Origin of the sequence: Streptosporangium heterodermiicola (genome assembly GCF_051390675.1) — a bacterium.
Taxonomy (GTDB): domain Bacteria; phylum Actinomycetota; class Actinomycetes; order Streptosporangiales; family Streptosporangiaceae; genus Streptosporangium.
Map to the genome: position 1 here is coordinate 171,613 of NZ_JBPJSR010000005.1, position 112,349 is coordinate 283,961.

Sequence of the window (112,349 nt, forward strand, 5' to 3'; positions counted from 1 at the left end):
GACCGCCTCGGCGGCGGCGACCGCGAGCTTGGCGTGGACGGGGCCGAGCGGGCAGTACTCGCTCACGGCGCCCCGCGCCACGTTGGTGCGCCACTCCTCGCCCCGGCGGTAGGTCGCGCCGAGCGCCTCGCCGCCCACGACGAGCACGCGGAGGTCCCGGTCGGCCTTGGGCACCTGCTCCTGCAGGTAGATCACGTGCGACTGCGGGGAGGGGAGGGCGGCGACGTGTTCGAGTACGGCCGTCGCCACGGCGCGGTCCGCGACCCTGGTCACCAGCCGGCCCCATGAGCCGACCAGCGGTTTGATCACGGCCGGGTAGCCGATGTCGTCCAGCGCGTCCAGCGCCGCTTCGGTCGTCATCGCCAGCGCGGTCCTGGGCGTCGGCAGCCCGCGGTCCAGCAGGGCCGCCGACGTGTGCCACTTGTCGCCGCTGACGTGCGTGGCGGCGGCGCTGTTGAGCACCGTCACCCCCGCCGACTCCAGGGCGCTCGCCGCGTAGAGGGCGCGGAAGTGCCCGACCTCGCGATTGAGTACGAGGGTGGGGCCGGTCCAGGCCGAGCCGTCCGCGACGAACAGCGACCTGGGGTCCAGGTGCTCGAATCCGGCGCCGCGTCGTTCGAGGGCGCCCATGATGCTCTTCTCCTCGAACCGCACCCGTGAGGCGAGGACGGCGAGGTGAGATGCTACGGAATTCATGGCACGGCTCCCTCGGCTACTCGCCCCAGTCTTCTTCGACGTCCGGTGCCAGCGTGAGGGTCGGAGGCTGGACGGAGGCGATCTCCAACTCGCTCCGGCAGTCCACGCACTCGACGATCTCGCTCACCCTGGCGTCTCCGTCGATCGTCACCTCGGCCGCGCACTCAGGGCATTCCGGGCCGTTCACAACCTTCTGCATGAGCTCATCCCTGTTCGTAGTTGTCCGAGATTGTCTTATAAACCGTAACCCCATTTCCCGTGAAATTGCTAATAAGTGCTTTTACTCGAAATGAACGGCGCTGCTTATGAGGTGTTCTCATAACACGAGGCTATTACCTCATAAGCATCGCTTCTTGGGTAGGGGCCGAAAAATGGCATGCCGGATGACTAGGCTCTTCAGTGGTGATTGTTTGCCTGCTTGTTCGGCATCATCGGAAGTCACCGAAAGTCACTGGAAGTCACCAGAAGCCCCCGGAGATCTTCAGAGGATCTCCAGAAGTCTCCAGAAGGAGGGGTAATGCGAGGGATCGCAGAGAGTCCGGCCGTCGACGGCGACGGCGCGCACCCGGCTCCATCTGATCTTGATTTCGATTTCGGAACCGCCGAGCGTACACCGGGCGAGGAGTTCGCGGCGGCCGTGAGCGCCGCCGGAGAGCGAGCCGGTCAGCGGACCGGTGAGCGGGGGGATCTGGTGGTGCCCTACGGCGTGCACCTGCCCGCCGCGTTCCCGCTCTTCGCGTCCCGCCCCCGCTACCCGGTGCGTCACCTGCTGAAGACCGCGCCGGTGGCCGACGGCCCGGCGCCCTACGTCCACGAACCTCCCCGGGGAGAGCTGAGCGAGTCGGGAACCTCCTACGCCGCCACCCCCGAGGCGGCCTTCGCGCCGAGGATCGAGCGGGCGCGGCTCACCGACCTCACCGTCTCCGTGCCGCTGCCCGAGGGGATCCTCGGGGAGCCCGCGCTGCTGGCCCCGTACGTCGACTACCGCGTGCTCGTCCGGCTGTCGGTGGCGGAGAACGAGGCGCTGCTGCACGGCACCGAGGACGGCGCGATCACCGGGCTGCTCCGGCTGCCCGGCACCCGGAACCGGAAGACCGGCCTCGGCCTTGAGGAGGCGGCCACCGAGGCCGCCGCCGAGGTGGAGGAGACCGGCGGCTCGTGCGACGGCATCGTCGCCCACCCCGCCGTCTACTGGGAGATGGTCAGGACGGGCATGCTCGGCCGGCTGGCCGTGGCCGGGATCACGGTGTCGAGGACACGCATGATCCCGAAGGACACCCTGCTCATGGGGGACTTCCGCGCCGCGTTCACCCTGCTGCTGCCCGGCACCTCCTCCATCACGCTGCGCCGGGGCGCCGGGCCCGGCGGCGCCGACCTCGTCGAGGCGAGCAGCCGCGTCGGCCTCGCCGTGCACCTGCCGCAGCACCTGATGACGCTGTCGTGGGGCGGCCGCCATGGGTGACCCGCGGATCCTGTACATCACCGGGTGGATGCGGAGCGGCAGCACCCTGCTGGGGAACGTCCTCGGCGAGCTCCCCGGCGTCCTGCACGTGGGCGAGCTGCACTACCTGTGGCGCAACGGCGTGCTGAACGCCGGCACCAACTCCAGCTGCGGCTGCGGCAGGGACCTGACCGCGTGCGACGTCTGGTCCTCGGTACTCGGGGCCGGCGGCACGGCACAGGCCGGCGCCGCGCGCCGGATGGCGATCCTGCAGCGCTTCCTGCTGCGGACCCGCCACACCAGGACCCGCCTCACGGAGGCCCAGGGCAGGACGCCGACGGCGCCCGGCGTCGTGGAGGCGCTCGGCCGCACCGCCGACATCTACCGGACGCTGGCCGCGAACGGCGGCGAACGCCTGATCGTGGACGGCTCGAAGTACCCCGCCGAGGCGGCCGCGCTGCTGGGGCGTACGGACCTGGACGTCCGGGTGCTGCACATGGTGCGCGACCCCCGAGCGACGGCGTTCTCCTACAAGAACGCCAAGGAGTACATCGACCCGATGAGCCCCGCCCGCAGCAGCGGCTACTGGAGCGCGTTCAACGTCGCGTCGGAGCTCGTCGGCTCGGCCGCCCCCGACCGGTACCTGCGGGTCAGGCACGAGGACCTCTGCGACCGGCCGCGAGAGGTCGTCGAGCGGGTCATGCGGTTCGCCGGGCTGGCGGGGGAGCCGCCGGTCGACGAGACCGGCCTGGTCTCGCTCCGGGAGAACCACACGGTGACCGGCAACCCCGACCGGCTGTCCAAGGGCGACACCCGGATCCGTTCCGACGAGCGCTGGCGCACCGCGCTGTCCGCGCGGGAGATCGCCGCCGCGACCGCGGCGGCCCTGCCGGTGCTCACCCGCTACGGGTACCCGCTCCTGCCGACCAGGTAGGTGACCGCGGGAAACACCCCGTTCCCGCCGACCAGGCGGACACGAGAGTTAGGGAGCCATATCTCATGGACCTTCGGCTTAAAGGGCGCGTGGCCCTGGTGGCGGCTTCGAGCAGCGGGCTCGGGCTGGCCGTGGCCAAGACCCTCGCGGCGGAGGGGGCGCACGTCTCGATCTGCGGCCGTGATCCCGCCAAACTGGCCACGGCACACGTCGAGGTCAACACGATGGGGACGGGCGAGGTGCTCAGCACCCCCGTCGACCTGCGCGACGAGCGGGCCGCCGCCGAATGGGTGCGGCGGACCGCCGACACGTTCGGCGGGCTGGACATCGTGGTGACCAACTCCGGCGGGGTCCCCTTCGGGCCCGTCGACGGCTTCCAGGTCGCCGACTACCGGGCGGCCATCGACGGGAACCTCCTGCCGCACGTGAGCGTCACCCTCGCGGCGCTGCCCTTCCTCAGGAAGGGCGGCTGGGGCCGCATGCTGATGATCGCCTCGGAGTCGGTGCGCCAGCCCCACCCGGAGAGCGGCCTGTCGTCGGTGGCCCGGCTGGGCCTGCTCGGCTACATGAAGGGGCTGGTGCACGCGCTCGGCGCGAACGGGGTCACGATCAACATCCTCGCCCCGGGTTTCCACCGCACCCCCATCCTCGACGAGCAGTTCGGCGCGGACGTGGAGACGGAGATCGCCCGCGTCGCCGAGCGGATCCCCCTCGGCAGGATCGGGGACGTGGAGGATTTCGGCGCGCTGGCCGCCATGCTCGCCAGCGACCAGGCCTCGTACGTCACGGGCACGGTTTTCGTGGCAGACGGAGGCAACACCCGCGGCATCGGCTGAAAGACCGGACCGTCGAGAAACGCTGAGGAAACGCTGAGAAGGAGCGAAAGATGTCCGTACTCGGACACGTCGCCAGCACGCGGAAGGCGGCACTCTACGTAGTCAAGATAGGGAGCGCGAGTCTCGACCACGACGCGCTCTTCGACGAGGTGGCGCTGCTGCGCCGGCGCGGCGCCCGCGTGCTCCTCGTCGCGGGCGGCGCGGCCGGCATCACCCGGCACTACGCCGACATCGGCCGCCCGGTCAGGACGCTGAGCCTGCGGGGCGACAGCGAGGTGCGCTACTGCCCTCCCGAGGAGATGCCGCACATCGTGGACGCGTACGAGCGGGTGACGCTGCCGCGCGTGCGCGAGGCGCTCACCTCGCGCGGGCTCACCGTCTTCACCTCGGTCGCGCGGGACGGGGCGCTGGTGAGCGCCCAGGCCAACCGGCCGCTGCGGGCCGTGCGGGACGGCAGGACGACGGTGGTCCGCGACCACCGGGCGGGCACCGTGACCGGAGTGGCCGCGGACCGCCTCGGGGTGCTGCTCGACGCGTTCGACGTGGTGTGCCTCTCGCCGCCCGTCGCCGACGGCGCCGGCGGTTCCGCGCTCAACGTCGACGCCGACGTCCTCGCCGCCGAGCTGGCCAACGCCCTCGCCGCCGACCACCTGCGCCTCGTCACCGGCACGCCGGGCCTGCTCACCGATCCCGAGGACCCCGGGAGCCGCCTGGCCGACGTCGTACGCGGCGAGGGCGAGCGGTTCGCGCGGGGCCGGATGCGGCAGAAGGTACGCGCGGCGGAGATCGCCCTCGACGGGAGCGCCGACGTCGCGATAACCGGGCCGCACGTCCTGTCGCCCGCGTCGGGAACGCGCTTCTGGCGCGCCCCGGCGCCCGCGCCGGACCTGTCGCTCCTCGCCCGCGCCGTGGAGATCTCCTCGGTGTCGGCCGACGAGCGGGAGCTCGCCGAGTACCTGGCGGACTGGTGTACGGAGCGCGGCGTCCACGCGGAGATCGACGAGGCCGGCAACCTCGTGGCCACCCGAGGCTCCGGCGACCGGCGGCTGCTCATGCTCGGGCACCTCGACACCGTGCCGCACCGGTGGCCGGTGCGCTGGGACGGGCTGACGATCACCGGCAGGGGCTGCGTCGACGCCAAGGCCAGCCTCGTCGCCTACCTGGAGGCCCTCGCGGAGATGGACGTGCCGAGCTGGGCGCAGGTGCGCGTCATCGGCGCGGTCGAGGAGGAGGTCACCTCGGCGGGAGCCTTCCACGCCAGGGACCACTACCCGGCGGACGCGGTGGTCGTGGGCGAGCCCAGCGGCGAGAAGGCCCTCACCATCGGCTACTACGGCCTGCTCAAGGTACGGCTGCGCGTCAGCCACAGCGTCGGCCACACGGCAGGGCAGGGGGTCACCACCGCCGCCGACCAGCTGGTGGACGTCCTGAGCCGGCTGCGCGAGGAGATCGGCAAGGCCGACTCCCAGGCGCTGGTGGCCGTGCTCGGCATCCACGCGGTGAACGGCGGGGACGTCCAGCTGGGCGAGACCGTCGTCGACGTGCGGGTCCCCCCCACGCTCGACCTCGAACACCTCGTCGAGCTCGTCCGCCGGGTCGCGGGACCGGTCGTCGTAGAGGTGCTCCGCGCCACGCCCGGAGTGATCACCTCCCGTACCAGCCCGCTCGTGAAGGCGTTCTCGCGGGCCTTCAGGGAGGAGGGCGTGGCCCCGAGGTTCCTCGCGAAGAAGGGGAGCAGCGACATGAACACCCTCGCCACCACCTGGCGGGGGGTGCCCATGGTCGCCTACGGCGCGGGTGACTCCGCGCTCGACCACACACCGGACGAGCACCTCGACGCCGAGGAGTTCAGGCGGGCCAGGACCGTGCTGTCCAGGGCGGTCGCGAACTGGGTGGAGGCGGGCCGCCCACCGGCGACGCCAACCACGCCAGCCACGCCAGCCACGTCGGCCACGCCGCCGGGCGGGACCGGTGAAGGCGCCGAAGGTGCCCAAGGTGCCGGGGCCGCCGTCGGCGCCCGGCCCGTCGAGGGCGCCGGGGCCGTCGGGACCGCTGGGGCCGTCGGGACCGCCGAATCCGCCACAGCCGCCGAGTCCGCCGAGTCCGCCGCAGCCGTCGCAGGAGAGAGGACACCACGATGACAACGACCGTCGTCGACGAGACCGCCGGCCACGCCTACCAGCTGTCCCACCTGGACGCGCTGGAGGCGGAGGCCGCCCACATCTTCCGGGAGACGGCCGGGGAGTTCGACCGGCCGGTGATCCTCTTCTCCGGGGGCAAGGACTCCATCGTCATGCTCCACCTGGCGCGCAAGGCGTTCGCCCCCGCGCCGGTCCCGTTCCCCTTGCTGCACGTCGACACCGGCCACAACTTCCCCGAGGTCATCGGCTACCGGGACCGCGTCGTCGCCGAGCACAGCCTGCGGCTGGAGGTCGCCTCGGTCCAGGAGCTCATCGACCGGGGCGAGCTGGCCGAGCGGCCCGACGGCTCGCGCAACCCGTTGCAGACGGTGCCGCTGCTCGCCGCCATCGAGACGAACGGCTTCGACGCGGTCTTCGGCGGCGGGCGACGGGACGAGGAGAAGGCCCGTGCCAAGGAGCGGGTGTTCTCCCTGCGCGACGACTTCGGCGGCTGGGACCCGCGACGGCAGCGGCCGGAGCTGTGGAACCTCTACAACGGACGCCACTCGCCCGGCGAGCACGTCCGGGTGTTCCCGCTGTCGAACTGGACCGAGCTGGACGTCTGGCAGTACATCCTCAGGGAGGGGATCGAGCTCCCGCCGATCTACTTCGCGCACGAGCGGGAGGTCTTCTCGCGCCGGGGCATGTGGCTCGCCCCCGGCGACTGGGGCGGCCCGAGGGACGACGAGCCCGTGGAGCGGCGCCTCGTCCGTTACCGCACGGTCGGCGACATGTCGTGCACCGGCGCCGTCGACTCCGGCGCCGCGACCCTGGAGGCCGTCATCGAGGAGATCTGCTCCTCCCGGCTGACCGAGCGAGGGGCCACCCGCGCCGACGACAAGCTGAGCGAGGCCGCCATGGAGGACCGCAAACGGGAGGGCTACTTCTGATGACCACCACACTGCTGCGCTTCGCCACCGCCGGATCCGTGGACGACGGGAAGTCCACCCTCGTCGGCCGGCTGCTGTACGACTCGAAATCGATCCTCGCCGACCAGCTGGAGGCGGTGGAGACGGCCTCGCGGAAACAGGGCCGGGAGACCGCCGACCTCGCGCTGCTCACGGACGGCCTGCGCGCCGAGCGCGAGCAGGGCATCACGATCGACGTCGCGTACCGCTATTTCGCCACCGCGCGCAGGCGCTTCATCCTCGCCGACACGCCCGGCCACGTGCAGTACACCCGCAACATGGTGACCGGCGCCTCGACCGCCGAGCTCGTGCTCCTCGTCGTCGACGCCCGCAACGGCGTCGTCTCGCAGACCAGGCGGCACGCCGCCGTCGCCGGGCTCCTCCGCGTCCCCCACGTCGTGCTGGCCGTGAACAAGATGGACCTCGTCGACTGGGACGAGGGGGTGTTCGCGGCGATCGCCGAGGAGTTCACCGAGTACGCGTCCGGCCTCGGGATCGGCGAGGTGACCGCGATCCCGATCTCCGCCCTCACCGGCGACAACATCGTCACCCCCTCGCCGAACATGGACTGGCACACCGGTCCCACGATCCTGGAGCTCCTGGAGACGGTGCCGGTGGGCGTCGACCCCTCACAGGGGCCCGCGCGGCTCCCCGTCCAGTACGTCATCCGGGCGGACGGCCACCGTTCCTACGCCGGGCAGATCTCCAGCGGCATCCTGCGCGTCGGCGAGCGCGTCACGGTGCTCCCCGGCGGGCGGACCTCCACGGTGGCCGCGATCGACGTGCTCGGCGAACCGGTCGACACGGCGTGGGCGCCGCAGTCGGTCGCCGTACGCCTCTCCGACGACGTCGACGTCTCCAGGGGTTCCCTCATCGCGCCGGAGGACGAGGCGCCCGCGCTCACCCAGGAGCTGCGCACGACCACGTGCCACCTCCACGAGCGTGACCTGCGCGTCGGGGAACGGGTCCTGGTCAAACACGCCACCAGGACGGTCCAGGCGGTCGTCGAGGGCATCGCGCCCTCCGCCGCCCTGGGGGACCTGAGCTGCGCCCCGGACGCGGACGGTCTCGCCGTCAACGAGATCGCGAGTGTCGTGCTGCGTACCACCGACCCTCTCGCGGCCGACCCCTACGCGCGGTCCCGCGTGACCGGCTCGTGCCTGCTGATCGACCCGGCGGACGGGACCACCCTCGCCGCGGGAATCGTCGAGGAGACGCTCGCGAAGTGAGGTCACCCGGCGTCTTCAGGGTGGGTCACCCGGTGGGAACCTTCAGGTCCTTCGCGACCGTCAGGGTGATTCACCCGGCGTCTTCAGGGTGAGTCACCCGGTGGGAACCTTCAGGGTCTTGGAACCCGGTGGGAACCTGCAGGGTCTTGGAAGGGCCTCGGAGCCGGGGCCGTCAGGGTGATTCACCCGGCGTCTTCAGGGTGAGTCACCCGATGGAACCTTCGGGGCCTTGAGCCCTCAGGACTTGCAGGGAGACCGGCTCAGCCGGCGAAGGGATAGCCGCGCAGTGACTGCTGGAAGGCCTTGCGCGCGATCGGGACGTACCCCGAGGTCGCGGCGCCGGTGGAGAGGGCCATGGTCACCGGCAGCGGGCCGGGGGGGGAGGGGAGGGTGAGGCTGGCCGCCTTGGGCAGGCCCCAGAGCTCGTCGCCGTTGGCGACGAGGCAGGCCACGCCCAGGCCGGCCTTGGCGGCGGCGCGCAGCCCGACGAGCTCGGCGCCCTCGTAGCCGACCCGCCACGGGACGTCCGACTCGTCGAGCGTGTCCACGATGCGGCCGCGGAGCGTGCACGGCTCGGTGAAGAGCGTGAGCGGGAGCGCGGCGCCCTCCCCGTGGGCGGGACGCCCGAACCAGTCCATGCGCATGTGGCCGAGCTCCTGGCTCGTGGCGCCGGCCCGGTGGGGCTTCGTCTGGAGGAGCAGTGCCAGGTCCAGCTGGCCGGTGTTCACCCGGCCCTCCAGGGATTCGCTCAGCCCCGTCTGGACGCTGACCTGCGCGTGCGGCATGCCCTTGGTGAGCAGCCGCAGGATCTCGGGGAGCGCCTCGGCGAGCTGGTTGACGATCCCGATCGACAGCCGCACGTTCCCTGGAGGGGGTACGAAACGGCCCACCGCCTCGTCGTTGAGCGCCACGAGACGGCGGGCGTACCCGAGGAGTTCCTCGCCCTGCGGGCTGAGCTGCAGCTTCCGGCCGGTCGAGGTGAATATGGGGCCCTTGACGAGACCGCTCAGCTGGCGGATCTGCTGACTGATGGCGGGCTGGGTTATGTGAAGGGCCTCCGCGGCCCTCCGGAAACCACCGACATCGACTACGGTGACCAATGCTCTCAGCCGATTTATTTGCAGGTCGTGGTACATTCTTCCTCTTAAGCTGACCTAGTAGGATTTTATCGAGCCATCTATTTCGAGTGGCTTCCGAATGAATTAGGTCGCGGGCTTTTTCCGGATGTTTACGCCATGCTCAGTAGGGCAGCTGGATCCCTTTGGGAGTACGGGTGTCGAGGGCGTATCGGGTGTCGGTCGTGCGCTTCCTCTTCTGCCGGTGGACCCGGATGAGTCGTTTCTGCGGTCGGCGGATCTGCTTCTGCTCCATGATCTCCTCCAGTCTTCTGGTCCGGATGCGGTCAGCGTAGCTCCGGAGGACCGGGAGCTCCTACACACAGGGCCACGAGTGCTATGTGAAACTCTCATGCTCGCCTCATGACGCGAGAACTATTCCCACCGCCGGATCGGACGGACAATTTACTTATTCGAACTCATCCAGATCGAGGAGACGGCGATGGTGACCTTGAACGCTTCACGGACTGAGCAGCTGATGGAGCACGACCGGCTCTTCGCCGAGTTCCTGGAGAGTTCCTGGGCGGAGCCCGAGTCCGGGTCCGCCGGTGACCCCGTGGCCACGCTCGCGGAGTCCGGCGTCCATCTCCACCGCTGGGAGGAGGCGCCCGGAGGGGGTGCCGTGCCCGTGAGGTGCGAGGTCCTCGACGACCTCGTGATCGAGGACCTCGACCATCCCGCTCCCGTCGTGGCCGCCTGGACCTACTGCGGATGAGGGATCCCATCGACGACAGGGCCGCCTCACCACTGATCGGATTCAAGCGCCACCTGCGGGCGGTGACGGTTCCGGGTGAGGCGGTCTACCTCACCTCGGCCCGGGGGACGGTCGCCCTGTCCGGCGAGCAGATCCAGGCGCTCGCGCCGCTGCTGGACGGCGGCCACAGCCTGGACGAGGTGCGGAGGCGCGTGGCGCCCGGGATCCCGGCCGGGCAGCTCGGGCGGATCCTCGGCAGGCTGGCGGAGGCGAACCTCGTCGGGTCCCGCCGTCCCCCGAGGGACGGCGCCGACGCCGCCGACGCCGCGTCCGAGGCCTACTGGGACCTCGGGCGGGTGGACGCGGATCGGGCCGCGTCGGCCCTGGCGGAGACGTCCGTCGGGCTCGTCGCCCTCGGGGGAGTCGACCCGAGGCCCGTGACCGAGGCGTTGCGGTCGATGGGTGTCACCGTCGAGGAGGACGGCGACCGGCCCGCGGCCCTGTCCCTCGTTTTCTGCGACGACTACCTCGACCCGGAGCTCGAACGGGTCAACGAGCGGCGGCTGGCGGACGGGCGGCCCTGGCTGCTGGCCAAGCCGACCGGCGCCGACCTGTGGGTCGGCCCGTTCTTCCGGCCGGGAGAGGGGCCCTGCTGGTCCTGCCTGACCACGCGGCTGCGCGGGCACCGGCGCGGGGAGGCGCGGCTGCGGAGCTTGTCGGAGACGGGCGTCGTGAGCCCGCCCGACGCGTCGCTGCCTCTCACCCGCGCGCTCGGGGCGCAGTTCGCGGCCCTGGAGGCGGCCAAGTGGCTGGCCGGGGTGCGCGACGAGCACCAGGACACCGTGTGGACGATGGACACCTTCTCGCTGAAGGGCCTGCGGCACCGCGTGGAGAAGCGCCCGCAGTGCCCCTCCTGCGGTGACTCCGGGCTGGTGGCGGCGAGCGTCGGCAGGCCCGTCGTCATCGCGTCCAGGAGCAAGGCGGTCGTGGGCGGCAACGGGCACCGCGCGCTCGCCTCCGAGCTGGTGTGGGAACGCTACCGTCACCTGGCCGACCCTCTCACCGGGATCACGGACGAGATCCGGCGCGACCCGCGGAGCCCCGCCTTCCTGCACTGTTACCTCTCCGGGCCGAATCTCGCGCTCCCCGACGACAGCCTCTCCGCGATGAGGGCCGGGCTGCGCCAGCAGAGTGGCGGCAAGGGGAGCACCGACCTCGAAGCCAGGGTGGGCGCGCTCTGCGAGGCGGTGGAGAGACACTGCGGCTCGCGGCACGGGGACGAGCCGACGGTGCGGGACAGCCTCCGCGGCCTGGGCGAGCGGGCCGTGCGCCCCGACGAGTGCCAGCACTTCCACCGGCGCCAGTTCGAGGACCGCAACCGCTGGAACGCCGAGAGCATGGCCTTCCAGCACGTCCCCGAGCCGTTCGACGACGAGGAGGTCGTCGAGTGGACCCCGGTGTGGTCGCTCACCGCGAAGCGGCACCGCCTGCTCCCCACCGACCTGCTCTACTTCAGCAGGGGCGGCCATCCGTCGGTGCGCGCGACCTCGAACGGGAACGCCGCGGGCTCCAGCGTCGAGGACGCGATCGTCCAGGGCTTCCTGGAGCTGGTGGAGCGCGACGCGGTGGCCATCTGGTGGTACAACCGCACGCGCCAGCCCGCCGTGGACCTCGGCTCGTTCGGCGACCCGTGGATCACCGGCCTCCGGTCGCGCTACGAGGACATCGGCCGGGAGTTCTGGGTCCTCGACGTCACCTCCGACCTGGGCATCCCCGTCATGGTGGCGATCTCGCGGCGCGTCGACAAGCCGGCCGAGGACATCATGCTCGGGTTCGGGGCCCACTTCGACCCCCGGGTCGCCGCGCGGCGCGCGCTGACCGAGCTCGGGCAGCTGCTCCCGGCCGTCGCCGGGGCACGCGCCGACGGGACGGGGTACGGCCCGACCGATCACCACATCCAGGACTGGTGGCTCACCGCGACGACCAGGAACCAGCCCTATCTCCGCCCCCACGAGAAGCGGGCCCCGCGGACCCTGCGCGGCTACGCCTACACCCCTCGCGGCGATCTGCGGGAGGACGTCGAGCACATCGTCACGCTGGCCGGGCGGACGGGCCTGGACGTCCTCGTCCTCGACCAGACGCGTCCCGACATCGGCATGCCGGTCGTCAAGGTCGTCGTTCCCGGCCTGCGGCACTTCTGGGCGAGGTTCGGACCCGGCCGGCTGTACGACGTCCCCGTCCTCCTCGGCCGCCTCGACAGGGAGACGGCCTACGAGGACCTCAACCCGATCCCCCTGTTCATGTAGCCATTCCGCCTCGACAAGGGTGAGGAGTCACAGAATGGTCGGTGGCCAAGGCAGCGATACCGATTTGCTCCAGATATTTCCCCAGTGGTCGTTCCGGGAGGACGTGTACATCGAACCAGACCCGCACCGCGGAACCGTGGTGCTGCACAGCCGCTGGGAGGACGTGGTCCTGCCGTTCCCCAGACCCGCCGTGCTGGAGGCGATGCGCAGGATGAGCCTGGGGCCCATCTCGCTGGACAACGTCATCCGCGAGGAGACCGATCGGCGGGAGCTCGACGCGATCCTCGACGGCCTCCAGCACCTCGTGGTGCGCTCCTTCGGCTTCGACCCCGAGCGGCCGCTGCTGTCGGTGGTCCCGCTCGCCCAGCGGGCCCGGTTCCGGCTGCCGGCGGCTCCCCTGGTCCATCCGGTCCGCCTGTCCAGGTTCGCGCTGATCAGGACCGACGGGAACAACTACCACGTCGAGTCGCCGTTGTCGCTGCACCGGGTCATCCTGCACCGGCCGGAGGCCATGGCCGACATCGGGCCGCTGATCCGCCCGATCCCTCCGTCGGCGATCGAGCGGGACTCCCGGCCCGTGATCGCCTATCTGATGGCGGCGGGGATGGTGGTGCAGGCCGTGGAGGAGGACCCCTTCCAGCCGATGGTGTTCGAGGAGGACGTCGACCCCGCCCTCGTCGCCTGGACCCCCCTCGACCTCATGTTCCACACCCGCTCCACCCTGGGCAGGCACGACCACGACTTCGGGGCGACGTACCCGATGGGAGACAAGTGGAGCGTCGAGCCCGTCGTGAAGCCGGGGCCCGCGCGGGTGCTCGCCGATCCGGCGCCGGAGCGGGCTCCCGTCGCGCTGCCCCGGCCGAAGTGGGGCGAGCTGCTCGCGGTGGACCCGCCGCTGACCGCGGTCGTCGAGGCGAGCCGGCACACCCGGCACTACGGCGAGAGACAGCTGACGGCCGACGAGCTCGGTGAACTCCTGTACCGGACGGCCAGGGTCAGGTCCCTGGTCGGCTCCCCGGACGAGAGCTCGACGACCTCGACGAGCGATCGCCCCTACCCGAGCAGCGGCAGCTCCTACGAGCTGGAGCTCTACGCCACGGTGGACAGGTGCGCCGACGTCCCCCGGGGCGTCTACCACTACGACCCCCTGGGGCACCGGCTGGAGCCGATCGAATCCGCCCCGGCGGACGTTGACGAGCTGCTGGAGACGGGCAAGGTGGCGGCGAACCTGGACGCGACCCCGCCCGTCCTGCTCACCATCACCGCGCGGTTCCGCAGGCTGTCGCGGAAGTACAACGGGCTGAGCTACTCGCTGGTGCTCAAGAACGTCGGAGCGCTGACGCAGACGCTCTCCCTGGTCTGCACGGCGATGGGGCTGGCGGGGTGCAAGCTGGACAGCGGCGACATCGAGGTGACGGGACGCGTCTTCGGCCTCGACTGGCGTGTCGAGTCGAGCGTCGGCGGATTCGTCGTCGGCCACCGTCCGCGCCCCGAGCCGAGTCGCTTTTCCGGACGGTACGCGGTGAATGACGCCGAGTGGGCTCTTCGAGCGAGGGCGGCAATCTCGTAAGGTGATTTTCGTTTTTTCGGCGTTTCCCGGATGCGCGGGGAGGTGCGTGGCCGGAGTCGCGCGAACCCCCCGCGTCCCGCCCGCCGGACACGTGTGAATCATGCCCTGCGACTATGACACGCGGTTTTTCCGCCGCGTGCACCTGTTGATTCCCTCAGAGCCACGCAAACAGACCTATCTAAGGTTATTCGCCTGTTATAGATTGTTTTGGGGCGTCGGGCTGACGGGGAAGGACCACCGGTCGGGCTTTGAAGGAGACGGTCGATGACGGTGAACGCCGGCCCTCCGCAGCGCTGGCGTGATTTCGCCAGGTCGCTGCACGGGGCACACCGTAGGACCCGGCACGATGTGGGCGGGCTGGCGGCCCCGAAAATGGCCCGCGCGATCATCGTCGCCGTTCTGTACGGCTACGTGTTCAACGCGCTGATGTTCGTATGGGGAACGGGCCTGCCGGGTCCCGCGCTCCTGGGTTTCGCCGCCTGTCTTTTCGTCGCGCTGGTCCTGCAACTCGCGCATTCGACACAGGACGCGCTGAGCTGGATCGCACCGCTCAGGGTCGTCACCCTCTCGATACAGGCCGTCGTCACCTTCCTGCCTTTCTTCTGGGTCGGCCCGCAGGCGGGATCCATCGCGGGATTCCTCGCCGGATCCATGTTGCTGGTGGTCGCGGGACCGGGACGCTGGGCTCTCTTCTTCGCCGTCGCCGCCGCCGTCGGCGCGCTCCTCGCGTTCAGGGAGGAGAACCTGGTGGTGCTGGACGCCGTCTACAGCGTGTACTTCACCTTGCTGACCGGGTTGATGGTGTACGGGGTCAGCTCGCTGGCGTCCCTGGTGAAGGTGCTCTACGCGGCGCGGGGCGAGTTCGCGCGGATGGCGGTGGCGCGGGAGCGGCTGCGGGTGGCGCGGGACCTGCACGACCTGCTGGGCTACAACGTGTCGGCGATGACCCTGAAGAGCGAGCTGGCGTACCGGCTGCTGCCGGGGGCGGCCGACCGGGCGCGGCAGGAACTCCGGGACGTCCTGGTGGTCGCCCGCCGCGCGCTGGCGGAGGTACAGGTGGTGGCGGGCGGATATCTTCCCATGTCGCTGACGGCGGAGGCCGAGTCGGCGGAGTCGATGCTGTCGGTCGCCGAGATACGGGTGAGCGCGCACGTCTCGGGGGACGGCCTGCCCGGGGCGCTGGACACGGTGCTCGCGATCGTGCTGCGGGAGGCGGTCACCAACGTGCTGCGGCACAGCAAGGCCCAGCGCTGCGAGATCGAGGCGGGCGTGGAGGAGGGCCGGGCACGGCTGCGGGTCGGCAACGACGGGGTCGAGCCGGAGCTGGGGACGCGCTCGTCCGGGACCGGTGCGGGACTGGGCAATCTCACGGGACGGCTGGAGGCCGCGGGGGGACGGCTGACGGTAACGGTCGACGGTGAGTGGTTCCAGCTGACGGCGGAGGCCCCGCTGGTGGCCCCGGCGGTGGCTCCGGCCGCGGAGGAGGCCGAGGTTCCGGGCCTGCCCGGGGCGACCGGGGCGTCCGACGTGCTTGGGACGTCCGGGGAATCCGGGATGCCGGGCGACCCCGGGACCTCCGGGGCGTCCGAGGTGTCCGGACTGTCTGAGATGTCTGAGCTGTCCAGGGCGTCGTCCGGGGTGTCCGGAGTATCCGAGGTGTCCAGGGTGTCGTCCGGGGTGCCGGAGGGGGAGCGCGCGCGGCCGGACGTACCGGATGACCTGACGCCGGACGGGGTCGTGACGCGGACCTGGCATCTGCGGGTGGCGCGCTTCATCGCCGTGCTGGTGCTCTCGGGTTACGGCGTCCTCATCGTGGTCAACGTGCTGGCGGAGTGGCCGCACCCGGTCGGGCTGGCCGGATTCGCGGCGTGTGTCGCCGTGCTGGTCGGCGTGCAGATCGTCCACTCCCTGGGGGAGCCCCGGTCGTGGCCGGCGTGGCTCAGAAGGGTGACCCTGGCGGTGCAGGCGGTCGCCACGGCCCTGCCGCTGCTGTGGATCGGCGCGCCGTGGGGTTCGATGGGCGGCTTCCTCGCGGGGGCGGTCCTGCTGCTGGGGGGGCGCTGGCGGTGGGTGCTGTACGCGGCCGTCGGGGCGGGGGTGCTGCTGCTGTCCGTGCTCCAGGGTGCCGTGGCGGAGTGGACCGCCTACCTGGTGATCTCCACGCTCCTGACCGGGCTGGTGGTCTTCGGCATCAGCTCGCTGTCGGACCTGGTGGCCCAGGTGGACCGGACGCGGGGGGAACTGGCGCGGATGGCGGTGACCCAGGAGCGGCTGAGGGTGGCGCGGGAGCTGCACGCGCTGCTGGGGAACGAGCTGTCGGTGATGATCGTCAAGAGCGAGCTGGCGTACCGGCTGCTGCCGAGGTCCGCCGAGCGGGCGAAGATCGAGGTGGCGGAGGTGCTGGAGATCGCGCGGCGGGCGGTCGCGGACGTCCGGGCGGTGGCCAGCGGTTACCGGCACATGTCGTTCGGCGCGGAGGTGGACTCGTCGGTCTCCACGCTCGCCGCCGCGGAGATCGACGTCGGGGTGGTCGTGCCCGCGGACCTGGCCCTCGGGGAACTGGACGCGCTGCTCGCGGTCGTGCTGCGGGAGGCGGCCACGAACGTGCTGCGGCACAGCGACGCGCGATGGTGCCTGATCGAGGTGATCCTGGACGCGGGCGGGCTGCGGCTGCGCGTGACCAACGACGGGGTGCCGCCGCACGCCCTTCCGGACGTCCGCGACGATTCCGGGCTGGGAGATCTGGCGGCACGGCTGCGCGTCGTCGGCGGGCGGCTGGCGGCCAAGGTCGTAGACGGGGAGTTCCGGCTGGTCGTCACCGCGCCCGCCACCGCCCTCGTTCCCCGCACGCAGGTGCAGGGGGACACGCCGGGGGGCGTACTGGAAGATATGTCTGGAGGTATATTGGGAGGCGCCCAGAGAACGGACGTCCGCGGCGGGTGATTCGGCCGGATCGTTTTCCCGCTGACAAACATGAGTAAGTTGATGTCAGAATTCTGCGGCATTGCCAAATTCAATTGACTCGGTACTATTCGGATCAAGATCGGTTGGTCCAGTCGGCTTGATCCGAACGGTGGCGAGGCGTATGTGGATGGGAATCGCCTCGCAGAGTCGCTCACCGGGCCGCTCGCGGGAGCGAGCGGTTCGATCGCGGGGGTGCTCGGGGGGATGGCTGCGGGACCGGTCGCGGGAATGCCCGCGGGATCGGGAGATCCCGCCGCCCCCGGTCGTCGTTCCTCGCCCCGGAGCCGATGTCCGGACGGGAGCGCCGCCGTGCTGAAGATCCTCCTCGCCGAGGATGTGCCCATGGTGCGCGGGGCGCTGGCCGCCCTGCTCGACATCGAGCCCGACCTGACGGTGGTGGCCCAGGTCGGCAGCGGGGACAGGATCGTGCCCGCCGCGCTGGAGACGCGCCCCGATGTCGCGATCATCGACGTCGACCTGCCCGTGCTCGACGGTCTCTCCGCGGCGGAGGAGCTGCACGCGAAGCTGCCCACGTGCCGGACGCTGATCCTGACCGGCCTGGGACGGCCCGGCACGCTTCGCCGCGCCCTCTCGGTCTCGGTGTCCGGCTTCCTCCTCAAGGACACGCCCTCGGAACGGCTCGCCCAGGCGGTCCGCGAGGTGGCCGCGGGGCGTCGCATCATCGACCCGCAGCTCGCGCTGACCGCGTGGGACGTCGGGGAGAACCCGCTGTCCGGGCGTGAGGTCCAGGTCCTGAGGCTGGCCGCGGGCGGCGCCGAGCCGCCGGAGATCGCGGCCGTCATGCACGTCTCCGTCGGGACCGTGCGCAACTACCTCACGAAGATAGTCACCAAGCTGAACGCCAGGAACCGGGTCGACGCCATCCGCATCGCCACCGAGGCCGGCTGGATCTGACCGGCCGGGACCTCGCGCTCCCGGCCCCGGCGGCGCACGGGCCGGGAAACCTCCTCCCGACCGGCCGCGAACCGGCTGAGTACCGGCCGGGCACCGGCTGAGCGCCGGCTGAGCGCCGGACGCTTGCCGGGCTGCGCGGCCTGGCACCGGTCGAGCGCCGGGCGTCTGTCAGTCGCGTGCCTGTCGAATACCGGCTGGGCAGCGGCCGAATGCCGGCCGGATCCGGTGCCCTTGCGCGTCCCGCCTTTCCCGTTCCGCCTTCGCATCCCGAGAAGAAGGTCTTATCGCGGGCCCGTTGTCGCGGTTTTGTTACCGGCATAGCGTAATTGCTGGTAACCAAAAACGTTGCTCGTGAAACGGGACCGCGAGAGGAGGCGACGTGACGACACGGTCCGTCCCGCGTACGCAGGCGGCGGGGAGAAAGTGCCGGCGATTCCCGGCCCGGCCACCGGCCGGTCACGCCCCCCGCCGCCTCGGCCGGGCCCGTGGCCGTGCCACGGACGAGCCGTTCGTCGTCACGCGTCTCCCACTGCAAGGAAAGGATGCCCGCAGATGAGTTCCAACAGGTGGCTGCACTACTTCGAAACGCAGATCCCCCTCTCCGAGGAGCCGCCGCAGGTCGCGGCCAGGCTCGCCGGCTCCGGCCTGCACGCGGCGTACGTCGTGTACGAGAGCGGGGGGAAGTGGTCCTACGCGGGCGGCGCGCGGGCCGAGGTCACGCTGGACCGCACCGGCGCCCGGCTGGTCCAGGAGGACGAGCCCGACGTCGTCCTGCCCTGGAGCGACCGGCCCCTGCACCAGGTGGCCCGGCTGCTCGACACCGTGAAGGTCCCCGCCTGGCGAGCCTACGGCTGGGCGGCCTTCGAGCTCTCCTACGCCAAGGAGGGGAAGCTGGACCACGTCGGCGACGGCCGGCTGCTGCACCTCGTGGTGCCGAGGGCCGAGGTCCGCATCGAGGACGGCCACGCCCACCTCCGCGCCGCCGACCAGGAGACGCTGACCGCGCTGCTGGAGACGATCTCCAGCCCCGAGGAGACCTCCGAGGGCGCGCCGAAGCCGCTGGACGTGCGCGAGCTCGGCGAGGACGACTACCGGCTCGCGGTGAAGCTCGCGGTCGAGGAGATCAACCAGGGCGACCTGAACAAGGTCATCCTGTCGCGGGTCGTCGACGTCGACGAGGACATCGACCTGATCGCCACCTACCTGGCCGGGCGGCGGGGCAACAACCCCGCGCGGTCGTTCCTGCTCAACCTCGGTGGCGTGGAGACGGCCGGGTTCAGCCCGGAGATCGTGGTCAAGGTGTCCGCCGACGGTCACGTGGTCAGCCAGCCGCTGGCCGGTACCAGGGCGCTCACCTCGGACCTGCTGGAGAACGAGAGCCTGCGCGCCGACCTCCTGGGTTCCGCCAAGGAGGTGTACGAGCACGCGATCTCGGTGAAGGTCGGCACCGACGAGCTCGTCGACGTCTGCGTGCCCGGCTCGGTCGAGGTGCCGGAGTTCATGGCGATCCGCGAGCGCGGCAGCGTGCAGCACCTCGCCTCCCAGGTGTCAGGGAAGCTCGCCCCCGGCTTCAGGGCGTGGGACGCCTTCGGCGCGGTCTTCCCCGCGGTAACCGCGTCCGGCGTGCCGAAGGAGGCCGCGTACACCACGATCCGCAGGCACGAGCCCGAGTCGCGCGGCCTGTACAGCGGGGCCGTGCTCACCGTCGACCACACCGGCGAGATGGACGCGGCACTCGTACTGCGCAGCGCCTACCGCAAGGACGGCCGCACCTGGCTGCGCGCCGGGGCGGGCATCGTCGGGCAGTCCACTCCCGAGCGGGAGTTCGAGGAGACCTGCGAGAAGCTCGACAGCGTGGCGCGCTACCTGGTCCCGGCGAGCGAGGGGAGCGCGCGATGAGAGTCGACGACGTCTACCTCGCCGGGGTGGGCAGCTACCTGCCCCCCGTGGTGACCACCGAGCACGCGGTCCGGGAGTCCTGGTACGACCGGGCCGACCGCGAGGCCTCCGGGATGGAGGCCGTGATGGTCGCCGGCGAGACGCCGGCGCCGGAGATGGCGGCCCGCGCGGCCCTGGTCGCGCTGCACAGGTCGGGACACGGGCCGGACGACTTCGGCGCGCTGCTGCACAGCGACAGCTACCACCAGGGACCGGACGGCTGGTCGGCGCCGCACTACGTGCTGCGCAGGACGCTGGCCCGGCCGATCACCGCCCTTGAGGTCCGGCAGGGCTGCCTCGGCATGATCGCGAGCCTGGAGATGGCCGCGCACCGGCTGATCGCGAACCGCGAGAAGGACGCGGTGCTGCTGACCGCCGGGGACAACTTCTCCACCCCGCTGGTGGACCGGTGGCGGGCCTCCAGGATGTTCCTGCTCGCGGACGGCGGCGCCGCGGCGGTGGTGTCGCGGCGCGGCGGCTTCGCCCGGGTGCTGGCCTTCGGGACGGTGTCCAACCCGGGGATGGAGGAGCTGCACCGCGGCGGGGAGGTGCTCTTCCCGCCCGGCATCACCGTCGGCCGCTCGCTGAACTTCGAGGAGCGCAGCGACTACTGGCGCCGGCAGTGGGCGGAGGGCAACGCGCCCCCGATGGGGCACTTCGGCGAGTGCGTCGCCGAGGCGGCCGAGCGGACGCTGGAGGAGGCCGGGATCTCCATGGAGAAGGTCACCCGCGTCTGCCACACCGGTTTCTCCCGGGGCTCCCTGGAGGCGATGTTCCTCGACCCCCTGGAGATCGACGTGGACCGGGGCCTGTGGGACTTCACCCGGGGGGTCGGGCACGCCGGTGCCGCGGACCCGTTCATCGGCCTGGAGCACCTGTGGACGAGCGGGCAGGTCGCCCCCGGCGACCACGTGCTGCTCATCGGCAGCGCCCCCGGCATGGAGGCCGGCTGCGCGGTCGTGGAGATCATCGCCCCGTACGAGCCCAGGAACCACGAACCCGAGAGCGCCGAGCTTCGGAGCCACGAACTGCGGAGCCGCGAACTTCGGAACGAGCCCGGGAACCACGAGCCGGAGAACGGAGGCCGGTAGAGATGCTTGACGGATGCACGCCATGGCCGGAGGAGTTCGCCGACCGGTACCGGCGCGAGGGACTCTGGCGCGGGGAGCGCCTCGGCGACCTCCCGCGCACCTGGGCCCGCGCGTTCGGAGACGGTACGGCACTCGTCGGCGGGGAGCTGCGGCTGTCCTACCGCGACCTGGAGAACCGGGTCGCCCGGATGGCGGCGGGTTTCCACCGGCTCGGGGTCGAGCCCGGTGACCGGATCGTCCTGCAGCTGCCCAACGTCCCCGAGTTCGTCGTCGTGGCCTTCGCGCTCTTCAGGGTGGGCGCCAAGCCGGTGTTCTCCCTGGCGTCACACCGGGCCAACGAGATCAGGCACCTGTGCGAGCTGTCCGGCGCGTCCGGGTACGTCGTCCCCGGCGTCCACCGCGGGTTCGACCACACCGCGCTCGCCCTGCGGATGGCCGAGGAGGTGCCGAGCCTGCGCCGGATCTTCGTCCTGGACGAGGAGACCGGCGAGGAGACGGGTGAGAAGACCGGCGAGAAGGCGGCTGAGGAACGCGGCACGGTGATCCCGCTCTCACAGGTGGACGCCGACCCCGTCCCGCTCCCCGGGAGCGACCCGTCGGACGTGGCGTTCTTCCTGCTCTCCGGCGGGACGACCGCGCTGCCCAAGCTGATCCCGCGCACGCACGACGACTACGCGTACCAGACCAGGGCGGTGGCCGAGCTCTGCGAGCTCGGCGCGGACGACGTCTACCTGGCGGCGCTGCCGGTGGAGTTCAACTTCACCTGGGGCTGCCCGGGGGTCGTCGGCACGCTCGGCTCCGGCGGCACGGTCGTGCTCGCCGAGAGCCCGGTCGCGGAGGACTGCTTCCAGGCGATCGAGCGGGAGCGGGTCACCGTCACCTCGGTCGTCCCCACCGTGGCGCAGCTCTGGCTGGAGGAGGCGGCGTGGGCCGAGACGGACCTGTCCAGCCTGCGCGTGCTGCAGATCGGCGGGGCCAGGCTCCAGCCGGAGCTGGCCGCGCGGATCGAGCCCGAGCTGGGCTGCCGCCTGCAGCAGGTGTTCGGCATGGCCGAGGGAATGCTCTCCATGTCGAGGAAGGGCGACGATCCCGAGTCCGTCGTGGACACCCAGGGGCGGCCGATCTCACCGGCCGACGAGGTGCGGATCGTCGACGAGCGGGACGCCGAGGTGCCCGCGGGCGTCACCGGCGAGCTGCTCACCCGTGGCCCGTACACCCTGCGCGGCTACTACCGCGCGGAGGAGCACAACCGGCGGGCCTTCACCGAGGACGGCTTCTACCGCACCGGTGACCTGGCCCGGCTGACCGCCGAGGGGAACCTGGTCATCGAGGGACGGCTGAAGGACGTGGTGATCCGCGGCGGAGACAAGATCGCGGCCGGGGAGGTGGAGGGCCACCTGCTCACCCACCCCGCGGTCGCCAGGGCGGCGGTCGTGCCGGTCCCCGACGAGTTCCTCGGCGAGCGGATCTACGCGTTCATCGTCCACCGGAGCGAACGGGACGAGCAGGGCGAGCAGGGCGAGCGGGGCGAGCGGGACGGGAAGCCGGCGCTGGCCGAGCTGAAGCGGGCGCTGCACGAGCGCGGGCTGGCCGAGTTCAAGCTGCCGGACCGCGTGGAGTTCGTCGACGACTTCCCGCTGACCCCGCTCGGCAAGATCGACAAGAAGGTCCTCGCCGCCGCGGCGAAGGACCCGTCCCTGTCCCGCCGCTGGACGCCCGAATCCACCCCCGAACGCATGGACCCGGTCCTGTCCCCCCAGCGGACGCCCACCGAATCCACCCCCGAACGCCAGGAAAGGTGAACCAGACATGCAACGCGACATCACAGCACCGCCCACGGCCGACGACCTGCGGCAGGCCGTCGCGACGATCATCGGCACCGAGCCCGGCGAGATCACCGGCGACGCCAACCTCGTCTTCCTCGGGCTCGGATCCCTGGAGATGATGCGGCTCGTCACCCGATGGCGCCGCCAGGGCATCGCCGTGGAGTTCGGCGAGCTCGCCGCCGAACCGACCGTCGAGGCGTGGCAGCGGCACCTGCACGCGGCCTGGGAGGCCCGCCAGGTGAAATCGGGGGAGGCCGTCGGATGAGCGCGCTGCTGATCCGGGGAGGCTGCCTCTACCCGGCCGACGCCGGGGCGCGCGTCGTCCCCGACGGATCCGTGCTCGTCGAGGGCGAGCGGATCGTCGCCGCCGGGACCACCGAGGAGGTCGAGGCCGCCCTGGAGCCCCGGCGGCGCGAGAACCTGCGCACGATCGACGCCCGGGGCAAGATGATCCTGCCCGGCTTCGTCAACGCGCACTGGCACGACCTGTTCGCCATGCGGTTCCCCTTCAAGGGGGCGCTGCGCCCCGCCGCCGACCGCGACGACAAGCCCGCGTTCATGGCGCTGGGCGGCGACCTCCAGCAGATCTCGGTGGTCTTCGACTCCTTCCACGACCAGATCGACCGGCTCACCCCGGACGAGGCCGAGGCCATCGCCCGCTACTCGATGTGGACCCAGCTGCGCTCCGGCGCGACCACCCTCGGGGACGTGGGCTCGTTCAACCGGCCCGAGGCGCTGGCCTCGGCCGCCCGCCACCTCGGCATGCGCTGCGTGGTCAGCACCTGGGCGAGCGACGCGGTGTGCGCCCCCGGCGAGTCGCGGTTCCGCAGGACCCGGGACGCCGACGTGGTGCTGCGCCGGATCGAGGACCTGCTGCGCGACTGCGCGAAGGACACGAGCGGACTGGTGCGGGCACGGCCGACCTCGGTCTACGGGGTCAACATGACCGACGAGCTCGGCGCCGGTTTCGCCGACCTCGTCACCAGGTACGACGTGCCGTTCGCCACGCACGTCGGCGCGCTGCGCAACGAGGCCGAGGTGACGCGGAGCTACTACGGCACGACCCCGGTGCGAAGGTTCGCCGAGCTCGGCCTGCTCTCCGACCGTTTCATGGCGGTGCACTGCGCGTTCGCCGACGAGGAGGAGCGCGAGATGCTCGTCGCGGCGAACGCGCACATCAGCCACTCCCCGGCGAAGTACGGCCCGGCCGGGGAGTCCTCGCTGACCGAGACCCGGGCGATGCCGGAGTTCCGGCGCGCCGGGCTCGACGTCTCGCTGTCCACCGACGGCGCCGCGCTGCCGCTCGGCGGCATGGCCGAGGCCATGCGGGTCACCTGGCAGATCTACAACGAGATGTACGCCGACCCGACCGAGGTGCTGCCGACCGACGCGCTGGCGATGGCCACCCGGCTCCCGGCCCGGGGGCTGGACTGGGCAGGGGAGATCGGCAGCGTCGAGGCGGGCAAGCAGGCGGACCTGCTGCTCGTCCCCGCCGACGACTGGCGCTACCTGCTCAACCCGCGCCCGCTGGAGAGCTTCCTCGCGCTCGGCGGCTCGACGGACGTGGACACCGTGATCGTCGCGGGCCGGACCCTGGTGGAGGGCGGCCGGGCCACCGGTCTCGACGAGGACGAACTCGAATCCGACTACATCGAGGCACTCGGCACCTTCTCGGTGCGCTGCCTCGGTGTCGATCCCGAGCTGGTCGCCACGCTGACCCGTGCGGCACGCCGATGAGGAGGTACCACCGATGCGTGACAGGACGGCCCTGGTCACCGGGGCGGCAGGCGGTATCGGCGAGGCGGTGGTGCGGGCGCTGGCCGCCGAGGGCGTCGCCGTCGCGGCGGTGGACGCGAACGCGGAGGCGCTGAACCCGCTCGTCAAGGAACTCTCCGAGGCCGGGCACCGCGTCCGTGGCCTCGTCGTGGACGTGACCTCCAGCGCGGAGGTGGACATCGCGGTGGAGCGGGCGGAACGCGAGCTGGGGCCGATCGGCTACCTGGTCAACGCCGCCGGGGTGCTGCGCGTCGGCGCGGGGGCCTCGCTCACCGACGCCGACTGGGACACCACGTTCGCGGTCAACGCGACCGGCGTGTTCCACGTCAGCAGGGCGGTGGCCAACCGGATGATCCCCCGCGGAGCCGGGGCGATCGTCACACTGGCCTCCAACGCGGCCAGGACCCCGCGCTGGAACATGGCGGCCTACGCGGCGTCCAAGGCCGCGGCGAGCAGCTTCACCAAGTGCCTGGGGCTGGAGCTCGCCCAGCACGGGATCCGGTGCAACGTGGTCGCCCCCGGCTCCACCGACACGCCGATGCTGACCTCGCTGTGGGCCGGGGGCGACGCGCTGAAGGTCTCCATCGAGGGCGCGCCGGAGACCTTCCGGGTCGGCATCCCGATGGGACGGCTGGCGCGGCCCGCCGACGTCGCCGACGCGGTGCTGTTCCTGCTCTCCGACCGCGCCGCGCACATCACCCTGCAGGACCTCACGGTCGACGGCGGCGCCGCCCTCGGCAACTGAGCACCTGAGCACGACCCGGCCCGACCGGGCCCCAGAGCCCGGAACCTCACGAAGAGCGGAGGCACACCATGGCGATCCCGGCGATCGAGTCCTATCCCATGCCGACCGAAGACGAGCTGCCCGAGAACATCGCGCGCTGGACCATCGACCCCGATCGCGCGGTGCTGCTCATCCACGACATGCAGAACTACTTCCTGAGCCCGTTCCCGCACGGGCAGGCTCCCACGACCGACCTGGTGGAGAACGTCGCGACCCTTCGGGCGCGTTTCGCCACGCTCGCCGCGCCGGTCGTCTACACCGCCCAGCCCGGCGGGATGACCGACGAGCAGCGCGGCCTGCTCAAGGACTTCTGGGGCGCGGGGATGAACCCCGACCCGGAACACCGGATGATCATCGACCGGCTGGCCCCGTTCGGCCCCGACATCGTGTTCACCAAGTGGCGGCCCAGCGCGTTCTGCCGTACCGGCCTGCTCGACCTGTTGCGCGAGAGGGGGCGCGACCAGCTGGTGATCTGCGGGGTGTACGCCCACGTCGGGATCCTGATGACCGCGCACGAGGGGTTCTCCCAGGACATCCAGACGTTCGTGGTGGCGGACGCGGTGGCCGACTTCTCGCGGGACTACCACCGGCAGGCGCTGGAGTACGCGGCGTCGAGGTGCTCGGTGACGCTGTCCACCCGGTCCGCCCTGGCGATGCTGAACGGAACGGCCGTGAACGGGACGGACATGAACGGAGCGGCCGTGAACGGGACGACGCCGGACGAGGCGACCCCGAACACGGCGGCCCTGAACGAAGCGACCCCGAACGAAGCGGCCCTGGATGAGGCGGTCCTGGAAGGAGCGAGACGATGACGGAGACGATGCCCGGCCCGGTCACCGGATCGGCGTCCGGCCCGGCGACCGGCCCGGTCACCGGGCCGGCGAGCTCGACGGCGAGCGGGCCGACGACCGAGGCGACCCCGCTCGACCGGATCCTCGGTCCGGAGGCGCCCCCGTTCGCCCTGCTGCACCGTCCGGGCTCGACCGGCCCTGACCGGCTCGATGTGCTCATCGGGGAGACCACCGAGGTCGGCCGCATCGCGGACATCCCGCTGCCGCCCGACGACGACGCCCGAGGCGCCGGTGCCCGGCACGATGTGCTCGCGATGCTGCCGTACCGCCAGATCGGCGAGCGCGGGTACGCCTTCCCCGACGACGAGGCCCCGCTGCTCGCGATGACCGTCGTCGACCAGGCCGTGCTGCCGATGGCCGAGGTCCTCGACCGGCTCCCCGACGGGCCGATCGAGCTGGGGGAGGGGGCCTTCGACTCCGACGACGAGGAGTACGCGGCCACCGTGCGCCGGGTGCTCTCCGAGGAGATCGGCCGGGGGACGGGCGCGAACTTCGTCATCAAGCGGTCGTTCTCCGCCGAGATCACCAACTGGTCGACCCACACGGCGCTCGCGTTCTTCCGGCGGCTGCTCGGCAGGGACCCCGGCTGCCACTGGACCTTCGTGATCCACACCGGCGGGCGTACCTTCGTCGGCGCCTCGCCCGAGCGGCACATCAGCCTCGACGAGGGCACCGTGGTGATGAATCCGATCAGCGGCACCTACCGGTACCCGGCTGAGGGGCCCGAGGTCTGCGGGGTGCTCGGCTTCCTGTCCGACAGCAAGGAGGCGAACGAGCTCTACATGGTGCTCGACGAGGAACTGAAGATGATGGGCCGGGTGTGCGACCTCGGTGGCCGCACGGTGGGCCCGTACCTCAAGCAGATGGCGCGCCTGGCGCACACCGAGTACCTGATCGAGGGTCGCAGCTCGCTGGACGTTCGCGACATCCTGCGGGAGACGATGTTCGCGCCCACGGTCACCGGCGGCCCGCTGGAGAGCGCCTGCCGGGTGATCAGCCGCTACGAGCCCGAGGGCCGTGACTACTACGCGGGCATGGTCGCGCTGATCGGCCGGGACGAGGCGGGCGGGCGGGCGCTGGACTCCGCGATCGTCATCCGTACCGCCGACATCGACGAGACGGGCCGGATGCGGATCTCCGTCGGCGCCACGCTGGTCCGCGACTCCAACCCGGCCTCCGAGGCGGAGGAGACCCGGACGAAGGCCGCCGGGCTGCTGGAGGCGCTGCGCCACACGCCGGGAGGCGGCGCCGACGCCCCCGCGGAGCCGGCGGACATGGGCACCGACCCGCGGATACGGCGGGCGCTGATCGAGCGGAACGCGCCGCTCGCCGGGTTCTGGTTCGAGGGCCCGGACAACCGGAGCCACCTCGTGCCCAGGCTGGTCGGACGCAGGGTGCTGGTGATCGACGCCGAGGACACCTTCACCGCGATGGCGAGGCACCAGATCGCCGCGCTGGGGTGCGAGGTCAGCGTGCGCCGGTTCGACGAGGACTATCGGCTGGAGGAGTACGACCTGGTCATCGTCGGCCCGGGGCCGGGGGACCCGAGGGACCACGACGATTTCAAGATCGCCCACCTCAGGGACGCGACGCGGCGCCTGCTGGAACTGGGCATCCCCTTCCTCTCGGTCTGCCTCGGCCACCAGGTGCTCAGCACGCTGCTCGGGCTGGAGATCAGCCGCAACCCGTTCCCCAACCAGGGCGTGCAGCGGAAGATCGATTTCCTGGGACGTACGGAGCTGGTGGGCTTCTACAACACCTTCGCCGCCCGCAGCGCCGCCGACCGGTTCCCCTGCCCGGAGCGTGAGGGCACGGTCGAGGTGTTCAGGGAGGCGCCGAGCGGTGAGGTCCACGCGCTGCGCGGCCCCGGCTTCGTCTCGGTGCAGTTCCATCCCGCGTCGGTGCTCACCCGCAACGGCGTGGAGATCCTCGGCGAGGTCCTCAGTGACCTGCTCGTACACGCCGAGCACCCCGTCCCGGCCGAGGGGCTCCCGGGCGCTCGGCGCTGAGGACGGACGTCGAGGACGGGCGCTCAGGGGCGGGGGATGGCCTCGATGGTCTCCATGTGGATCTCGCCCCACTCGCCGAGCGGGATGAGCGCGGTGTTGAGCGAGTGACCGAACTCGGTCAGCGAGTACTCCACCTTCGGCGGGACCTGGTGATAGACCTCGCGGTGCACCAGCCCGTACGACTCCATCTCCCGGAGCTGCTGGATCAGCATCTTCTCGCTGATGCCCGACACCCTCCGGCTCAGCTCCCCGAACCGGAGGGCCCCCGAATGGAGGGCCCACAGGATCAGCGCCTTCCACTTGCCGCCCACGACGTCGACGGCGGCGTCGAGCCCGCACGAGTAGGTCTGTTTCTTCATCCCGTTCCCCATACTTACAAAAAGGTTAGTACCTGACAAAATAGTAGGTACTTGAGGAAATTTCAGCGAAGCGTCAGCATCGAAACGTCCCAGCCGGGGTCACGAAGAGATCCGGGGCTGGGACTTTCCTATGCCGACATCGCATGAAACAGGGGGACAAATGAATACCGACGATCGGCCGCCGGTGACGGTCATCGGTCTGGGGGCGATGGGAAAGGCGCTGGCCGGGGCCTTCCTGGACAACGGCCATCCCACGACCGTGTGGAACCGTACCGAGGGAAAGGGCCGGGAACTCGTCGAGCGCGGCGCGACCGAGGCGGCCACCGCCGCCGAGGCGATCGCCGCGAGCCCGGTCGTCGTGGTCTGCGTGCTGGACTACGACGCGGTCCGCGAGATCCTCGGCGCACCCGGCACCGTGACCGGCCTCCTGGCGGGCCGGACTCTGGTGAACCTCACCAACGGCACGCCCCGCCAGGCGCGCGAGCTGGCCCGCTGGGTGTCCGGGCGGGGAGCGGACTATCTGGACGGCGGCGTCATGGCGGTCCCCCCGATGATCGGGAACCCCGGATCCCTCGTGCTCTGCAGCGGATCGCCCGGGGCGTTCACCGCTCACGAGGGGACCCTGTCGGCGCTGGGCGCCGTCGACTACCTGGGCGAGGACGCGGGCCGGGCGTCCCTGTACGACATCGCGCTGCTCAGCGCCATGTACGGGATGTTCGGCGGTTTCCTCCAGGCCGTCGCCCTGACCGGTTCCGAGAGGATCCCGGCGACGGAGTTCACGCCGCTCGTGGTCTCGTGGCTCAACGCCATGCTCACCAGCCTTCCCGCGATGGCGAAGGCGTACGACGCGAACGACCACTCCGCCACCACCTCGAACCTGGGGATGCAGGCGACGGGCTTCGTCAACCTGCTGGAGACCGGCAGGGACCAGGGCGTCAGCACCGAACTGCTGAAGCCCATGGGGGCGCTCCTCGACCGGGGGGTCGCCGCGAACCGGGGCGACGACGGCCTCTCGGCCCTGATCGACCTGCTCCGCACAGGTCCCGCGAGCGCCACGGACCCCGCGAGCGCCACGGACCCCGCGAAAGGCGCGGACCCCGCGAAAGGCGCGGACCCCGCGAGGGCCACGGACCCCGCGAGGGCCACGGACGCCGGATCGCACGACGTCGTATCGCACCACCTCGGATCGGAGTAGGACATGACCCACGACCACCCCGCCCCCGTGACGGTTCTCGGCCTGGGACCGATGGGTCAGGCGCTGGCCGGGGCGTTCCTCGCGCACGGCCATCCCACGACCGTGTGGAACCGCACGGCCGCCAGGGCCGAAGACCTCGTCGCCAGGGGAGCGGCCCGCGCGGACACGGTCGCCGACGCGGTCGGGGCGAGCCCGCTGACGATCGCCTGCGTGATCGACTACGACGCCGTGCGGGCGATCGCCGACCCGGCCGCCGACGCGCTGAAGGGCCGCACCCTGGTCAACCTCACCGCCGACACGCCGGAACGCGCCCGCCTGATGGCGGGGTGGGCCGCCGAGCGCGGCATCGGCTACCTCGACGGGGCCATCATGACCCCGACACCGACCATCGGAGGACCGGCGGCCGTCGTCCTGTACAGCGGACCGGAGGAGGTCTACCGGAACCATCGGCGGGCGCTGGCGAGCCTGGGCGGCACCTCCGCCTACCTGGGCGCTGACCCCGGGAGGGCGGCGGCGCACGACGTGGCCCTGCTGGACCTCTTCTGGACGTCCATGAGCGGTCTCGTCCACGCCTTCGCCCTGGCCGCCGCCGAGGGCATCGCGGCCAGGGACCTCGCCCCGCTCGCCAAGGGGATCGGTGCCCTGCTCCCCGACATCGTCGACGAGTTCGCGGAGCACCTCGACAGCGGCGACCACCCGGGCGACCAGTCCACCATCCTCTCGGCCGCCGCCGGCATGGAGCACATCGTCCACGCGGCCCAGGCCCGGGGCATCGACACCGGTGTGCTGAACGCCGCCCGGGCCGTCGCCCGGCGGGCCATCGACGCCGGTCGGGGCGGCGACAGCTTCTCACGCCTGGCGGAGGTGCTCAGAAGGCCCGTACCGGCACCGTGACCTTCCGGCCCGGGGGGAGGACCGCCGAGCCTGGATCCCCGACGCGCCCGCCGTCACCACGGAACCCCGGCACCACCACCTCCCGCGTCGTCACCCCCGGCACCGACCACCACCTTCCGGGCCGTCACCGTCACCCCCGCTGTCGGCTCGCCAGTGCCTCGGCGAGCCGGAGCGGCCCGGCGTCCGTGCGCAGCGCCTCCACGGCCAGCCACTCCAGATCCAGGAGGAAGTCGGAAGGCCCCCTCGGCCCGAGGAAGCGCCGGTCGGCGCACAGGGTGAGCACCGCGCGCTCGGACAGCTCGTGGACGTACAGGAAGAACGTCGCGCCCTTCTGGTCGGTGTCGTGGGGCGGTTCCACCAGCTCCGTCTCGTCCAGCAGGGCGTCGTACTCCGCCGGGGACAGGGGGCGCCCGGCGGGCGGGGCCGGGGCGTCGAACCTGATGTCGTTGTAGAAGCAGTAGCCGTCCGTGCCGATGCCGCGTTCCCCGGTGACGTGGGCGACGAGCTCCTCAAGCCGGACGGGGTCGCACTCGCAGGTGCTGTAGGCCGCGAGCGCGGCCCTTCCGGCGTGGGCCAGGAACCCGGAGAACGACTCGTGGCGGAGGCGGAGCCGCAGCAGCGCGTTCTGGTTGAAGGCCCCCACGAAGCGCCGCGTCTCCGGCTTGAAGCGGGTGGACACGATGAGCCGCAGGGCGACGTCGTCCTCGCCCTTGTACAGGCCGAGGAGCAGCGCGACGGTGGCCTGGAGCGCCACGCCGGGGGTGACGGACGCGCGCGCGGCCAGCGCGCGGATCGCCCGCGAGAGGGCGCGGGAGCGGATCTCGGACCAGCCCTGCCGGGCCTCGCCGCCCCGTCCGAGGTCCTCCAGCCAGACGCGCGGCAGCTCGCGTACGGCCTCGGCCCAGTAGTCGAAGGCCCGCCGTTCCCGGAGTCTGGCACGTTCCGAGTTCTCGTAGGCGAGACGCCCCAGGGGTTGCTCCGCCGGAGGTCCGAGGGCGGACGGGACCGAGAGGAGCGTCCTCAGGTCGTCGCAGACGATCTTCAGGCTCCAGCCGTCGACCGCCATGTGGCTCGCTACCAGGACCACCCTGACCGGGACGCCTCCCGTGGTCACCACCGCGACCCGCAACGGGAGCTCCCCGCCGACGTCGAACGGCAGGTCACGCAGCCTCGCCCCGGCGTACGCCGCCACGGTGCCGGGGTTCCTCGTCCCCGTCTCGTGGACGGCGACCTCCAGCTCGCCCGAGCGCAGGACGACCTGGACGGGACTCCCGTCCAGGTGGTCCCGGGAGAACAGCGTGTGCAGGGCGTCGTGGCGTTCGACGAGCGCGCGGACGGCGGCGAGCACGTCGTCGACGTCGCGGCCGGGCTCGACCTCGCACACGGCGAGCAGGTTCAGCGAGGCGTCCCCCGGCGGCAGCCAGCGCAGCACCTCCCAGATCGCCGTCTGCCCCCACGTCAGGGATCCCCGGTCCCCGTACGGCGCGCGGAAGGCAACCGTGACCCGGTGGAACGTCCTGACGGGATGGGGCGCCTTGACAGAGGGAGACGTGCGCATTGTCCGTCCTTTTTGCCCGTAAAACGTAATTAACATGTCATTAATTGCGAAAGCAGTGCATAACCCTCGAATGGAGAGCGGGTGCGACGGGTTCCGGCCATTCATGACAGGCGGCACCGGTCATGCGGTCAGGTTTCGGTGTCACAAAGCCCACGTCGCGCGTCTCCCGACTTCCATTCCTCGGGCTGGCTGCGATCGTAGGACGCGCGCTCTGAATGCACAATATGCGCTTTAATCTGAAACAACTTGAGAAAAACCCGCAAGCTCTTTAGGGGGCCGCGAAACCGCTCCGGGTGCGACGCGATGACGCTCGTGACGCGATGACGCTCGCGAGGCACCGGTCTCCGGAGCTTCGGGGCTTCGGTCTTCGGCCTCCGGGGTTCCGGGGTTCCGGGGTTCCGGGACGCCCGGCCCGACGCGTGACGTCCCATCCGCTAGGTAAATATATTGCGCAACCTGCTCTAACTCTTGCAAAATCATGTCGTGAAGATCCCGTGATCTATGGGGAAGCCGACCGATCGTGCCGGAGAGTCGAGGGGGCCATGGCGGACGATGACAGCGCGACACCGCTGATCCAGGCGGAGGGGCTCAAGAAGACGTACCCGCCCAGAGACAGGCGGGGCACCGGGTTCCAGGCCGTGGCCGGGATCGACTTCCACGTCGACAAGGGGGAGGCCTTCGGATTCCTCGGCCCCAACGGGGCGGGGAAGTCCTCGACGATGCGCATGCTCGGCTGCGTCTCCCCGGCCACCGCGGGAACCCTGCGCATCCTCGGCATGGACCCCGCGCGCGACGGCCGGAGGATCCGGGCGCGCCTGGGCGTGGTCCCGCAGGACGACGTGCTGGACCCCGACCTCACCGTGCGCGAGAACCTGACGATGTACGGCCTCTACTTCGGGCTGTCCCGGCTCGTGATCAGGGAGCGCGCGGAGCGCCTGCTGGAGTTCGCGCAGCTGGAGGAGAAGGCGGGCGAGACCCTGGGGGCGCTGTCCGGCGGCATGCGGCGGCGGCTCACGATCGCCCGCTCGCTGATCAACGAGCCGGACATCCTCCTGCTCGACGAGCCGACCACCGGGCTCGACCCGCAGGCGCGGCACGTGCTGTGGGACCGGCTGTTCAGGCTGAAGCAGCAGGGCGTGACGCTGCTGCTCACCACCCACTACATGGACGAGGCCGAGCAGCTGTGCGACCGCCTGGTGGTGATGGACAAGGGGCTCATCGCGGACGAGGGGTCGCCCCAGGAGCTCATCCGACGGCACTCGACGCGCGAGGTCCTGGAGCTGAGGTTCCGGATCGACGAGCACGAGCAGGCCGCGGAGAAGCTCCACGACCTGGTCAGCCCCGGCGAGGGGGAGCGGGTGGAGCCGCTGCCCGACCGGGTGCTGGTCTACACGCACGACGGCGAGGCGGCGCTGGCCGGGGTGACCGCCGCGCGGATGACCCCGATCACCGCCCTCGTCCGGAGATCGACGCTGGAGGACGTGTTCCTGCGCCTGTCCGGCCGGACCCTGACGGACTGAGGCGGACGACATGTCCACGTTCCCGACCCCGACCCCGACCTCGACCCCGTTCCCGGCCTCGACGGACCGAGACGGACGACGCATGCCCATGTTCCTACGCGAGTTCTCCTCGTGGATGCTCCGCTACCGCCGCTCCTGGAAGGGCACCATCGTCATCAGCGTGGCGAACCCGCTGCTCTTCCTGGTCGCCATCGGCGCCGGGCTCGGGCAGCTGGTGGACCCCGCGTCGCTGGGCGGCCTCACCTACCTGGAGTTCTTCGCCCCCGGGATGCTCGCCGCCGCGGCGATGCAGAACGCCTACGTCGAGGCGGCGTTCGTGGTGCACAGCTCCCTGCGGCGGGGCAAGGGCTACCTGGTGGCCGCCGCGACCCCGCTGGAACCCCGCGACATCATGGCCGGGCACCTGCTGTTCATGGCGTTCAGGATCGGGACGAGCGCGCTGGCGTTCGCCGTGGTGATGGCCGCCTTCGGCGCCACCCGCTCCCCGTGGGCGGTGCTCACCGTGCCCGCCGCGCTGCTCACCGGCATGGCCTTCGCGGCCCCGCTGGCGGCGTGGACGGTGACCGTCACCACGTTCAACACCCTCAACACGGTGTTCCGGTTCGTGCTGATGCCGATGTACCTGTTCTCCGGGACCTTCTTCGCCATCGAGACGCTCCCGGACTGGCTGCGCCCGCTGGCGTACGTCACACCGCTGTGGCACGGCGTCGACCTGTGCCGCACCCTGAGCCTGGGCACCGCGACCCCGCTCACCTCCGCGATCCACGTCGGCTACCTGGCCGCGCTCACGGCCGGGGGCGTCGCGGTCGCCCTGACCACGTACCGGCGCCACATCCACGTCTGAGGGGTCGACATGCCGCACAACCTGGAGATCGTCCCCCGCTGGGGTGGCGCGCACTTCCTGGTGTTCCGCAACCTCCGGGTGCACACGGGCGGCAACCCGTGGACCATGGCGATGTACTCGATCTTCGAGCCCATCCTGTACCTGCTCGCCATCGGCGTCGGCATCGGGCAGCTCGTCGGGGGCGTCGACGGGGTGAACGTCACCTACGCCGCGTTCGTCGCGCCCGGCCTGCTCGCCACGGCGGTGATGAACAGCGCCCTTTACGAGACGATGGAGGGCGCCTTCGTCAAGTTCACCCACGAGCGGTACTACCGGGCGATCCTGTTCACCCCCGTGTCCCTCACCGGGATCGTCGCCGGTGAGGTGGCGTGGGCGGTGCTGCGCGGGTTCATCACCGCGATCGGCTTCCTCCTCGTGATCACGGTGTTCGGGCTGGTCTCCTGGCCGGACGCCCTGGTCGCGGCGGCCGGGACGCTGCTCGTCGCCTTCGCCTTCGGGGGCGCGGGACTGGCCGTGACGACGCGCATCAGGGCGTGGCCCGACTTCCAGTACGTGCAGCTGGTGCTGCTGCCGATGTTCCTCTTCGCGACGACGTTCTACCCGGTCACCGTCTACCCCCGGGTGATACAGATCATCGTGGAGCTGCTCCCCCTCTACCACGCCATCCAGCTGCTGCGCGGGTGCGCCCTCGGCCAGATCGACTCCGGCCTGATCGTGAGTGTGCTCTATCTCCTGGCCATGGGAGCGCTGGGCCTCGTCGTGGCCCGGAGACAGTGGGCACGCGTCATGCTGCACTGAACCCGCGCGGGGGCCCGGCAGCGTGCTCCACCTCCGGCGACGTCGCCGCGACCGCTCCCCCCGAGGTACGCCTCAGCCTGGATCCCGCCCTCGGCCGCAGGGGAGCCGTGGACGGGGCCTGGTGGCCGTACTCGCTGGACGCCACCGTGGAACTGCCCGGACTGATCGCCGCCGTCGACGCGCTTCTCGACCGGCACGTCCTGCGGGTGGGCCTGCCCCTGAAGGCGTGGGACGACATCCCGCACCGCGTCGCGGCTCCCGGCCGCCAGGTCAAGATCGGCTGGTTCCGGCACATGGACCCGCACGTGGTCACCCTGATCCCGGTGGGCATGGAGCCGATCAACCTGCTGGTGATCCCGCCGGGCACCGAGAGCGGCACCGCCGCGAAAGCGCTCGAACCGGCCGTCACATCCGAGGCCGCCACCGGCCCGGCCGGCATCCTCACCGCCGCCTCCCCGATCACCTCGAAGGACGAAGAGGCGTCCTGGGAGGACGAGGGCGGTCAGGTGACCGGAGGCGACCCCGTCTCCTGACCACCTTCCCTCACCACAGGGTGATGGAGCGGGACAGGATCCCGGCCGCGTCGTCCTCGCCGACCGGGCGCGGGGCGGTGGCGAGCAGCCGCTGCTGCCTCATCGTCCCCTCCGCGAGCGCCGGCACGTCCGCCTCGGTGTAGCCGACGCCGCCGATGCCGTTGGGCATGCCGACGTCGCGCATCAGCCTCGCCAGCACGCCGGGCAGGAACTCCGCGAGGTCGCCGGGCCTGGCGGCGGACGGGTCGAGCAGCTCGGCCGCTCGCGCGTGCCGTTCCGGCCGCGCCTCGAAGGTGAACCTGAAGGCCTCGGGAGCGGTCAGCGCGACGGCCATCCCGTGCGGCACCATCGGCTCGTCCCCCGGGTAGCCCTCGGGACGGAAGTCCCTCACCCGACCGGCGATCGGGTAGGCGTTGGCGTGCGGGATGTGCACGCCCGCGTTGCCGAACCCCAGCCCGGCGAACGTCGCCGCCAGCGCCATCCGCGCCCTCGCCTCGTTGTCGTCCCCGTCGCGTACGGCGGCGCGGAAGGACCGCGCGAGCAGCTGCAGCGCCCGCTCGGACCACATGTCGGCCACCGGGTTCGAGCCGCAGTACGGGACGCGCTCCTCGGGACGCTTGCGCTCGTAGGAGGTGTACGGGCGGGCGGTGTAGCTCTCCAGGGCGTGACAGAGGATGTCCATCCCGGAGGCGGCGGTGACCCCCGGAGGCTGGGAGATCGTCAGGTCCGGGTCGACGACCGCGAGGACCGGGCGGAGCCGGGCGTGGCTGATCCCGGTCTTGACCTTCAGGTCCAGCACGTCGAGCACGCAGATCGTGGTGCTCTCCGACCCGGTACCCGTCGTCGTGGGCACCGCGACCAGCGGTTTGAGTGGCCGCGACGGCGCCAGGCCGCCCCCCACGGGCGCGTTGACGTAGTCCATCAGCTCGCCCGGGTTGGTGGTGAGCAGGTTGACGGCCTTCGCGGTGTCGATGCTCGACCCGCCCCCGACGGCGACGAAGGCGTCCCAAGGGCCGGAGGCGCGGGCGTGCTCGATGGCCGCGAGCAGGCTCTCGTCCGTCGGCTCGACGCGCACGCCGTCGTACACGCTCGCCTCCATGCCGAAGCCCGCCAGCTGCTCGGCGATCCGCCGCGGCGCGCCGGTCGCGGCCACCCCCGGGTCGGTGACGACGAGGACGCGGCGCACGCCGTACTGCCCGAGATCGAAGCCGATCTCGGCCGAGGCACCCTGCCCGAACTTCAGGGCGGGGGCACCGTAGGTGAAAACGGACTCGGGGTTGCTCGGAGCGGTGAACACGCCCGGCTCCTCTCTCGCGGTTCTTACCGGCGTCACCGGACGGGGGCCATCCGCGTCAGCGAGCATACCCAGCGGTATGTCGTCGCCGTCCACCCGCCTGCCGATCGTGGGCCCGGGGCCTCTCGCGGGCAGGAGATCCGGAGCCTTTCGCGGGCAAGAGACCTGCAAGCCGGCGACAAGCCGGACTCCATATCGTCGCCGCCATGATGAAGAGAACGATCGCGGTGGCGGCTGTGGCCGGAGCCGCCGTGCTGTCGGCCCAGCTCCCCGCGTCCGCCACCTCCGACGCGTCCACCGCGCTGTTGCGCCTGCGCGGCGGGCTCACCCTGGAGATCCCGAGCTCCTGGCGGGTGTACGGGACCGCGGACCGGGTCCAGGTGGTGACCGGTGCCTGCGCACGGCCCAACCGTGGCTACTTCCAGCCCGGGTGCGACAGCTTCTGGGTCATGGGACCGAAGACACTCAAGTTCGGGGGAGAGGGCTTCCGGCGCTACGACCCCACGCAGGGCCCGTACTACCCGGCCTCCGACGTGCAGCGCTGCCCGTCCAACCCCAAGTACGGCCAGGTCATCGGCAAGGCGATCGTGGTCGGCTACCGGAACATCGGGGTGGCGCACAAGGCGCACTACCGGGTCTGGCCCGGCCGGTGTGTGTCGTACAGCGACGGCGGGCAGAAGTCGACGTTCAACCAGCGCGAGTGGTACCTGCCGCAGTCGAAGATCCTCGTCGTCGACCAGTGGGCCACCCCGGGCCTGGCCGGAATCCTGAAGAACGCGACCTGGGCCAACTGACCTCTGCCGCACTCGCTGGACGGTGAATCACTCGTTCACCTGGAACCAGACCGACCCGCTCGCGCCGTCGCGGTGTGACCCCCACCCGGCCGCGACCATTTCCACCAGCCACAACCCCCGCCCGCCGTCGTCGTCCGCCTCCGGCACGCGCACGGCGGGCGCGCTCGTGACGGACCCGTCGCCGGTGACCTCCACGTGGACCGTCGTGCTGGTACGCGCCACGTAGACGGCCACCCGTCCGTCCGCCGTACGCCCGGAGCCGGAGTGGGCCACGGCGTTCGTGGCCAGCTCGCTCAGCAGGAGCGGCACGTCGTCGAGCACCGAGGCTCCGGCTCACCCGGCGAGCAGATCGCGCACCCAGGCCCGAGCCTCCGGCACGGACTCCACCCGCCCGGGAAACACCTTCCGCCACGCGCTGTACGGCCCACACGTCCACGGCATCGTGTCGTGGCGTCCGGCTTCCTGCCGTGGCATCGTTGAAGTTCCGTCACCGAGATGTCCGGGGCGGTCGCCCTCTTCCCCCGCTGCCTCCTGCTCGGAGCTCACGCGGCCACCGCCGACATGATCATGTCGGCCGCGTTGTCGGCCTCCGCCGAGACCCATTCCCCGCGCTGCCACAGCCGCGCCCACCAGGGCCGCCAGACGAACGCCCACCCGCAGTGGCGCCGGACGACCGTGATCCTGACCAGTGCCGTGCCCGTCACCGTACGAATCTCCAGAATCGGCTGCCCCGCCACCGGGAGGACCGGCGAGGTGCACACGCCGAGGCGGTGCAGATCCCGGCCGAGCCGGGTCGGATGGACGAATCGCTCGTGCCGCTCGACCGCCGTGATGCTCCTGTCCTCCGGATGCCCCCGGCGAACACGACCGAGGCGTGAAAGGTCGCCGTTCTGGTCATTCATCGCTCGTCTCGTCTCCGGTTTAAAGGCGATGGGATGCTTTCCATTCCGTCCTGTCGAATCAAGAGGACGTGTGATTAGATTGCCCTCATGAGAGGTGAGGGCATAACCGGATCGGCAACCCGAGAGACAGCTGAAAATGCCGACGGTCGGCCTGTCGATACCAAGAGCTGACATCGCCCATTAACCCAAAAAGCCGTTTTTCTCTATTTCAGGAGGAATGCGATGAGCGTCGAGCCCTCCCCCGGAGCCCGGATCCTCGCACGCGCGTTTCGGATCCGAGATGCGCCGCCTGCGCGAGGCCGCGCAACCGTCCCGGAGCTCCGTCGCCTCACGTCTGGGATGCACACAGACGCAGGTGAGCCGCCTGGAGTCCGCCACCCGCACACCGTCGAGATCCGACGCCGAGCGGCTCGATCTGCTCTTCGGCTCCAACGGCAGCACGCACTTCACGGACCTGCGCCGACACATCGTCGCCCGCCCCAGCGGCCCGGCCTGGTTCATCGGCCGGGCCGAGGAAATATAGCCCGCCGCCCTCGTCCTCCGCTCCTGGGACCCTCTTCTCGTCCCCGGCCTCCTCCAGACGGAGTCCTACGCCCGGCACCTTTTCGCCAAGGAGCCTCGAATGACCCCTGAGGAGGTGGAAGAGCGTGTTCAGGCGCGCATGCGACGTCAGCGAATCCTCGAAAAAAACGACCCTCCCTTGCTTCTGGTTCTCATTGACGCGGGCGTGTTACGCCGTCGGGTAGGTGGTGCAGAGGTGATGCGCGAGCAACTCGACCACTTGCTGAAGATCACCGAGAAGCCTGCCGTTTCCATTCAGATCGTCGACCCGGATTGTCTTCCGGGTTTGGCGGGAGCTTTCATGATCGCCGAGCTTACGGGTGGGCAGCCGGAAACCATCCACGCGGATTCTCCGGCCCAGGGACATGTCACGACTGACTGCGATCTCGTGACTTCCATCAGAAACCGATATGAAGCGATACGACTATGAGCCTATCCTGAGCATGTATCCCTCAAAATGATCGAGGAAGTGAAACGGGAATGGACCTGAGTGCCGCTGTGTGGCGGAAGTCATCGCGTTCCTCGGGTAATGGCGGCCAGTGTGTCGAGGTGGCCGCGAACCTGCCGGGTGTGGTGGCGGTCCGCGACAGCAAGGACCCCCGGGGTCCCAAGCTTCTCTTCACCCCCGCCGAGTGGCGGACCTTCGTCGATGGCGCCAAGATCGGTGAGTTCGACCGGCTGGCCTGACGGGAAGCACGACACGTGGCGTCGTCAAGCGCCGGTCCGGCTTCCACAGGACAGCCGCGGTGACCGACGAGAGGAAGCGACCTCCTTGGCGAAACTGCTCGATGACGAGGCGTTGGAGCGCTCGTCGGTGGTGGCGAACCGGGTGATGAACCGGGAGCGGGGGCTGACCGGTTCCAACGGGTACGGCCGGGAGCTGGGCATCGACGTGCTGGAGGTCCTGCGTGAGCGGATGCGGACCGGACGACGGGTGCGCTGGCTCGACCTGTGTTGCGGTTCGGCCCGCGCTCTCTTCGAGGCCTCCCGACAGCTGGGGGACGAGGCGGAGATCGTCGGTGTCGACCTGGTCGACTTCTTCGCCGGGCCGTCACGCCCGCCGAAACTCCGGCTGGTCACCGCCTCGATCACCGGCTGGGAGCCCGAGGAGCCGTTCGACCTGATCACCTGTGTCCACGGCCTGCACTACGTGGGAGACAAACTCGGTGTCCTGTCCCGGGCCGCCGGCTGGCTGGCCGAGGACGGCCTGCTCGTCGGCAACCTCGACACCCGGAGCGTCCTCGTGGACGACGGCGTACCGGCGGGGCGCCGGTTGGCCTAAGCGCTGCGGGAGGCCGGGCTGGACTACGACCCCCGGCGTCGCCGTATCACCTGCCGAGGCCGGCGCGTCGTCGAGCTGCCCTACCACTACCTCGGCTCCGACGACCGTGCCGGGCCCAACTACACAGGCCAGCCCGCGGTTGACTCCTATTACGTCCAGGGTTCGTGAAACCGGGCTCGGGCGTCATGGCCCGAACGGGTAGCGTCTGATCTTCAGGCAGGCACCGGCCCATGGACCGTGGATGGGATTCACCGTGAAGAAGCTGACCGTCCGGCTCTGGAGGCTGGCCAGTGGCTCGCTTCAGTGGCGCGTCAACTGGCTTCGCCATGCCACGTTCATGGTCGGGGTGACCGGCATAGTGCGGGACCAGGACGGCAACGTCCTCCTGCTGAAGCACCGCTTCTGGCCGGAGGGCAGGCAGTGGGGCCTCCCGACCGGCTACGCGAACAGGTCGGAGACCTTCGAGGACACGGTCTGCCGCGAGGTGCGGGAGGAGACCGGGCTTAAGGTCCACGTCGGAGAGCTGGTCCGCCTGAAGAGCGGCTACCGGTTGCGCCTGGAGGTGGCCTACGAGGCCGAGCTCGTCGGTGGCACGCTCGAAATCGACGATTTCGAGATCCTGGAGGCGAAGTGGTTCGCCCCGGACGACCTGCCGGCAGAGCTCCAGGAGTCACACCGCCTTCTCGTCCGGCGCGAGTACGTCTAGCCTCCTCCACGAAAAGCTCGTCGGGTCGGTTGCGGCGCTCGGTCAGCCAGGTCACCAGTCTCATCTGCCCGCCCGACCTCGGCATGGCCCACAGTTCGACGTGTCGCAGGCCAGGGTTCCAGCGCTCGGAACGGTAGGCCCCAACGGTCCATACGATCTGTTTCTCGCCCACGGCCACGCTTTTGATCTCAAAGCACATACCGCATTCACTCCATTTCGGAGCCGTGGCCAGCACCCGGTGCCGCCGCGTCCGGCGGTCGTACGACACGAACCGGGGGCGCATTTCGAGGGTGACCATGAGGGCCTCGGTCTCGCTCAGCATGGCGAGCGGCTGGACGTCGGGCTCCTTCCCGAACCTGGCGGGCAGGGTGAACATCGCTTCGGGCCACACCTCGGAAGCGGGATCCAGCTCGGGCGGCTTCGGAAGCTTCGCGGGCCGGGACGGTGATGGCGGCGGCGGTTGACGGTCGGCGAAGGGGACCGTACATGCCGAGACCGCACCGAACGTGACAGCGGACAACACCATGAACACGAGCAGTCGAAAAAGCCGCGTGTGATTCACAAGGTGTCAGACGCGTAGGACGTCGTTCGGATTCCTGGTGTCCGCGTCCGGGCGAGGGCCGGACATATCGCCGGGGCCGGACGAGCTCGCACCGGTGTGAGCGCCCCCGCGCTCCCGGTCGACGGCCTCGAACGACGGGCAGCCACGGCAATTTATATCGACATATACATGCGAGCAAACCTTGTTGGGATATTGCTAACTCTGGCCTCGATAATCAGATTAACATCGCCGTGTCGCCTTTCAGGGAAACCATCTGCCATTTACATTCGAACGCGACGCGTCGAGTAGCCGGTGCGAGTGACTCTCGAAAGAGTGTATTTGCTGGCAAGCCGGGCGTGATGGGGAAAGTGTGAACGCGCGGCACGCTGTATTGGACGGCGCGCGAACCGGTACGTGAGAAGTGCGGAAAAAACGAGACGGGAAGCAGGCGTACGAGATTTCTCGGACGCTGGGAAGCCCTGTCGAAATTCCGGCAAGCGCGACATGAATTCGAGAGAGAGCAGCAAGGAGAAGGAAATGCGCCAGGAAACCGAGACCGGATCGCGGTAGGGAGCCAAGCGTGGCAGAGCCAAGCGTGGCACCGTACGGCGGTTGAGCCTCCTCGCGGTGGGGTTCAGCACGGTCCTGCCCCTGATCGCCTCCGCGCCGGCACCGGCCGGGGCCGTCGCGACGTCCCGTGGACCGGCTCCCGGCCCCGTCAACAACTGTGTCGTCGACGTGACCGGAGGGGCGAACAAGCTGGGTACGGAGCGCTGTTTCTCCACGTTCACCGAGGCGATCCGATTCGCCGCCGACGGCGCCATCACCAACGCCCCGGCCACCGCCGTCGAGGGAGTGGACGACCCCGCCCTCGACGCCCTGCTCGGGAGCAGCGAGAAGTCCTCCGGCGCCGAAGCGGCCCCCGCGGCCAACGGGGCCCTGCTGGTGATCGGGATCGAGTATCAGCACATAAATTACGGTGGCGCCTCGTACGCCTTCCGTGGCCCCCGGAGGTGCACCGGCCCGACCACCGACAGCGATTACTCGCTCAATCTTCCGCGGAGCTGGTGGGACCGCATCTCCTCGTCCAAGAACCACGCCAACTGCTACACCAACCACTACGCCTATGCGGGGTTCATCTCCCCGTCGACCGGTTACCTGAACGACCGGGCGGTCATGCCGGTGCTCAGCGGCCGCAATTTCAACGACGACGCGCGATCGATCAGGTGGAGCTGACCCACCGCCCCTTACCGGCCCGAGCGGCGGCCGGAACAAGGCCGCCGCTCGGCTCGGTCGTCCTCCCGGGAAATGTCCTCGCGCGGGGAACACCCGGGACACCGGGAAAGCGCCCCGGACGGCTACTCGACGACGATGGAGTCGACCCGGTCGGGATAGAAGGCGACGTGGTCCTTGATCTCGGCGACGGCCGGGTACGGCGACTCGTAGAACCACACCGCGTCCACCGCCTGCTTCCCGTCCACCGTGACGGTGTAGTAACTCGCGTCGCCCTTGAACGGGCAGTAGGTGGCGGTGTCGGTCCGCTCCAGCAGCGAGCGGTCGACGTCGGCGATCGGGACGTACTGCACCGGCGGGTACGACGCCTCCTGCAGCGTCAGCGCGCGCTGCGAGTCGGCGACCACCTTGCCCCCCACCGAGACGACGACCCGGGCCGGGTTCGCCGTGATCGTGATCGGATGGCTGGGCCCGGGCTGCAGGACGGGCTTGTCGGTCATGGCGGGACCCCCTTTCTGTCATGTCCAGTCTGCCGGACCGGCGTACGCCCGGACCCGGCGCGGTTCCCCTGCCGGCTGCCGGGCGACGCGGGCGGCGTGGTGCCGGTAGGACTCGAACGTGAGAGCCGTCGTACAAGTGACGCGCCGATACGAGAGAAGGGCTCGCCCCCTGGCAGGGGGCGAGCCCTTCGGACGTTCGGGCCGGAGTCGCGAGAGGGCCCGCCCGTCAGAGGGGGGCGGTGGGGTCGGACGGTGCGGGCGGTCCAGCCGATGGTCTCGTTGGTGTGGCGGCCGTCGCCGGTGCCCACGTTGCCCTGGCCGTGGATCTCGTTGAGGCGGATGTGGAACCCGCTGTTGTCGGCGTTGTGGAGCCGGGCGCCGGGGGTGTCGGCGCCGTTGAAGGTCTGCACGGTGGTGTGGAGGATCACCTCCGCCCCCCGTGGGAAAGGCGTGGGGTAGGTGACCCGGGTGAAGGTGCTGATGTCACCGGCCCTCGTGGCGGTGGGAGAGTCGGAGTTCGGGGTCGGTTTGCCAGACTGGATCATGCTCATCTTGGGACCTCCCTGGGGGTGAGTGTCACGAAACGCATACATAGAGTAGTAATTTGATTACTTAGAGTAAATACTTGAGAGATCCTTCCCTGTGAGGCGGCGGGTTCGGGGATGCCCCCCATGAGTTGTGGATCTTGGGGTGCCGTCGAGGAACGCGGCACGCCTCGATGAACGGCTTCGCCTTCCGCGTGCCGGACGGGCTCGGCAGGTGGCGGAGAGACGTGTGGTCCGCCGGTGGGGGGAGTGCGGAGGCGCGGTCCGCTGTGTGGGGGAGCGCGGATAGGCCATGAGGAGGACGCCCGCGACGCCGTCGCCGCCTAGCGTTCCCGTCCCCACCCCGCCCACCCCGGCGCGGGCCGGAACGCAAAGGAAGATCGCATGTCAGTACTCTCCGATCCGATCGGTTTCCGCAGGTTGGTGGCGGGGGCGTGCCTCGTCGTCGCGCCGCTCGTCTACATCGCGGGCATCGCCGCCGACCCGGCGCTCCGGCAGGGGGGTGACACCGTCGGCGTCTACGGGAGGTATCCGGACCAGGTCTCGGTCAGCGCCTCGCTCCTGCACTGGAGCTGGGTGCTGATGGTCCCGGGGATCATCGGGATGATCCACCTCATCCGGCACCGGGGAGTCGTCCTCGGCCACCTCGCCGGTGGTCTCGCGCTGCTCGGTGTCGTGAACTTCTCCGGGCTGATGCTGGGTGACTTCTTCTACTCCCGCCTCGAACGCGCCCTGCCGCCCGCCGAGGGCGCGCGGCTCGCCGACGAGGCGTTCGCCGACCCCGGCGCCACCTTCGGGTTCCAGATCCCGGGCTTCCTCGGGCTGCTGGGCCTGTTCCTGCTCGGGCTGGCCCTGGCCTACGCCCGTCGCGGGCCGTGGTGGGCCTGGTCGGCTCCCTTCGCGATGCTCGCGGGCATTCTCTCCGCACCGGTCTTCCCGGTCGGTACGGTCGCGGGTGGCCTGCTCTACCTGGCCGGTTCCGGCGCGATCGGGCTGTGGATGCTGCGGATGAGCGACGCGGAGTGGGCCGGGCAGGACGGGCAGGACGGGCAGGGGGAGACTCAGCGGATCCCCGCCGGGGCGTCCAGCGGGAAGCGGGCGACCACCCGGTAACCGCCGCCGGGTACGGAACCGGCGGACAGCTCACCGCCGTGCATCGCGGCCCGCTCACGCATCCCGATCAGACCGTGTCCGTCAGAGCCACGTCCGTCGGAGCCGTGTCTTCCGGAGCCATGTCCTTCAGAGCCGTCGCCCGTGCCGTCGTCGGTGATCTCCACGTCCAGCCCGGTCCGGCCGTAGGTGATGACGATGCCGGCCCCGGTGGCGTGGGCGTGCTTCAGCACGTTCGTCAGAGCCTCCTGGATCACGCGGTAGGCCGACAGCCCGAGTCCCGGCGGCAGGGGCCGGGGCTCGCCGACGATCCGGAGGCGGACGTCCAGCCCGGCCTCCCTGACGTGCGTGACCAGCTCGTCCAGCTGGTCCAGGTCCGGCTGGAGGGCGTCGGGGCCGGGACCGGCGGTCCCGCGGAGCATCCCCAGCATGAGCCGGAGCTCCTCGACCGCCTCACGGCCGGCCTGCTCGACCCCGAGCAGCATGTCGCGCTCTCGCGCGTGCTCGTCGCCGAGCCGCATCCGTACCACGCCCGTGTACAGGGTCATGACGCTCACGTTGTGCGAGACGATGTCGTGGAGCTCCCTGGCGATCCTGGTCCGTTCCTCCGCCACCGCCCGCCGGGCCCGCGCCTCACGCTCCACCTCAAGGCGCGTGGCGCGTTCGGCCAGCCGTGACGTCCGGTCGATCTGGCGGCGCAGCAGGATGCCGCTCCCGTACGCCACCCCCATGAAGACGGCGCCGATCATGACTTCGGCGACGTCGTTGCGCTGGAAAGTCTGCAGGAAGACGTACGCCGCCAGCACGCACGCCAGTCCCGCGACCCCGCGGCGGCTCCGCGGTTCCGTGGAGCCGGCCACGGTGTGGACGAGGATGAGTGTCGAGTAGAAGTGCCAGGCGGCGTAGTAGCCGCCACCCGACAGCGCCCGTACGGCCAGGCCGACCGCGATCAGCGCGAGGAGCACGGTCACGGGGAACCGGCGCCGGAGCAGCAGCGTCGTCCCGGCGACGACCGCGCCCGCCGCCATCGGCGCCGGGTCGCCGATCTGGCCGGGCAGGGAACCCTGGCGGCCGAAGGACTCGACGAGCCCGGCGGTTCCCACGGCGAGGGAGAGCAGGACGTCCAGCCAGGTCGGCCGCCAGTCGCGGAGCAGCCTCCTCAGCACGTGCGGCCCCGCCGGCCGGGGCTCACGAACCCGGCCTCGTAGGCGAACGCGACGGCCTGGCTCCGGTCCCGCACGCCGAGCTTCCGCAGCACCCGGGCGACGTAGGTCCTCACGGTCACATCGCCGACACGCAACTCGCTCGCTATCTCAAGATCGGACATGCCCCTGGTCATCAGGCGCAGCACCTCACGCTCACGCTGGGTGAGCGTGGACAGCTCGGGCGGCGGGGGCGGAGGGGGCGGTACGACCGGCTCGCGGCACGCGGCGAACGAGGTGATCACCCGCGTGGTGACCGCAGGGTCGATGAGCGCGTCACCGGACGCCGCCACCCGTACCGCCTCGATCAGCTGCTCCGGTGACGAGGTCTTGAGGAGGAAGCCGTTCACTCCAGCACGCAGCGAGGCGTGCAGGTTCTCGTCGGTGTCGAAGGTGGTCAGCATGACGATCCTGGGCGGGTGCGGATCCCCGAGCAGCCGCCGGGCGGCGCCCACGCCGTCCATCCGCGGCATCGCGATGTCCATCAGCACCACGTCCGGCCGCAGTCGCCGGGCCACGGAGATGGCCTGCAGCCCGTCGCCGGCCTCCCCGACGACCTCGATGCCGGGCGCGGCCTCCGCGACGAACCGCAACCCGGCGCGGATCATGGCCTGGTCGTCCGCGATGACCAGCTTGATCCTCGCGGGGTCGCGCGTCCTGCCGGGCATGCGCAGCACGTTACCGAGCGCCGCCGCCCGCCGACTCCCCTCCGCGGGCGAGACGCGAGCCGGGCCGCCGTCCGCCACGCGGTGGATTCCGGGTCCGCCGCGCGACGGACGGCTCCCGGGACACCCGGGCACGCGTCGTTCACAGGTCACGCGAAAGGCTCCGGTATCCGGCGTCCGGCACCGGCGACAAGGACGAGAGAGCGGTCAGGCCGGGCGCGCGGGTACGGAACCCCGGGGGGCCCGCATCAGATGGACGGCGAGGGCGCTGACCCAGCAGAAGCCGACCGTGATCGAGATCCGCTGGAACAGGCCGCCCACCGCCCCGCACAGGTAGGGGTGACCGGCTCGCGGCGCCTGCCGGGTGTTCTTCGCCGGGGTACGCATCGATCCTTTCTAGCAGGGCATTTCCCGCGTGTCCGGGCGGAGATGCCGGACGCTCATCGGGGCCGTAGTATCCGACGGCCGGACGACCGGGGCGAGGACGGGATGACGGGGATGTGGTGTGAGCTTTGATCTCGGAGTCTGGTTCGGCGCCGAACCGCTCACCGCGCGGGAGGCGCTTCACCGCTATCTCGTCTGGGACGCGAGCGGAGCCGCGCCCGGGGAGCCGCGCCCGGAGGTGGCGGCCTTCTACGAGGAGCTGACGGCGCTCTTCCCGGACCTGACCGCCGACAACTACGGATCCTCGCCATGGTCGGAGCCGCTCACCGTGGGTGAGAACTTCGTCCTGATGAGCGCGGTCTTTCCCCGGGCCGGAGAGGTGTGCCGAGCGGTCCTGGAAATGGTGCGCCGCCACCCCCTGGTCCTCTTCGAGCCGTAGCGGGTCAGCGGGTCAGCGGGTCAGCGGGTCAGCGGGTCAGCGGGCCAACGGGCTAACGGGTCAGCGGCTGACCGCGTCGACGGTGGCGGCCGCGTCGGCCGGGCGCAGCAGGTCCAGGTCGGCGCGGCGGGGGAGGCTCTCCCAGTCGCCGTCGGCGGTGACGGCGAAGGCACCGGCCGCGCAGGCCGTGGCCAGCCGCCGCTCGGAGGTCGCCCCGGCGAGGGTCTCGGCGATCCAGCCCGCGGCGAAGGCGTCCCCGGCGCCCACCGGGTCGAGCTCGACGACCCGGTAGGGCTCCGCGTGCCGTACGGCGCCGTCGGAGAGCTCGATCGCGCCGAGGGCGCCGCGCTTGATGAGGACGTGGCGCGGGCCGACGGCCGACAGGGCCCCGGCCAGGGTGAGCGGGTCGTCACCCTCGACGATCAGCCGGGCCTCGGCCTCGGTCGCGAACAGGACGTCCACGGAGGTCACGATCTCCCGCAGCGCGACGGACGCCTCGGCGGGCGTCCACAGGGCGCGACGGTAGTTGATGTCCATCGACACGATCGCGCCCGCGTCGCGGGCCTCGGCGACCGCGGCCCGCACCGCCTCGGCGGCGGAGGCCGACAGCGCGAGCGTGATACCCGTGACGTGCAGCACGCGCGCCGAGCGGATCAGCGAGACGTCCAGGTCGGAGGGGCGCAGCCGGGATCCGGCGCTCGCCGAGCGGTAGTAGCGCACGTCGACCATCTCGGCCGTGCGCCTGCTCTTGATCATCAGTCCGGTGGGCGCCCCGGGGTCGACCCGCATCCCCCGCACGTCGACGCCCTCACCGGCCAGCGTCGAGCGCAGCAGCTCGCCGAACTCGTCGGCGCCCACCCTGCCGATCCAGGCCGCGCGCCCGCCGAGGCGGGTGACGCCGATGGCCACGTTCGACTCCGCGCCGCCCACGCCGAGCCCGAAGTCGCGGGCGTGCCTGAGCGGGCCGGTGCGCCGCGCGCTGAACAGCGCCATGCTCTCACCGAGCGTTACCAGATCAGTCATGGAAAACGGGTCCTTAGGGAGTCGGCGGGTGGATTTCGTCGATCATCGGGTCGACCCGAGCTTTCTGGAGATGCGCAGGGCCGCCTCGGCCACCAGGGGGCCCAGGTCTCGCACCCGCGCGGCGGTGATCCGGGAGGTGAGGCCCGAGATGGAGATCGCCGAGGTGGCGACGTCGTTGTGGTTGAAGATCGGCGCCGCGACGCAGCGCACCTCGGGCTCGTTCTCCCGGTCGTCGACCGAGTAGCCCCGCTGCCGGATCCGGCCCAGCTCGGCGCGCAGGCGCGCGGCGTCGGTGATGGTGTACCGGGTGACGTGCGGCATCCCGGCGGCCACGATCTCCTCGACGGCCTCCTCCGGCTGCCAGGCGAGGATCGCCTTGCCCACGGCGGTGCGGTAGACGGGGTTGCGGCTGCCGATGCGCGAGGCCATGCGCACGTTGGTCTCGTTCTCGACCTTGTCGATGTAGACCACGTCGGGCGGGTCGTAGACCACGAGGTGGACGGTCTCCCTGGCCTCCGCCATCAGGCGGTGCGACTCCTCGGCGGCGACCGTCCGCAGGTCGAGGGTGGAGAGGTAGGCCTGCCCGAGGCGCAGGGCGCCGCTGCCCAGCCGGTAGGCGCCGCTCCTGCGGTCGCGCTCCAGGAGCCTGGCCTCGATGAGCGGGGCGGTCAGCCGGAGCACCGTGCTCTTGGACAGGCCGAGCGCCTCGGCGAGCCGGGTGAGCGACAGGCCGTGGCCCGCGCCCGCGTGGTCGCGCACGTGCGCGAGAACGGCGAGGGCGCGTCGGAGCGAGGCGGACTGGTTGCGTTCGGGAGCGGGCTCACTCATCGCGGATTCCCATTGTGATCCGGCAATCGAATACCTGGTCAAGGTAGGCGAGTACGCCGCTCCATGGCGACTTTGCAGCACAACGTTCTGCACTGCACAACAAATCGCGTACAGCCGGGCAGGGCGGCGGAGGGTGGGTACCCACCCGGTTCCGTTCTCCGCGATACCGATAATTTTTGCCTGGACCAGGGCAGAACTGTCCCTCGGGGTGGTTGACAGGCCAAAATTGGTCCGTGGTCAGGATCGGATCGGTAGAGATGAGCGATTGCGAGAGCGAGCGACTTCCGCCAGTTCTGGGCCAGCTGTTCGCCGACGAAGCCGACAGGGCCAACGGAGCCGACAGGGCAGACGGGAGCGAGGGCGGCGACGGGACCGGGGAGGGCGCGGGCAGGAGGCTCTCGGTGGAGCTGCCGCCGGGGGACGTGGTGTGGCCCGACCCCGGTTACGCTCAGCTCGCCGTCCGTCGCCGTCCGGCGTTCTGGCTCAGCGAGGTGGCGGTCTCCGGCGAGTACTGGGCCCGGCTGAGGGCCCAGCACGAGCGGTCGGGCCTGTGGCCGGTGCTGCTTGAGGACTCCGTCCAGCCCTGGTCGGCCGGCCAGATCGCCCCGGACACGGCCGGGCAGATCGACAACTACCACGCCGCCGCGTTCATGGCCGAGGTGTGGTCCGACTGGATCGCCAGGGCCAACGCCGACCAGCTGGAGCTGCTCGACCCCTTCGGTCCCGAGTGTCCGGGACCGGCCCCCTCGGGCAGGCTCGCCGCCGATCCCGGCGTGGTCGCCGACTGGTACGCCGGTCTGGTGGCCGAGCGCAGGACCCCGCTCGGGCTCGTCGCGGTCGAGCGCGGGGCCGACGCCCTCGCCGTCATGGGCTGGCAGGGCGCCCTGAACCACAACGAGTGGATGGTCCCGCTCGCGGCCGTCGTGCGGAGCTGGGAGGACAGGTTCGGGGTACGGGTGGTCGGGATGGGCTTCAACACCCTCGACCTCAGCGTCGCCGCGCCCCCGACGACCTCGGAGCACGCCCTGCACGTCGCCGCTGAGCACTGGACGTTCTGCCCCGACAGCATCATCCAGGGGGCGGGGAACCTCATCGACTACGCCGAGCAGATCAAGGGCAGGAACGCCTGGTCGTTCTGGTGGGACTGAACGGGGCGGGGCCCGGCGGGCGTGGTGTCCCGGGACGGGGATCGGCCGGTGTGGGCTCGACCCGCGAGGCGTGATTCCCCCCGTACGGGACCCGTGGGCGCGACGTCCCGGGATGAGGCCCGGAAACGGGGCCGGGGCGGGGTTCCGGAGGCGATCCTCGACATGGGGGAGACATCCGTGCTGGTAGGACGGTTGTTGGCCTGATGGGGCGATCGATGAGGCTTCCTTGAAGGTTGTAGGTAGATCTTCTGGGGTTTTCATGGTGTTTGCTTTGCTTTGTCCGGTTTTGGTGGGTAGTGTCCACAGTTATCGGTAGGCGACCTGCCCTTCACAAGAGGGAGCGGCCGGCCGACGTCGAATCCCGAGGGCCCCTACGGGCTCCGGAGCCGGGGAACCACTTTTCCGGGGTGAATCCGCCGCGACCGCGCGGCGATAGGGCAACTCCACCGCCCGAACCCGTCAGCTAACCCGGTAGACGAGATGGAGAGGAGATCCCCTCATGGATCACCGCGTCACCACGTCGGTGCACCCCGTGTCCGTGCCGACCACCTGACTTTTCTTCCCCCCGACATCCCCCGTCCCCCCGACCCTCTCGCCGCCCCGATCGCGGCAGCTTCCAGATCGTGCTCCGCGTAGCGATTGCCTGAGATTCCGGCTACGCCCCCTTTTCCGACGAGCGCGTCCCCGCCAGTGCACCCCCTTCGGTGTGTCGCACATGGCTGCCCCGTTCCCTCGCGAAAGAGCCTTTTCTCCATGCGCCCCTTCTTTGGTATGCACAAGAACGGCCTGAGCAAGTCCACCTGGCAGAACGACAATCCTCGCGGCAAGCGTCTCGCGGCCGCCGCCCTGGTCGGTGCGAGCGTCCTCGCCTCCGCCGGTGTCGCCCTGGCGCTGCCCGCCACCACCTGCTTCGCCGCCACCGCCGACCCCGAGGTCGGCGTGGCGAAGGCCAGTGCCGAGACCGTCCTCCTCCAGGGCGCGACCACGGCCTCCTACTTCTGGGACGACTCCTCCGGCCGGGCCGGTGACACCGGTCTGCCCGCGAGCGGCAGGCCGATGCAGAAGGGCATGATCGCCAGCCCGAGCTGGCCCCTGCTCACCGAGGGCTACCTCATCTACAAGGGCAAGAAGGCCAAGTTCTTCGTCGGCGACCGCGGTCCCGGCTCGCCCTCGAACCAGGGCATCATGATCGACATCGACGCCAAGACCTTCGCCGACCTGACCGGTGGAACGTTCAACGCCGGCACGCTCGGCGTGGACGGCAACGGCGGCATGGGCCACATCGACATCAAGTACGTGGTCACCAAGTGGGGCGGCGGTACGGGGATCAAGAACCACCCCGTCGCGTTCTCCACCGGCGCCTGGAGCCGCAGGGACAACAGCCCGGCCAAGCCCCCGACGGTCGTCTTCGCCAAGGCCCAGGAACTGGGCATAGGCGTGCAGACCCAGCTGGCGAGCGCCGCGGTGCGGCCGTGGGCCGGCAAGCCCAAGGTCATGGTCGAGCCCGCCTCCCTGCACACCCCGGCGGGCGTGGCCGTCGCCGGCGCCCGCGCCGCCGGGATCGGCGCCGGGAAGAACTGAGCCGGAGGTCGCGCCCCGCCGGAGTTCCCCCGCTCCGACTCTCTTTGGCGGGGCCCCGGCCATGGCCCTCCCGGGGGAGATCCCACCCCGCCGGTGGCCGGCTTTCCCCCGAATGGCATTCTGTCCCGCGTAACCAGCAAGGACGGTAGGAGCGCCATGACTCTGCGGGCCCCGGCGAACGGCATCGAGATCGCCTACGAAACCTTCGGCTTCCCGGGGGCCCGGCCCCTCCTGCTGATCACGGGCCTCGGTTGCCAGATGATCCAGTGGGACGAGAGGTTCTGCGCGCTGCTCGCGGATCGCGGGTACCACGTGGTGCGTTTCGACAACCGCGACAGCGGCGAGAGCACCCACCTGGGCGAGGCGGGGACGCCCGCCCTCGACGGGAGCGGAGAGGTCCCCTACCTGCTGGGCGACATGGCCGACGACTCCGCCGGGCTGCTCGACGCGCTCGGCTGGGACACGGCTCACGTGGTCGGCCTCTCGATGGGCGGGATGATCGCGCAGTCACTCGCGATCCGCCACCCGCACCGGGTGCGCAGCCTCACCTCGATCATGTCCACCCCGAGCCCGGGGGCTGCCCTGCTGACCGACCCCGACGTGCTCATGCCGGCCTTCACGCCCGACCGCGAGAGCGCGATCCGGCGGGCCCTCGACAACTGCGCGGCAGTCGGCTCGCCCGGCTACCCGTTCGACCGGGAGTGGAACGCCGAGATCGCCGGGCTGGGCTACGACCGGTCGTACGACCCGGCGGGCACGGCCAGGCAGGTGGCCGCGATCATGGCCTCCGGCGACCGCGCGCCCCGGCTCAAGGAGCTCGCGGTCCCGGCTCTCGTGCTGCACGGGGAGGACGACCCGCTCGTCCCGCTGCCCGCCGGGATCGCCACGGCCGACGCGATCCCCGGCGCCCGGCTGATCACCTTCCCGGGCATGGGCCACGACCTGCCCGCCGAGCTCTGGCCCGCCTTCGTCGACGCGATCGACGAGCTCACCACCGCCGCCGACTCCGGGCGTTGACCTCCGGCCTTTCAGGTGAAGCTCCGGAACGGCCCGGGGAGGCCCGGGGAGGCCCGGGGAAGCTCGGGGAGGGCTCCGGTGCGGTCCGTGCCTCCCGGGGCGCGGGCCGCACCGGAGGATCACACTTCGAGCTTCTCCTCGATGCCGCGCAGGACGTGCCGCGCGAGCGCGAGGTTGGCCCGGTTCCGGTCGAGAGCCAGGTAGAGGAACAGCCCTTTGCCGCTCCGGCCCGAGATCGGGCGGATGATGTGGTACTGCGTACCGAGCGTGATGAGGATGTCCTCGATGCCGTCCTTGAGGCCGAGCGACTCCATGGTCCGCAGCTTGGCCTTGACGACCTCGGTGTTGCCCGCGGCCGCCACCTGGAGGTCGAGGTCCTTGGACCCGCCGAGCGCGCCCAGCGCCATCCCGCTGTTGTAGTCGACGACGACCGAGCCGATGGCGCCGTCGATCGTCATCATCTCCTTGAGCGAGATGTCCATGTTGCCCATTGCTGTCTCCGATCACTGGGGTATCGATACGCGTGAGCTGACGGCCGCCAGCCTCGCCGCCGTCTTGCGGCCCTCGATCCGGAGCAGCCCGAGGTTGGTACCCGGGCGCGCCAGGACCGTGAGGACGATCTTGGGTCCGGCGGCGTAGAACGCCGCGTAGCCGTTGGTGCCGGAGATCAGCGTCTCCTCGAAGGCGCCCTTGCCGGCCATGCTCGTCATCCGGCGGCTGAGGGCCAGCACGGCGGAGGAGAGCGCGCCGGTCTGCTCGCCGTCCCTCTCCAGGTCGCTCGCTATCGTCAGACCGTCGACGCTGCACGCGATGCTCCCGTTCACGTCGGGTACGCGTTCTCGCAGCGCCGCCATCTCGCGCCGTATCTCCTCGCGCAGTTCCACCGGCATCCTCCTTCCGATCAGCTTCAGCGTCCGCAGCCTTATCGGCATGTGACCGGGCTCAAGTCGCTCAAGTCGCTCAAGTCATGGCCTCCAATGCGTTCCTGAGCCGGATGAGCAGGTTGACGTCGGACGGGTCCCCGTTCGCCCTGGGAAGCCACCCCGACGTCCCGGGAGAGCCCGTACCGGCCGCCGGGATCTCCGTGGCGCCCCTCGTCCGCCTGGGCAGCGGGTCCGGGGCCGCGGGAGCTTCAAGGGCCTCGGGGGCCTCGCGGGCCCCGGGAACCTCGGCCGGACCGGGCCCCGGGACGCGGAGCAGTCCGGACGAGGCGAGCTGCCGTACGGCGAGCAGCACCGAGTACGCGGGACGGCCCAGCTTGCGCGCCAGGTCGGCCGGGGTCGACGTGGAGTCGGCGCCGACCAGCACCTCCCACTGGAGCGAGCTCAGCACCACCCGCTGGGCACTGATGCGCCCCAGCGGGACGACCGGGAGCGTGTCCAGCTCCGCGGACGGCCAGGTCTGTTCCAACTGCGCCTTCCTCCGCTCGCACTCCCGGAGCAGGCCGGTCGCGTCGAAGTACCACTGCGGTCCGAGCCAGTGCCGCTCTCCCCGCCGGAACCTGGGCCGGTGCCCGGTGGCCTGCAGCAGGAAGTACGCGGCGTCGAGCACCGTGCTCAGCACGCAGAACTCCAGCTCCCCCCTGGTGAGCAGGCCCTGCGCGACCAGCCGCTCGCCTCCCGACGGCCGCGGGTCCGGCGGCTGCCGGGTGGCGGCCTGCCTGGCCTGCCGTAGGGCGTGGGCGGATATCCCCCGGCAGGCGCCCAGCAGGTCCTCCAGCCGGGGGGCGGCCGCGCTCTCGGCGTAGGTCACGCGACCGTCGGTGAGGTAGATGACCCCCGCCTTGCCGAGCCGCAGGGAGCCGGTGGCGTGGTCGCCGGCGAGCCCGCTGAGGATGTTCTCGACGGTCGGCACGGTCTCACGTCGAGATCAGGCGGCCGGAAAGGGCCTGGAGGCGGTGGCGGGCGAGTGCCAGGTTCGAGCGTTCGGGATCGAGCCTGACGTAAATGACCAGGGGACCGTCGAAAGGCGTTTCCAGCGGCCGCAGTAAATGGTGGCCGCCGTCCGTGGTGACGATCATGTCGTTGATCCGGACCGTACCGCCGGGGGAGGCGAAGGCGAGCCCGTCGAGCGTCGCGCGCAGGGTCTCGCTCAGCCCCGCGGCCGACCTCTCCACGTCGGCGTGGCGGCTCGCACCGCCGGTGGCCACCGCGGTCCCGCTGGTCTGATCGATGAGGATCGCGTCCAGGGCGCCGGGGATGGCCATCACCTCGGTGAGACAGTCTTCGATTCCGAGCACGTGCTCTCCCTCGCTGGCGACTTCAGGCGTCGCCCGGTCAGCGTAGGGAAACCACTCGGAGACCAACCTCCCTGACTAGGGCTTTGATAGGAGAAGGCATACGATTCCCCAACCGAGTGGGAAGTTATACACCCCGGGTGGAAATCAACCCGTTGGTTCGTCGGCGATGAGTGCCTTTTCGTCCGGCTTGAAAACAAGAATGTTCTTCACATAGGAATTCACCGCGGCGGGCAGCCCGACGTCGTTCCCGGCCTCCTCCGACATGTACCAGCGGTGGTCGAGCACCTCGTGGAAGAACTGGGCGGGCTCCAGCTTGCCCCGCAGCTCCTGGGGCACGGCCAGCACCGTGGGCTGGAAGACCTCGGCCAGCCAGCGGTGGGCCACGATCGCCTCGTCCTCGTGACGCAGGCCGTGCGACACGCGGAAGGAGTCGAGGTCGTTGAGGAGGCGCCTGGCCTGGTTCTCCTCCACGTCCAGGCCGGTCAGCCGCAGCAGCCTGCGCTGGTGGTGCCCGGCGTCGACGACCTTGGGCCGGACGATCAGCCGCCCGGTGCCCGCCTTGCGGCGGACCATCATCTCCGCGACGTCGAACCCCAGGGAGTTCAGCCGGCGGATCCGCTGGTCGATCATGTGCCAGTCGACCTCGTCGATGATCTCGTCGGAGGTGAGCTCGCCCCAGAGGCGGTGGTAGCGGCGGACGACCGAGTCGGCGACCTGCTCGGGGTCGATGGAGGGGTGCAGCAGCTCGCCCGCCTCCAGGTCGAGCATCTCGCCGAAGATGTTGGTGTGCGCGACGTCGATGTCGTACAGCCGCTGGCCCTCGCTGAGCATGGGGTGCAGCTCGCCGGTCTCGGCGTCGACCAGGTAGGCGGCGAAGGAGCCCGCGTCCCTGCGGAACAGGACGTTCGACAGCGAGCAGTCGCCCCAGTAGAAGCCGCTGATGTGCAGCCGTACGAACAGCACGGCCAGGGCGTCGAGCAGCCGGTTGAGCGTCTCGGGCCGGACCGTCCCGGACATGACCGCGCGGTAGGGCAGGGAGAACTGCAGGTGCTGGGTGACGAGCGCCGAGTCGAGCGGCTCGCCGTCCGCGCCGGTCCGCCCGGTGACCACGGCCACCGGTTCGACGGACGGGGTGTCCATCCGGCTCAGGTCCCACAGCAGGCGGTACTCGCGCTTGGCGTAGTACTCGCTGATCTCCTTGATCGCGTACACCTTGCCCGACAGGCGGGCGAAGCGCACCACGTGCCGGGAGATGCCGCGCGGCAGGGAGACCAGCCGGTGCTCGGGCCACTGCTCCAGCGGGACGTCCCAGGGCAGGCGGATGAGGTCCGGGTCGCTCGGGGCGCCGGTGAGCTGGAGGGGCATGCGGTCAGTCCTCGCGGCGGGGGAAGGCGGGCGGGTCGAAGGCGCGCCGGACCACGTCGGCGAGTTGCTCCTCGGTGAGCACGCGGGGCTCGCCGACGCTCCTGGCCCGTACGTAGACCTCGCAGAGCCACTCCAGCAGCCGGGTCGCCTCGAAGGCCCCGTCCAGGTCGTCGCCGATCGTGACCCCGCCGTGGTTGGCCAGCAGCGCGGCCCGCCGGTCCTTGAGGGCGGCCCTGACGGAGGCGGCGAGCTCGGGGGTGCCGTAGGTGGCGTACTCGGCGACCCTGACGGCCCCGCCGAGCAGCAGGACGTTGTAGTGGATCGGCGGCAGCTCGCTCATGGTCGTGGCGACCACGGTGCCGAAGACGGAGTGGGTGTGCACGACGGCGCCCGCGCCGGTGGTCGTATAGACCGCCAGGTGCATGGGAGTCTCCGAGGACGGCCGCAGGTCGCCCTCGACGAGATACCCCTCGATGTCGACGACCGGGCAGGCCTCGGGCTCCAGCCGGTCGAGGGAGACGCCGCTGGGCGTCACGGCGACCAGATCGCCCGCGCGCACGCTGAGATTTCCCGCGGTTCCGACGACCAGTCCGGTCGCGGCGGCCCGGTGGCCGTACTCACACAGCAGTCGGCGCTGCTCGGCCAGCAACATGTTCCCAAAAGTAGGGGGTTGCGATACCAGGCGGCAAACCCCCATTATCTGGTCTAGACCGGTTGTCACCCCATGATGGCCGGAGAACACGGTTCCTTTACCTTCCCATCGACCGCACGTCAACGGTTTGCCGGGAAATATTGGCTACTGTGTGCCGTTCTGTCATTGGATTGCACTTCCCTGGCGTTTGGTTTCTACCGGATATGTCGCGAGGACATCACGGCTCGGTCTAGACCGGCTACGAGCCCTTGACGGTGGACTCCGGGGGTACGTACCTTCGGGCAAACGTTTAGGAAACTTTCCTAATTGATCCCCCGTCCAGGAGGGTTACATGTCCAAATCGGCTGGTACGCCCGGAGATATCACTCGGCGGCAGATGCTCCGCCGGATCGGCATGACCGCTCTGGTCGCCGGTCCCGGCGCCGGGCTGCTCACCGCCTGCGCCACCGGCGGCGGCGCGGCCCCCGCCGCCCCGGCCTCCGCGGCCCCCTCCGCGGGCGGCGCGGTCTCCGCGAAGAACCCGTTCGGCGTCGCCGCCGACGCGCCTCTTGAGGTCGTCATCTTCAAGGGCGGCCTCGGGGACAGCTACGCGACCGAGGTCCACGAGCCGCTGTACAAGAAGGCGTTCCCGCAGGCCCAGGTCAAGCACGTCGCCACCCAGCAGATCGCGCAGACCCTGCAGCCGCGGTTCGCCGGCGGCGACGTCCCCGACATGATCGCCAACTCCGGCACCGACCTGATGGACAACGGCGCCCTGCAGCAGGAGGGCCAGCTCCTGGAGCTCACCGAGCTGTGGGACGCCCCCTCGATCGACGACCCGAGCAAGAAGGTGCGCGACATGGTCGCGCCGGGCACCGTCGAGTCGGGCCTCATCAGCGGCAAGCCGTACCTGATGAACTACGTCTTCTCCGCGTACGGCCTCTGGTACGACTCCGCGCTGTTCGAGAAGAACGGCTGGACCCCGCCGAAGACCTTCGACGAGTTCAAGGCCTTCGCGGAGAAGGCCAAGGCCGCCGGGATCACCCCCTTCGCGTACGCGGGCAAGAACGCCTCCTACTACGCGTACTGGATGATCCTCATCTCCGCCGCGAAGATCGAGGGCAACCAGATCCTCGTCGACGTCGACAACCTCGTCGACGGTGTCTGGCAGCGCGACGCCATGAAGCAGTCCGCCGCCGCCTGGGCCGAGATCGCCAAGTACATGGACAAGTCCTTCGAGGGCCTGATCCACACCGAGGTGCAGCTCCGCCAGAACCAGGGCAAGGTCGCGCTGTACCCCTCCGGCTCCTGGCTGGAGAACGAGCAGAAGGCCCAGACCCCGGACACCTTCAAGTACGCGCTGACGCCCACCCCCAGCGTCACCGCGGCCGACAAGCTGCCGTTCGAGGCCATCCGCGCCGCCGCCGGCGAGGCCTACATCGTCCCCGCCAAGGCCAAGAACCCCAAGGGCGGCCTGGAGTACCTGCGCATCATGCTCTCCAAGGAGGGCGCGAGGGGCTTCACCGAGAAGTCGGGCAACATCACCGTCGTGACCGGTGCCGCCGACGGCCTGGAGCTGTCGCCCGGCAACGCGAGCCTCAGCGCCGCGCAGACCGCCGCCGGCCAGAACATCGTCACCTTCAGCAGCTTCGAGAACTGGTACAAGGAGTTCGAGACCGAGCTGCGCAAGCAGACCAACGCGCTCATGTTCGGCCGCATCTCCGCCGACGAGTTCTGCGAGAAGATGCAGAAGGCCGCCGACAAGACCAAGGCCGACTCGTCCATCACCAAGCAGAACCGGACGGTGTAGCTCCCGATGCGGCAGGGCAAGTATCCGTTCATCGTCGGCTTCCTGGCCGCGCCGGTCCTTCTCTACGTGGTCTTCGTGATCAGCCCGTACATACAGGCTTTCTACATCTCGATGACCAACTGGAAGGGCATCTCGGCGAACCCCCAGTTCATCGGCCTGGAGAACTTCACCAGGCTCTTTGACGACGAGGTCTTCTGGGCCGCGGTGCGGCACCACGGTGTTCTGTTGCTTGTCATGCCGCTGGTCACGATCGTGATCGCCCTGTTCTTCGCCTTCCTGCTCAACCTGAGCGGCGGGCAGCGGGGCGGCCAGATGACCGGGATCTGGGGCTCGAAGGTCTATCGTGTGATCTTCTTCCTGCCCCAGGTCCTGGCCGTGGCCATCGTCGGCGTGCTCTTCCAGGCGATCTACCGCCCGGACGGCACCGGCGTGATCAACGGCCTGCTCGGCAAGATCGGCGTCGACCCGGTCGGCTGGCTCATCGACCCGGACATCGCGCTGCTCTCGATCATCGCGGTGATGGTCTGGCAGGCCGTCGGCTTCTACGTGGTCCTGTTCTCCGCGGGCATGTCCTCCATCCCCAAGGACGTGTTCGAGGCCGCCGCGCTGGACGGCGCGGGCCGGTTCACCCTGTTCTTCAGGATCACGATCCCGCTGCTGTGGGACACCATGCAGGTCGCCTGGGTCTATCTCGGCATCGCCGCCTTCGACGCCTTCGCCCTGGTCCAGGTCCTCTCGGTCGACCGGGGCGGGCCGGACAACTCCACGACGGTGCTGCCGATGGAGATCTGGCGCACGGCGTTCAACTTCTCCAAGTTCGGTTACGCGTCTGCGATGGGCGTGGCGCTGTTCTTCATGACCATCACGTTCGCCGCCCTCACCCTTCGCGTGACCCGGCGCGAGAGGATCGAGTTCTGATGGCCACGGACACGGCGCGCAAGCCCGACGCCACCCGCCCCGCCGCCCCCGCGCCCGTCAGACGCCGCGCGAGGAACCCGCTCGGGATCTTCGGCGCGCTGTCCCACGTCGCGCTGCTGGTCTGGGCGATCCTGATCGTCGGCCCGATCGTCTGGACGTTCCTGTCGTCGTTCAAGACCAACACCGAGATCTTCGGGGACGCCATCACCCTCCCGGCCACCTTCGGCTGGGACGCCTGGGGCCGGGCCTGGGAGAAGGCCCACATCGGCCAGTACATGCTGAACACCGTCTTCGTGGTGGCGTGCAGCACGGCGGGCACCATGCTCCTGGGCTCGATGGCCGCGTACGTGCTGGCGCGCTACACCTTCCCCGGCAACAGGCTCGTCTACTTCCTGTTCGTGTCGGGCATGACCTTCCCGGTCTTCCTCGCGCTGGTCCCGCTGTTCTTCGTGGTGAAGAACCTGGGCCTGATCGACACCCACCTCGGCCTGATCCTGGTCTACATCGCCTACTCGCTGCCGTTCACCGTCTTCTTCCTGTCTGCGTTCTTCAAGACGCTACCCACCTCGGTGGCAGAGGCGGCGATGATGGACGGCTGCTCGCACACCCGGACGTTCTTCCAGGTCATGATGCCGATGGCCAAGCCGGGCCTGATCAGCATCACGATCTTCAACATCCTGGGTCAGTGGAACCAGTATCTTCTGCCGATCGTGCTGCTCTCCGGCAACGTCGAGGACAAATGGGTGATCACCCAGGGCGTCGCCAACATCTCCACCAGCGCCGGGTACGAGGCCGACTGGCCGGGGCTGTTCGCCGCGCTGAGCATGGCCATCATCCCGGTGATGATCATTTACATCATCTTCCAGCGCCAGATCCAGTCGGGTCTCACCTCCGGCGCCGTCAAATGACCGGATCTGGTCAGATTAAGCGCTCCGGCGAGTAATCCCGGGAGTGTCGTCGGGAGTCGTTCATATTCGGAACGACTCCTGTCCCCTCCCCACGGAGAACCCGGCACATGGCCCACCTCGACCCCGACTTCCCCTTCCCCTTCTTCGGCGCGGGGGAGGCGAGCTACTACATGTGGGCCGAGGTGCACGTACGCTTCGCCCGGCAGCCCAGCACCTCCCAGCGCGCGGTCATCGTCGACACCGTCCCGGTGCCCCTGCGCGGGGCGCTCGACTGGTGCGAGGGCCGCCAGCTGATGGTGGCAAGCGGCCTGTTCCTGCACGGCACGGTGGTCCGCTCCTACCCGGCCGCCCCCGGCGAGTCCGACCGCATCGGCGACGACGGCTGGCTGTACGCCGCCCCCTCCCGCATCGCCGCCCTCAACGCCGACATCGAGAGCTGGCTGCTCCGCATCCACCGGGAGTGCCCGGTCCTGGCCGCCTACCGCGCCGAGGACCCCGACAGCGGCGGCACCCGCCTGTCGGACTGGCACGAATGGAGCCTCGCCCGGCTGCCCGGCCTGCTGCCCGAGCTGGAGCCCCTCCTCGACCAGGCCAGCCACGCCACGTCCATGGCCCAGGGCATCATGGCGATGGCCCGGCGCGCCGGAAGCCTGCCCAGGCTTGGCGTCTTCGCCGGAGACATGATCTCCTGGGAGGATGAACCTGCTTGACGACTCCGCGGTGGACGATCGGCTGACCGGCCTGCCCGGGTGGCGGCGCGAGGGCGACGAGATCCGCCGCACGATCGACGCCACCGACTTCCCGACCGCGATCCGCATCGTCGACGAGATCGCGGTCGAGGCCGAGAAGCTCGACCACCACCCCGACATCGACATCCGCTGGCGTACCCTCCACCTGGCGCTCAGCACGCACAGCGCGGGGGGCCTGACGGAGCTCGACTTCACCCTCGCCGCCCGCATCGACGAGATAGCCTCGGCCAACGCCTGAACCGCTCCTCGGCCGACCATGACCGACCTGAGACACGACGGACCGCGGGAGCCCGGCCGGACGCCGCCCGCGCCCGTCACGGAGTCCGGCCGGACGTCTCCCTCACCTCTCGCGGAGTTCGACCGGGCTCGGCCTGAGCCCCTCACGGAGTTCGACCGGATGCCGTCCTCGCTCCTCGTGGAGTTCGGCCGGATGCCGTCCTCGCTCCTCGTGGAGTTCGGCCGGACGCCGCCCTCGCCCCTCGTGGAGCTCGACGACCCCCGGCTCGCCCGCGCGGGCGTACGCGTGATCCTGAAGCGCGACGACCTGATCCACCCCCTCCTGCCGGGCAACAAGTGGCGCAAGCTCAAGTACAACCTGGCGCGGGCCGCCGAGCTGGGCCACGAGACCCTGCTGACCTTCGGCGGCGCCTACTCCAACCACGTGCGGGCCGTCGCCGCGGCCGGGGCCCGCTTCGGGTTCCGGACCGTCGGCGTCATCCGGGGCGAGCAGCACCTGCCGCTCAACGACGTCCTGGCCTTCGCCGCGGGCTCGGGGATGCGGCTGGTCTACATGGACCGCACCACCTACCGGGCCAAGGACACCGCGCCCGTCGTCGAGGCGCTCCGCCGGCGGTTCGGCCGGTTCTACCTGCTGCCCGAGGGCGGCAGCAACGAGCGGGCCGTCCACGGCTGCGCCGAACTCCCCGGGGAGATCGACGTGCCGTTCGACGTCGTGTGCTGCCCCGTCGGCACCGGAGGCACGCTCGCGGGCATCGCCGCCGGGCTGGCCGCCGGGCGGCGGGCCCTGGGCTTCTCCGTCCTGCGGGGAGCGCGGTTCCTGGCCGACGACGTCGCCAGGCTCCAGACGGCCGCCTACGGCGAGGTGTCGGCCAACTGGACGATCGACCACGACTTCCACGCCGGGGGCTACGCCAGGCGCGCTCCCGAACTGGACGCGTTCGCCGACGACTTCGCCCACCGGCACAAGATGTCGCTCGACCGGATCTACGTGGCGAAGATGATGTGGGGCGTCCTCACCCTCGCGGAACGCGGGGCCTTTCCCGTGAACACCACGGTCGTCGCCGTCGTGACGGGCCCGATGGAGGCGGCTCCGCCGTGACGGGCCTGGCGAGGACGGTCCGCCCCGCGTCGTGATCTCCGCCTCTCCGCGCGGACGCCTCCCGGACACCGCGCGGTACCCGCAGGGTCCCCGTCGCCGATCTCCGGGACGGCGTGGCCGGGAGCGGCCAATACCCAGCGTGGTCATATGATCACTCGATATGGTGGGCGCTGCTCTTCTCCGGCCCGGTCAAGGAGATCGTGGATGCGCATTCTGGGAGTTCTCGCCGCCGTCGCCCTGCTCTGCGCGGGCTGCGGCGAGCAGGTCGCCACGCCTCATCCGGCCGGGCACAGTCCCGGCGCGGTTCCGAGCGCCGAGGGGATCCGCCTCGCCGGAGGCGGCACGTTCACCGGTCCAGCGCCGCGCGCCTCCGCCATCGTCTACGACACCGCGCTGGTGCCGCCCGGAGCCTCGGCGCAGGTCACCGTGGAGTCGGGAGCGGTGCTCGCCACCGCCAGGCTCATCGCCAAGGGCATGCTCCACAGCCGCACGTACGGGGCGCACCTGCACGTCAACGCGTGCGGTTTCAAACCGGAGGACGCCGGGCCGCACTACCAGCACTCCCACACCCGGGCGAACGCGGAGAACGAGGTCTGGCTCGACTTCACCACCGACATCCGGGGCGACGCCATCGCCACCACCACCCAGGACTGGGCGCTCGTCCCCGGCCGGCTGCCCAGGTCGCTCGTGATCCACGCCAAGCCGACCCTCACCACCGGCGCCGAGGCCGGCAGTGCCGGCCCCCGCGTCGCCTGCGTCACCCTCACCGAACGCTAGCCCCGGCAGCGGGCCCCGATGCCGGGGCCGCGACCTCACCGGCCGCGATGCCCCGATCCGCATCGGCCGTCCGAGTCTCGCGTCGGATCCCGGGCATCGGCTCCGTCGGACCCTGAACGATCGGGGTCCCTGCCGGATCCCGACGCCGGGCCGCGTGTTCCTCGATCAGGAGTGGCCGGCGGGGATGGTGCCGAGGCGACCTGCCTGGTAGTCCTCGAACGCCTTCGCCAGCTCCGCCTGGGTGTTCATCACGAACGGCCCGTAGTGCGCGACCGGCTCGCCGATCGGGCGCCCGCCGAGCACGATGACCTCCAGGTTGGGGCTGCGGCTCTCCTGGGTGCCGGCCGCCGACAGCGTGATGGTCTCGCCGTCGGTGCCCAGCCCGGGAAGGCTGCCGAAACCGTCGAAGACGGCCAGCTGGCCCGACTCGATCGGCTGCCGGTCGCCGCCGGCGGTGCCGCGTCCCGACAGGACGTACGCGAGCGCGTTGAAATCCTTGCGCCAGGGGAGCGTCAGCCGGGAACCGGGGCTGAGGGAGGCGTGCAGCAGGGTGATCGGCGTCCGGGTGGAGCCGGGGCCGGTGAACTCGCCGACCTCGCCCGCGATGAGACGGACCAGCGCCCCGCCGTCGTGGCTGCTGAGCAGGACGACGTTGGTCCTGCCGATGTCCTGATACTTCGGCGCGACCATCTTCTCGCTGCCCGGCAGGTTGACCCAGAGCTGGATCCCGTGGAACAGGCCGCCCTTCTGGACCAGCCACTCCGGGGGAGCCTCCTTGTGCAGGATGCCGCCGCCGGCCGTCATCCACTGGGTGTCGCCGTCGGAGATCGTGCCGCCGCCGCCGTGCGAGTCGGCGTGGTCCATCACGCCGTCGATCATGTAGGTGACGGTCTCGAAGCCCCGGTGCGGGTGCCAGGGGGTGCCCTTGGGCTCGCCCGGCGCGTAGTCGACCTCGCCCATCTGGTCCATCATGATGAACGGGTCGAGATACTGGGATTTGATCGTCGCGAGTGCCTTGCGGACCGGGAAGCCCTCTCCCTCGAATCCGCTCGGTGCGGTGGTGACGGCCAGCACCTGGCGCTCGCGGGTCGCGTTCAGCGGCTGCGGCAGGCGGGGCAGGGTCAGCGGGTTCTCCACGGTCACGGCCGGCATTGCGGTTTCCTTCCTACGATGTTCGCCGGTGATAACTCAGTTGATGTTTCAACTATTCCATGACGGATGAGGCCGTGGCAACGAAGTGCCACGGCCTCGACGGTGAAGGCCGCCCGCCCGCCTTCCCGGCCACCCGTCCGGGCGGGGCCACCTGCCGGCGACCGTTCACCGCCCCGCGAGGAGAGCCACCTCCCGGCGGCCGTTTCCCGCCGTCCCCCGGAAGGGCCGCTCCCCGCTGGTCGTTTCCCGCCGCTCCCGGACGGGACTACTTTCCGCTGGCCAGCGCGAAGCCGCCCCGGCTCAGGGAGATCAGCTCGGGGGTCGTGGCCCGCTCGTCCAGGGCACCGGCGGGATCGCTGGTCAGCACGGTCACGACGTGGGTCCGCCCCCCGGCCGAGCGGGCCAGGTACGACAGGTCGAGGACCCCCGTCTCGGAACCGCCCTTGGCCCAGACCAGCGGCCACTTCCTCTTGTCGAGCCCGAGACCGAGTTCGTTGGCCGACATCACCGCGCTCACCCGCTTGCCGCCCAGCTTGAGGAGCCCGGCGTAGGCGCGGCAGACGTCGCGGGGCGAGCCGAACCACTCCAGCGTGTCGATCTCCCTGGGCTTCTCCCAGAGCACGATGTCCGACAGCGACTGCCTGGCGACCGTGTCCTTCAGGTAGGCGCGCTTGCCGGCGGTGTCGAGCGCCAGGTAGGCGCCTGCCTGCGCGGGGTGGTTCACGCCCTTGAGCAGGAAGACCTCGCGCGTGGTGAGGAAGGGGATGTTCCGCTCGGGATGGCCCGACCACCGCCGTACCGTGGCCTCCACGGCCTTGCGGCCGACCGCGTGGATCAGGAGGTCGGTGGCGGTGTTGTCGCTGATCGAGATCATCAGCTTGGCGGCCTCCTCGACCGTGGTGGCGCTGCCGTCGGGACGGCCCGTCAGCCCGTCCTCGCCCAGGCTCTTCCACTCGGGCTTGATCGTGAGCTTGGTGTTCCAGCGCAGCTCGCCGTCGCGGATCCTCTCGGCCACGGCGCCCAGCACGTACAGCTTGAAGATCGAGCCCAGCGGCCGGACCGTGTCCGGCGCCACGGCGTGCGCGACGTCGCACCTGCCCCGCGCGTCGATCTCGGCGGCGAGGAAGCCCACCCGGGGCGCGACCTCGCGGAGCCGGGCGTCGAGCTTCTTCCAGCTCCTGGGAGCGGCGGGCACGGAGGGCTCGGGAGGCGTCAGCCCGAGCAGGTTGATCTTCCCGTCGCCGTCCACACCGAGCTGCAGGGTGAACGGCTGCTCGCCGATCGCCCCGGTCCCGGCCAGCGCGGACGGCGTCTCCTTGGTCAGCTTCTTCAGGCGGAACCCCTTCGACGCCTTGAGGAAGGCGTTGACGCCGTTGACCGTGAGCGACGAGAGGTAGCCGGAGCTGAAACGCTCCTTGAGCTCGCTCTCCGCCAGCGGTGCCCGGTCCGGCGCGCCGAGGAACCAGCGCAGCTGCCGGCCGGCGGCGCTGTCCGGGATCTCCGGCCCGGCGAAAGGTCTCCCCGCCGTGACCGTCCCTCCCGTGACGACCGTCCCTCCCGTGACCGTACCCCCTGTGACCGCCCTGGCCGTGGCCCGCTCGGCTGTGATCGCCGACGCGGGGACGGCCGGCGGCAGGGTCACCGCCGGCACGGCCGTGACGGCGACGGCGAGGGCCAGCAGGCGCTTCGATCGGAACGGCAACCGCATGAGATGCTCCTTCGGGATGTTCTCCGGCGTCGCGGCCACCTCCCCGATGGCCCCCATCCGAAACTAGAAAGCGCTCCCGGCCCGCGACACCCGGCGGTCCTCCGTCTCGCGGGTGCGGCGAACCGCACCGGATGTGCGGACAACCCCCTGGACGCCGGAGCCCGCGGCAGGTCACCCTACGTCCCATGACGTCCACGGCCCCCCGAACCGTTCCGGCACCCGCGCCACCGCCGGGCTCGCCGGGTCCGTCGAGTCCGTCGGCGTCCGCCCCGGTCCGCGCCCTCGCGGTGTCCATGGCCGCGGTGTCGGTGACCGGGATGGTCGCGGGCGGCCTGCTGGAGGCCGGTATGCCCGCGCCGTTCAGCCAGTGGCTGTTCATCGTGGCCTGCGCGATCCTGCCCTCGGTCGGCCTGCTCATCGCGGTCAGGCGCCCCGACAACCCCTACGGCTGGCTGCTGCTGGTCACCGCCGTCTGCCTCGGTCTCGGCTGCCTCGGCGTGGGCGTCCTGGTGACGTACGGCGACGCCCACGGCCCCCTCGCCGTGACCGGTGCGCTGCTGACCTCGCTGTTCTCCGGCTTCTACGGCCTGAGCTGGGTGTTCGTCCCGCTGATCTTCCCTGACGGCAGGCTGCCCTCGCCGCGCTGGCGTCCGGTCGCCTGGATCGCGGGGGTGGCGATCCTCCTGCACTGGCTGGGGGTCCTGCTGAGCCCCGACGAGGTCTACGCCTCGGCCTTCCCGTACGGCAACCCGCTGGGGCTCGAAGGCGTGGCCGGGCTGCTCGCCGCCTCGGTGGGCGGGTTCGGGCAGGTGGCGGTCTTCCTCGTGGCGCTGTCGGTGCTCGCCTCCCTCGTACTGCGCCTGCGGCGGGGCACCCTCGTCGAGCGGCGCCGCCTCCGCTGGATGATCCTCGGGGTGGTGGCCGCCCTGGGCGGCTCCGTGGTGACGATGATCTTCGGGCAGGGTGGCCAGGCGGTGAGCTGGGTCGGCGTCGTGACGGCGGTGGCCGCGCTGCCCGCGGTGATCGCGACCGTCGTGTTCCGCCACAACCTGTTCGACATCAGGGTGGCGGTCAGGGGCTCCAGGGTCTTCCTCGTCTTCGACCTCAGGCCGACGGTGGACGAGCTCCTGACGGAGCTCGGTCCTGGCCTGGAGGAGGCGGACCCCGTGGAACAGCTGGGAAGGCTGGCGGAGGCCGTACGGACGGGGCTGGAGACGCGGTGGGCCGCCGTGACGCTCGCGGACGGCACGCGGGTGGTGGCGGGCGAGGAGGAGGGCGAGGCGGTGCTCACCGTCCCGGCGGGGCTGGGGCACATCGCCTGCGGCCCCAAGGTCGCGGGACGCGTCAACGCCGAGGACCGCAGGCTGCTCGGCTCGCTCGCGGTGCCGATCGGGCTGGCGATCCAGAGCGCGGGGCTGGCGGCGCGCCTGGTCAACGCGCAGGAGGCCGAGCGGCGGCGGATCGAGCGCAACATCCACGACGGGGTGCAACAGCAGCTCGTCGCGCTGATCGCGGGGCTGGAGCTGGCCCGCGCCACCGGCGGCGGTCCCGGCAGTCTGGCACTCCTGCGCGAGCAGGCCCGCCAGACCCTCACCGACCTGCGGGAACTGGCGGCGGGCATCCACCCGTCCGTGCTCAGCCAGGGCGGCCTGGCGGAGGCGGTCGAGGAGCGGTGCTCGCGGCTGCCGGTGACCACGGTCGTGACGGCCGATCAGGCGCTGCGTTCGCGGCGCTTCCCCGACGAGATCGAGGGAGCCCTGTACTTCACGGTCAGCGAGGCCGTCGCCAACGCGCTCAAGCACGCCGGGGCCTCCAGGATCGAGGTGCGGCTGGCCTGGTCCGGCGGGCGCCTGCGGGCCACGGTCTCCGACGACGGCAGGGGGTTCGAACGGGGCGCGCCCGGCCGCGGGGGCCTGGGCGCGCTCGCCGACCGGCTGGCCGCGCTCGGCGGCGGCCTCGACGTCTCCTCGGCACCCGGCGAGGGCACCCTGGTCGGCGCCTGGGTCCCCGTGCCGGGCTGAGGGGCTGGGGCGGATCGAGGGGGCGGATCGAGGGGCGGGCCCAGGGAGGGGGTGAGCGGGTCAGCCGAAGACCGCCGGTGGGGGGACGGGGATGACCACGGCGTCACCGTCGTTCAGCGGGCGGGCTCCGGCGATGAAGTTGACGATGTCCTCGCCGTGCACGCAGCGGGCCTGGGTGAGGCCGCCCGCTGCCCTCCGGGTGAGGGAGGAGACGGGCAGGGGCACGCGGGAGGCGGCGACGATGAGGTTGCCGAAGCGGCGCCCCCGCATGACGCCGGGCTCGGCGAGCAGCACCACCTGGGGGAAGGTGCCGCGGACGGTGGCGAGCACCCGGCGGACGAAGGCGAGCCCCTTGCCGTCGGCGACGTTGATCAGCAGGGTGCCGCCCGCGCGCAGGACGCGGGCGACGTCCCCCATGTACTCGGAGGTGGCCAGGTCGAGCGGCATCGTGGCACCGCTGAAGGCGTCCAGCACGAGCAGGTCCGCCGAGGCGTCGCCGAGACCGGCGGTCGCGGTGCGGCCGTCGAGGATCCTGACCTTGAGGCGGGGCACCGACTTCAGCCGGAGCTGGTCCCTGACGAGCTGGACGAGCCCCTCGTCCGGCTCGGCGACGACCTGCCGGGACCCGGGGCGGGTCGCCGCGACGTAACGGGGCAGGGTGCAGGCGCAGCCGCCCACGTGCACGGCGTCCAGCGGGCCCTCGTCGAGGAGGTCGATGACGTCGGCCATCAGCCGGACGTACTCGAAGTCGAGGTAGGTGGCGTCGTCGAGGTCGACGTACGACTGCGGCACGCCGTCCTTGGAGACCACCCAGCCGGAGGGCCGGTCGAGGTCCTGCAGGAGGTCGACCTCGCCGAAGGTCACCGGGTATCGCCCCGGCATCGGCTCCCGCGCTTCCCGCCTGCCCATCGGTCCGGTCCCCTTTTCCCTGACATGAACCCACCTGATGTGAATCCGAGGGGGAAACCATATGCGCAGTCGCGACCGGTTGGCGTCCGTGTAGGACAGATCACAACCTACGGCTGCGTAACTTACGCTACCGTAGGTTCATGGCCCAGATCCTTGCCGAAACGTTCGCGGAGTCCGTCAAGCCCCGTCTTCGCGGCTGGTTGCACGCCGGGGCGCTGCCCGTGGCGCTCGTCGCGGGATTCGTCCTCGTCGCGCTGGGACCCACCCTGGAGGCGAGGGGCGCCGCCGCGATCTACGCGATCACCTCGGGTCTGCTCTTCGGCATCTCGGCCACCTACCACCGCGGGACGCTCTCCCCGCGCTCGGAGGAGGTGCTCCGGCGCCTCGACCACGCCAACATCTACCTGATCATCGCGGGCACCTACACCCCGTTCGCGCTGCTCGCCCTGGACGGGCCGGCCAGCGCGGTGGTGCTCGGCGTGATCTGGACCGGCGCGATCGCGGGGGTCCTGTTCCGGGTGCTGTGGACCGGTGCTCCCCGCTGGCTCTCGACCGCGCTCTACATCGCCCTCGGCTGGACCGCCGTCTTCGTGCTGCCCCAGCTCGTCGAGGGCGCGGGGGTGGCCGCGGTGGTCCTGCTCTTCCTCGGCGGGGTGCTCTACACGGTGGGCGGGGTCGTGTACGGCACGCGCCGGCCCGACCCCTCCCCCCGCTGGTTCGGCTTCCACGAGGTCTTCCACGCCTTCACCGTCGCCGCCTACCTGGCGCAGTACGTGGCGGTCTCGCTGGTGGTCTACGCGGCTGTGTGACGTGACGCGGCTACGTGACGGACGCGGCTGTGTGACGTGACGCGGTTGTGCGACGGGGGCGCTCAGCTCGCGGCGAGGGCGAGGCGGCGGGTCGCGAGCTCGGCGTAGAGCGCGGCCCCGTCGGGCAGCACCGCGTCGTCGAACCTCGCCTCGGGGGCGTGGTTGTAGGCGGCCCTGCCCGGATCGAGGTCCGCGGGGCAGGCGCCGAGCGCCACGAAGGCCGACGGCACCTGGTCGCAGACGAACGAGAAGTCCTCGGAGCCGGTGAACGGCTGGGGAGCCTCGACGAAGCGCCGCTCGCCGTAGACCTCGCGAATGGCCGAACCCGCGAAGCGGGCCTCGGCGCCGTTGTTGACCGTGACCGGGTAGCTCACCTCGTAGTCGGCGTCCACCTCCAGCCCGTGCGCCGCCGCGATGCCCTTCACCAGGGTCACCGCCCGCTCCTGGATCCGCGCGTGCGCGGCGGAGGAGAACGACCGGATCGTGGCCTCGAAGCGGGCCTCCTCGGGGATCACGTTGTCGGCGCTGCCCGCGTGGAAGCTGCCGACGGTGACGACCACGGGGTCGAACACGTCGAACCCGCGCGTCACCATGGTCTGCAGCGCGGTGACCATCTCGCACGCCGCGGGGATGGGGTCCTTGGCACGGTGCGGGGAGGCGCCGTGGCCCCCGGTGCCGCGTACGGTCACGGTGAACCGGTCCGCGGCGGCCATGATCGGGCCGCTCCTGGTCACGAAGACGCCCTGGGGGAGTATCGAGCTGATCACGTGCAGGGCGTAGGCCGCGACCGGGCGCTCGCCCGTCACGTCCAGCACGCCCTCGTCGATCATGATCTTCGCGCCGCCGGGGCCCTCCTCGCCGGGCTGGAACATGAAGATCACGTTCCCCGCGAGCCGGTCGCGTCCGGCGGCCAGCAGGTGTGCCGCGCCCGCCAGCATGGTGGTGTGCAGGTCGTGGCCGCAGGCGTGCATCCGCCCGGCCAGCCGCGAGGTGACCGCCGCGTCGCCCCGCTCGGTGACCGGCAGGGCGTCCATGTCGCCCCTGAGCAGCACGGTCGGACCCGGCAGGGAGCCGCGCAGCACGGCGGTGATCGAGCTCAGGCCCTCGCCGAGCCGTACCTCCAGGGGCAGGCCCGACAGCGCCGTCAGCACCTTCTCCTGCGTGCGCGGCAGGTCGAGGCCGAGTTCCGGTTCCCGGTGCAGGGCGTGCCGGAGGCGGACCAGCTCGTCCCGCATGTCGGCTGCGGATTCGCGAAGGGACATCGGTCTTCCTCCTGGCGGTTGTACTGCCTTATCGCACGATAGGCCGATTTGACCGGCTTGTGGGCTCGGGAAGGGCGATCTTCGGGAACGGGAAGGGGCATCCGGGGAGGGCGGGCCGCGCGGCCCCGGCGCCCGGAATCCCGCGTCCCGGCCGCGCGAGGGCAAGAAAATCTTCATGAGAATCGAATTCAATGCGAAATGTATCCGTGTAGATGGGTCAATGACGGGGGATCATCTTCTCGGATCACCGTGGAGGGGACATGGACGTTCATGGCCGTCTCGCCCGTCATCTGCTCGTCGACGGTTACCGGCTCGTGCTGGATCTCGAACGGAGCCGGGGTTCCCGTCTCGTCGACGCCCACACCGGCCGAAGTTATCTGGACTTCTACACCTTCTTCGCCTCGGCGCCCCTCGGGGTGAACCCGTTCGACGACGATCCGGAGTTCCTGGCGCTGCTCGGCAGGGTCGCCGCGAACAAGCCCTCCAACTCCGATCTCTACACCACCCACCTGGCCGACTTCGCCGAGACGTTCGCCCGGGTGCTCGGCGACCCCGAGCTGCCGCACCTGTTCTTCGTGGAAGGCGGCGCCCTCGCCGTGGAGAACGCGCTGAAGTGCGCCTTCGACTGGAAGAGCGGCCTCAACGCGTCGCGGGGGCGCTCCCCGGAGCTCGGCACCAAGGTGCTCCACCTCACCCGGGCCTTCCACGGCCGCAGCGGCTACACGCTCTCGCTGACGAACACCGACCCGATCAAGACCGACCGCTTCCCGAAGTTCGACTGGCCCAGGATCGAGGTGCCCGCGATCCACCTCGGCGACGTCGAGGAGGCCGAGGAGAGGTCCCTGGCCGCGGCGCGGGCGGCCTTCGAGCGCCACCCCCACGACATCGCCTGCTTCATCGCCGAGCCCATCCAGGGCGAGGGCGGCGACAACCACATGCGGGCGGAGTTCCTGCTCGCGATGGAACGGCTCTGCCACGAGTACGACGCCCTCCTCGTCATGGACGAGGTGCAGACCGGCGCGGGGACCAGCGGCACCCCCTGGGCGTACCAGCAACTGGGCCTGCGCCCCGACGTCGTGGCCTTCGCCAAGAAGGTGCAGGTGGGCGGGATCATGGCGGGCCGCAGGGTCGACACGGTGCCCGGCAACGTGTTCCAGGTCAGCGGCAGGATCAACTCCACCTGGGGTGGCGGGCTGGTCGACATGGTCAGGTCCCGCCGGATCCTGGAGATCGTGGAGCGCGACGGCCTGATCCCGCGCGCGGGCAGGCTCGGCGCCGAGCTCCTCGCGACGCTGCGGGAGATCCAGGAGAGCTTCCCCGGCCTCGCGGAGAACGTACGCGGGCGCGGCCTGATGTGCGCCTTCGACTTGCCTGACGCGGTGGAGCGCGACCTCCTGGTCGCCCGCCTGCGGGAGGAGGAGGGCGTGCTGGTCCTGCCCTGCGGCGAGCGGTCGGTACGGTTGCGCCCGGCGCTCTCGATCACCCCGGAGGAGCTGGCGGAGGGCACGTCCGCCATCGCCCGCGCCCTGGAGGCCTCCCGCTGCCTGCGCCTCCCCGCCTAGCGGTACGGGACCCCCGGGCCGGGCGGTGCCGAAGATCCTCCCGCCTCGCGGTGCCGGGGCCCTCACGCCCGGCGGTGCCGGGGATCCTCCCGCCCTGCGGTGCCGGGGTCCTCGCGTCCGGCGGCACGGGGTACCCCGGCTCAGCGGTGCCGGAGGTCCTCGCGTCCGGCGACACCGGGGTTCCTTCCGCCTCGCGGCACCGGGCCTCCTCGCGTCGGCGGCGCTGGTAGTGCCGCTAGTAGTGCTGGGTCTCCTCGCCGGCCGCCCGTTCCAGCCACAGGCCGATCGCGGTGACCCGCGAGTCGACGCCGAGCTTGGCGTAGATCCGGTTCACATGGTTCTTCACGGTCTTCTCGCTCAGGAACAGGTGCTGGGCGATCTGCCCGTTGGAGCGACCCGTCGCGATCAGTTCCATGACCTCGGTCTCACGCCTGCTCAGACCCGTCACGACTCTGGGCTCTGCGTCGAACGGGGCATCGTCGACTCTCATCCGGCCTCCGTGGCTGCAACACGGTCAGGTCGCCGAAACCCCCGATACTAACGGCGTAGCGATAGCAGCGAGCATAACCTGCAATATCCACTTTTGGGGGGTAATGAGGTCGGAAATGAAGAACGACCGGTCCCTGGGGACCGGCCGTTCTCGTGGGGTGAGTGAGGGGACTTGAACCCCCGGCATCTAGGACCACAACCTAGCGCTCTGCCAACTGAGCTACACCCACCATCGCCGCCGCAGCAGCACATGAAAAGTGTAGCGGTCTTTGGGAGTCGTTTCGTACCGGGTTTCTCGTGAAACGCTCAAGCTCCGCGCGTGGACACGCCCTCGGCCAGTTCCCTGGCGGTGGCGGAGTCGGGGCCCGGCTGGGACACGAAGACCGCCGCGCGGTAGTAGCGCAGCTCCCTGATGCTCTCGACGATGTCGGCCAGTGCCCGATGGCCGCCCTGCTTCTCCGGCGAGGCGAAGTAGACCCGGGGGTACCAGCGCCTGGCCAGCTCCTTCACCGAGGAGACGTCGATCATCCGGTAGTGCAGGAACGCGTCCACGGCCGGCATGTCGCGGGAGAGGAACGACCGGTCGGTGGAGATGGAGTTGCCGCACAGGGGTGCCTTCTTCGGCTCCCGGATGTGGCTCCTGATGTATTCGAGCACCATGGACTCGGCCTCGGCCAGCGTGACACCGCCCTCCAGCGCGTCCAGCAGGCCGGAGGCGGTGTGCATCCCTCGCACCACCTCCGACATCTGCTCAAGGGACTCGGGCGGGGGCTTGATGACCACGTCCACCCCCTCGTCGAGCTGGTTCAGCTCGCCGTCGGTGACCACGCAGGCCACCTCGACAAGCGCGTCACGTCCAAGGTCGAGCCCGGTCATCTCACAGTCGATCCAGACCAGCAGGTCACTCATAGCCCTCAGGGTAGTACTCACTTCACGGGAGCTTGAATGACTTGATCACCTTGTCTGCTACGGATATGTCGAGATTGTCCGGTACGGAGATGTAGGCCAGCGCCGGGCGGGTGTTCTCGCCCCGGTCGACGATCAGGAACGCGGCCCGCTCCCGCTTCCACTTCCAGCCGTTGGCCTCGGCCTGCTCGGAGAAGTCCAGGTCGAAGACGAACAGCCAGGCGTCCTTGCCGCTGACCTTGACGGCCTTGTCCTCGACGATCTTCCGGCTGTGCGGGGGAGTGTAGAAGGCGGGCTCAACGACCTGCAGCAGCGTCGCGGCGACCGAACGCATGCTGCCGACGCCCTGGTAGCCGTACTGGTCGGGAAGCTCGCCGGTCAGCACGTTGCCGAGCCAGTTGCCGCCCCTGCCGTCGAAGTTCTCCTGGGCGACGGCGACGGCCGCGCTGGACCAGACGAACCCGAGCCCGCCGCCGACACTGGGCGGCACCTCCCACGGCCCACCGGGCATCTCGTACGACAGGCCGGTCACCGGGTCCGTGACGCGCCCGTCGACGGACTTGGGCGGAGCGCTCCCCGAGGGCGCGGGCGTCGTCCCGGGGGTCGGCTCCTGACTGGGCTCCTGGGACGCGGTGGGAGGCGGTGTCGAGACGCCGGTGGGCTCGCCCGCGGTGTTCCCGCGGTCGGGGTTGATCAGGTACATCGCGGCGACCACGATCACGACGATCAGGATCAGCACGCCACCGCCGCCCAGGATCCACGGGAGGGGGCCGCTCTTGCGCGGCGGCGGCCCGGACGGGTAGCCGTCGTACGGGGGGAGGGGCATCTGCGCCGTGTGGCTGTTCGGCGGCCCGCCCCAGTGCGGCTGTCCCGCACCCGGCGCCTGCCCGGGCTGCTGGTGCGCGGACGGAGAGGACCACTGACCGGAGGGGCCTGAGGGGCCTGAGGGACCGGTGGGGCCGGAGGGGAAGGCGCCCGAGGGGCCGGGCCCGTGGGGGCCCTCCTGCGTGGGACGCGGGCCCGTCTGCTGAGGGCCGGGCCCGGCCGGGTGCGGACCTGTCCGCTGGGGGCCGGGTCCGGCGGAGTGCGGCTGGAGGGAGGGGCCGGTCTGCGGTCCCTGCGCCGTGCCCTGCCCCGTGGGAGCGTCCGTCTGATGGGTGGCGTCGGTCCACTCGTTGCCGTCCCACCACCGCAACAGCGGTGAGCCGTAGGGGTCGGGATACCAACCGGAGGGGGTCTGCGTGGTCATGGCCGCCAGAGTAGTAAGAACGGCTTTGTGCCGCATTGTGGACCTTGGTGATCACTCATGAACATTTGTAGGTGAAGGTGGCCCTGTCCTGGATCTTCTTCCCCTTGGGGACCGGGGAGAGCACCACCAGGGTGGCGGTCCCCTTGAAACTTCCCTCGCCCTTGACCGTCCACTCCAGGCTCACCTCGTGCGAGGTCTCACCGGACGCGACCTGGTCGGTCTGCGCGATCGGCTCCTTGCGGTCGCTCCGCTTCCACTGGTAGCGGACCTCACCGCCCGCGCCGTTGGTGGACAGCACACCGGTGATCTTGACCGTCGTGTCGCACGCCTGCGCCTTCCTCGGGGCGCTGACGTCCGCCTTCGTCACCTCCAGCGGCGTCGCCGGGCTCCGGAACAACCAGATCGCCAGCGCGGCCACGACCATCAGCGCGAGGATCGCCGAGGCGAGGACCGTACGGCCGCGCCTGCGCCGCGCACGGGGAGCCGCGGCGGCGGCGAGCCTGCCGCCCGGCAACTCGGTCTGCTGCTGGTCCCGCCCGGCCCGCCACAGCTGGGCGGCCGTGGTCTCCGACGGCACCCCGGGACCGAACCGCATGACCACGTCCTCCGGCCGGCGCTCGCCGCCCCCCGGGGGATGTGGATCACTCTGCCTCGGGACGTGCAGCAGCGTGACGATCTCCCCCTCGTCGGGGGCGGGACGTACGGGCGCCGGATGCCCGCCCAGGGTGGGCGCCTCGTGTCCCGGCCACCGGTGCAGGGTCTCCACGAGCCTGTCGCGGGTGGTGAACCCGGAAGGAAGGACGTCGCGCCCGGCGAGCAGCGCGTCGCGCGCGGGAGCGAGCCCCCTGATGGAGGCCGTCGCCGCCACCCTCTCCAGCAGCCCGGCGGCCCCGCGGTCGGCCGACGCCCAGGTCGCGGCGAGCCCCCGGGCGAGCGACGCCCAGGCCGCCACGTCGCGCTCCGGCGCGGGAGGGCGGCCGAACAGGGCGTCGGCCAGCCCGCGCTTCGCGAGCAGCGCCGACCCGTCGGAGGCGATCACCACGGTGCCCGGGTGGAGCTCCCCGTGGGCGAGCCCGGAGGCGTGCACGGCCAGCAGCGCCTGCGCGGTCTCCACCAGGACGGTGGCCGCGCTGCCCGCGTCGGGCCGGGGCGACCCGGGCGGGCCGGACGACAGCAGGTCGCCCACCGTCGGGCCGACCGGCTCCGAGGTGATCAGCCAGACCTCGTCCCCGGCCGTGATGAGGTCGGCGACCGGGACCAGCCCGGTCGTGCCGCCCTGCGCGAGCCTGCGGTCGGCGATCACGGCCGCGACCAGCCGCTCGCGCGCCGAGGGATCGGCGACCAGCCGAGGGTCGAACCTGAGCGCGCTCCCCGGCCGCCCGTCTGCCGCGACGGCCGACGACCAGATCCCCAGGTCGTCCGCCCAGGTGCGACCGGTCAGCCGGAACCCGGCGAAGCCTCCCCCGGTGCTCATATCGCGATCGTTCCCCCGTCTACCGGCGTTTCCGGTGCCGTCCCGCCATGCCGCGCTTGACGGCCAGTGTGAACGGTACGGCACCACTCGTCACCAGGCCCAGCGCGAGGAACGCGGCGGGGGCGGTCTCCACGGGCGGCAGGGGCGAGGAGGTGAGGGTCGGCGGCGGACTGGTGTCCGGCGTCTCGGAAGGCGTCTCCGTAGGCGGATCCGTCGGCCTGGTGGGGGTGGACGTCGGCCGGGTCGGGGTGGACGTGGGCCGGGTGGGGGCGGCGGTCGGCCGGGTCGGGGTGGCGGACGGCCGGGTCGGGGTGGGCGACGGCGGCCTGGTCGTGGGGCGGCCGGGGTCGCGGGGGCCGTCCAGGGTGGAGTTGCTCTCCGGGGTGGGGGGCGGGGTCGGCGGCCGCGTCGGCTTCCTCGTCGGCCGCGCGGTGGGCCTCCTGGTGGGCGTCACCGACGGCGTGGGCGTGGCGGCCGCCGACGTCGCGGTGGGCGCCACGGGCGGGAGGCCCGAGGTGGCGGTGGTGCTCGGGGTCGGCGCCGGCGTGGACGGGGCCGCGGACGGCGGCTCCTCCACCGGCTCGTCGGTCTCGTCGGTCTCATCGCCGGGGACGAGCGTCTCCAGCGGGTCCGAGGGGGTCGGGCTCTGCGAGGTGACGGAACTCTGCGACTGGATCTCCGTGGGGTCGCCCGAGCCGACCAGCACCGCGGTCAGCCCGCCGATCACCGCGATACAGCCGACACCGACGAGGATCTTGACGCTCAGCCTGCTGACCGAGGAGGTCTTCTCCCAGCCGTCACCGCCGATACCGCCGTCACCGCCGAGCTCTGTCATGGCCAGCGAGGTGTCGGCCCCGGGGACGGGGGCGTCCAGCGGGAACATCGCGGCCAGCAGCCCGGCGATCCCGGCCAGGCGGCGCCGGCCGCGCTCCTGCCATTCGGGGCCGTACGCGTCGGCGGCCACCGCCTCCAGCTCGGTGAGGAAGGCGCTGGCGGTCGGCGGCCGGTCGGCGGGGTGCTTGGCCAGGCCGCGCTCGACCAGCCCCTGCAGGGCGGCGGGCACCTCCTCGACCGGCGGGGGCATGACCTGGTGCTGGCGGGCCAGCGCGGCGATGTTCGTGGCCCGGAAGGGGCGGGTGCCGGTCAGGCACTCGAAGAACACGACGGTGGCGGCGTAGACGTCGGTGGCGGGCCCGGCGGGGCCGCCCACCCACTGCTCGGGGGCCATGTAGGGCGGCGTGCCCGCGGGGGTGTCGCCGTCGCCGGAGCGGACCGCGATTCCGAAGTCGACGAGCTTGCTCCTCCCGTCGGCCTCCACCATCACGTTCTCGGGCTTGAAGTCGCGGTGCACCACACCCGCCGAGTGCGCGGAGGCCAGTCCCAGCAGCGAGCCCTTGAGCACGAGCAGCGCGGCCTCGGGGCCGGTCGGGCCCTCCGAGCGCAGCAGTGCCCGCAGGGCGACGCCGTTGACCAGTTCCATGACGATGGCCGCGCCGTCGCCGGTCTCGATGTAGTCGTACAGCCGGACGGAGTGCGGGCTGCTCAGGGTGTTGAGCACCCGTGCCTCGTGACGGAAGCGCGCCACGAACCCGACGTCGTTCCTGAGCTCGTCGGACAGGTACTTGATCGCCACCAGGACGTCGTCGGCGTCGTGCCGGGCCATCACCACACGCCCGGCCGCACCGGCGCCCAACTCGCGGATCTCGGTGTATCCGGGAACTCGCCAGGCCGATGCCGTGCCGTACATACGGTCTCCTCAGTTGTCTGGGCCCCCACCCATAACAGACGGACCGTAGCCTAGCGATAGATAGCTGCATTCCGCTCATTAACCGTGAATCGGTCTCACGGTATGGAGTTGATCAGTGGTTATCCGCTATGGGCGGCCTGATCCCCCTGGCGGGAAGGTGTGGCCGGAACACCGATCTCCGGTCCTGCGCCGCGGATGGCCGCCGGTCTCGCGGTGGCCCGCGCGGTGCGGCCGACCGTCGCCTCGGGGCCTGGGCGCGCGGTGCGGGTGGGGCGGGTGGCCGTCGCCTCAGGGGCGGGGCGCGTGGTGCGGGTGGCCGTCGGCCTCGGGGTGGGCTTCCGCGTGGGCCTGGAGGTGGGTGCGGTGGTGGGCTTGGCGGTGGGTTTGGAGGTGGGTTTGGAGGTGGGCGCGGCGGTCCTGGTCGCCGTCGGGACCGGCCTCGGGGTGCGCGTCGGCCCGGCGCACGGGGAGGTCTCACCGCTCGCGCCGCTCGTACGGCCCGAGGGGAGCCCGGTCACCACCACGTTCCAGGCGGCCCCGCACCCCACCCGGGGAAAGCCGAACCTGACCGTACGCGAGTAGCTCGTCGCGCCAGACAGCGGCACGACCGTCCTCCGCACGGCCCGGCCGGCGCGGAAGACCACGCGCAGGCGTACCTGCCGGGCGTTCGCCGTGTCGACGGAGACCGACACCAGGGCCGCGCCCCGCGCGTTCACACCGGCCCGCACCACCTCCACCCGGCGCACCCCCACCCCGGGCGGCGCGGTGGAGGGACCGGTCGTCGGCGTCGGCGGGGAGGACGTCTGCGGGGAGGACGTCTGCGGGGAGGACGGTGGCGAGGAGGACGGTGGCGGGGTCGGCGGCGTCGGGGGAGAGGAGGACGACGTGGGTGTCGGGCCGCCGGGCGCGGCGGTGGGTGGAGCGCTCGTCCCCCCGGAGGCGGGGCCGGACGGCGAGGCCGGTCCCGCGGTGGGACCGGGAGGCGAAACGGGTCCCGCGGACGCGGGAGGGGAGAGGGCTGCGGAGGAGGGCGCGGGCAGGGACGGCGGCGCCTGGCCCCGCGTACCGGGGGAGGGGGGCGGGGGCGGCGCCGCGGCGACCACGTCGATCACGCGAGGCCGCTCGGGCGCTCCCGAGGCGAGGGCGTACACGCCCGCGCCGCCCGCGATCAGCATCACCCCCGCGGCGCCCGCCGCCACCCCGGCGGACTTCGACCGCAGCGTGCCCAGCACCGTCCTGAACAGCGTGGTCCCGGCCACCGGTCCGGGGCCGCCGGGCGGGAACAGCAGGGGAAGCAGCGCCACCAGGGCGGCGAGCCCGGCCCGCCCGCGCTCCTCCCACTCCTCCCCGTATCCCGCGACCGCGACGCTCTCCAGCTCCGCCAGGAACTCCGCGGCGGTGGCCGGCCGGTCGGCGGGCCGCTTGGCCATGCCTTTCGCGACCAGCGGCCTGACCGGCTCGGGGACCTCGTCCACCGGGATCGGCGCGGTCATGTGCTGGTGCATCAGCACCAGCCGCTCACCGGAGGGGTACGGGCGGTGCCCGGCCAGGCACTCGAAGAAGACCGCCGTCGCGGCGTAGACGTCGGAGGAGGGGGAGGCGGGGGCGCCCGCCCACTGCTCGGGGGCCATGTAGGGCGGGGTGCCCGCGGCCCGGCCGCCCTCTCCCGCCCGCACGGCGATGCCGAAGTCGACCAGCTTGCTGGTGCCGGTGGTCTCGACGAGCACGTTCTCCGGCTTGTAGTCGCGGTGCACCAGCCCGGTCCGGTGGGCGGTGGCCAGCCCCGACAGCGAGCCCTTGAGCACGGTCAGCGCCGCCTCGGGCCCCGTCGAGCCGTGCTCGCGCAGCAGCGCGCGCAGGGAGACGCCGTTGACGGCCTCCATCACGATGGCGGCGCCGCCGGGCACCTCCACGTATTCGTACAGCCGGGTCACGTTCTCGTCGGCCAGCTCGACCAGGAGCCTGGCCTCCTCGCGGAAGCGGGCGAGGAAGGCCTGGTCGTCCCTGAGCCACCCGGCCAGGTATTTGATCGCCACCTGGGTGCCCGACTCGTCGTGACGGGCGAGGACCACCCGCCCGCCGCCGCCCGCGCCGAGTTCGCGCAGCTCGGTGTAGCCGGGGGGTGTCCAGCCGATGGCCGTCATGGCCGCCTCCATGGTCCGGGGCCGGATAGGGGCCTCGTCATGGAGACGCGCGGTACGTGGAACGGGTTGGCCGGAAAGGCCTACCGAACGGGCATGGTTCGCGACGCGATGTGCTCGGGCACGGCCAGGTCCCAGGTCAGCGCGGGATCGGGCTCCGGGGTGCCCCAGACCTGGTGGAGCGGCAGGACCCCGGCCCAGATCGGCCGGTCGTAGTCCTCCTCGTCGTCGACCGGCGGGCCCTGGCGCACCTTCACCGACGCCTCGGCCAGGGAGAGGGCGAGCACCGTGGTCGCGGCGAGCTCCCTGCGGGTGGGCTCGCGGGTGGCGTCCCACTGGCCGGGGGCGAGCTGTTCGGTGATCGCCCGCAGCCCGGCCAGGCGCTCCTCGTCGTCCTCCACCCGGCGGGGACGGCCGTAGACCATGGCGGAACGGTAGTTGAGCGAGTGGTGGAAGGACGAGCGGGCCAGCACGACGCCGTCCACGTGGGTCACCGTGACGCAGACCTCGTCCGCGGCGCGCAGGGAGGTCGCGCCGGTGGAGCCGTGCAGATAGAGGGTGTCGCCGATCCTGCCGTACCCGGTGGGGATCACCATGGGGGAGCCGCCGGCCAGGACGCCCAGGTGGCAGACCAGCCCGGCGTCCAGCACCGCGTACAGGTCCTCGCGGGAGGCCCGGCCCCTGTCCTTCGCGCGGTTGAGGGTGGTGCGGGGAGTCGTGGAGAGCATGGTATTAACCTAGGGAGAAGTGGATATCGGGAACACGTCCACTTTCACGTGCTTACAGGAGACCACTTTGCCGCGTCCGTCCGTCGACCTGCCCGTATCGGTGGACCGCGAGACCGGTACGGCGCTCGCCGTCCAGCTCGGCGACCGGCTCAGGGACGCCATGCGCGGCGGCGCCCTCTCCTCGGGGGAACGCCTGCCCTCCACCCGGGCCCTCGCCCGCCAGCTCGCGGTCAGCCGCACCGTCGTCACGGAGGCCTACCAGCAGCTGTACGCGGAGGGCTGGCTCGAAGGGCGGCACGGCTCGGGCACCTACGTGGCCGACATGGCGGTTCCCACCGGGATTCCCGTTCCCGCGCCGCTGCTCGTACCTCCCACGCCGGTCAGGGAGAACGGGCGCGGGGTGATCGACCTGCGTCCCGGGCGGCCGTGGGTCCACGACTACGACAGGGCGGCCTGGCGCAGGGCCTGGCGGGGGGCGGCCGACCTGCCGCCGGCGAGCGATCCCGACCCCCGGGGCCTGCCGAGGCTGCGTGCCGCGCTGGCCGAGCACCTCCGCAGGACCAGGGCGATCCCCGTCGGGCCGGAGAACATCATGGTCACCCGGGGCACCGCAAACGGGCTCGACCTGGTCGCCGCGACCCTCCTGCGGCCGGGCGACCGGGCGGGCGTCGAGGAGCCCGGCTACCGCGTCGCCAGGAACGTCCTCGCCGGGCGGGGCGCCGAGCTCGTGCCCTGCCCGGTCGACGAGGACGGCGTCGTCGTCGACGGCCTCCCCTGCGACCTGCGCGTCCTGTACACCACTCCCGCCCACCAGTACCCCCTCGGCGGGCGGCTGCCCATCCCGCGCAGGGAACGCCTCCTCGCCTGGGCCCGTCGCACCGGCGCGATCGTCGTGGAGGACGACTACGACGCCGAGTTCCGCTACGACGTCGCCCCGCTGCCCGCCCTGCACGGCCTCGATCCCGGCCGGGTGGTGCTGCTGGGCAGCCTGAGCAAGGCACTGACACCGGACGTCGGCGTCGGCTGGCTGGTCGCCCGCCCGGGCTTCGTCGAGGCCCTCGCCGTGACGAGGGACGCCCTCGCCGACCGTACGAGCGGCCCGGCCCAGCAGGCGGTGGCGGTGCTCCTGGAGAACGGGGACCTGGACCGGCACCTGCGCCGGACGCGCCTGGAGTACGCGCGCCGCCGCGCCGTGATCGTCGACCTCCTCGGCTCCCGGGTCATGGGCGACACCGCGGGCCTGCACGTCATGGTGGAGCTGCCCGAGGACGCGGTCGAGCCCCTGGTGGAGGCGGCCCGCGCCAGGGGCGTGCTGCTCGACTCGATGGCCCGCCACTACTACGGGCCGAGGCTGCGGCACGGCCTGGTGATCGGCTACGGCTCCGCGTCGAGGGCCGACGTCGGGCGGGGTGTCTCGGTGGTCGCCGAACTGATCGGCTGACCGGTCACCGGGGCCGGCACGGCGAGACGGCGGGACGTGCGGTCACCGGGGCCGCCGGGAGTGGGACAGGCGGTCACCGGGTTCGCCACGAGTGGGACGTGCGGTCACCGGGGCCGTCGCGGCGGGGAAGGACCGTTCCCACGCCGCGGCGGCGAGCCGGTTCAGGCCTGCATGGACGTCCGCAGGCGGCCGTACGTCTTGAGGGCGCGGTCGGCGGTGGTGCGCAGCAGCGGGCTGGCCAGGACCGTGCCACGCGCCTTGCGCACCGGCACGCGCAGCATCCAGTGGACCCCGGCGCCGGGGCTCAGCCGGGCGATCCGGCCCTCCGCGACCTCGTACTCGCCGTTCTTGAGCTTCTCCTTGTACTCCTTCTCGCCGCGGCCCATGTCGATGACCTGGATCCCGGCCTCGGCGGCCTTCTCGGCCATGGCCAGGTGGTGGATCAGGCCGGGGGAGTATTTCGCGAAGGCGGTGTCGTAGGCGGGGAACCAGCCCGCGAGGGTGGTGCCGGTGCGCAGCCCGAAGTGCCCGGCGACCGGCTTCCCGTCCGCGTACAGCATGTCGAGGACCCCGCCGAAGTGCTCGGTGTCGGTGGCGAGGAACCGCTCGACCAGCTCCACGATCCACGGCCGGGCGAACCGGTCGGTGCGGCCGGTGCGGCGGTACTGCTCGGTCTTCCAGCCGAGCAGCGTGCGCAGCGGCGCCAGGTCGGTGGTGGCGTAGTCGTGCCGGAGCGGCCCGACGTCGCGCTGGAGCTTGCGGCTCTTGTACGCGGTCGAGCGGTAGGTCTTGCCGGAGGTGACCTTGATCGTCTCGATGTACGACTCGTGGCCGTCGCGCAGATCGATGATCGGCGAGGGATGCCTGCTGTGCCCCGGCTGGAGCAGCGGCTGCCCGGAGATCAGGTGGTCGAACTCGTAGACGGCCAGGCCGCACTCCCTGATCAGCCGTTGCGCGTCGATCTCCACGTCCTTGGCGTGGACCAGCCCCTGCGCGTCGGTCAGGCCCGCGGCGACGGGCATCCCGATTCCCATCGGGTGGCGCTCGAACGGGAAGAACCCGACCACGTCCGCCCCGTCGTGCAGCACCGCCACCCGGACGCGTTCCTGGAGCGCTCCGACGGTGACGGTGAACTCCGGCGACAGGAACGGGCTGTCGAAGGCGGGGTCGGCGCCCTGGAGGCTCCTCCATCGGTCGATGTCGGCCGGGCCGAGGTCACGGGGCTGAACAATTGAGACGCGCATGAGCTCCTACTGGGATGTGCGGGGTCCCCTACGTCATCCTGTGAAGAATGCCGTAAAGCTCAAGCATGCTGGTAGGGACGTAATGTAACGATAAAGGACGGAACCAGGGGCGGGCGGTGCCTCTCGCAACGTTTCGGGATCTCATTCGGAATCTCATCGGGGATCTCGTTGGACGACCCCGGCTGGCGCCGCTGACCAGAGTGACGTTCTAATGGGTGGCTATGAGCACCCCTGGCATCGACCGGCCGCGCCTTGTCGAATGGATCGCGGCCAATGTCCCCGGCGCCGGTGAGCCTACCGGGGTCTCCCTGATCGCGGGCGGCAGATCCAACCTGACCTACGTCGTCGAGACCCCCGGGCGCCGGCTGGTGCTGCGCCGGCCCCCGCTGGGGCACGTGCTGCCGACCGCCCACGACATGCGGCGCGAGTGGCGGGTGATCTCGGCGCTCGCGCCGACCTCGGTCCCGGTGCCCGAGCCGGTCGCCTTCTGCGACGACCAGGACGTGATCGGGGCGCCCTTCTACCTCATGGGACACGTGGACGGCGCGGCCGTGCGGACCCAGGAGGACGCCCTGGAGCTCACCCCCGCCCAGACCCGGCGGCTGTCGGAGCGGCTGGCCGAGGTGCTCGCCGCGATCCACGCGATCGACTACCGGGAGGTGGGGCTGGGGGACTTCGGGCGTCCCGAGGGATACATGGCCCGCCAGCTGGAGCGCTGGGGACAGCAGTGGGAGCGGTCGAAGACCGCCGAGCTGCCCGCGTACGACCGCCTGGTGGCCCGCCTGCGCGAGCGGCTGCCCGCGCGCTCCGCCTCGACGCTGGTCCACGGCGACTACCGGCTCGACAACACACTCGTGCGGCTCTCCCCGGACCCCGACATCCTCGCCGTCGTCGACTGGGAGATGTCCACGCTCGGCGACCCCCTGGCCGACCTCGGCCTCACCCTCACCTACTGGCAGGACCCCGGCGACGAGGAGCGCGCCTCGGTCCCGGTCGCGGCGGGCGTCACCGTGGCCCCCGGCTTCCTCACCGCCCGCGAGTTCGCCGCCCACTACGCCAAGGTCTCCGGCGCCGACCTGTCCGACCTGGACTTCTACGTGGCCTTCGGCAACTACAAGCTCGCCGTCATCGTGGAGGGCATCCACGCCAGGTTCACGCAGGGCAAGACCGTCGGCGAGGGCTTCGAGCACATCGGCGCCGCCGTCCCCACGCTCGTCGACCGGGCGCTACGGGTCCTGGGAGACTGAACCGTCCCGTGGTCCCTGGGCCGGCCGGGTGCCGGGTCCGGGACCGGGTCCTGGGCGGGAAGTCCGTAGAAGTTTCAAGCGTCATGCAAGCCGCCGCGGATACGCTTGCGACGCGGCCGGTAACGCTTGCCTGTGAAGCATGCCAGGGCACCGTCACGTCCGACGCCGCTGTGGAACGCTACATACGTTGACCTGCGAGGATCGAGGATTCGGTGATACCGACTAACGGACGGCACCAGCGACGGCGCCCGGCCTGGCCGGTCGCGCTGGGAGCGTTGGTCGTGACGGCTGCACTCGTGGTCGGCATCATCGCATATGCCGCCAAGCCGGACGTTCCGCGCGGACAAACCATGACGATGGCCCCGACGGAGGCGGCACCCGTGCTGGCCGCGCCCCCCGCCGTCCACGAGTGGCCGCGCTGGGGCATCACCCACACGGAGTTCAGCGCCGACAACGAGGGCGGCGAGGTCACCGAGGCCGCCTCCCACATGCTCAGCCGGGTCCCGATGCTGCAGAACCAGCACATCATGGGCTGGGGCGCGGGCAACCCCGAGCCGGCGCCGGGCAAGAACGACTTCCGCGACCTCGACCGCCGGATCAGGTTCATGTCCGGCTCCCAGTCGATCCCGATCATCACGCTGTGCTGCTCGCCCGACTGGATGAAGGGCGGCAGCTCGGGCAGGACCGACTGGACGCAGCTGGAGACCGCGCCGAGGCCCGAGCACTTCGACGACTACGCCAGGCTCGCCGCGACCGTCGCCAGGCGCTATCCCACCGTCAAGCACTTCATGGTGTGGAACGAGCTGAAGGGTTTCTGGAACACCCCCCAGAACCGCTGGGACATCGAGGGCTACACCGAGTTCTACAACAAGGTCTACGACGCGCTGAAGGCGGTCGACAAGGACATCAAGGTCGGCGGCCCCTACGTGTCGGTCGGCAGCACCAGCACCCCGGAGCAGGGGGCGGAGATCCAGGGACCGTGGGGGAGCATCGTCCAGCGCGACCTGGAGGCGGTCAAGTACTGGATCGAGAACAAGAAGGGCGCCGACTTCATCGTCGTCGACGGCGCCTCGGTCACCAAGGAGGCCGGGGCCTTCCCCGACGAGTTCACCGCGCTGGGCAAGTTCGGCGCCCTCACCAGGTGGCTCAGGGAGAAGAGCGGCGACCTGCCGGTCTGGTGGGCCGAGTGGTACGTCGAGCCCATCAACAGCGACTGGGAGGAGGACCGCCGCATCGCCGTCCACACGGCCGCGATGATGGAGTTCGCCACCAGCGGCGTCACCACCTCGCTCTTCTGGAACCCCCAGCGCAAGTCCACCGGCGACGACCAGGCCTGCCCCGGCTGCCTGTGGCACCCGACCACCGGCGTCGAGATGCCCATGGCGGGCATCATGAGCGGCTTCACCAAGTGGTTCCCGCTCGGGATCGCGCTGGAGCCGGTGACCTCCTCCAACACGCAGGTGCGGGTCCTGGCCCAGGAGCGCCAGCTCGTGATGGTCAACACCACCGCCGCGGACGCCACCACCGTCGTCGACGGCAAGGAGTTCCAGCTGAAGCCGTACGAGGTCAGATGGAGCGAGCGCGCCGGAGCCTAGCGGCGACGTCTAGTCGAACTCGCCGTCCTTGACACCTCTGATGAAGCTGTTCCATTGACCCGGAGTGAATCTCAGGACGGGGCCGCCGGAGTTCTTGGAGTCCCGTACGGCCTGTCCTTCGCCGGGGAGCGCCGCGACCTCGACACAGTTCTGCCCCTCTGCCGAACTGAGGGAGGCCTTGCGCCACGTGAGATCGGGCTGGGTATGGTCCATGACTTTCTCCCTCATCTAAGGCTTTTGGCCAGATTTTCAATGTACGTCACTGACGCGTCCGCGCTCAGCGCGGACGCGCGGAGGTGGCCGTAGCTTTTCCGGTAATGGGCCACATCCTCGGGCTTCTCCAGAAAGAGATCACCGGCTGCGCCGACCTCCACATAGATGATGCTCGGATCCTCGGAGGTCTGGTAGTCGAGGATCGTGAACCCGCCGGTCATGGAAGTGTGCGCACCGATCGCGTCCGGGAGTATCTGGATGCCGACGTTCCCGCGTTCGGCTACCCGGCAGAGATTGTGGAGTTGGTCGCGCATGACGGCGGTGCCGCCGACCTGCTTGCGGAGTGCGGCCTCGTCGATCACCGCCCAGAAGGTCGGTGGGTCCTCGCGATCCAGGATCCGTTGACGAGCCAGGCGTGCCTCGGTCAGACGTTCGTTGTCGCCGGTTCCCATCACCTGGCCGCCCTTGAAAACCGCCATGGCGTAGTCGGCGGTTTGAAGCAGGCCGGGAATTAACGTCGCCTCGAAGGTCTGGATCTCCGTGGCCTCCCATTCCAGGCCGACGAGTGCCCCACCCAGGATGTCCTTGAACTCCTCCTCCCACCATCCACGTCGACGGCTCTCTCGTGCCAGGGTGATGATGGCCTGCCGTCTGGCCTCGTCCGTCACGCCGTAGACGTCGAGCAGGTCCATGACGTCGTTGATGGTCGGGCGTCGCCACTCGTCCCGTTCTATCCGGGTCACTTTGCTGGGTTGCCACCCAAGCCGTCGTGCGGCCTCCTTGGAGTCGAGGCCGGCGGATTCGCGGAACTGCCGCAAGGCATTGGAAAGACGCCTCCGCCTAACTGTTGGGCTGTATGCCACGTTTCATCTTCTCCTCTGCTTTTTATGGCAATTGGTACATAGCGCCTATTGGGCTTTCTTGATTTTAGGTATTGCCGTTCTGAGGTATTCGAGGTCATCATGAGGCTAGCCTTTCCGGTAACGGAGAGTGGGCGTTATGGCACCAAGGGTTGACGCGACAGGCCGTCGGAGGGGTTCTAGGCCGGTTTATTTGATAGGCGAGCGGCCGGAACAAGCGGAAAATCTTTTATTTCGCTACATATGTCGCTATTTGACATGCTTACACCCACCTGACGATTAGTCGGCAAGTAGCAGTGACGACACGAGCGTTGGCGTCCTCGGGCATGGTGACGCAACCACCAGCCCGAGGACTGGATCAGAACTCGGAGCCTTCTGACCTATGAAGAACCCTAGCTTCATTCCTCCATCCCTTGTAAAAGACGACAAGAACACCCGTGAGGCGTACTGGGATCTGCCCGCCGATCCCGAAGCGGTCGGCGTCGTGCGTCGCCTGGCGCGAGAAGTCCTCGTCGGCTGGGGCATCTCCACCATGACGGAGAACGTGACCATGGTCGTGTCCGAGCTGGTGAGCAACGCGGTCGTGCACGGGCAGGCGCCGATCACCCTCTCGCTGCACCGGCACGGGAGGATCGTGTGCGGTGAGGTCACCGACCACAGTGCGGTGTGGTCTGCCCCGCTCCCGGCCGGTCCGGATTCGGAACACGGGCGCGGGCTGGCGATCGTCGCCGCGTACGCGGACCGCTGGGGCGTCGAGTCCGCGCCGCAGGGCAAGACCGTCTGGTTCGTCTGCGTGGAGCCGGGATCCTTGTGAGCGGCCCGCTGTCCGTCCTGGACATGCCCGGCGACGTGCGCGTCTGCGTGCGATGCGGCACCTGTATCGTCACGCTGGCCGTGGCCGTACGCACGATCTGGGCCGACCTCGTGGACGACACGATCCCGGCCGAGGCCGTCGAGCGGATCACCGCGCCGGTCGCCGACGTCTGGGTCGACGTACTGTGCAACCCGTCCTGCCCGCCGGGCGGCCACGAGCCGTCCCCGAGCTGACCACGACGTCACCGCGCCGGGCCTGCCACCGGCCCGAAGTCGCCCGGGGCCTTTCCGTACGAGATCAAAACAGTGGCAGGGGCTGTTCGCCGCCGAGCGGTAAGCCCGCGATGTCTCGAAGCCCGACGACGGTGAGAGTGCCACCGCCAGGCAGATCACCGAGGAGTTTGCCGAGCAGGAGGCCGGCGCCGGTCGCGTCCCACAGGGCGCGGTGTGGTTGCCCGCCGACGAGCTGGGTCACCTCGTTGGTGAGCTGGTAGCTCTCAAGGAGCGCGGTGAGGCTCCGCGGCTGCTTGCCCTCATGAACGCGCCTGGCGAGCTTCAGTGTGTCGATCAGCCCGGCCGGGCGGATGCCGGGGCAGCGCAACGACAGCAGCCGCCAGTCCACGTGCACGTTGTGGCCGACGATGTACGCGCCATCCAGGCGGGCCGTCAGCTCTGGAGTTATGTGTTCCAGCAGAGGGGCGGCGGCGAGGACATCGTTTGTGAGACCGGGCGGGGACCAGGGGCGGCGCGGGATGCGCCGCCCCGGGTTCACGATCGAGTCGTAGGCGCCCTGTATGTCCGGGCGCCCACCAGGCAGCGGAACCGCCCCGACTTCCAAGATCGCTTCGTCTTCGCGGTCCTGGCTGCCGGTGCCCTCCAGGTCGAAGGCGACCAGGTGCGCAGCAGTCCATGGCTGGTTGTGCATGGTGCGTCTCTCCTGGTGGGTCAGTCGTCGTCGTAGCGGGCCGCTGCGGCAAGCCGGTCTCGTGCCTCGTCGAGCTGCCGCTGCTCGTCAGGGCTCAACTCATACCCTTGCAGAGCGCGCCCATGAGCGGCGTGGACATGCGGGTGAGCGACCTCCCACACCTGGTAGCCCAGCTCGTGCTGAAGGGCGTAGCGGCGCTGCTCACCCAGAGCATGGGTGAGGACGTGGCCGTCCTCGACGAGGAACGGCGCGTCGATGTCGTAGCCGAAGGATTCCAGCGCGGCCCGGAACTCCTCCTCGGTCGGTGCCTTCAACGCCGCCCTGCACCGCCGTACCTGCTCCTCGGGGCAGATATCGCAGATCTCCGGCACGCCCAGGTGCCCGTTGTAGTCGGCGACCTGCCACCCGTAGGTGACGCCACACGACGTCTTCCGGAACAGCGGGGTGGTGATACCCGAGGTGCGCCACGCCTGCATGACCTTCGCGTCCAGTTCGCCGGGCAGGACCTTGCGCCGCTGGAAGTCGTCTTCGTAGGGCACCTCCACCCCTAGCTCACGCAGGTAGGTGGCGTTCTCCTCCTTGTGGTAGTAGCCGGTGAACACGACCGCGTCCACGTGCCGGCCGACGTCCAGCACACCGGCCATGGTGTCGGCGTCGTCGTTCCAGCCGGGCACGATCGGCCGCCAGTACAAGATGACCTTCGTCCGCCGACGCAGGCGGGCCGCGGTGATGATGGAGTCCACCGTCGTGGTCGTCTTCGCGATCGGCTCGACCCGGGCGTCTCGGATCCCGGAGTAGGTGAACAGCAGCGTCACCCGCACGTTCCTGAGTGACTCCAGGACGTCCATGTCGGCGGCGGTGATGTGGAAGCGAGTGATGATGAGAACCAGGTTGGTGTAACCGCGCCGGTCCAACTCCTCCAGTACGGCGAACGTGTGCGGCTTCACCCCGGGCAGCATCGGGTCGGTCGCCTTGTTGAACAGTTGCAACGGCGTGGTGTGCGGCCGGAACGCCTCGTTCCCGACGAGCATCTCCACCGCCTCGGGGGTCGTGACGAGGAGCTGGGGGATCTTCACTTCGAAGTTGCCCCAGAAGTGGCGAACGCAGTACCCGCAGTCCAGGGGGCATCCGATGATGTGGTTCAGCGACAGGCCGGACTTGCGGTTGGTGATGATCTGAGCCATGTACGGGTCGAGGCCGTCCTGCTGCTGTGCAGGCATGACGCGAAGCGTCTTGGGGCCGATGGTCGAGGTGATGAACACGGGCTCTGCGGTCATCGTCGCTCCTGTGGGCGAAGAAGGTGTTGGTGGTGGGGCCCGAACCACACCGCGAACTCCCGGGCGGCGCCGGGGGCGTCGTCGCTGGTGTGGACCAGGTTGTCGATGAACCTCCCCTCGGCGGCGGCCTTGGCGGTGGAGTCAGTGCCGTGGCGGCCGCGGATCGTGTCCGGGGCGGCCTGGGCGGGGTCGTAGTGGCCGAGCAGGGCCCGCACCCGCTGCGGGGTGTCGTCGGTGTTGCCTCGGCCGAGCGCGACCGTCACGGTGGCGCCGACGTAGTTACGACGCAGCTCGGCGACGACGTCGAACGGGAACCGGCCGCTGATTTCGACCATGTCGGCGTAGTGGGTGAGGATCTGCTGCTCGGTGACCCTCACTTGGAGGGTGGCGGTGACCTTCACCTCGCGGCCGATCCATGTCAGGATCGGCTCGACAAGGTCGCGGCGGGTCGCGTCGGGCTTGCACAGGATCACGGTCCATCGGCCCCACCCGCCCGCGGGCGTCACGGTGTGCTCGCCGTGGTGCGGTTGCGCCACCGGCGGGTGACCAGCCATTGGTAACCCGGGTCCAGGGCGTCGAGAAGGTCGGGGGCGACTGGCTGATCGGTGTGCTTGATCTGTCGGTGAGCCTCGAAAATCAGCAGGACCTGCTGCCAGTAAGGCGGCAGTCCCGTCTTCTTGATGCTGGCTGGAGTGTGCTGGACGGTGTTGGTCCGCAGCGCCTCCTCCTGCTCCAGCACCGCACGCACCTCACTCCAGGAGGAGTCGGTGGGCATCGTCGGAGAGACGAACACCGGCCGCTGGTAGCCATCCTGCTGAGCCTCGGCCAGGAGGCGACGCACCGTCTTGTAGTCGGGTTCGTTGACGTGCATCGACCCGACATGGTGGGTGTAGTGGCCGGCCTGCACACCCAGCAGGGCAGCGGCGAACTCCTGCAAGAAGGTGAAGGCGAAGACGTCGGACACCATCCCCATGTAAGCGTCGTTACCACGCATGTAGGACGTCAGGTGCAGCCGGTTCTCGCGGAGCAGGAACTGGGCGGCGATCGTGCAGGACACGTCCGGATTGGCCTGGTCGGCCAGCTCGTCCGGGCGGAAGAACCCCAGTACGGCGCGTTTGCTGTCGGGGTCTCTGCGCAGCAGGTCCAGAACCCGGTCCCACTGGGGGTGACCGTCCTGGCCTCTGGCGAACAGGGCGCGGCCGTAGGCGGTACCGGTCAGGGTCTGGCCGTCCGCGCTGTAGTTCGCCATGCCGGGCGCGTAGTGGCCGATCATGTCGAGGTCGCATCGGCCGGACAGGTACCACAGGGCCTCGGCGAGGTTGTAGGCGATGTTCACCGGTCGGCGGGTGAGGAAGGGCAACCGGTCCCGAGGGTCGGTGATCCGGTAGGACACGTTCAGGAGTTCGACAGAGGTGTTGCCCCGGGCGGCGATGGTGTGATCCGGACGGTTGGTGGTCGCGTCCAGCACAGCGATGTACGCCTCGTGGAAGGCGGGGAAAGTCGCGATGTCGAGCACGGACGTCACCTCTCTGGGGGCATTTCGAACATGGTCATGACGGGGCTTCCCTGCGCAGAATGTCGGTGGTGCTGCGGTAGGCCAGTCAGGCGGTCGGAGGCCGTGAACCTGGACGATCAGCTGAGTGGTCGGCGCGTAGGGGTCAGCTCCTCGTTGCCCAGGCTGATTTCGACGTTGCGCTCGCCCGTGGGGATGGCTCGCCGGTTTGGAGCAGGCTCGAACATGTCGGCCGGCACGGCGGCAGGTTCAACGCGGGCGACGGTGCAGACAGCCGAGGAAATATGCAGCTGGGGGCAGGTGTCGAGTGCCTCCGTTCAGGCCCAGCAGGTTGGTGGCGCGCTGGTGAGGTCCCAGTGAGAGTTCTCGGGGGCCAGATCGACCATCTCACCCTCACGGCCTGACACCCCCAGCTCAAGGGCTCGGAACGTCGATCCGGTCACATCAGCAGTATGTTCCGGGGCTGCTCTTGCACCGCGCCTCGATAGTGCCGCCAGTGTTCTTCGTCATGTCGAACTTCGGGATCCCGACGTCACGCCGACTCTTTCGGGAGCGCTGTGAGGATCAAGTCCACTACCGCCCGAGGATCGCTGCCACTCACCAGCTGGGCCGTGACCTCCGGCGCAGGCAGGGAAACCAAGTAGCAGTCAGAGCACGGTCCCATGGTCACGGTCGCCGCCTCCCAACCCTCGCGGTTGTGTGCGACAAGCTCGGGGGCGCGGCGTTCGCTGTCCCGGCGGCCACTGCGGGCCGTCCTGGCCCAGCTTCAGTGCGATCGTGTGGATGGCGACGGCGGGGACTTCCTGCGTTTTCAGTAGTTGCCGCACGACGGCCAACACCCTGTTATGTCTCTCCGCCGTCGCGTCGCTACGTCCTTCGAGCTCCGTTTCCGGTGTATGCGCGGCGGCCCCAGGGGCGCATGCAGTGGTGTTAGCCATTTTGAGCCTCCAGTAATTTCCGTAACCCTTCGGGGGCGGAATGACGGAGTACTTTTTCCGCATTTATGGCATTGGTGTGTCGGGCACACCAATCGCTATGGCCGCCTTCTGTCGTGAAGTCCCGCCAAATGAGATATTCGGGGAATTCGGCCTGCAGAATCTCCGCTGCGCTGGGTCCGAACATCAGGGTGGTGCGCTCGTCATCCACGAAGCCCAAAGTACGGATGGAGGTCGGCTCGGTACAGCCACGGAGCGCCGTAGTTCGTCGGCGTTCCGCAATGAAGTACTACGTAGCGTGGTACCTCAGTCGGCCATGCTGAAGAAATCGACAAGGGCCTTCTGGTCGGCGTTCAGCTTCCTTTTCGCTGTGCTGACGAGTTCCCTCGTCGCGTCCCGCCCGAGCCGCTGATAGCGTAGCCACTCTGGCGCCTCCTTTCTCAATCTGGTCATGATCTCGGTTGCGCGAGACACATCGCCGATCCGGGCGTTCGTGCGGGCCGCGTCCAGCAGTGCCCGGTTCCATGTGCTGGAGTCCGTCTTGCCGACTCCTTTCGGCAGGGCCTCATGCAAGGCGACCACCTTGCGGTGCTCGCCCTCGATCATCGCGTTTTCCGTCTTGATGAGAGCCGCTGTCAGCGGGCCGAAGGACCGGCCGGCGCTTCGCTTGTGTTCGCGCCCCATCCGGGCTCCGGCCATGCCCGCCAGGCTGGCGTATTCCTCCGCCTCGACCGGCTGGTTGTTGCGCATAGCGGCAGCGGAGGCCCGTGCCAGGAGCCATCCCCATGCTTCCAATTCTTCCGGGGTGGCTCGGCGCATACCGGGTTCGATCATGTCGGCCGCGTGCAGGCATAGGTCCATGACCTCACGGAAACGTCCTTGCCGCATCATCGCCCACGCCTGAACGCTGATGGCGGCTCCGGCGAGCTGCATGTCACCGATGGCCAAGGCATCGCGCTGAGCGCTCTGGATGGCGATCAGGGCCAGATCGTGGGCGCGTACCTGGATGAGGTAGCGCGCCGCGAGGTTGGAGGCGTCGGAACGGAGCCGCAGTGCGGTCGGCTGGGTGGGGTCTCCGTCCAGTCGGGTGACGTGGTGCTGTGCGGAGAGAATGAGCGACGGCAGAAGCGTGGCCAAGTCGTCGTATCGATTGCTGTGGTAGATGGCCCCAAGTGCGGATACAGCGACTTCGAGCCGGGGAAGAGAGATTTCGTCGGAGTCCGCACTCCCGTACATCGGCTGACCGGCCAGATCCATCGCCGGGGCGATCGCGGCGCGGATGGGGGCCAGAACCATTTCATTGGATCCGTCGAGCATCGGCTTTGGGGGGCCAGGTTGCGCGAATGTCACGGTAACCACGCCCAAGGCGACCGCGATGGAGTGATAGGTCTCCATGCGGGCGGTGCCGCCCTGTTCGATTTTTCGAATCACTGCGAGACTAAGGCCGCTGGCATGGGCCAGATCCTCCTGGGTGAATTCGCGGCTCATCCGAAGAGTGCGAATCTTATGGCCCAGATCAGCGTTCATGGTAGCGTCGGACATGGCCCTGTACCTCCCGAAGGCTAGACATCCTCAGGGTAGACGTACAAGGCCTATTTTTGTCCGGGATCAGTCGTAAGTTATGCAGGGAAGCAGCAGCATGCGGCGGCGGCTCGGCCAAGAGATAGCGAATTGGGTCTAATTGGATTCAAGAAACGGGCGGCCATAAAGCAGGGTGAGCGCATATCGCCCGCGAGTAACTGTGCGACCATGCACTGCTCGACAAGCGGCAGCGCCACGACGCCAAAGCTGAGCGTGGGCACGCCAAGGAGCTACGCGCCGAGCAGCGGAAGCGACGGGGCAGTCCCGCGATGAGCAGGATCCGGCCGGCGACGGTGGAAAACTCTACGAGGTCGGCGTCATCGGCCACGGACCTACCGGCGAGGACCTCGCAGCGCTGGTGGCCGAGCAGGTCCGGATCTGAGGTCGCGCCGGCCGTCCGGCCAGCCCACCCAGGTACGGCCCATCGCTGAAGCGTTGCTCCCGCTGCGTAAACGAGATGAGCGCCTAGCCTGCGAAGCCTCGGCTAACTCAGCCGGAGTCACCCGAGAGCGACGCCAAATAATCTTGAATTGACGAGGTCCTACTGGGTGGCGCCCGTGGAGCGGGCGGGCCTGCGGCGGTTGGTGAACCAGCGCAGCAGCCACTCCACCGGCCCGTAGCGGTGGCGGCGCAGCCACCATCCGCTCCAGACGGCCTGTACCGCGAAGATGCCGACGCCGATCGAGACCACGTGGAACGGGCTGAGCCGGTCGACCAGGCTCAGCCCGTAGCCGGTGAAGATCAGTGAGCTGATCAGCGACTGGCCCAGATAGTTCGTCAGCGCCAGCCTGCCGGGCGCCGCGAGAGCCCCGGCCAGCCGGGGCGCCGCGGGCAGCAGCCGCAGCAGGGTGACGGCGTAGGCCGCGGCCAGCAGCGGCGCGGTCACCAGGTTCACCGCCTGGCCGACCATGTGGTACGCGTGCCCGCCCCCCGACCAGGTCGAGTGCGCGTAGACCAGCGCCCCGGCGACCCCGGCGGTGAACCCCGCCCACTGCAGCCGCCGCAGCGTGGCCGTGTGCCCGGACAGGTCGGTCAGCAGCCGCAGCTTGCCCAGGGCGAGCCCGACCAGGCAGGCGGCGAGCACCGTGGGCCCCTGGAAGAAGACCCGCAACACGAAGATCTTGGCGAGCTTGTGCAGGTGCTCGTTGATGATCATGGACGCGGAGCCGTGCAGGGCCCGGTCCGACACGGCGGCCTGCGCCGCGCTCTCCGACACGGCCTCGGAGGCGTCGGTGCCCAGCGCCGCCAGCGCGGCCAGCAGCAGCACCCCCACGGCCAGCGCCACCGTCAGCGCGAGCGCGGCGATCATCGCGGTGCGCGGGGTGATCCGCCGCACCGCCAGCAGGACCAGCCCCACGATCGCGTACGTCGCCAGGATGTCCCCGGGAAACAGCAGGATCGCGTGGGCCATGCCGAGCAGGAACAGCCCGCCCAGGCGGCGCAGGAACCGGGGGACGAACGCCGCCGCCGACCTGCGGGCCGAGTCGATCTGGAGGGTGAAGCTGTAGCCGAACAGGAAGGCGAACAGCAGATAGAACTTGTTCTCGAAGAGCACCGAGACGACCCAGCGCACCTCCCAGTCGAGCGGCGCGGAGAACGACGGCGCCGCCAGCCCCGCCATCCGGTATCCCGAGGCGAGATAGGTGATGTTGACCACCACGATGCCGAACAGCGCGAAACCGCGCAGCGCGTCGACCGCCGCGATCCGCAGCCCTGTGACCTCGGTGGAGGCCCCCGCCCGGCCACGGGGTTCCCCTGCGAGCATCCAACCGTCCTTCGAGCAGCTTCCGAGACGTACGCCCCCCGGCGAACGGTGCTCAGTATGGCGCGCGCCGATCGTCCGCCGGGGGACTTTGTCCTCGTCCTTTACCGAGGCCGGGACCTGACGGGTTCTCCGCCGAGGTCAGGGCCGGATGGGTCTTTCACCGAGGTCCTGACCTCGACGAGCTCCTCATCGAGGTCAGGACCCGACGAGTCCTTCGCCGTGGTCAGGACCCGATGACGATGAACCTCTCCACGATCACCGCCACGGCCAGCACGAACGCGGGCACCGCGACGAACAGGACGCGTCTCCTCGTCCTCCTCGTCCTGGCCGTCTTATCGCGGCCGCGCAGGAGGACCACCTCGTAGCCGAACAGCGCGATCCACGTCACCCCCAGCGCGCCCAGGCCGATCGGCGTCCACGGAGAGGTCGGGTCGCTGCCGCCGAGCGGCACCCCCGGCTCGGGGATCTCGGCCCCCTCGGGGAAGGTCCTGAGCGTGTAGACGGCGGCGTCCTCACCGTTGAAGACCCGTTTGAGCTCCTTGTTGGCGTCGAGCGCGGCGCGGAACCTCGGTGCCCAGTCCGTCGGGAAGCCGTGGTTGAGCTGCAGGTATCCGGCCTGTCCCCGGGTGGCCACCAGATAGGTGTTGGGCGGCGACACCCGGAGCTTGTCGATCACGGAGGAGAGCTGGGCCGGGTTCTTGTCCACCAGCACCTGCTGGTAGGAGATCTTGTCGAAGTCGCGTTCGCCCCACGGGATGCTCGGGGTGACCTCCTCACCGAGCAGCGGGACCAGGTAGAGGACGCGGGCGCTCGGCTTGTCGTGGTCGTAGACGTAGTGCATCGCCGCGACCTCGCTGGCGGAGACCCGCTCGAACTGCTCGTTGCCGTATCGGGCGACGAGGAAGACCATCGCCAGCACCATCGCGCACCCGGCGGCGAGCAGCAGCGAGATCCGCCGCGTCAGCTCCGGGTTGAACCGGATGTTGCGCCTGCGGATCGGCACCGTCTCCTCCGGCGCGTCCTCGGTGCCCGCCGGGAGGTTCGGGAAGAAGGCGTACGCGGCCAGGATGCAGGCGCCGGGCAGCGCGAACAGGTAGATGCGCAGGCCGATCTCGCCGCCGTAGTTCTGCAGGCCGAGGGCGAGCACCGGGACGCACAGCAGCAGCAGGGCCGCGCGGTCGCCGACGCCGCGCCGCAGGCGGCGGAACAGGCCGGCGGCGGCCAGCGTCAGGATGACACCGCAGATGCCCAGGCGGGCCATGAGGACGAGCGCGTGCTTGGGGTCGCTGCCGTCGATCCGGTCGCCGGTGTTGCTCTGGAGGTTCTCCAGGATCCGGCCCAGGCCGCCGAAGAGCTGGTCGATGTGCCCGCTCCAGAAGGCGACCGTCTGGTAGCTGATCCACGCCAGCACCATCAGGCCCAGGAAGAAGGGCAGCCCCCAGCTGAGCGAGGAGCGCCGCAGCAGGATCAGGCCGGTCAGCGCGCCGAGCATCATGAACGGCGTGATCTGGTGCGAGGCGGTCGCGGTCGCGAACAGGCCGATCAGCACGATCAGCATGATGGTCCGGTCGTAGACGCCGGTGGAGTGCGGCAGCTCGCCCGGTGTCAGCCCGTCCAGGCGGGCCAGCAGCCGCCGGACGAAGCCCTTGGCGGGCACCGGTTTCTCGCGGGGCTCCACCTTGCCGAACCAGCGCAGCACGATCGCCACGAAGGCCAGGTAGATCGCGTACGTGAACCCCTGGGAGGAGAAGTAGTCCTGGCCGATCCACTGCACGATGACGAACAGCAGCGCGGCGAACCAGCGGGCCCGGGTGGTGGCGACGACCTGCCGCAGGATCAGCACGAACGGCAGGAGGTACAGCAGGTTCGACAGCAGCGGCGTCCACCGCATGATCGTCGTCAGGTCGGTGACCCCGGCGGCCTTCGTGACGAACCCCACCAGTGCGAAGAACCCCGGCCACGCCAGGCGGGCGTCGAGGAGGGCCGACGACTCACCGGTACGGTTGATGTACTCCACGAAGCCCGCGTGGACGTAGGCCGTGTGGAACCGGGCCTCGTCCTCGATCAGGGCGGCCGCCCCGTGCAGGGCGAAGGTGATCGCCGCGATCTGGAAGAGCAGCAGGAACTTGCGGTCGGTGTTCTGGCCGATCGTGACGAAGAACGCGACGACCATCAGCAGGATCGCGGCGAACGCGGTCGGCGGCATGGCCGAGATCAGGCCGACGCCGTCGATGTCGTTCAGGTCGACGCCCCGCAGCGGGCCCGGCGCCACGCGCAGGGCCAGCACGTACATGATCAGGCCCTCGATGGTGAGGACCGGCGGCAGCCACACCGTGGCCGACCGCAGCACGGCCTGCAGGCGTGAGGGCTTGGCGGCGGGGGTGGCGGGCTTGCCGGCCGGGGCCTCGACGGGGGAGGCCGCGAACGGAGGCATGGCGCTGGTCGCCGGGATCGCCTTCCCGGCTCCCCTGGCTCCCCTGGCTTCCGTGCCCGCTCCGGAGCCGGTTCCCGAACTCCTCTGTGTGCCCTGTGGGGCCTGGTGGGCCGCTGGGGCTTCTGTGACCTCGGGAAGGGGCTTCGAGTCCTCCAGGGGCTGCCTGGGCGCCCCGGTGGCCCTTTCCCACGGCTCCCCGCCGGAAAGCCCGGAGGCCTTCCAGGGGTCGGCGGGCGAAGAGGGGTCCGGAGGTTCCGCGGCCTGCGGGGGCGCCGGAGATCCCGAGGACGCCGAGGACGCCGGGGGTTCCGAAAGTTCCGAGGGTTCTGCGGGTTCTGCGGGTTCTACGGGCTTTCGAGGGGGGGAGGGGGGCTTGAGGAGTGGCGCGGACCGGCCCGGCAGGCGCATCTCCGCCGTGGTCTCGGCCCTGTCGTCCTCGTCCTCGTCCTCGTCCTCGTTCGCGTTCCCGGCGGGCGCGGGCGGGGCCCCGGCCCTCCCGGTCTCGGGAGCGCCGGACGAGGGCGGGGAGACCGGGCGGAGGGGGAGCCTGATGATGGCGGTGACCTCGGGGTCGTCGCCACGGACGCCGTCATCCGGCGCGTCGTCCGCGCCGTACGAAGCGTCCGCGTCACCCGGGGCGTCCTCGTCATCCGCGTCATATGAAGCGTCCGCGTAGCCCGGCGTGTCGTTCGTGTCGTTCGTGTCGTCCGTGTCGTCCGTGTCGTCCGTGTCGTCCGAAGTGTCCGCATAGCCCGGAGCGTCCCCGTCGTACGTGGAGTTCACGTCGTCCGAAGCGTCCGAAGCGTCCGAAGCGTCCGTGGAGTCCGGTGGCGTGTCGTCGTCCGCCGCGTCGCCGTCGCGGGGGTCGCGGAGGTCGTCCCCCGAAGCCTCCTCGCCATCGGACGCGGGGCTACCGGACGTCTCACCGTCGGACGTCTCGCCACCGAGAGCCTCGTCGTACGGACTCCTGTCGTACGGACTTCCGTCGCGCGGACTCCCGCCGGACGTCTCGCCGCCGGACGTCTCGCCGTGCGGAGCCTCGCCGTCGGCGGTCTCGTCGGCCGGGGGCTCGCCGGGAGCCTCGTCGCCAGGCGCTTCGGAGGGCGCCGTGCCGGTGGGCTCGCCGTCGGACCCGGCCCGGGTTCCGTCCGAAGGCGCGGGGTGGGTGGGATCGATCTCCCCGACCTCGGCGGCCTCCGCCGCCCCCGTCGTCGTCACGTCATTACCTGCCCGTTGCCTCACGTCTAACATCATGGCGGCTACGCGGACCAGGGTGTGACGAGTCACCGCGGGGATCCGTCATGTCCGGGCGCTTCGCGTAGATCGTTGGGAAGCGGTGTCGCGGCCGTGTCAGGGCCTGGCGGACCCTCTCCCGGCGCCTCCGCTCCCGGGGGAGGGGGCACCGGACGGAGCGAGGACCGCGGAGGACCGCAGATCACACCGGGCCGGCCACCGGTGCGCGACCCGTCCCGCGGATCGCGCGTCACCCGGGGCGCACCCGGCCGTTCAGGCCTGGCCGCGTACCTTGCGCAGACCGTATCTCGTGCGCCTGACGACGGCGTAACCCTTCGTCAGCATTCGCTCCCGCATGTAGATCAGCGGGACCTGGTTGCCCTCGACCGCCCGGCTGAACATCCTCATCGACGTGCTCTCGGCGACGGTCAGGCGCGGCAGCGCGAGCACGTCGTGCCGGTCGGCGGCGATGGCGTTGTTCACCGCGCAGGCGGCCCAGTATCCGGCCTTCCGCACCTCGCGCCGCACGCGCACGCTGGAGTAGCCGTACGGGTAGGCCATCGTCGAGACCAGGGCGCCGATCTTGTCCTCCAGCAGGGCCTTGTTGCGCCGCAGCTCCTGGCGGAGCTCGTCGTCGGGCAGCTGGTCGAGCTGGGGATGGCTGTGGCTGTGCCCGCCGATCTCCATGCCGCACGAGGCGGCCTCGCGGGCCTGGCTCCACGACAGCATCGTGTCGAGGGGCCTGCCCGCCGCGTCCTTGCCCGCGTCGCGGACCCATCCGCTGGTCAGGAAGACCGTCGCGGGGAAGTCGTACCGTTCGAGCAGGGGCAGCGCCTCGCTGTGGAAGTCGGCGTACCCGTCGTCGAAGGTGACCACGACCGGCCGCTCCGGGATGGAGCGGCCGTTGTTGTTGTGCAGCGAGGCGACCAGGTCGGCCACCGTCAGCGGCGTGAAGCCCTTCTCCTTCAGGTAGGCCAGCTGCTCGGCGAAGGCCGAGGGCCGTACCGCCAGCGGTTTCGTCTCGGCGTTGGGCCGGTCGGAGACCGAGTGGTACATCAGGATCGGTACGCGGATCATGAGGAACGCACCCGCTTCAGCTTCAGTCGAACGGAGCCGACGACGTAACCCCAGGTCGTCCAGGCGAGGCCGACGACGATCGCGCCTGCCCTGCCGAGGCCGGACCCGTCGCCCCGCAGCGCCTCGCCGACCCCGCGCAGCGCGCCCAGCGGCAGCGCCTTCAGCGCGTGGGCCCGCTCGCTCGACAGTCCGTCGCCGGCTCCCACGCTCTGGGCGACCAGCGCCTTGGACAGGCCCTCGGCGAAACAGCGCGAGCGGAAGTAGGCGAACGTCGCGCGTACGGGCGGCACCTTGTGGCCGATCACCGCGGCCGGTTCGAACAGCATCCCCGAGCCCGGCATCCGCTGCGAGAGCCGGATGCAGAACTCGGTCTCCTCACAGCCCAGCGGGCGGGGCTTGCGTCCCTGCACGCTGCGCCCGATGCCGGTGTGGAACCCGCCGACACCGCCGATGGCGTCCCTGCGGAAGGCCGCGTTGCCGCCCATGACGTTGCGGATCCGGGCCCGCTTGGTGGGCATGCCGAGATAGCTGCACCCGATGGTCCAGTCGAACTCGTGGGGATACCAGCCGGGCCGTCGCCCGGTCGCGGTGCCCCACAGCGGCCTGGTCAGCCCGCCCACCCCCACGATGGTCGGGTCCTGGAAGCCCTCCTCCAGCGCTTCCAGCCAGCCAGGCTCCGCGACGGCGTCGTCGTCCAGATACGCCACGATGTCGCCGGAGGCGGTCGCCGCACCGGTGTTCTTGCCACCGGACAGCCCCTTCTCCTGAGCGTTCTCCACCACGATCGCGCCGGGATACTCCTTCTTGAGCCTCAGGTGGAGATCCGGGTTGTAGTCGACGACCAGGATGATCTCGTGCGGCTCGTGCGTCTGGTTCTCGACCGACTCGACGGCCGCCCGGATGTCATCCCAGCGGTCCTCGGTGTAGACGCAGATGACGACGCTGCTTCTCATGGCTACGCGGCACCCTGATCGGCGGCCGGGGTGGCGGCGGCCGGCTCGTGGACGACGGGAGCCGGGTTGCTCCGCCACTCGCGGATGATGGTCTTCAGCACCCGGATGCCGTCGCGGACGGCGTGCAGGTTGCTCTCGCCGTGGATGCGGCAGCGCTCGTGGCTGGGGACCTCGTGGACCTTGAGACCGGCCTTGGCGGCGCGGACGTTCATCAGGGTCTCGATCTCGAAGCCGTCGCAGTCGAGGTTGAGGACGTCCAGGTGGCGGGCCCAGAAGGCGTTGTAGCCGTAGCAGAGGTCGCTGTAGCTGGTGCCGTACATCCTGTTGACCAGCGCGGTCAGCGACTTGTTGCCGAACTTGCGGATGAAGGTCAGGTCGTCGCTGCCGCCGCCGGACGCGTAGCGCGAGCCCTTGACGAAGTCGGCCCCGGTGACCAGCGCGCCCACGAACTGGATGATCTCGCGGCCGTCGGTGGAGCCGTCGGCGTCGATCATCACGATGATGTCGCCGGTGCAGGCGGCGAAGCCCGCCGACAGCGCGTCGCCCTTGCCCTTGCCCGTCTGGTGCACCACGCGGACGTTGGGACGCAGCCTCCTGGCCACGGCCACGGTGTCGTCCTTCGAGTTGCCGTCGACCAGGACGATCTCGTCGATCCACTGCGGCAGCGTCGCGAAGACGTGCGGAAGGTTCTCCGCCTCGTTCATGGCGGGGACGACGACGCTGACGGTGGGGGAGATCGCCATGTTGGGGGTGATCGGGGTGAACCGCTCGATGGGTGGCACCGCCCTCAGCGGCGGCTTCCTGTTGTTGTAGTGCTTGGTGATCTCGGGACTCATTGTGACGGATGTCCTTCCGGGCGGTCGGTCGTCAGAGGCGACTGGCGGACGGACCCGGGGCCATGGCCGACCGGGGCGACCGGCGGAAACGGCGAATGCGATGAGGGATGCATGCGAGGGTCCTGGCGGGTGGTGTGTTGATGACCGGAAGCGGGCTAGCCCACTCCCCATGGTTCCTTGACGACCGGAGTGCCTGATTGGTTCTGCGCGGGGGAGCGCATACGGCCGAAACCCTTCAGTACACGGTCAGCAAGCCTGTACAAATTCGGGCGATCCGTGACGATCGTTCGTGCCTTGTTGACTGGGGTGCGGCCGATCCAGTGGACGGCGGCGGCCGGGGAGGGACGCGACACGCGTCCTTCCGCGACGAAGAGGTCACCGCTCTTCAACCAGCTCTTGTACTCGCGTCCGCCCTTGCCCATGTCGACCTGCCGCAGCCCGGAGCCGGCGGCGTGCTCGGCCATGTGCAGGTGGTGCATGATGCCGGGGGAGTAACGCGCGAACTCGGTGTCGTAGGCCGGGAACCAGCCCACCAGGGTCGTCGCCGTCCGGAGGCCGAAGTGACCGGCGACGGGCCTGTCTCCGGCGTAGACCATGGTCAGGACGCCCGCGAAGCTCTCGGACCTCGCCGCGTGCATCTCGTCGAGCAACTGGACGATCCACGGCTGGGCGAAGCGGTCGACCCGGCCGGTCCTGCGGTACTGGTCGGACTTCCAGTTGGTGAGCGTGCGCAGCGTGGCCGGGTCGGCGGAGTACCACTCGAAGCGGATCTCGCCCTGCTCGCGGCCGAGCTTGCGCTCCTTGTAGCGGACCGTCTTGAGGTTCTTCGGCGAGTTGGCCTTCACCTGCTCGATGTAGGTCTCGAAGCCCACGCTGAGGTCCATCACCGGGGCCGGGCGCACGTCCGACTCGTACTCCGCGAACGTCGGCTGGCCGGGGACCAGGTGGTCGAAGTCGAAGACGGAGAGCCTGCATGCGCGCAGCAGGGTCCGGACGTCCAGCTTGAGGCCGGGGACCGAGATCAGCCCGTGGCAGGTGGTCAGGAAACCGCCGAGGGGCTTGCCGATCCCGAAGCTGTGGCGCTCGTAGGGGAAGAACCCCACGATCTTGCCGCCGTCCTGGATGACCGCGACACGGACGTAGTCACGCAGCCGCCCCATGGCGAGTGTGAACTCCACGGAGAGGAAGGGGTTGTCCAGCGACGGATCCGCCACCTGCAACTCCCGCCATCGCGAGATCTCGGACTCTCCGAGGTCACCCGGGCGAACGATGACGATGTTCACCTTGACCTGGCCCCCTGTTCGGTCTGCAAGCTCCCGCTCCCCCGATACAACACGCGTAGTACGTATATGAAGCCGCCGAGCACCGCGATCGTCGCGACTCCGGCACGGGGCGACCATGCGTCAAAAGTAAGCATGGCAGCGGCCAGGAGAACGTTCACCACCAGGCTCGCTGCCGCACCCACTGATAGTGCCGCAAGCGGGTCACGATCACGCAACAGTCCTACCACCGCGGCGCCGGGAACGACCAACAGGAACAGGGGCGTAAGGATCAAGCGTAACGGAGTGTCGATGTCGGCCAGGGCGATCACGGCCCCCGCGACACATGCGAGGGTGAGTGCCCACTTGAGCACCCTGCGTTTCGACATCTCCGAACTCCTGGTTGGTAATGATGTGACTGATCGCGCTCTTCATGTGACCAATCACTCAGCATGGACGTCAATGCCGACGCTCGGCACCAGTCCATGGTTTACCTGATCCCAGGGAGAAGTCTCGGTGTTAGGTAAAACGAGATGCGTGAATCAGCCCGTGGCCCCCTCGGAGCTCGCACCGGCGGAAGGGGTGGGGGTCGGGTCCGGGGGCGGGTCGTCCTGAGGCGTGGAGGCGTCGGGTTCAGGGCTTTCCCAGGAAATCGCGCATCCCGCGTTGCCCCCGGCGGACCTGAACGCGACCCGTCCGGTGCCGCTCTCCGACGGATCCTTGGCAGTGACCCAAATCACGCTGCTCGCACCGGCCCTCAGCTGCCCCCGCGCGGGGTGCACGGCGAGCCCGCCGGAGGTGCTCGCCGACCACGAGACCGTCGTGTTGCGCGCCGCGAGCCGGATCTGCCCGGCACCCTCCCCGATGTCGCCCGGACACGAGACGCTCAGCCGTCCGGCCGCGGGCCGCGTGGTGGCGGTGCGGGTGGGACGGGGACGTCCCGCCGTGGGCGCGCGGCTCGGCGCCGGTCGCGCCGCGGTGGCGGTGGGGGCGGGAACGGGCGTCTCGGTCCTCCTGCTCCTCCTCGGCGTGGGCGTCGGCGCGGCCTCCGCCTCCGGGTCCTCCAGCATCGGGTCGGGCTCCGGCTCGGGGCCGGGCTCCAGCGTGATCAGCGCGGGTTCCGTGCCCGGCGCGCTCTGGGGGTCCCTCAACGCCCCTCCGGCCAGGTCCTGCCCGCCCACCACGAACACCGCCCCGGTGGCGGCCAGCACGCACACCGCCGCCAGCAGCACGGGCCCCCTGCGCCCGCGCCGCCGTCGCGCGGGCGGCGTCTCCGTCCTGCGCCTCCCCTTCCCCTCACCGGCGGGCGGGGTACGCCGCGCCCCGGGGCTTCCCGCCGGTGGCGTGCGCCGCGCCCCGGAAGTGTCCGCCGGTGACGTACGCCAGACCTCGGTGCCACCGTCCGGCGGGGTGGCCCGGGCCTCACCGTGCGCGGGGGACTCTCCGAGCCACGTCTCGCCGTCGGCGGAGGACGCGGTCGACGCGGGCCACGGTTCGTCGTCAGGGGGTGACGTGTTCCACGCCTCACCGTTCGCGTACGGCGGCGTGCGCCAGGTCTCGCCGTCGGCGGACGGTGCCGGTGACAGCTCGGTGTTCGCGGGTGGCGCGGCACGCCACGCCTCGCCGTCCGCGGGGGGTGCCGGCCAGGCGTCGGGGTTCGTCGTCGGAGCAGGCCACGCCTCCGCGCTCACGGCCGGAGCCGGCCACGCCTCGACGTTCCCGGGGGGTGGCAGGTGCCGCGCCTCGCCGTTCGCGGGCCATGACGCGCGCGGGGTCTCGGCGTCCGTCCACGGTGCCGCGCGTCCGGGCCCGCCGTCCGGGGGCGACGCCAGCACGTACCTCGGCGCCGTCCCGGTCCCGGGGTGGCGCGGGCCGCTCTCCGGGGAGCGTGTCCCGGCCTCCGCGTGATCCGCCCGCCGCTCCTCGTGCCGCGCCTCCGTCCCGCCCGGTCGCGTCTCCCCGTACCACGCCTCCGCGTCCGGCGGTGGCGTTCCCGCGTCCGGGGAGGGCGCCGCGTGCCGGGAACGGGTGCCCTCGGGGAGTGTGGCCCCTTCGCTCGCGCTCGCGGAGGGTCGCTCGTCGCGGGCCCGCCTGCCCGCGCCCTTCCGCCCGCCCCACCGGCGGCCCCCCGGGCGCCGTTCCGGGGCGGTGGGGAAACCGGCCTTGTCGAAGCCGTTCCCGGCGGCGATGGCGGCGCGCTCCTCGCGCGCGTCCGGGTTCACGCAGGTCTCGATCACCCGGCGGCGCAGGGAGAGCGGGGGGTAGGCCAGGGGGACCAGGTCCAGCAGCCGTCCCGCCGAGACGTGCCGGTCCCTGCGTTCGACGCAGACCTCGCAGCGGCCGATGTGGGCCGACAGCCGCCTGCGCAGCAGCGTGGTGAGGGGGCCCTCCCACGAGTCCACCATCGCCGACAGGTCGGGGCAGTGCGCCCGGCCGACCTTGGCGAGCACCACGGCGGCGGCCGCGTTCTCCAGGTGGTCGCGGGCCCGGCCGAGCCTCGCCGTGACCTGGCGGGAGGTCAGCCCCAGCACCGCGCCGACCTCGCCGCCGCCGAGGTCGTGGCGGAGCGACAGTTCGAGCACCTCGCGCTCCTGGCCGCTCAGCTCCGCCATCGCCTCGTGGACGAGTGCCGCCAGCTCCCGCTCGCCCGGGTCGTCGTGGATGTCGGGCGGCGGCGCCGATTTTCTCGGGTCGCCCTGTCCCTCCTCCGCGCACCGGATCCGCACGAGCGCGTACAGCCACGCGCGCAGGCGGCCGGGCTCGCGCAGGCGGTCCACGCCGCCCTGGGCCGCGACCAGGGCGGCGTGCACGGCGCCCGCGGCGGCCTCACGATCGCCCAGCAGCGAGTGGGCGTAGTCGTTGAGACGTTCGGCATATGAGTCGTAGAGGCTCGCGGGCGCCGTTGTGTCGGCACGCCGCAGCGCCTCAACGAGTTTCTGATCGTCGGTTCGGCCGACGGCCGGCCATCCGGGCACGGACATTCCTCCCCCGCGAGACGGGCTCGTTCACGGGTTTCACCACTCGCCCGTTCCAGCCCACACGCGTAGGACGTCACCTCCCGCCAACCGGTTGACCAAAGGGGTCGATATCATGCCGACACGGTATGACCTGGGAAAACTGCTACGGCTGGTGCCAATGTGACACCAGCCGTAGAGGGTGAGGATGGGACCGGAGGGTCAGTCGCAGTTGGGGGCGCAGAGCCTGCGCTTCATGCCCTCCAGGAAGAACTTCCTGACCTCCAGGATGTCCTTGGCGATGTACGCGTCACCGGCCGTCGCCTTGGCCAGGGCGTCCATCTGGCGCTTGCCCTTGGGGGCGTCGGGGCCGAAGGCGATGATCAGGACGCTGACCGGCTTCTCCGGGTCGAACCGGTCCTTGAGACGCTTCAGGATCTGCGGGTTGGTGATCCCGCCGTCCGGGTCGTCGTTCCCGGCGCCGTCGGTGAGGATCAGCACTGTGTTGATCTTGTCGCTCTGGTACTCGTCGGTCATCTGCTCGTAGGCGGCGGCGAGGGTGTCGTTGAGCCCGGTGTCGCCGGTCGACTTCGCCTGGGCCGTGACCAGCCTCTGGTTGATCACGTCCCTGCGCAGGGCGCCGTTCATGTCCGCGGTGAGCGGGCCGACCGGGACCGTCTCGCGGTAGTCGACCCCCTGGCCGTTCAGGTGGGTGGAGAACTCCCACAGTCCCATTTCGCTCTTGGCGGGGAAGAGCTTCATGCCCTCGACGGCGATCCTGCTGATCGCCTGCATCCGGGTCAGCCCGGTGCCGGGCACCGGGAGGGCCATGGTGCCCGAGACGTCCAGCAGGGTGAGGAGCCTCGTGCCCAGCTTGATCCGGGACCAGGTCTGGGACATGCTCGCGACGGTCTTGCCGTCGGGCGGCTCGATCGCCTGGGGGGCCTTGGCCTGGAAACCGGCGGAACCGGAGATCGCCTTGCCGCCCTTGCCGTCCGGGGTGCGGAACCCCTGGTCCTGCAGCGTCTTCCTGGACGCCTCGCTGCCGAGCTCCTCGCGGAACGCCTCGGCGGCCTTGCGCACGGCGGCGTCCTCGGTGGTGACCACCACCGGGTAGTCGAGGTTGATGGTCCCCTCGGCCGGATAGAGCGGCACGGCGGGGACCTCGGGCTTCTTGGCCTTGTTGAACGCCCAGATCCCCTGCTCGGAGGAGATGCCCAGCGGGGCCTTGCTGCCCTTGACGCCGAGGCTGGACAGCAGCGCGTCCTGGTCGCGGACCGTCGACGTCGACCCCGACAGGCTCTTGAGCGCGCCGACCAGCTGCTCCTCGCCCGCACCCGAGGCCCTGGCCACCCCGGCGGCGGCCAGGAGCGCGCCGAGCCCGGCGGCGTTGAGCGAGGGATCCAGTACGAGGACGCGCACCTTGCGGCCGGGGCCGTCCACGTTGGCCACGTTGGCGGCGTTGATCATGCCGCCCCAGCTGGCCTCGCCGAAGCTCTTCCTCAGGTTCGGCACCACCGAGCCGGAGGCCACCATGACGATGGGGGAGCGGGCGACGGACGCGCCCGCCTCGGGCACCTCCTGGTCCCTGGCCCGCAGGTTCGTCACCCACAGCTTCGAGTCCGGGATCCACATGTCCATCGCGGCGGCCTCGCCACCGCCGAAGGAGGAGGCCACGGTCGCCGAGACACCCTTGGTCACCGTGACCGTGGCGCACCTGCCGTCGACGTCGTGGGCGGCCTTGTTGAAGCGCTCGGCGATCTGGGACAGGGCGGGCTGGATGTCCGGGGAGGCGGTGATCCGTACGGGGAGCGCCTCGCCCCCGCACGCCCCGGCGCCGCGGTCACGGTTGATGACCACGAACGCGGCGACGCCGAGCAGCACGGCGAGGGCGACGGACCCGGCCAGCGGGACCAGCACCTTGCCCCGTCCCCCGCGCCTGCGTCTGGGCTGCGGTTCCTTGTACGGGGTGTAGCCGTCCTCGAGTTCATCCGTCCGGTGACGTCCGCCCACGATGTCCTCTTTGGTGTCGATGTCCTGGAGCTAGCGGGTCACCCTATCGGGAGGTAGACCGCAATATTCACGGAACTGTACTTGGAATGGTTACTGGGGCAAAAAACGCATTTCGGTACTGCTGTTACTGCATGTGTCGATCATGGAGCCCTGCGTCCGCGAGGGCGACCGGCGACCGGCCACGGCGAAGATCACCTGGTCGGGCCGCGGAAACCACGGAAGATCGGCGACGGGGACACGGAGAGCCGGTGGCCGACGAGACCGGACGGCCGACGACGGGAAAAGGCGATCGGTGGCGGCGGGCGGGGAAGGCGACCGGTGGCGGCGGGCCGGGATAGGTGATCGGTGGGGAGAGGGTGATCAGTGGCAGCAGGACTGCCCGCGCCACGCCCTGAGGCCCTCGCGCGCCGCCACCGCCGCCAGCGGGACCGCCATCGCCGGATCGGCCCACCACCACCCGGCGGAGTTCAGCGCGAGCCCCGCCAGCACCCCCGCCGCGAGCAGGGCGCACAGGAGGTTCTGCGTCCCCCCAGGGTGGCCAGGGACAGCGCGCGGGCCCTGCGGGCGTCGCGCAGCCACTCGGCGCCCGGCGGCGCCAGCACGATCTGGTCGGTCACGACGGCCTCCGGGTGCCCGCTCGACGGCGTTCGGTAATCTATCCATCACAGAGTGTCGGAAGGCGGGAAAGCGGCAAGGCTCCACGCGACGACAACGGCGTGCCCTCACGAGGCCGCCGTGTCGCAAGATTGACCTGTCCAGCAGATCGTCGGAGGGAAATCCGTGCCGTTCACGCCCAGTCACGTCGCGGCCGTGCTGCCGTTGATCTCCTCGGAGCGGATACGCCGGTTCCTCGACCCCTGGGCCCTCGCCCTGGGCGCCATGGTGCCCGACCTGCCGATCTTCTTCCCGTTCCTGCCCGACTACATGATCTGGCACTCCGTCACGGGCGTCCTCACGATCGACCCGTTCGCCGTCGTGGTGCTGCTCGCCGTCTTCCACCTGGTGCTCCGCGACCCGCTGACCGCGCTCCTGCCTCCCACCCTCGCCGGGCGCGCCGCCTCGCTGACCCCCGGCATGTACGGGTTGCGGCGGCTGCCCGCCGTGATCGCCGGAGGTGTCGTGGGCGCCCTCACCCACAAGCTCTGGGACTCCTTCACCCACTCGTACAGCTCGGCCCTGTGGGGCTGGAGCTGGCTGGACATCCGGGTGGCGGGGGTGATCTCCCTGTTCCGCCTGCTGCAGTACACCTCCACCGTGATCGGCCTGGCGGTCGTCCTCTGGTGGGCCTGGCGCGGGCTGGCCGGGATGGAGCCTCGGCCGGTGCCCGAGCGGCTGCTCCTGCCCGCGGGTAAGCGGGTCGCCGTGCTCCTGGCCACCGCCGTGTCGATCCCGCTGGGCGCGGTCGCCTGGGCGGTCGCCTTCCCCTCGGGCAGCAGGGTCGAGCTCGTGACGAGGCTGGGCGCGGGAGTGGTCGTCGGCTGCTCCGCGATGCTGCTCGTCTACGCGCTGACATGGCAGCTCAGGCGGGTCATGGCAGTATTCGAGGGTGCCTGAAGCCATCGACCCCCACCTGGCCGACTACGCCAACCTGCGCGACGTCGAGCTGCGCAAGAGCATGGAGGCCGAGCACGGCCTCTTCGTCGCCGAGGGGGAGAAGGTCATCCGCCGCGCCGTCGCGGCGGGCTACCCCGTGCGCTCGGTCCTCCTCACGTCCCGCTGGGCCGCCCCCCTCGCCGACCTCCTCGGCTCGCTCGGCGACCGGGTCCACG

The 112,349-nt window shown here is 70.6% G+C and carries 103 protein-coding genes, 1 tRNA gene, 2 pseudogenes and 1 riboswitch (2 of these 107 only partly in view); of the genes and pseudogenes, 54 read left to right on the top strand and 52 right to left on the bottom strand.

Going from position 1 to position 112,349, the window contains the following annotated elements; all coding sequences use genetic code 11:
* A protein-coding gene (locus ACSC1Q_RS13080) for a RimK family alpha-L-glutamate ligase (protein ID WP_436758949.1) crosses the window boundary here: on the bottom strand, positions 1-696 show its 5' portion. The gene continues 168 nt to the left of window position 1, outside the view; the window shows 696 of its 864 coding nt (coding positions 1-696); the start codon lies at positions 694-696; its stop codon lies beyond the left edge, outside the window.
* A 16-nt stretch (positions 697-712) separates the two neighbouring features.
* Complete coding sequence (locus ACSC1Q_RS13085; protein ID WP_350968125.1) at positions 713-895, bottom strand: lysine biosynthesis protein LysW; 183 nt, start codon at positions 893-895, stop codon at positions 713-715.
* A gap of 318 nt (positions 896-1,213) precedes the next feature.
* Here ACSC1Q_RS13085 and ACSC1Q_RS13090 point away from each other — a divergent pair, with 318 nt between their 5' ends.
* The 6 genes from ACSC1Q_RS13090 to ACSC1Q_RS13115 all read left to right on the top strand — a co-directional run bounded on the left by ACSC1Q_RS13090 (position 1,214) and on the right by ACSC1Q_RS13115 (position 8,224).
* Complete coding sequence (locus ACSC1Q_RS13090) at positions 1,214-2,158, top strand: family 3 encapsulin nanocompartment shell protein (RefSeq protein ID WP_436758950.1); 945 nt, start codon at positions 1,214-1,216, stop codon at positions 2,156-2,158.
* A complete protein-coding gene (locus ACSC1Q_RS13095; protein ID WP_436758951.1) occupies positions 2,151-3,071 on the top strand; it encodes a sulfotransferase in 921 nt (306 codons plus the stop codon). Before ACSC1Q_RS13090 ends, ACSC1Q_RS13095 begins: the two co-directional genes overlap by 8 nt.
* A gap of 65 nt (positions 3,072-3,136) precedes the next feature.
* On the top strand, positions 3,137-3,907 hold the full coding sequence (locus tag ACSC1Q_RS13100) for an SDR family NAD(P)-dependent oxidoreductase (RefSeq protein WP_436758952.1): 771 nt from the start codon (positions 3,137-3,139) through the stop codon (positions 3,905-3,907).
* A 50-nt stretch (positions 3,908-3,957) separates the two neighbouring features.
* Entirely contained in the window at positions 3,958-6,048 is a 2,091-nt protein-coding gene (locus tag ACSC1Q_RS13105) for a M20/M25/M40 family metallo-hydrolase (RefSeq protein ID WP_436758953.1), read from the top strand.
* Positions 6,045-6,977, top strand: a complete 933-nt coding sequence (gene cysD / locus ACSC1Q_RS13110; protein WP_436758954.1) for a sulfate adenylyltransferase subunit CysD — start codon at positions 6,045-6,047, stop codon at positions 6,975-6,977. Before ACSC1Q_RS13105 ends, cysD begins: the two co-directional genes overlap by 4 nt.
* A complete protein-coding gene (locus ACSC1Q_RS13115; RefSeq protein ID WP_436758955.1) occupies positions 6,977-8,224 on the top strand; it encodes a sulfate adenylyltransferase subunit 1 in 1,248 nt (415 codons plus the stop codon). Before cysD ends, ACSC1Q_RS13115 begins: the two co-directional genes overlap by 1 nt.
* Positions 8,225-8,484: 260 nt before the next feature.
* Here ACSC1Q_RS13115 and ACSC1Q_RS13120 read toward each other — a convergent pair whose 3' ends face one another.
* The gene (locus ACSC1Q_RS13120) at positions 8,485-9,360 is read right to left on the bottom strand and encodes a LysR substrate-binding domain-containing protein (RefSeq protein WP_350968132.1); all 876 of its coding nucleotides are present in this window, start codon (positions 9,358-9,360) and stop codon (positions 8,485-8,487) included.
* Positions 9,361-9,463: 103 nt separating this feature from the next.
* Entirely contained in the window at positions 9,464-9,595 is a 132-nt protein-coding gene (locus ACSC1Q_RS13125) for a hypothetical protein (protein ID WP_436758956.1), read from the bottom strand.
* 186 nt (positions 9,596-9,781) lie between these two features.
* On the opposite strand from ACSC1Q_RS13125, the gene ACSC1Q_RS13130 reads away from it, so the two are divergent.
* From ACSC1Q_RS13130 to ACSC1Q_RS13190, 13 genes are all read left to right on the top strand, one after another.
* A complete protein-coding gene (locus ACSC1Q_RS13130) occupies positions 9,782-10,054 on the top strand; it encodes a hypothetical protein (protein WP_436758957.1) in 273 nt (90 codons plus the stop codon).
* The gene (locus tag ACSC1Q_RS13135; RefSeq protein WP_436758958.1) at positions 10,051-12,339 is read left to right on the top strand and encodes a TOMM precursor leader peptide-binding protein; all 2,289 of its coding nucleotides are present in this window, start codon (positions 10,051-10,053) and stop codon (positions 12,337-12,339) included. The genes ACSC1Q_RS13130 and ACSC1Q_RS13135 overlap by 4 nt, the downstream gene beginning before the upstream one ends.
* A gap of 103 nt (positions 12,340-12,442) precedes the next feature.
* Positions 12,443-13,909: a SagB/ThcOx family dehydrogenase gene (locus ACSC1Q_RS13140; RefSeq protein WP_436758959.1), complete on the top strand. Its 1,467-nt coding sequence runs from the start codon at positions 12,443-12,445 to the stop codon at positions 13,907-13,909.
* Positions 13,910-14,173: 264 nt separating this feature from the next.
* Complete coding sequence (locus ACSC1Q_RS13145; RefSeq protein ID WP_436758960.1) at positions 14,174-16,852, top strand: sensor histidine kinase; 2,679 nt, start codon at positions 14,174-14,176, stop codon at positions 16,850-16,852.
* Positions 16,853-17,182: 330 nt separating this feature from the next.
* Positions 17,183-17,788: a response regulator transcription factor gene (locus ACSC1Q_RS13150; RefSeq protein WP_350968138.1), complete on the top strand. Its 606-nt coding sequence runs from the start codon at positions 17,183-17,185 to the stop codon at positions 17,786-17,788.
* A 552-nt stretch (positions 17,789-18,340) separates the two neighbouring features.
* Complete coding sequence (locus tag ACSC1Q_RS13155; protein ID WP_436758961.1) at positions 18,341-19,687, top strand: salicylate synthase; 1,347 nt, start codon at positions 18,341-18,343, stop codon at positions 19,685-19,687.
* Entirely contained in the window at positions 19,684-20,817 is a 1,134-nt protein-coding gene (locus tag ACSC1Q_RS13160; RefSeq protein ID WP_436758962.1) for a ketoacyl-ACP synthase III family protein, read from the top strand. The genes ACSC1Q_RS13155 and ACSC1Q_RS13160 overlap by 4 nt, the downstream gene beginning before the upstream one ends.
* 2 nt (positions 20,818-20,819) lie before the next feature.
* On the top strand, positions 20,820-22,619 hold the full coding sequence (locus tag ACSC1Q_RS13165; RefSeq protein ID WP_436758963.1) for a (2,3-dihydroxybenzoyl)adenylate synthase: 1,800 nt from the start codon (positions 20,820-20,822) through the stop codon (positions 22,617-22,619).
* A 7-nt stretch (positions 22,620-22,626) separates the two neighbouring features.
* On the top strand, positions 22,627-22,908 hold the full coding sequence (locus tag ACSC1Q_RS13170) for a phosphopantetheine-binding protein (RefSeq protein ID WP_436758964.1): 282 nt from the start codon (positions 22,627-22,629) through the stop codon (positions 22,906-22,908).
* Complete coding sequence (locus ACSC1Q_RS13175; RefSeq protein WP_436758965.1) at positions 22,905-24,380, top strand: amidohydrolase family protein; 1,476 nt, start codon at positions 22,905-22,907, stop codon at positions 24,378-24,380. Before ACSC1Q_RS13170 ends, ACSC1Q_RS13175 begins: the two co-directional genes overlap by 4 nt.
* A 13-nt stretch (positions 24,381-24,393) precedes the next feature.
* Positions 24,394-25,164 carry a 2,3-dihydro-2,3-dihydroxybenzoate dehydrogenase gene (locus ACSC1Q_RS13180; RefSeq protein WP_436758966.1) on the top strand — a complete coding sequence of 257 codons (771 nt, stop codon included), beginning with the start codon at positions 24,394-24,396 and terminating at the stop codon, positions 25,162-25,164.
* A gap of 68 nt (positions 25,165-25,232) precedes the next feature.
* On the top strand, positions 25,233-26,015 hold the full coding sequence (locus ACSC1Q_RS13185) for an isochorismatase family protein (protein ID WP_436758967.1): 783 nt from the start codon (positions 25,233-25,235) through the stop codon (positions 26,013-26,015).
* Complete coding sequence (locus ACSC1Q_RS13190; RefSeq protein ID WP_436758968.1) at positions 26,012-28,063, top strand: anthranilate synthase family protein; 2,052 nt, start codon at positions 26,012-26,014, stop codon at positions 28,061-28,063. Before ACSC1Q_RS13185 ends, ACSC1Q_RS13190 begins: the two co-directional genes overlap by 4 nt.
* Before the next feature lie 23 nt (positions 28,064-28,086).
* On the opposite strand, the gene ACSC1Q_RS13195 is transcribed toward ACSC1Q_RS13190, so the two are convergent.
* Positions 28,087-28,422: a winged helix-turn-helix transcriptional regulator gene (locus ACSC1Q_RS13195; protein ID WP_436758969.1), complete on the bottom strand. Its 336-nt coding sequence runs from the start codon at positions 28,420-28,422 to the stop codon at positions 28,087-28,089.
* 160 nt (positions 28,423-28,582) lie between these two features.
* Here ACSC1Q_RS13195 and ACSC1Q_RS13200 point away from each other — a divergent pair, with 160 nt between their 5' ends.
* Both ACSC1Q_RS13200 and ACSC1Q_RS13205 read left to right on the top strand, forming a co-directional pair.
* Complete coding sequence (locus ACSC1Q_RS13200) at positions 28,583-29,617, top strand: NAD(P)-dependent oxidoreductase (protein ID WP_436758970.1); 1,035 nt, start codon at positions 28,583-28,585, stop codon at positions 29,615-29,617.
* Between the two features lie 3 nt (positions 29,618-29,620).
* Positions 29,621-30,511 (top strand): NAD(P)-dependent oxidoreductase, encoded by an 891-nt coding sequence (locus ACSC1Q_RS13205; protein WP_436758971.1) that lies wholly within the window; start codon positions 29,621-29,623, stop codon positions 30,509-30,511.
* A gap of 130 nt (positions 30,512-30,641) precedes the next feature.
* On the opposite strand, the gene ACSC1Q_RS13210 is transcribed toward ACSC1Q_RS13205, so the two are convergent.
* Positions 30,642-32,069: a condensation domain-containing protein gene (locus ACSC1Q_RS13210; RefSeq protein WP_436758972.1), complete on the bottom strand. Its 1,428-nt coding sequence runs from the start codon at positions 32,067-32,069 to the stop codon at positions 30,642-30,644.
* 542 nt (positions 32,070-32,611) lie between these two features.
* Between ACSC1Q_RS13210 and ACSC1Q_RS13215 the strand changes: the two genes are divergently transcribed.
* From ACSC1Q_RS13215 to ACSC1Q_RS13230, 4 genes are all read left to right on the top strand, one after another.
* Positions 32,612-33,589: an ABC transporter ATP-binding protein gene (locus ACSC1Q_RS13215; protein ID WP_436758973.1), complete on the top strand. Its 978-nt coding sequence runs from the start codon at positions 32,612-32,614 to the stop codon at positions 33,587-33,589.
* Positions 33,590-33,671: 82 nt separating this feature from the next.
* Entirely contained in the window at positions 33,672-34,433 is a 762-nt protein-coding gene (locus tag ACSC1Q_RS13220) for an ABC transporter permease (RefSeq protein ID WP_436758974.1), read from the top strand.
* A 9-nt stretch (positions 34,434-34,442) separates the two neighbouring features.
* The gene (locus ACSC1Q_RS13225; RefSeq protein WP_436758975.1) at positions 34,443-35,231 is read left to right on the top strand and encodes an ABC transporter permease; all 789 of its coding nucleotides are present in this window, start codon (positions 34,443-34,445) and stop codon (positions 35,229-35,231) included.
* Positions 35,207-35,764, top strand: coding sequence for a DUF5994 family protein (locus tag ACSC1Q_RS13230; protein ID WP_436758976.1), 558 nt, complete (start codon positions 35,207-35,209; stop codon positions 35,762-35,764). Before ACSC1Q_RS13225 ends, ACSC1Q_RS13230 begins: the two co-directional genes overlap by 25 nt.
* Before the next feature lie 10 nt (positions 35,765-35,774).
* Here the strand turns inward: ACSC1Q_RS13230 and ACSC1Q_RS13235 are convergent, their stop codons facing one another.
* On the bottom strand, positions 35,775-37,061 hold the full coding sequence (locus ACSC1Q_RS13235) for a hydroxyacid-oxoacid transhydrogenase (protein WP_436758977.1): 1,287 nt from the start codon (positions 37,059-37,061) through the stop codon (positions 35,775-35,777).
* 203 nt (positions 37,062-37,264) lie between these two features.
* Between ACSC1Q_RS13235 and ACSC1Q_RS13240 the strand changes: the two genes are divergently transcribed.
* Entirely contained in the window at positions 37,265-37,852 is a 588-nt protein-coding gene (locus ACSC1Q_RS13240) for a hypothetical protein (protein ID WP_436758978.1), read from the top strand.
* A 27-nt stretch (positions 37,853-37,879) separates the two neighbouring features.
* Here the strand turns inward: ACSC1Q_RS13240 and ACSC1Q_RS13245 are convergent, their stop codons facing one another.
* Together ACSC1Q_RS13245 and ACSC1Q_RS13250 are read right to left on the bottom strand one after the other, a co-directional pair.
* Positions 37,880-38,173, bottom strand: coding sequence for an ATP-binding protein (locus ACSC1Q_RS13245; RefSeq protein ID WP_436758979.1), 294 nt, complete (start codon positions 38,171-38,173; stop codon positions 37,880-37,882).
* A 221-nt stretch (positions 38,174-38,394) separates the two neighbouring features.
* Complete coding sequence (locus ACSC1Q_RS13250) at positions 38,395-38,754, bottom strand: hypothetical protein (protein WP_436758980.1); 360 nt, start codon at positions 38,752-38,754, stop codon at positions 38,395-38,397.
* A 277-nt stretch (positions 38,755-39,031) separates the two neighbouring features.
* Between ACSC1Q_RS13250 and ACSC1Q_RS13255 the strand changes: the two are divergent.
* The 6 genes and pseudogenes from ACSC1Q_RS13255 to ACSC1Q_RS13280 all read left to right on the top strand — a co-directional run.
* Positions 39,032-39,277 (top strand): annotated as a pseudogene (locus tag ACSC1Q_RS13255) (helix-turn-helix domain-containing protein); the annotation flags it as partial.
* A 15-nt stretch (positions 39,278-39,292) separates the two neighbouring features.
* A pseudogene (locus tag ACSC1Q_RS13260) lies at positions 39,293-39,745 on the top strand (DUF5753 domain-containing protein); the annotation flags it as partial.
* A 50-nt stretch (positions 39,746-39,795) separates the two neighbouring features.
* Positions 39,796-40,002, top strand: a complete 207-nt coding sequence (locus ACSC1Q_RS13265) for a DUF397 domain-containing protein (protein ID WP_436758981.1) — start codon at positions 39,796-39,798, stop codon at positions 40,000-40,002.
* An 85-nt stretch (positions 40,003-40,087) separates the two neighbouring features.
* Entirely contained in the window at positions 40,088-40,597 is a 510-nt protein-coding gene (locus tag ACSC1Q_RS13270; protein WP_436758982.1) for a class I SAM-dependent methyltransferase, read from the top strand.
* A gap of 241 nt (positions 40,598-40,838) precedes the next feature.
* Positions 40,839-41,303 (top strand): NUDIX domain-containing protein, encoded by a 465-nt coding sequence (locus tag ACSC1Q_RS13275; protein WP_436758983.1) that lies wholly within the window; start codon positions 40,839-40,841, stop codon positions 41,301-41,303.
* Between the two features lie 1,153 nt (positions 41,304-42,456).
* Positions 42,457-43,080 carry a hypothetical protein gene (locus ACSC1Q_RS13280; RefSeq protein WP_436758984.1) on the top strand — a complete coding sequence of 208 codons (624 nt, stop codon included), beginning with the start codon at positions 42,457-42,459 and terminating at the stop codon, positions 43,078-43,080.
* A gap of 122 nt (positions 43,081-43,202) precedes the next feature.
* Here the strand turns inward: ACSC1Q_RS13280 and ACSC1Q_RS13285 are convergent, their stop codons facing one another.
* Together ACSC1Q_RS13285 and ACSC1Q_RS13290 are read right to left on the bottom strand one after the other, a co-directional pair.
* On the bottom strand, positions 43,203-43,577 hold the full coding sequence (locus tag ACSC1Q_RS13285) for a DUF427 domain-containing protein (RefSeq protein WP_436758985.1): 375 nt from the start codon (positions 43,575-43,577) through the stop codon (positions 43,203-43,205).
* Positions 43,574-44,128: a hypothetical protein gene (locus tag ACSC1Q_RS13290; RefSeq protein WP_436758986.1), complete on the bottom strand. Its 555-nt coding sequence runs from the start codon at positions 44,126-44,128 to the stop codon at positions 43,574-43,576. Before ACSC1Q_RS13290 ends, ACSC1Q_RS13285 begins: the two co-directional genes overlap by 4 nt.
* 378 nt (positions 44,129-44,506) lie before the next feature.
* Between ACSC1Q_RS13290 and ACSC1Q_RS13295 the strand changes: the two genes are divergently transcribed.
* Positions 44,507-45,235, top strand: coding sequence for a hypothetical protein (locus tag ACSC1Q_RS13295; RefSeq protein WP_436758987.1), 729 nt, complete (start codon positions 44,507-44,509; stop codon positions 45,233-45,235).
* Here the strand turns inward: ACSC1Q_RS13295 and ACSC1Q_RS13300 are convergent.
* The 3 genes from ACSC1Q_RS13300 to ACSC1Q_RS13310 form a co-directional block, all read right to left on the bottom strand.
* On the bottom strand, positions 45,184-46,398 hold the full coding sequence (locus tag ACSC1Q_RS13300) for a sensor histidine kinase (protein WP_436758988.1): 1,215 nt from the start codon (positions 46,396-46,398) through the stop codon (positions 45,184-45,186). The genes ACSC1Q_RS13295 and ACSC1Q_RS13300 overlap by 52 nt on opposite strands.
* Positions 46,392-47,102 carry a response regulator gene (locus tag ACSC1Q_RS13305; RefSeq protein ID WP_436758989.1) on the bottom strand — a complete coding sequence of 237 codons (711 nt, stop codon included), beginning with the start codon at positions 47,100-47,102 and terminating at the stop codon, positions 46,392-46,394. The genes ACSC1Q_RS13300 and ACSC1Q_RS13305 overlap by 7 nt, the downstream gene beginning before the upstream one ends.
* Before the next feature lie 204 nt (positions 47,103-47,306).
* Positions 47,307-47,486 (bottom strand): hypothetical protein, encoded by a 180-nt coding sequence (locus ACSC1Q_RS13310; protein WP_436758990.1) that lies wholly within the window; start codon positions 47,484-47,486, stop codon positions 47,307-47,309.
* A 118-nt stretch (positions 47,487-47,604) separates the two neighbouring features.
* Here ACSC1Q_RS13310 and ACSC1Q_RS13315 point away from each other — a divergent pair, with 118 nt between their 5' ends.
* Entirely contained in the window at positions 47,605-47,922 is a 318-nt protein-coding gene (locus tag ACSC1Q_RS13315; RefSeq protein WP_436758991.1) for a hypothetical protein, read from the top strand.
* A 60-nt stretch (positions 47,923-47,982) separates the two neighbouring features.
* On the opposite strand, the gene ACSC1Q_RS13320 is transcribed toward ACSC1Q_RS13315, so the two are convergent.
* Complete coding sequence (locus ACSC1Q_RS13320; RefSeq protein ID WP_436758992.1) at positions 47,983-48,945, bottom strand: sugar kinase; 963 nt, start codon at positions 48,943-48,945, stop codon at positions 47,983-47,985.
* Positions 48,946-48,987: 42 nt separating this feature from the next.
* Positions 48,988-49,773: an IclR family transcriptional regulator gene (locus tag ACSC1Q_RS13325; protein WP_436758993.1), complete on the bottom strand. Its 786-nt coding sequence runs from the start codon at positions 49,771-49,773 to the stop codon at positions 48,988-48,990.
* A gap of 257 nt (positions 49,774-50,030) precedes the next feature.
* Here ACSC1Q_RS13325 and ACSC1Q_RS13330 point away from each other — a divergent pair, with 257 nt between their 5' ends.
* From ACSC1Q_RS13330 to ACSC1Q_RS13340, 3 genes are all read left to right on the top strand, one after another.
* Entirely contained in the window at positions 50,031-50,921 is an 891-nt protein-coding gene (locus tag ACSC1Q_RS13330) for a DUF4253 domain-containing protein (protein ID WP_436758994.1), read from the top strand.
* 342 nt (positions 50,922-51,263) lie between these two features.
* Positions 51,264-51,414, top strand: a riboswitch (cyclic di-AMP (ydaO/yuaA leader).
* Positions 51,415-51,674: 260 nt separating this feature from the next.
* The gene (locus tag ACSC1Q_RS13335) at positions 51,675-52,502 is read left to right on the top strand and encodes a hypothetical protein (RefSeq protein WP_436758995.1); all 828 of its coding nucleotides are present in this window, start codon (positions 51,675-51,677) and stop codon (positions 52,500-52,502) included.
* 156 nt (positions 52,503-52,658) lie between these two features.
* Positions 52,659-53,519, top strand: a complete 861-nt coding sequence (locus ACSC1Q_RS13340; RefSeq protein WP_436758996.1) for an alpha/beta fold hydrolase — start codon at positions 52,659-52,661, stop codon at positions 53,517-53,519.
* 119 nt (positions 53,520-53,638) lie between these two features.
* On the opposite strand, the gene ACSC1Q_RS13345 is transcribed toward ACSC1Q_RS13340, so the two are convergent.
* The 6 genes from ACSC1Q_RS13345 to ACSC1Q_RS13370 all read right to left on the bottom strand — a co-directional run bounded on the left by ACSC1Q_RS13345 (position 53,639) and on the right by ACSC1Q_RS13370 (position 57,775).
* Positions 53,639-54,010, bottom strand: a complete 372-nt coding sequence (locus ACSC1Q_RS13345) for a hypothetical protein (protein ID WP_436758997.1) — start codon at positions 54,008-54,010, stop codon at positions 53,639-53,641.
* Between the two features lie 12 nt (positions 54,011-54,022).
* A complete protein-coding gene (locus ACSC1Q_RS13350; protein WP_436758998.1) occupies positions 54,023-54,403 on the bottom strand; it encodes a roadblock/LC7 domain-containing protein in 381 nt (126 codons plus the stop codon).
* Positions 54,404-54,479: 76 nt separating this feature from the next.
* Positions 54,480-55,373, bottom strand: a complete 894-nt coding sequence (locus ACSC1Q_RS13355; RefSeq protein WP_436758999.1) for a hypothetical protein — start codon at positions 55,371-55,373, stop codon at positions 54,480-54,482.
* 4 nt (positions 55,374-55,377) lie between these two features.
* Positions 55,378-55,758, bottom strand: a complete 381-nt coding sequence (locus ACSC1Q_RS13360; RefSeq protein ID WP_436759000.1) for a roadblock/LC7 domain-containing protein — start codon at positions 55,756-55,758, stop codon at positions 55,378-55,380.
* 144 nt (positions 55,759-55,902) lie between these two features.
* Positions 55,903-57,123, bottom strand: a complete 1,221-nt coding sequence (locus tag ACSC1Q_RS13365) for a DUF4032 domain-containing protein (protein ID WP_436759001.1) — start codon at positions 57,121-57,123, stop codon at positions 55,903-55,905.
* A gap of 4 nt (positions 57,124-57,127) precedes the next feature.
* Positions 57,128-57,775 carry a class II aldolase/adducin family protein gene (locus tag ACSC1Q_RS13370; RefSeq protein ID WP_436759002.1) on the bottom strand — a complete coding sequence of 216 codons (648 nt, stop codon included), beginning with the start codon at positions 57,773-57,775 and terminating at the stop codon, positions 57,128-57,130.
* A 394-nt stretch (positions 57,776-58,169) separates the two neighbouring features.
* Between ACSC1Q_RS13370 and ngcE the strand changes: the two genes are divergently transcribed.
* The 7 genes from ngcE (at position 58,170) to ACSC1Q_RS13405 (ending at position 64,255) form a co-directional block, all read left to right on the top strand.
* On the top strand, positions 58,170-59,564 hold the full coding sequence (ngcE, locus tag ACSC1Q_RS13375; RefSeq protein ID WP_436759003.1) for an N-acetylglucosamine/diacetylchitobiose ABC transporter substrate-binding protein: 1,395 nt from the start codon (positions 58,170-58,172) through the stop codon (positions 59,562-59,564).
* A 6-nt stretch (positions 59,565-59,570) separates the two neighbouring features.
* Positions 59,571-60,482 (top strand): carbohydrate ABC transporter permease, encoded by a 912-nt coding sequence (locus tag ACSC1Q_RS13380; protein WP_436759004.1) that lies wholly within the window; start codon positions 59,571-59,573, stop codon positions 60,480-60,482.
* A complete protein-coding gene (locus ACSC1Q_RS13385; RefSeq protein ID WP_436759005.1) occupies positions 60,482-61,390 on the top strand; it encodes a carbohydrate ABC transporter permease in 909 nt (302 codons plus the stop codon). Before ACSC1Q_RS13380 ends, ACSC1Q_RS13385 begins: the two co-directional genes overlap by 1 nt.
* A 107-nt stretch (positions 61,391-61,497) precedes the next feature.
* Positions 61,498-62,100, top strand: a complete 603-nt coding sequence (locus ACSC1Q_RS13390) for a hypothetical protein (RefSeq protein ID WP_436759006.1) — start codon at positions 61,498-61,500, stop codon at positions 62,098-62,100.
* Entirely contained in the window at positions 62,087-62,377 is a 291-nt protein-coding gene (locus tag ACSC1Q_RS13395) for a 4a-hydroxytetrahydrobiopterin dehydratase (protein WP_436759007.1), read from the top strand. Before ACSC1Q_RS13390 ends, ACSC1Q_RS13395 begins: the two co-directional genes overlap by 14 nt.
* A gap of 159 nt (positions 62,378-62,536) precedes the next feature.
* The gene (locus ACSC1Q_RS13400) at positions 62,537-63,478 is read left to right on the top strand and encodes a 1-aminocyclopropane-1-carboxylate deaminase/D-cysteine desulfhydrase (protein WP_436759008.1); all 942 of its coding nucleotides are present in this window, start codon (positions 62,537-62,539) and stop codon (positions 63,476-63,478) included.
* A gap of 204 nt (positions 63,479-63,682) precedes the next feature.
* Positions 63,683-64,255: a superoxide dismutase family protein gene (locus ACSC1Q_RS13405; RefSeq protein ID WP_436759009.1), complete on the top strand. Its 573-nt coding sequence runs from the start codon at positions 63,683-63,685 to the stop codon at positions 64,253-64,255.
* 165 nt (positions 64,256-64,420) lie between these two features.
* Here the strand turns inward: ACSC1Q_RS13405 and ACSC1Q_RS13410 are convergent, their stop codons facing one another.
* Both ACSC1Q_RS13410 and ACSC1Q_RS13415 read right to left on the bottom strand, forming a co-directional pair.
* Positions 64,421-65,407 (bottom strand): pirin family protein, encoded by a 987-nt coding sequence (locus tag ACSC1Q_RS13410; RefSeq protein ID WP_436759010.1) that lies wholly within the window; start codon positions 65,405-65,407, stop codon positions 64,421-64,423.
* 265 nt (positions 65,408-65,672) lie between these two features.
* The gene (locus ACSC1Q_RS13415) at positions 65,673-67,115 is read right to left on the bottom strand and encodes a serine hydrolase (RefSeq protein ID WP_436759011.1); all 1,443 of its coding nucleotides are present in this window, start codon (positions 67,113-67,115) and stop codon (positions 65,673-65,675) included.
* 185 nt (positions 67,116-67,300) lie between these two features.
* On the opposite strand from ACSC1Q_RS13415, the gene ACSC1Q_RS13420 reads away from it, so the two are divergent.
* Entirely contained in the window at positions 67,301-69,136 is a 1,836-nt protein-coding gene (locus ACSC1Q_RS13420; RefSeq protein WP_436759012.1) for a histidine kinase, read from the top strand.
* Between the two features lie 60 nt (positions 69,137-69,196).
* On the opposite strand, the gene ACSC1Q_RS13425 is transcribed toward ACSC1Q_RS13420, so the two are convergent.
* Positions 69,197-70,045 (bottom strand): spermidine synthase, encoded by an 849-nt coding sequence (locus ACSC1Q_RS13425; RefSeq protein WP_436759013.1) that lies wholly within the window; start codon positions 70,043-70,045, stop codon positions 69,197-69,199.
* Between the two features lie 140 nt (positions 70,046-70,185).
* Here ACSC1Q_RS13425 and trhA point away from each other — a divergent pair, with 140 nt between their 5' ends.
* Positions 70,186-70,854 carry a PAQR family membrane homeostasis protein TrhA gene (gene trhA, locus ACSC1Q_RS13430; protein ID WP_436759014.1) on the top strand — a complete coding sequence of 223 codons (669 nt, stop codon included), beginning with the start codon at positions 70,186-70,188 and terminating at the stop codon, positions 70,852-70,854.
* A 62-nt stretch (positions 70,855-70,916) separates the two neighbouring features.
* Here the strand turns inward: trhA and ACSC1Q_RS13435 are convergent, their stop codons facing one another.
* Positions 70,917-72,116 carry a M20 metallopeptidase family protein gene (locus ACSC1Q_RS13435; RefSeq protein WP_436759015.1) on the bottom strand — a complete coding sequence of 400 codons (1,200 nt, stop codon included), beginning with the start codon at positions 72,114-72,116 and terminating at the stop codon, positions 70,917-70,919.
* 260 nt (positions 72,117-72,376) lie between these two features.
* Here ACSC1Q_RS13435 and lat point away from each other — a divergent pair, with 260 nt between their 5' ends.
* Positions 72,377-73,678: an L-lysine 6-transaminase gene (lat, locus tag ACSC1Q_RS13440; protein WP_436759016.1), complete on the top strand. Its 1,302-nt coding sequence runs from the start codon at positions 72,377-72,379 to the stop codon at positions 73,676-73,678.
* 235 nt (positions 73,679-73,913) lie between these two features.
* Here lat and ACSC1Q_RS13445 read toward each other — a convergent pair whose 3' ends face one another.
* The 8 genes from ACSC1Q_RS13445 to ACSC1Q_RS13480 all read right to left on the bottom strand — a co-directional run bounded on the left by ACSC1Q_RS13445 (position 73,914) and on the right by ACSC1Q_RS13480 (position 82,412).
* Complete coding sequence (locus ACSC1Q_RS13445; protein WP_436759017.1) at positions 73,914-74,168, bottom strand: helix-turn-helix domain-containing protein; 255 nt, start codon at positions 74,166-74,168, stop codon at positions 73,914-73,916.
* A 153-nt stretch (positions 74,169-74,321) separates the two neighbouring features.
* Positions 74,322-74,397 (bottom strand) — tRNA-His (locus ACSC1Q_RS13450).
* 76 nt (positions 74,398-74,473) lie between these two features.
* Positions 74,474-75,076, bottom strand: a complete 603-nt coding sequence (gene orn / locus ACSC1Q_RS13455; protein ID WP_436759018.1) for an oligoribonuclease — start codon at positions 75,074-75,076, stop codon at positions 74,474-74,476.
* Between the two features lie 22 nt (positions 75,077-75,098).
* Entirely contained in the window at positions 75,099-76,322 is a 1,224-nt protein-coding gene (locus tag ACSC1Q_RS13460) for a DUF2510 domain-containing protein (protein ID WP_436759019.1), read from the bottom strand.
* A 55-nt stretch (positions 76,323-76,377) separates the two neighbouring features.
* Positions 76,378-77,796: a protein kinase family protein gene (locus ACSC1Q_RS13465; protein ID WP_436759020.1), complete on the bottom strand. Its 1,419-nt coding sequence runs from the start codon at positions 77,794-77,796 to the stop codon at positions 76,378-76,380.
* A gap of 19 nt (positions 77,797-77,815) precedes the next feature.
* Positions 77,816-79,543: a serine/threonine-protein kinase gene (locus ACSC1Q_RS13470; RefSeq protein ID WP_436759021.1), complete on the bottom strand. Its 1,728-nt coding sequence runs from the start codon at positions 79,541-79,543 to the stop codon at positions 77,816-77,818.
* A gap of 119 nt (positions 79,544-79,662) precedes the next feature.
* Entirely contained in the window at positions 79,663-81,687 is a 2,025-nt protein-coding gene (locus ACSC1Q_RS13475) for a protein kinase domain-containing protein (protein WP_436759022.1), read from the bottom strand.
* An 80-nt stretch (positions 81,688-81,767) separates the two neighbouring features.
* The gene (locus tag ACSC1Q_RS13480) at positions 81,768-82,412 is read right to left on the bottom strand and encodes a pyridoxamine 5'-phosphate oxidase family protein (protein WP_436759023.1); all 645 of its coding nucleotides are present in this window, start codon (positions 82,410-82,412) and stop codon (positions 81,768-81,770) included.
* Positions 82,413-82,479: 67 nt separating this feature from the next.
* Between ACSC1Q_RS13480 and pdxR the strand changes: the two genes are divergently transcribed.
* The gene (gene pdxR / locus ACSC1Q_RS13485) at positions 82,480-83,853 is read left to right on the top strand and encodes a MocR-like pyridoxine biosynthesis transcription factor PdxR (RefSeq protein WP_436759024.1); all 1,374 of its coding nucleotides are present in this window, start codon (positions 82,480-82,482) and stop codon (positions 83,851-83,853) included.
* A 161-nt stretch (positions 83,854-84,014) separates the two neighbouring features.
* On the opposite strand, the gene ACSC1Q_RS13490 is transcribed toward pdxR, so the two are convergent.
* On the bottom strand, positions 84,015-85,097 hold the full coding sequence (locus ACSC1Q_RS13490) for a GNAT family N-acetyltransferase (RefSeq protein ID WP_436759025.1): 1,083 nt from the start codon (positions 85,095-85,097) through the stop codon (positions 84,015-84,017).
* A 221-nt stretch (positions 85,098-85,318) separates the two neighbouring features.
* Between ACSC1Q_RS13490 and ACSC1Q_RS13495 the strand changes: the two genes are divergently transcribed.
* Both ACSC1Q_RS13495 and ACSC1Q_RS13500 read left to right on the top strand, forming a co-directional pair.
* Positions 85,319-86,344 (top strand): phosphotransferase family protein, encoded by a 1,026-nt coding sequence (locus tag ACSC1Q_RS13495; protein WP_436759026.1) that lies wholly within the window; start codon positions 85,319-85,321, stop codon positions 86,342-86,344.
* Between the two features lie 281 nt (positions 86,345-86,625).
* Complete coding sequence (locus ACSC1Q_RS13500) at positions 86,626-87,939, top strand: GH39 family glycosyl hydrolase (RefSeq protein WP_436759027.1); 1,314 nt, start codon at positions 86,626-86,628, stop codon at positions 87,937-87,939.
* Between the two features lie 9 nt (positions 87,940-87,948).
* Here ACSC1Q_RS13500 and ACSC1Q_RS13505 read toward each other — a convergent pair whose 3' ends face one another.
* Positions 87,949-88,152, bottom strand: a complete 204-nt coding sequence (locus ACSC1Q_RS13505) for a DUF397 domain-containing protein (protein ID WP_436759028.1) — start codon at positions 88,150-88,152, stop codon at positions 87,949-87,951.
* Positions 88,153-88,163: 11 nt separating this feature from the next.
* Entirely contained in the window at positions 88,164-89,015 is an 852-nt protein-coding gene (locus ACSC1Q_RS13510) for a helix-turn-helix domain-containing protein (protein WP_436759029.1), read from the bottom strand.
* Between the two features lie 379 nt (positions 89,016-89,394).
* Between ACSC1Q_RS13510 and ACSC1Q_RS13515 the strand changes: the two genes are divergently transcribed.
* Together ACSC1Q_RS13515 and ACSC1Q_RS13520 are read left to right on the top strand one after the other, a co-directional pair.
* On the top strand, positions 89,395-89,826 hold the full coding sequence (locus tag ACSC1Q_RS13515) for an ATP-binding protein (RefSeq protein WP_436759030.1): 432 nt from the start codon (positions 89,395-89,397) through the stop codon (positions 89,824-89,826).
* Entirely contained in the window at positions 89,823-90,059 is a 237-nt protein-coding gene (locus ACSC1Q_RS13520) for a hypothetical protein (protein ID WP_436759031.1), read from the top strand. The genes ACSC1Q_RS13515 and ACSC1Q_RS13520 overlap by 4 nt, the downstream gene beginning before the upstream one ends.
* Before the next feature lie 64 nt (positions 90,060-90,123).
* On the opposite strand, the gene ACSC1Q_RS13525 is transcribed toward ACSC1Q_RS13520, so the two are convergent.
* From ACSC1Q_RS13525 to ACSC1Q_RS13595, 15 genes are all read right to left on the bottom strand, one after another.
* Positions 90,124-90,750, bottom strand: coding sequence for a 3'-5' exonuclease (locus ACSC1Q_RS13525; protein ID WP_436759032.1), 627 nt, complete (start codon positions 90,748-90,750; stop codon positions 90,124-90,126).
* A gap of 20 nt (positions 90,751-90,770) precedes the next feature.
* On the bottom strand, positions 90,771-92,027 hold the full coding sequence (locus ACSC1Q_RS13530; protein WP_436759033.1) for a hypothetical protein: 1,257 nt from the start codon (positions 92,025-92,027) through the stop codon (positions 90,771-90,773).
* Positions 92,024-92,563, bottom strand: a complete 540-nt coding sequence (locus tag ACSC1Q_RS13535) for a nucleoside-diphosphate kinase (protein WP_436759034.1) — start codon at positions 92,561-92,563, stop codon at positions 92,024-92,026. The genes ACSC1Q_RS13530 and ACSC1Q_RS13535 overlap by 4 nt, the downstream gene beginning before the upstream one ends.
* A complete protein-coding gene (locus tag ACSC1Q_RS13540) occupies positions 92,530-93,543 on the bottom strand; it encodes a thymidylate synthase (protein WP_436759035.1) in 1,014 nt (337 codons plus the stop codon). Before ACSC1Q_RS13540 ends, ACSC1Q_RS13535 begins: the two co-directional genes overlap by 34 nt.
* A 927-nt stretch (positions 93,544-94,470) precedes the next feature.
* Positions 94,471-94,686, bottom strand: coding sequence for a hypothetical protein (locus tag ACSC1Q_RS13545; RefSeq protein WP_436759036.1), 216 nt, complete (start codon positions 94,684-94,686; stop codon positions 94,471-94,473).
* Positions 94,687-94,781: 95 nt separating this feature from the next.
* On the bottom strand, positions 94,782-96,017 hold the full coding sequence (locus tag ACSC1Q_RS13550; RefSeq protein WP_436759037.1) for a helix-turn-helix domain-containing protein: 1,236 nt from the start codon (positions 96,015-96,017) through the stop codon (positions 94,782-94,784).
* A gap of 580 nt (positions 96,018-96,597) precedes the next feature.
* A complete protein-coding gene (locus ACSC1Q_RS13555; RefSeq protein WP_436759038.1) occupies positions 96,598-97,821 on the bottom strand; it encodes a DUF418 domain-containing protein in 1,224 nt (407 codons plus the stop codon).
* 223 nt (positions 97,822-98,044) lie between these two features.
* Positions 98,045-101,473, bottom strand: a complete 3,429-nt coding sequence (locus ACSC1Q_RS13560) for a hypothetical protein (RefSeq protein WP_436759039.1) — start codon at positions 101,471-101,473, stop codon at positions 98,045-98,047.
* A gap of 288 nt (positions 101,474-101,761) precedes the next feature.
* Entirely contained in the window at positions 101,762-102,565 is an 804-nt protein-coding gene (locus ACSC1Q_RS13565; protein ID WP_436759040.1) for a polysaccharide deacetylase family protein, read from the bottom strand.
* Positions 102,562-103,518, bottom strand: a complete 957-nt coding sequence (locus tag ACSC1Q_RS13570; RefSeq protein WP_436759041.1) for a glycosyltransferase family 2 protein — start codon at positions 103,516-103,518, stop codon at positions 102,562-102,564. The genes ACSC1Q_RS13565 and ACSC1Q_RS13570 overlap by 4 nt, the downstream gene beginning before the upstream one ends.
* A 2-nt stretch (positions 103,519-103,520) precedes the next feature.
* Positions 103,521-104,354 carry a glycosyltransferase family 2 protein gene (locus ACSC1Q_RS13575; protein WP_350968213.1) on the bottom strand — a complete coding sequence of 278 codons (834 nt, stop codon included), beginning with the start codon at positions 104,352-104,354 and terminating at the stop codon, positions 103,521-103,523.
* Between the two features lie 155 nt (positions 104,355-104,509).
* Positions 104,510-105,568, bottom strand: a complete 1,059-nt coding sequence (locus ACSC1Q_RS13580; RefSeq protein WP_436759042.1) for a GNAT family N-acetyltransferase — start codon at positions 105,566-105,568, stop codon at positions 104,510-104,512.
* A gap of 587 nt (positions 105,569-106,155) precedes the next feature.
* Positions 106,156-108,588, bottom strand: a complete 2,433-nt coding sequence (locus tag ACSC1Q_RS13585) for an RNA polymerase sigma factor (protein WP_436759043.1) — start codon at positions 108,586-108,588, stop codon at positions 106,156-106,158.
* Positions 108,589-108,789: 201 nt separating this feature from the next.
* Positions 108,790-110,580 carry a substrate-binding and VWA domain-containing protein gene (locus ACSC1Q_RS13590; RefSeq protein ID WP_436759044.1) on the bottom strand — a complete coding sequence of 597 codons (1,791 nt, stop codon included), beginning with the start codon at positions 110,578-110,580 and terminating at the stop codon, positions 108,790-108,792.
* Between the two features lie 467 nt (positions 110,581-111,047).
* Entirely contained in the window at positions 111,048-111,197 is a 150-nt protein-coding gene (locus tag ACSC1Q_RS13595) for a hypothetical protein (RefSeq protein WP_436759045.1), read from the bottom strand.
* A gap of 163 nt (positions 111,198-111,360) precedes the next feature.
* On the opposite strand from ACSC1Q_RS13595, the gene ACSC1Q_RS13600 reads away from it, so the two are divergent.
* Positions 111,361-112,134, top strand: a complete 774-nt coding sequence (locus ACSC1Q_RS13600; RefSeq protein WP_436759046.1) for a DUF4184 family protein — start codon at positions 111,361-111,363, stop codon at positions 112,132-112,134.
* Positions 112,127-112,349, top strand: the 5' end (the start) of a protein-coding gene (locus ACSC1Q_RS13605; RefSeq protein ID WP_436759047.1) for a TrmH family RNA methyltransferase. 728 nt of this gene lie beyond the right edge of the window; only the first 223 of its 951 coding nucleotides appear in the window; it begins with the start codon at positions 112,127-112,129; its stop codon lies beyond the right edge, outside the window. Before ACSC1Q_RS13600 ends, ACSC1Q_RS13605 begins: the two co-directional genes overlap by 8 nt.

Excerpts from the sequence above, each read along its gene's own strand:
- ACSC1Q_RS13085 (WP_350968125.1), bottom strand. The coding sequence starts at position 895 with ATGCAGAAGGTTGTGAACGGCCCGGAATGCCCTGAGTGCGCGGCCGAG.
- ACSC1Q_RS13090 (WP_436758950.1), top strand. The coding sequence starts at position 1,214 with ATGCGAGGGATCGCAGAGAGTCCGGCCGTCGACGGCGACGGCGCGCAC.
- ACSC1Q_RS13095 (WP_436758951.1), top strand. The coding sequence starts at position 2,151 with ATGGGTGACCCGCGGATCCTGTACATCACCGGGTGGATGCGGAGCGGC.
- ACSC1Q_RS13100 (WP_436758952.1), top strand. The coding sequence starts at position 3,137 with ATGGACCTTCGGCTTAAAGGGCGCGTGGCCCTGGTGGCGGCTTCGAGC.
- ACSC1Q_RS13105 (WP_436758953.1), top strand. The coding sequence starts at position 3,958 with ATGTCCGTACTCGGACACGTCGCCAGCACGCGGAAGGCGGCACTCTAC.
- cysD (WP_436758954.1), top strand. The coding sequence starts at position 6,045 with ATGACAACGACCGTCGTCGACGAGACCGCCGGCCACGCCTACCAGCTG.
- ACSC1Q_RS13115 (WP_436758955.1), top strand. The coding sequence starts at position 6,977 with ATGACCACCACACTGCTGCGCTTCGCCACCGCCGGATCCGTGGACGAC.
- ACSC1Q_RS13120 (WP_350968132.1), bottom strand. The coding sequence starts at position 9,360 with ATGTACCACGACCTGCAAATAAATCGGCTGAGAGCATTGGTCACCGTA.
- ACSC1Q_RS13125 (WP_436758956.1), bottom strand. The coding sequence starts at position 9,595 with ATGGAGCAGAAGCAGATCCGCCGACCGCAGAAACGACTCATCCGGGTC.
- ACSC1Q_RS13130 (WP_436758957.1), top strand. The coding sequence starts at position 9,782 with ATGGTGACCTTGAACGCTTCACGGACTGAGCAGCTGATGGAGCACGAC.
- ACSC1Q_RS13135 (WP_436758958.1), top strand. The coding sequence starts at position 10,051 with ATGAGGGATCCCATCGACGACAGGGCCGCCTCACCACTGATCGGATTC.
- ACSC1Q_RS13145 (WP_436758960.1), top strand. The coding sequence starts at position 14,174 with ATGACGGTGAACGCCGGCCCTCCGCAGCGCTGGCGTGATTTCGCCAGG.
- ACSC1Q_RS13155 (WP_436758961.1), top strand. The coding sequence starts at position 18,341 with ATGAGTTCCAACAGGTGGCTGCACTACTTCGAAACGCAGATCCCCCTC.
- ACSC1Q_RS13160 (WP_436758962.1), top strand. The coding sequence starts at position 19,684 with ATGAGAGTCGACGACGTCTACCTCGCCGGGGTGGGCAGCTACCTGCCC.
- ACSC1Q_RS13165 (WP_436758963.1), top strand. The coding sequence starts at position 20,820 with ATGCTTGACGGATGCACGCCATGGCCGGAGGAGTTCGCCGACCGGTAC.
- ACSC1Q_RS13170 (WP_436758964.1), top strand. The coding sequence starts at position 22,627 with ATGCAACGCGACATCACAGCACCGCCCACGGCCGACGACCTGCGGCAG.
- ACSC1Q_RS13175 (WP_436758965.1), top strand. The coding sequence starts at position 22,905 with ATGAGCGCGCTGCTGATCCGGGGAGGCTGCCTCTACCCGGCCGACGCC.
- ACSC1Q_RS13180 (WP_436758966.1), top strand. The coding sequence starts at position 24,394 with ATGCGTGACAGGACGGCCCTGGTCACCGGGGCGGCAGGCGGTATCGGC.
- ACSC1Q_RS13185 (WP_436758967.1), top strand. The coding sequence starts at position 25,233 with ATGGCGATCCCGGCGATCGAGTCCTATCCCATGCCGACCGAAGACGAG.
- ACSC1Q_RS13190 (WP_436758968.1), top strand. The coding sequence starts at position 26,012 with ATGACGGAGACGATGCCCGGCCCGGTCACCGGATCGGCGTCCGGCCCG.
- ACSC1Q_RS13195 (WP_436758969.1), bottom strand. The coding sequence starts at position 28,422 with ATGAAGAAACAGACCTACTCGTGCGGGCTCGACGCCGCCGTCGACGTC.
- ACSC1Q_RS13200 (WP_436758970.1), top strand. The coding sequence starts at position 28,583 with ATGAATACCGACGATCGGCCGCCGGTGACGGTCATCGGTCTGGGGGCG.
- ACSC1Q_RS13205 (WP_436758971.1), top strand. The coding sequence starts at position 29,621 with ATGACCCACGACCACCCCGCCCCCGTGACGGTTCTCGGCCTGGGACCG.
- ACSC1Q_RS13210 (WP_436758972.1), bottom strand. The coding sequence starts at position 32,069 with ATGCGCACGTCTCCCTCTGTCAAGGCGCCCCATCCCGTCAGGACGTTC.
- ACSC1Q_RS13215 (WP_436758973.1), top strand. The coding sequence starts at position 32,612 with ATGGCGGACGATGACAGCGCGACACCGCTGATCCAGGCGGAGGGGCTC.
- ACSC1Q_RS13220 (WP_436758974.1), top strand. The coding sequence starts at position 33,672 with ATGCCCATGTTCCTACGCGAGTTCTCCTCGTGGATGCTCCGCTACCGC.
- ACSC1Q_RS13225 (WP_436758975.1), top strand. The coding sequence starts at position 34,443 with ATGCCGCACAACCTGGAGATCGTCCCCCGCTGGGGTGGCGCGCACTTC.
- ACSC1Q_RS13240 (WP_436758978.1), top strand. The coding sequence starts at position 37,265 with ATGATGAAGAGAACGATCGCGGTGGCGGCTGTGGCCGGAGCCGCCGTG.
- ACSC1Q_RS13250 (WP_436758980.1), bottom strand. The coding sequence starts at position 38,754 with ATGAATGACCAGAACGGCGACCTTTCACGCCTCGGTCGTGTTCGCCGG.
- ACSC1Q_RS13265 (WP_436758981.1), top strand. The coding sequence starts at position 39,796 with ATGGACCTGAGTGCCGCTGTGTGGCGGAAGTCATCGCGTTCCTCGGGT.
- ACSC1Q_RS13275 (WP_436758983.1), top strand. The coding sequence starts at position 40,839 with ATGGGATTCACCGTGAAGAAGCTGACCGTCCGGCTCTGGAGGCTGGCC.
- ACSC1Q_RS13285 (WP_436758985.1), bottom strand. The coding sequence starts at position 43,577 with ATGACCGACAAGCCCGTCCTGCAGCCCGGGCCCAGCCATCCGATCACG.
- ACSC1Q_RS13290 (WP_436758986.1), bottom strand. The coding sequence starts at position 44,128 with ATGAGCATGATCCAGTCTGGCAAACCGACCCCGAACTCCGACTCTCCC.
- ACSC1Q_RS13295 (WP_436758987.1), top strand. The coding sequence starts at position 44,507 with ATGTCAGTACTCTCCGATCCGATCGGTTTCCGCAGGTTGGTGGCGGGG.
- ACSC1Q_RS13305 (WP_436758989.1), bottom strand. The coding sequence starts at position 47,102 with ATGCCCGGCAGGACGCGCGACCCCGCGAGGATCAAGCTGGTCATCGCG.
- ACSC1Q_RS13310 (WP_436758990.1), bottom strand. The coding sequence starts at position 47,486 with ATGCGTACCCCGGCGAAGAACACCCGGCAGGCGCCGCGAGCCGGTCAC.
- ACSC1Q_RS13320 (WP_436758992.1), bottom strand. The coding sequence starts at position 48,945 with ATGACTGATCTGGTAACGCTCGGTGAGAGCATGGCGCTGTTCAGCGCG.
- ACSC1Q_RS13325 (WP_436758993.1), bottom strand. The coding sequence starts at position 49,773 with ATGAGTGAGCCCGCTCCCGAACGCAACCAGTCCGCCTCGCTCCGACGC.
- ACSC1Q_RS13330 (WP_436758994.1), top strand. The coding sequence starts at position 50,031 with ATGAGCGATTGCGAGAGCGAGCGACTTCCGCCAGTTCTGGGCCAGCTG.
- ACSC1Q_RS13335 (WP_436758995.1), top strand. The coding sequence starts at position 51,675 with ATGCGCCCCTTCTTTGGTATGCACAAGAACGGCCTGAGCAAGTCCACC.
- ACSC1Q_RS13340 (WP_436758996.1), top strand. The coding sequence starts at position 52,659 with ATGACTCTGCGGGCCCCGGCGAACGGCATCGAGATCGCCTACGAAACC.
- ACSC1Q_RS13345 (WP_436758997.1), bottom strand. The coding sequence starts at position 54,010 with ATGGGCAACATGGACATCTCGCTCAAGGAGATGATGACGATCGACGGC.
- ACSC1Q_RS13365 (WP_436759001.1), bottom strand. The coding sequence starts at position 57,123 with ATGCCCCTCCAGCTCACCGGCGCCCCGAGCGACCCGGACCTCATCCGC.
- ACSC1Q_RS13370 (WP_436759002.1), bottom strand. The coding sequence starts at position 57,775 with ATGTTGCTGGCCGAGCAGCGCCGACTGCTGTGTGAGTACGGCCACCGG.
- ngcE (WP_436759003.1), top strand. The coding sequence starts at position 58,170 with ATGACCGCTCTGGTCGCCGGTCCCGGCGCCGGGCTGCTCACCGCCTGC.
- ACSC1Q_RS13380 (WP_436759004.1), top strand. The coding sequence starts at position 59,571 with ATGCGGCAGGGCAAGTATCCGTTCATCGTCGGCTTCCTGGCCGCGCCG.
- ACSC1Q_RS13385 (WP_436759005.1), top strand. The coding sequence starts at position 60,482 with ATGGCCACGGACACGGCGCGCAAGCCCGACGCCACCCGCCCCGCCGCC.
- ACSC1Q_RS13390 (WP_436759006.1), top strand. The coding sequence starts at position 61,498 with ATGGCCCACCTCGACCCCGACTTCCCCTTCCCCTTCTTCGGCGCGGGG.
- ACSC1Q_RS13395 (WP_436759007.1), top strand. The coding sequence starts at position 62,087 with ATGAACCTGCTTGACGACTCCGCGGTGGACGATCGGCTGACCGGCCTG.
- ACSC1Q_RS13400 (WP_436759008.1), top strand. The coding sequence starts at position 62,537 with ATGCCGTCCTCGCTCCTCGTGGAGTTCGGCCGGATGCCGTCCTCGCTC.
- ACSC1Q_RS13405 (WP_436759009.1), top strand. The coding sequence starts at position 63,683 with ATGCGCATTCTGGGAGTTCTCGCCGCCGTCGCCCTGCTCTGCGCGGGC.
- ACSC1Q_RS13410 (WP_436759010.1), bottom strand. The coding sequence starts at position 65,407 with ATGCCGGCCGTGACCGTGGAGAACCCGCTGACCCTGCCCCGCCTGCCG.
- ACSC1Q_RS13415 (WP_436759011.1), bottom strand. The coding sequence starts at position 67,115 with ATGCGGTTGCCGTTCCGATCGAAGCGCCTGCTGGCCCTCGCCGTCGCC.
- ACSC1Q_RS13420 (WP_436759012.1), top strand. The coding sequence starts at position 67,301 with ATGACGTCCACGGCCCCCCGAACCGTTCCGGCACCCGCGCCACCGCCG.
- ACSC1Q_RS13425 (WP_436759013.1), bottom strand. The coding sequence starts at position 70,045 with ATGGGCAGGCGGGAAGCGCGGGAGCCGATGCCGGGGCGATACCCGGTG.
- trhA (WP_436759014.1), top strand. The coding sequence starts at position 70,186 with ATGGCCCAGATCCTTGCCGAAACGTTCGCGGAGTCCGTCAAGCCCCGT.
- ACSC1Q_RS13435 (WP_436759015.1), bottom strand. The coding sequence starts at position 72,116 with ATGTCCCTTCGCGAATCCGCAGCCGACATGCGGGACGAGCTGGTCCGC.
- lat (WP_436759016.1), top strand. The coding sequence starts at position 72,377 with ATGGACGTTCATGGCCGTCTCGCCCGTCATCTGCTCGTCGACGGTTAC.
- ACSC1Q_RS13445 (WP_436759017.1), bottom strand. The coding sequence starts at position 74,168 with ATGAGAGTCGACGATGCCCCGTTCGACGCAGAGCCCAGAGTCGTGACG.
- orn (WP_436759018.1), bottom strand. The coding sequence starts at position 75,076 with ATGAGTGACCTGCTGGTCTGGATCGACTGTGAGATGACCGGGCTCGAC.
- ACSC1Q_RS13460 (WP_436759019.1), bottom strand. The coding sequence starts at position 76,322 with ATGACCACGCAGACCCCCTCCGGTTGGTATCCCGACCCCTACGGCTCA.
- ACSC1Q_RS13465 (WP_436759020.1), bottom strand. The coding sequence starts at position 77,796 with ATGAGCACCGGGGGAGGCTTCGCCGGGTTCCGGCTGACCGGTCGCACC.
- ACSC1Q_RS13470 (WP_436759021.1), bottom strand. The coding sequence starts at position 79,543 with ATGTACGGCACGGCATCGGCCTGGCGAGTTCCCGGATACACCGAGATC.
- ACSC1Q_RS13475 (WP_436759022.1), bottom strand. The coding sequence starts at position 81,687 with ATGACGGCCATCGGCTGGACACCCCCCGGCTACACCGAGCTGCGCGAA.
- ACSC1Q_RS13480 (WP_436759023.1), bottom strand. The coding sequence starts at position 82,412 with ATGCTCTCCACGACTCCCCGCACCACCCTCAACCGCGCGAAGGACAGG.
- ACSC1Q_RS13490 (WP_436759025.1), bottom strand. The coding sequence starts at position 85,097 with ATGCGCGTCTCAATTGTTCAGCCCCGTGACCTCGGCCCGGCCGACATC.
- ACSC1Q_RS13495 (WP_436759026.1), top strand. The coding sequence starts at position 85,319 with ATGAGCACCCCTGGCATCGACCGGCCGCGCCTTGTCGAATGGATCGCG.
- ACSC1Q_RS13505 (WP_436759028.1), bottom strand. The coding sequence starts at position 88,152 with ATGGACCATACCCAGCCCGATCTCACGTGGCGCAAGGCCTCCCTCAGT.
- ACSC1Q_RS13515 (WP_436759030.1), top strand. The coding sequence starts at position 89,395 with ATGAAGAACCCTAGCTTCATTCCTCCATCCCTTGTAAAAGACGACAAG.
- ACSC1Q_RS13525 (WP_436759032.1), bottom strand. The coding sequence starts at position 90,750 with ATGCACAACCAGCCATGGACTGCTGCGCACCTGGTCGCCTTCGACCTG.
- ACSC1Q_RS13530 (WP_436759033.1), bottom strand. The coding sequence starts at position 92,027 with ATGACCGCAGAGCCCGTGTTCATCACCTCGACCATCGGCCCCAAGACG.
- ACSC1Q_RS13550 (WP_436759037.1), bottom strand. The coding sequence starts at position 96,017 with ATGTCCGACGCTACCATGAACGCTGATCTGGGCCATAAGATTCGCACT.
- ACSC1Q_RS13555 (WP_436759038.1), bottom strand. The coding sequence starts at position 97,821 with ATGCTCGCAGGGGAACCCCGTGGCCGGGCGGGGGCCTCCACCGAGGTC.
- ACSC1Q_RS13565 (WP_436759040.1), bottom strand. The coding sequence starts at position 102,565 with ATGATCCGCGTACCGATCCTGATGTACCACTCGGTCTCCGACCGGCCC.
- ACSC1Q_RS13570 (WP_436759041.1), bottom strand. The coding sequence starts at position 103,518 with ATGAGAAGCAGCGTCGTCATCTGCGTCTACACCGAGGACCGCTGGGAT.
- ACSC1Q_RS13575 (WP_350968213.1), bottom strand. The coding sequence starts at position 104,354 with ATGAGTCCCGAGATCACCAAGCACTACAACAACAGGAAGCCGCCGCTG.